General features: G+C 68.8%; 101 protein-coding genes and 2 pseudogenes (1 of these 103 running past the window's edge). 53 read left to right on the plus strand and 50 right to left on the minus strand.

Annotated features, from left to right (window positions below):
* The 4 genes from FCI23_RS62440 to FCI23_RS25130 form a co-directional block, all read right to left on the minus strand.
* On the minus strand, positions 1-212 hold a 212-nt coding region (locus FCI23_RS62440; protein WP_265737769.1), incomplete at its 3' end, for an SPFH domain-containing protein.
* Between the two features lie 31 nt (positions 213-243).
* Positions 244-636 carry a PIN domain-containing protein gene (locus FCI23_RS25120; RefSeq protein ID WP_136726203.1) on the minus strand — a complete coding sequence of 131 codons (393 nt, stop codon included), beginning with the start codon at positions 634-636 and terminating at the stop codon, positions 244-246.
* Entirely contained in the window at positions 633-821 is a 189-nt protein-coding gene (locus tag FCI23_RS25125) for a hypothetical protein (protein ID WP_246143971.1), read from the minus strand. The genes FCI23_RS25120 and FCI23_RS25125 overlap by 4 nt, the downstream gene beginning before the upstream one ends.
* Positions 781-1,401 (minus strand): TetR/AcrR family transcriptional regulator, encoded by a 621-nt coding sequence (locus FCI23_RS25130; protein WP_136726204.1) that lies wholly within the window; start codon positions 1,399-1,401, stop codon positions 781-783. Before FCI23_RS25130 ends, FCI23_RS25125 begins: the two co-directional genes overlap by 41 nt.
* Positions 1,402-1,548: 147 nt before the next feature.
* Between FCI23_RS25130 and FCI23_RS25135 the strand changes: the two genes are divergently transcribed.
* The 6 genes from FCI23_RS25135 to FCI23_RS25160 all read left to right on the plus strand — a co-directional run bounded on the left by FCI23_RS25135 (position 1,549) and on the right by FCI23_RS25160 (position 7,689).
* The gene (locus tag FCI23_RS25135) at positions 1,549-2,598 is read left to right on the plus strand and encodes an aldo/keto reductase (protein ID WP_136726205.1); all 1,050 of its coding nucleotides are present in this window, start codon (positions 1,549-1,551) and stop codon (positions 2,596-2,598) included.
* A gap of 259 nt (positions 2,599-2,857) precedes the next feature.
* Entirely contained in the window at positions 2,858-3,319 is a 462-nt protein-coding gene (locus tag FCI23_RS64620; protein ID WP_456318834.1) for a zinc finger domain-containing protein, read from the plus strand.
* Positions 3,320-3,548: 229 nt separating this feature from the next.
* Positions 3,549-6,146 (plus strand): ATP-binding protein, encoded by a 2,598-nt coding sequence (locus tag FCI23_RS25145; protein WP_136726206.1) that lies wholly within the window; start codon positions 3,549-3,551, stop codon positions 6,144-6,146.
* A complete protein-coding gene (locus FCI23_RS25150; protein ID WP_136726207.1) occupies positions 6,143-6,619 on the plus strand; it encodes a roadblock/LC7 domain-containing protein in 477 nt (158 codons plus the stop codon). The genes FCI23_RS25145 and FCI23_RS25150 overlap by 4 nt, the downstream gene beginning before the upstream one ends.
* 42 nt (positions 6,620-6,661) lie before the next feature.
* Positions 6,662-7,093 (plus strand): DUF742 domain-containing protein, encoded by a 432-nt coding sequence (locus tag FCI23_RS25155; protein ID WP_136726208.1) that lies wholly within the window; start codon positions 6,662-6,664, stop codon positions 7,091-7,093.
* Positions 7,090-7,689 carry a GTP-binding protein gene (locus FCI23_RS25160; protein WP_136726209.1) on the plus strand — a complete coding sequence of 200 codons (600 nt, stop codon included), beginning with the start codon at positions 7,090-7,092 and terminating at the stop codon, positions 7,687-7,689. Before FCI23_RS25155 ends, FCI23_RS25160 begins: the two co-directional genes overlap by 4 nt.
* Before the next feature lie 170 nt (positions 7,690-7,859).
* On the opposite strand, the gene FCI23_RS25165 is transcribed toward FCI23_RS25160, so the two are convergent.
* From FCI23_RS25165 to FCI23_RS25185, 5 genes are all read right to left on the minus strand, one after another.
* Positions 7,860-8,126: a hypothetical protein gene (locus tag FCI23_RS25165; RefSeq protein ID WP_246143972.1), complete on the minus strand. Its 267-nt coding sequence runs from the start codon at positions 8,124-8,126 to the stop codon at positions 7,860-7,862.
* Between the two features lie 138 nt (positions 8,127-8,264).
* Complete coding sequence (locus FCI23_RS25170) at positions 8,265-9,158, minus strand: beta/alpha barrel domain-containing protein (RefSeq protein WP_211265469.1); 894 nt, start codon at positions 9,156-9,158, stop codon at positions 8,265-8,267.
* A gap of 747 nt (positions 9,159-9,905) precedes the next feature.
* Positions 9,906-13,907 carry an SDR family NAD(P)-dependent oxidoreductase gene (locus tag FCI23_RS25175; protein ID WP_136726210.1) on the minus strand — a complete coding sequence of 1,334 codons (4,002 nt, stop codon included), beginning with the start codon at positions 13,905-13,907 and terminating at the stop codon, positions 9,906-9,908.
* A 429-nt stretch (positions 13,908-14,336) separates the two neighbouring features.
* Entirely contained in the window at positions 14,337-15,344 is a 1,008-nt protein-coding gene (locus tag FCI23_RS25180) for a hypothetical protein (RefSeq protein WP_136726211.1), read from the minus strand.
* A 13-nt stretch (positions 15,345-15,357) separates the two neighbouring features.
* Positions 15,358-16,110: a CHAP domain-containing protein gene (locus FCI23_RS25185; RefSeq protein WP_136726212.1), complete on the minus strand. Its 753-nt coding sequence runs from the start codon at positions 16,108-16,110 to the stop codon at positions 15,358-15,360.
* A gap of 346 nt (positions 16,111-16,456) precedes the next feature.
* Between FCI23_RS25185 and FCI23_RS25190 the strand changes: the two genes are divergently transcribed.
* The 3 genes from FCI23_RS25190 (at position 16,457) to FCI23_RS25200 (ending at position 19,723) form a co-directional block, all read left to right on the plus strand.
* On the plus strand, positions 16,457-17,521 hold the full coding sequence (locus tag FCI23_RS25190; protein ID WP_136726213.1) for an RICIN domain-containing protein: 1,065 nt from the start codon (positions 16,457-16,459) through the stop codon (positions 17,519-17,521).
* Positions 17,522-17,669: 148 nt separating this feature from the next.
* Entirely contained in the window at positions 17,670-18,338 is a 669-nt protein-coding gene (locus tag FCI23_RS25195; protein WP_169316935.1) for a response regulator, read from the plus strand.
* 203 nt (positions 18,339-18,541) lie between these two features.
* Positions 18,542-19,723, plus strand: a complete 1,182-nt coding sequence (locus FCI23_RS25200; RefSeq protein WP_136726215.1) for a sensor histidine kinase — start codon at positions 18,542-18,544, stop codon at positions 19,721-19,723.
* 105 nt (positions 19,724-19,828) lie between these two features.
* Here FCI23_RS25200 and FCI23_RS25205 read toward each other — a convergent pair whose 3' ends face one another.
* Genes FCI23_RS25205 through FCI23_RS25215 form a run of 3 tightly spaced genes read right to left on the minus strand, consistent with a single transcriptional unit; the run spans position 19,829 to position 23,047 of the window.
* Positions 19,829-20,701, minus strand: a complete 873-nt coding sequence (locus FCI23_RS25205; protein WP_136726216.1) for a carbohydrate ABC transporter permease — start codon at positions 20,699-20,701, stop codon at positions 19,829-19,831.
* Positions 20,698-21,672, minus strand: a complete 975-nt coding sequence (locus FCI23_RS25210) for a carbohydrate ABC transporter permease (protein WP_136726217.1) — start codon at positions 21,670-21,672, stop codon at positions 20,698-20,700. The genes FCI23_RS25205 and FCI23_RS25210 overlap by 4 nt, the downstream gene beginning before the upstream one ends.
* Before the next feature lie 43 nt (positions 21,673-21,715).
* Positions 21,716-23,047: an ABC transporter substrate-binding protein gene (locus FCI23_RS25215; RefSeq protein ID WP_136726218.1), complete on the minus strand. Its 1,332-nt coding sequence runs from the start codon at positions 23,045-23,047 to the stop codon at positions 21,716-21,718.
* Positions 23,048-23,340: 293 nt separating this feature from the next.
* Here FCI23_RS25215 and FCI23_RS25220 point away from each other — a divergent pair, with 293 nt between their 5' ends.
* Together FCI23_RS25220 and FCI23_RS25225 are read left to right on the plus strand one after the other, a co-directional pair.
* The gene (locus FCI23_RS25220) at positions 23,341-24,372 is read left to right on the plus strand and encodes a LacI family DNA-binding transcriptional regulator (RefSeq protein ID WP_136726219.1); all 1,032 of its coding nucleotides are present in this window, start codon (positions 23,341-23,343) and stop codon (positions 24,370-24,372) included.
* 221 nt (positions 24,373-24,593) lie between these two features.
* The gene (locus tag FCI23_RS25225) at positions 24,594-26,210 is read left to right on the plus strand and encodes a glycoside hydrolase family 43 protein (RefSeq protein ID WP_246143973.1); all 1,617 of its coding nucleotides are present in this window, start codon (positions 24,594-24,596) and stop codon (positions 26,208-26,210) included.
* On the opposite strand, the gene FCI23_RS25230 is transcribed toward FCI23_RS25225, so the two are convergent.
* Entirely contained in the window at positions 26,195-26,368 is a 174-nt protein-coding gene (locus FCI23_RS25230) for a hypothetical protein (RefSeq protein ID WP_211265470.1), read from the minus strand. The two genes, FCI23_RS25225 and FCI23_RS25230, sit on opposite strands and share 16 nt — an antisense overlap.
* Before the next feature lie 503 nt (positions 26,369-26,871).
* Here FCI23_RS25230 and FCI23_RS25235 point away from each other — a divergent pair.
* From FCI23_RS25235 to FCI23_RS25250, 4 genes are all read left to right on the plus strand, one after another.
* Positions 26,872-28,110, plus strand: a complete 1,239-nt coding sequence (locus FCI23_RS25235) for an alginate lyase family protein (RefSeq protein ID WP_136726221.1) — start codon at positions 26,872-26,874, stop codon at positions 28,108-28,110.
* 299 nt (positions 28,111-28,409) lie between these two features.
* Positions 28,410-29,426, plus strand: coding sequence for an RICIN domain-containing protein (locus FCI23_RS25240; RefSeq protein WP_246143982.1), 1,017 nt, complete (start codon positions 28,410-28,412; stop codon positions 29,424-29,426).
* Between the two features lie 63 nt (positions 29,427-29,489).
* Positions 29,490-29,687, plus strand: coding sequence for a hypothetical protein (locus tag FCI23_RS25245; protein ID WP_136726222.1), 198 nt, complete (start codon positions 29,490-29,492; stop codon positions 29,685-29,687).
* Between the two features lie 214 nt (positions 29,688-29,901).
* The gene (locus FCI23_RS25250; protein ID WP_322973892.1) at positions 29,902-30,939 is read left to right on the plus strand and encodes an NADPH:quinone reductase; all 1,038 of its coding nucleotides are present in this window, start codon (positions 29,902-29,904) and stop codon (positions 30,937-30,939) included.
* 191 nt (positions 30,940-31,130) lie between these two features.
* Here FCI23_RS25250 and hxlB read toward each other — a convergent pair whose 3' ends face one another.
* From hxlB to FCI23_RS25295, 9 genes are all read right to left on the minus strand, one after another.
* Positions 31,131-31,664 carry a 6-phospho-3-hexuloisomerase gene (gene hxlB, locus FCI23_RS25255; RefSeq protein WP_169316936.1) on the minus strand — a complete coding sequence of 178 codons (534 nt, stop codon included), beginning with the start codon at positions 31,662-31,664 and terminating at the stop codon, positions 31,131-31,133.
* Between the two features lie 11 nt (positions 31,665-31,675).
* The gene (locus FCI23_RS25260) at positions 31,676-32,710 is read right to left on the minus strand and encodes a zinc-dependent alcohol dehydrogenase (protein WP_136726224.1); all 1,035 of its coding nucleotides are present in this window, start codon (positions 32,708-32,710) and stop codon (positions 31,676-31,678) included.
* A gap of 52 nt (positions 32,711-32,762) precedes the next feature.
* Positions 32,763-33,530 carry an SDR family NAD(P)-dependent oxidoreductase gene (locus FCI23_RS25265; RefSeq protein WP_136726225.1) on the minus strand — a complete coding sequence of 256 codons (768 nt, stop codon included), beginning with the start codon at positions 33,528-33,530 and terminating at the stop codon, positions 32,763-32,765.
* Positions 33,530-34,558 carry an NAD(P)-dependent alcohol dehydrogenase gene (locus FCI23_RS25270; protein WP_211265471.1) on the minus strand — a complete coding sequence of 343 codons (1,029 nt, stop codon included), beginning with the start codon at positions 34,556-34,558 and terminating at the stop codon, positions 33,530-33,532. The genes FCI23_RS25265 and FCI23_RS25270 overlap by 1 nt, the downstream gene beginning before the upstream one ends.
* A gap of 2 nt (positions 34,559-34,560) precedes the next feature.
* Positions 34,561-35,274, minus strand: a complete 714-nt coding sequence (locus FCI23_RS25275; protein WP_136726227.1) for a beta/alpha barrel domain-containing protein — start codon at positions 35,272-35,274, stop codon at positions 34,561-34,563.
* Positions 35,271-36,767: a xylulokinase gene (gene xylB / locus FCI23_RS25280; RefSeq protein ID WP_136726228.1), complete on the minus strand. Its 1,497-nt coding sequence runs from the start codon at positions 36,765-36,767 to the stop codon at positions 35,271-35,273. The genes FCI23_RS25275 and xylB overlap by 4 nt, the downstream gene beginning before the upstream one ends.
* A 102-nt stretch (positions 36,768-36,869) precedes the next feature.
* Complete coding sequence (locus tag FCI23_RS25285) at positions 36,870-37,898, minus strand: ABC transporter substrate-binding protein (protein WP_136726229.1); 1,029 nt, start codon at positions 37,896-37,898, stop codon at positions 36,870-36,872.
* Between the two features lie 93 nt (positions 37,899-37,991).
* Positions 37,992-39,047, minus strand: coding sequence for an ABC transporter permease (locus FCI23_RS25290; RefSeq protein WP_136726230.1), 1,056 nt, complete (start codon positions 39,045-39,047; stop codon positions 37,992-37,994).
* On the minus strand, positions 39,044-39,832 hold the full coding sequence (locus FCI23_RS25295; RefSeq protein WP_136726231.1) for an ATP-binding cassette domain-containing protein: 789 nt from the start codon (positions 39,830-39,832) through the stop codon (positions 39,044-39,046). The genes FCI23_RS25290 and FCI23_RS25295 overlap by 4 nt, the downstream gene beginning before the upstream one ends.
* 257 nt (positions 39,833-40,089) lie before the next feature.
* Between FCI23_RS25295 and FCI23_RS25300 the strand changes: the two genes are divergently transcribed.
* The gene (locus FCI23_RS25300; RefSeq protein ID WP_169316937.1) at positions 40,090-41,034 is read left to right on the plus strand and encodes a sugar-binding transcriptional regulator; all 945 of its coding nucleotides are present in this window, start codon (positions 40,090-40,092) and stop codon (positions 41,032-41,034) included.
* A gap of 125 nt (positions 41,035-41,159) precedes the next feature.
* Here the strand turns inward: FCI23_RS25300 and FCI23_RS25305 are convergent, their stop codons facing one another.
* The 3 genes and pseudogenes from FCI23_RS25305 to FCI23_RS25315 form a co-directional block, all read right to left on the minus strand.
* Positions 41,160-42,059: a bifunctional helix-turn-helix transcriptional regulator/GNAT family N-acetyltransferase gene (locus FCI23_RS25305; RefSeq protein ID WP_136726233.1), complete on the minus strand. Its 900-nt coding sequence runs from the start codon at positions 42,057-42,059 to the stop codon at positions 41,160-41,162.
* 416 nt (positions 42,060-42,475) lie between these two features.
* The gene (locus tag FCI23_RS25310; RefSeq protein ID WP_136726234.1) at positions 42,476-42,709 is read right to left on the minus strand and encodes a hypothetical protein; all 234 of its coding nucleotides are present in this window, start codon (positions 42,707-42,709) and stop codon (positions 42,476-42,478) included.
* 301 nt (positions 42,710-43,010) lie between these two features.
* Positions 43,011-44,234 (minus strand): annotated as a pseudogene (locus FCI23_RS25315) (histidine kinase).
* A gap of 132 nt (positions 44,235-44,366) precedes the next feature.
* Here FCI23_RS25315 and FCI23_RS25320 point away from each other — a divergent pair.
* Positions 44,367-44,786: a hypothetical protein gene (locus FCI23_RS25320; protein ID WP_136726235.1), complete on the plus strand. Its 420-nt coding sequence runs from the start codon at positions 44,367-44,369 to the stop codon at positions 44,784-44,786.
* Positions 44,787-44,970: 184 nt separating this feature from the next.
* Here FCI23_RS25320 and FCI23_RS25325 read toward each other — a convergent pair whose 3' ends face one another.
* On the minus strand, positions 44,971-45,525 hold the full coding sequence (locus FCI23_RS25325) for a DeoR/GlpR family DNA-binding transcription regulator (protein ID WP_136726236.1): 555 nt from the start codon (positions 45,523-45,525) through the stop codon (positions 44,971-44,973).
* Between the two features lie 105 nt (positions 45,526-45,630).
* Here FCI23_RS25325 and FCI23_RS25330 point away from each other — a divergent pair, with 105 nt between their 5' ends.
* From FCI23_RS25330 to FCI23_RS25345, 4 genes are read left to right on the plus strand one after another with little or no spacing between them, the layout of a single operon-like run.
* A complete protein-coding gene (locus FCI23_RS25330; protein ID WP_211265472.1) occupies positions 45,631-46,131 on the plus strand; it encodes an ABC transporter substrate-binding protein in 501 nt (166 codons plus the stop codon).
* An 11-nt stretch (positions 46,132-46,142) separates the two neighbouring features.
* Positions 46,143-47,024, plus strand: coding sequence for an SIS domain-containing protein (locus FCI23_RS25335; RefSeq protein ID WP_136726237.1), 882 nt, complete (start codon positions 46,143-46,145; stop codon positions 47,022-47,024).
* Complete coding sequence (locus tag FCI23_RS25340; RefSeq protein WP_136726238.1) at positions 47,021-47,425, plus strand: ROK family protein; 405 nt, start codon at positions 47,021-47,023, stop codon at positions 47,423-47,425. Before FCI23_RS25335 ends, FCI23_RS25340 begins: the two co-directional genes overlap by 4 nt.
* Positions 47,426-47,440: 15 nt before the next feature.
* Positions 47,441-48,295, plus strand: coding sequence for a class II fructose-bisphosphate aldolase (locus FCI23_RS25345; RefSeq protein WP_136726239.1), 855 nt, complete (start codon positions 47,441-47,443; stop codon positions 48,293-48,295).
* 17 nt (positions 48,296-48,312) lie between these two features.
* On the opposite strand, the gene FCI23_RS25350 is transcribed toward FCI23_RS25345, so the two are convergent.
* Complete coding sequence (locus FCI23_RS25350) at positions 48,313-49,347, minus strand: hypothetical protein (protein ID WP_246143986.1); 1,035 nt, start codon at positions 49,345-49,347, stop codon at positions 48,313-48,315.
* Positions 49,348-49,587: 240 nt separating this feature from the next.
* On the opposite strand from FCI23_RS25350, the gene FCI23_RS64625 reads away from it, so the two are divergent.
* Entirely contained in the window at positions 49,588-50,352 is a 765-nt protein-coding gene (locus FCI23_RS64625; RefSeq protein WP_246143974.1) for a transposase family protein, read from the plus strand.
* On the opposite strand, the gene FCI23_RS25360 is transcribed toward FCI23_RS64625, so the two are convergent.
* Complete coding sequence (locus FCI23_RS25360; RefSeq protein ID WP_136726240.1) at positions 50,349-51,230, minus strand: AraC family transcriptional regulator; 882 nt, start codon at positions 51,228-51,230, stop codon at positions 50,349-50,351. The genes FCI23_RS64625 and FCI23_RS25360 overlap by 4 nt on opposite strands.
* 88 nt (positions 51,231-51,318) lie before the next feature.
* Here FCI23_RS25360 and FCI23_RS25365 point away from each other — a divergent pair, with 88 nt between their 5' ends.
* Positions 51,319-52,326 (plus strand): aldo/keto reductase, encoded by a 1,008-nt coding sequence (locus tag FCI23_RS25365; RefSeq protein WP_136726241.1) that lies wholly within the window; start codon positions 51,319-51,321, stop codon positions 52,324-52,326.
* 221 nt (positions 52,327-52,547) lie between these two features.
* On the opposite strand, the gene FCI23_RS60060 is transcribed toward FCI23_RS25365, so the two are convergent.
* The gene (locus FCI23_RS60060) at positions 52,548-53,864 is read right to left on the minus strand and encodes an ice-binding family protein (RefSeq protein WP_136726242.1); all 1,317 of its coding nucleotides are present in this window, start codon (positions 53,862-53,864) and stop codon (positions 52,548-52,550) included.
* 502 nt (positions 53,865-54,366) lie between these two features.
* Here FCI23_RS60060 and FCI23_RS25375 point away from each other — a divergent pair.
* On the plus strand, positions 54,367-55,530 hold the full coding sequence (locus tag FCI23_RS25375) for an FAD-dependent oxidoreductase (RefSeq protein ID WP_136726243.1): 1,164 nt from the start codon (positions 54,367-54,369) through the stop codon (positions 55,528-55,530).
* Between the two features lie 17 nt (positions 55,531-55,547).
* On the opposite strand, the gene FCI23_RS25380 is transcribed toward FCI23_RS25375, so the two are convergent.
* From FCI23_RS25380 to FCI23_RS25390, 3 genes are read right to left on the minus strand one after another with little or no spacing between them, the layout of a single operon-like run.
* Complete coding sequence (locus FCI23_RS25380; RefSeq protein WP_136726244.1) at positions 55,548-56,831, minus strand: sugar ABC transporter permease; 1,284 nt, start codon at positions 56,829-56,831, stop codon at positions 55,548-55,550.
* 16 nt (positions 56,832-56,847) lie between these two features.
* On the minus strand, positions 56,848-58,362 hold the full coding sequence (locus FCI23_RS25385) for a sugar ABC transporter ATP-binding protein (protein WP_136726245.1): 1,515 nt from the start codon (positions 58,360-58,362) through the stop codon (positions 56,848-56,850).
* A 43-nt stretch (positions 58,363-58,405) separates the two neighbouring features.
* Complete coding sequence (locus FCI23_RS25390) at positions 58,406-59,398, minus strand: sugar ABC transporter substrate-binding protein (RefSeq protein ID WP_246143984.1); 993 nt, start codon at positions 59,396-59,398, stop codon at positions 58,406-58,408.
* A 484-nt stretch (positions 59,399-59,882) separates the two neighbouring features.
* Between FCI23_RS25390 and FCI23_RS25395 the strand changes: the two genes are divergently transcribed.
* Entirely contained in the window at positions 59,883-62,876 is a 2,994-nt protein-coding gene (locus FCI23_RS25395) for a right-handed parallel beta-helix repeat-containing protein (protein ID WP_169316939.1), read from the plus strand.
* Positions 62,877-62,951: 75 nt separating this feature from the next.
* On the opposite strand, the gene FCI23_RS25400 is transcribed toward FCI23_RS25395, so the two are convergent.
* A complete protein-coding gene (locus FCI23_RS25400; RefSeq protein WP_169316940.1) occupies positions 62,952-63,629 on the minus strand; it encodes a GntR family transcriptional regulator in 678 nt (225 codons plus the stop codon).
* A gap of 132 nt (positions 63,630-63,761) precedes the next feature.
* Here FCI23_RS25400 and FCI23_RS25405 point away from each other — a divergent pair, with 132 nt between their 5' ends.
* The 6 genes from FCI23_RS25405 to FCI23_RS25430 all read left to right on the plus strand — a co-directional run bounded on the left by FCI23_RS25405 (position 63,762) and on the right by FCI23_RS25430 (position 69,452).
* Positions 63,762-65,534 carry a CocE/NonD family hydrolase gene (locus tag FCI23_RS25405; RefSeq protein ID WP_136726249.1) on the plus strand — a complete coding sequence of 591 codons (1,773 nt, stop codon included), beginning with the start codon at positions 63,762-63,764 and terminating at the stop codon, positions 65,532-65,534.
* 2 nt (positions 65,535-65,536) lie between these two features.
* Positions 65,537-66,643 (plus strand): mandelate racemase/muconate lactonizing enzyme family protein, encoded by a 1,107-nt coding sequence (locus FCI23_RS25410; protein ID WP_136726250.1) that lies wholly within the window; start codon positions 65,537-65,539, stop codon positions 66,641-66,643.
* 61 nt (positions 66,644-66,704) lie between these two features.
* Positions 66,705-67,085 carry an L-rhamnose mutarotase gene (locus tag FCI23_RS25415; RefSeq protein WP_136726251.1) on the plus strand — a complete coding sequence of 127 codons (381 nt, stop codon included), beginning with the start codon at positions 66,705-66,707 and terminating at the stop codon, positions 67,083-67,085.
* Positions 67,078-67,941, plus strand: coding sequence for an amidohydrolase family protein (locus FCI23_RS25420; RefSeq protein WP_246143975.1), 864 nt, complete (start codon positions 67,078-67,080; stop codon positions 67,939-67,941). Before FCI23_RS25415 ends, FCI23_RS25420 begins: the two co-directional genes overlap by 8 nt.
* Before the next feature lies 1 nt (position 67,942).
* A complete protein-coding gene (locus FCI23_RS25425) occupies positions 67,943-68,914 on the plus strand; it encodes an aldo/keto reductase (RefSeq protein WP_136726252.1) in 972 nt (323 codons plus the stop codon).
* 346 nt (positions 68,915-69,260) lie between these two features.
* On the plus strand, positions 69,261-69,452 hold the full coding sequence (locus FCI23_RS25430; protein ID WP_136726253.1) for a hypothetical protein: 192 nt from the start codon (positions 69,261-69,263) through the stop codon (positions 69,450-69,452).
* A gap of 214 nt (positions 69,453-69,666) precedes the next feature.
* Here FCI23_RS25430 and FCI23_RS25435 read toward each other — a convergent pair whose 3' ends face one another.
* The 6 genes and pseudogenes from FCI23_RS25435 to FCI23_RS25460 all read right to left on the minus strand — a co-directional run.
* On the minus strand, positions 69,667-71,298 hold the full coding sequence (locus FCI23_RS25435; protein ID WP_136726254.1) for a solute symporter family protein: 1,632 nt from the start codon (positions 71,296-71,298) through the stop codon (positions 69,667-69,669).
* Positions 71,298-71,687: a DUF485 domain-containing protein gene (locus FCI23_RS25440; protein ID WP_136726255.1), complete on the minus strand. Its 390-nt coding sequence runs from the start codon at positions 71,685-71,687 to the stop codon at positions 71,298-71,300. The genes FCI23_RS25435 and FCI23_RS25440 overlap by 1 nt, the downstream gene beginning before the upstream one ends.
* A gap of 537 nt (positions 71,688-72,224) precedes the next feature.
* Entirely contained in the window at positions 72,225-72,674 is a 450-nt protein-coding gene (locus tag FCI23_RS25445) for an HD domain-containing protein (protein ID WP_136726256.1), read from the minus strand.
* Positions 72,675-72,737: 63 nt separating this feature from the next.
* Positions 72,738-72,992 carry a hypothetical protein gene (locus FCI23_RS25450; protein WP_407646028.1) on the minus strand — a complete coding sequence of 85 codons (255 nt, stop codon included), beginning with the start codon at positions 72,990-72,992 and terminating at the stop codon, positions 72,738-72,740.
* A 40-nt stretch (positions 72,993-73,032) separates the two neighbouring features.
* Positions 73,033-74,688: a beta-1,3-glucanase family protein gene (locus FCI23_RS25455; protein WP_136726257.1), complete on the minus strand. Its 1,656-nt coding sequence runs from the start codon at positions 74,686-74,688 to the stop codon at positions 73,033-73,035.
* Positions 74,689-74,994: 306 nt separating this feature from the next.
* Positions 74,995-75,264: pseudogene (locus FCI23_RS25460) on the minus strand (hypothetical protein); the annotation flags it as partial.
* Positions 75,265-75,864: 600 nt separating this feature from the next.
* Here FCI23_RS25460 and FCI23_RS25465 point away from each other — a divergent pair.
* The 7 genes from FCI23_RS25465 (at position 75,865) to FCI23_RS25495 (ending at position 84,534) form a co-directional block, all read left to right on the plus strand.
* Positions 75,865-76,692, plus strand: coding sequence for an LAETG motif-containing sortase-dependent surface protein (locus FCI23_RS25465; protein ID WP_246143977.1), 828 nt, complete (start codon positions 75,865-75,867; stop codon positions 76,690-76,692).
* 170 nt (positions 76,693-76,862) lie between these two features.
* Positions 76,863-77,618, plus strand: coding sequence for a GntR family transcriptional regulator (locus FCI23_RS25470; RefSeq protein ID WP_136726259.1), 756 nt, complete (start codon positions 76,863-76,865; stop codon positions 77,616-77,618).
* Positions 77,619-77,714: 96 nt separating this feature from the next.
* Positions 77,715-78,164 carry an RpiB/LacA/LacB family sugar-phosphate isomerase gene (locus tag FCI23_RS25475; RefSeq protein ID WP_136726260.1) on the plus strand — a complete coding sequence of 150 codons (450 nt, stop codon included), beginning with the start codon at positions 77,715-77,717 and terminating at the stop codon, positions 78,162-78,164.
* The gene (locus FCI23_RS25480) at positions 78,161-78,334 is read left to right on the plus strand and encodes an SPOR domain-containing protein (protein WP_136726261.1); all 174 of its coding nucleotides are present in this window, start codon (positions 78,161-78,163) and stop codon (positions 78,332-78,334) included. Before FCI23_RS25475 ends, FCI23_RS25480 begins: the two co-directional genes overlap by 4 nt.
* 32 nt (positions 78,335-78,366) lie before the next feature.
* The gene (locus tag FCI23_RS25485; protein WP_136726262.1) at positions 78,367-78,774 is read left to right on the plus strand and encodes a (deoxy)nucleoside triphosphate pyrophosphohydrolase; all 408 of its coding nucleotides are present in this window, start codon (positions 78,367-78,369) and stop codon (positions 78,772-78,774) included.
* Between the two features lie 231 nt (positions 78,775-79,005).
* A complete protein-coding gene (locus FCI23_RS25490) occupies positions 79,006-81,639 on the plus strand; it encodes a SpoIIE family protein phosphatase (RefSeq protein ID WP_246143979.1) in 2,634 nt (877 codons plus the stop codon).
* 255 nt (positions 81,640-81,894) lie between these two features.
* Complete coding sequence (locus tag FCI23_RS25495) at positions 81,895-84,534, plus strand: SpoIIE family protein phosphatase (protein ID WP_136726264.1); 2,640 nt, start codon at positions 81,895-81,897, stop codon at positions 84,532-84,534.
* A gap of 137 nt (positions 84,535-84,671) precedes the next feature.
* Here FCI23_RS25495 and FCI23_RS25500 read toward each other — a convergent pair whose 3' ends face one another.
* The 4 genes from FCI23_RS25500 to FCI23_RS25515 are packed head-to-tail and all read right to left on the minus strand — an operon-like array spanning position 84,672 to position 88,535.
* Positions 84,672-85,439, minus strand: a complete 768-nt coding sequence (locus FCI23_RS25500; protein ID WP_136726265.1) for a succinate dehydrogenase/fumarate reductase iron-sulfur subunit — start codon at positions 85,437-85,439, stop codon at positions 84,672-84,674.
* Positions 85,436-87,349 (minus strand): fumarate reductase/succinate dehydrogenase flavoprotein subunit, encoded by a 1,914-nt coding sequence (locus FCI23_RS25505; RefSeq protein ID WP_136726266.1) that lies wholly within the window; start codon positions 87,347-87,349, stop codon positions 85,436-85,438. The genes FCI23_RS25500 and FCI23_RS25505 overlap by 4 nt, the downstream gene beginning before the upstream one ends.
* On the minus strand, positions 87,349-88,194 hold the full coding sequence (locus FCI23_RS25510) for a hypothetical protein (RefSeq protein WP_407646029.1): 846 nt from the start codon (positions 88,192-88,194) through the stop codon (positions 87,349-87,351). The genes FCI23_RS25505 and FCI23_RS25510 overlap by 1 nt, the downstream gene beginning before the upstream one ends.
* 50 nt (positions 88,195-88,244) lie before the next feature.
* Complete coding sequence (locus FCI23_RS25515) at positions 88,245-88,535, minus strand: hypothetical protein (protein WP_136726267.1); 291 nt, start codon at positions 88,533-88,535, stop codon at positions 88,245-88,247.
* Between the two features lie 342 nt (positions 88,536-88,877).
* Here FCI23_RS25515 and FCI23_RS25520 point away from each other — a divergent pair, with 342 nt between their 5' ends.
* From FCI23_RS25520 to FCI23_RS25550, 7 genes are all read left to right on the plus strand, one after another.
* On the plus strand, positions 88,878-90,620 hold the full coding sequence (locus FCI23_RS25520; protein WP_136726268.1) for an ABC transporter family substrate-binding protein: 1,743 nt from the start codon (positions 88,878-88,880) through the stop codon (positions 90,618-90,620).
* A 417-nt stretch (positions 90,621-91,037) separates the two neighbouring features.
* Positions 91,038-92,903, plus strand: coding sequence for a translational GTPase TypA (gene typA, locus FCI23_RS25525; RefSeq protein WP_136726269.1), 1,866 nt, complete (start codon positions 91,038-91,040; stop codon positions 92,901-92,903).
* A gap of 529 nt (positions 92,904-93,432) precedes the next feature.
* Positions 93,433-95,052 (plus strand): peptide ABC transporter substrate-binding protein, encoded by a 1,620-nt coding sequence (locus FCI23_RS25530; RefSeq protein WP_136726270.1) that lies wholly within the window; start codon positions 93,433-93,435, stop codon positions 95,050-95,052.
* A gap of 156 nt (positions 95,053-95,208) precedes the next feature.
* Positions 95,209-96,132 carry an ABC transporter permease gene (locus FCI23_RS25535; protein ID WP_136726271.1) on the plus strand — a complete coding sequence of 308 codons (924 nt, stop codon included), beginning with the start codon at positions 95,209-95,211 and terminating at the stop codon, positions 96,130-96,132.
* The gene (locus FCI23_RS25540; RefSeq protein ID WP_136726272.1) at positions 96,125-97,051 is read left to right on the plus strand and encodes an ABC transporter permease; all 927 of its coding nucleotides are present in this window, start codon (positions 96,125-96,127) and stop codon (positions 97,049-97,051) included. The genes FCI23_RS25535 and FCI23_RS25540 overlap by 8 nt, the downstream gene beginning before the upstream one ends.
* Positions 97,052-97,062: 11 nt before the next feature.
* Entirely contained in the window at positions 97,063-98,118 is a 1,056-nt protein-coding gene (locus tag FCI23_RS25545) for an ABC transporter ATP-binding protein (RefSeq protein ID WP_136726273.1), read from the plus strand.
* Positions 98,111-99,157: an ABC transporter ATP-binding protein gene (locus FCI23_RS25550; protein WP_136726274.1), complete on the plus strand. Its 1,047-nt coding sequence runs from the start codon at positions 98,111-98,113 to the stop codon at positions 99,155-99,157. Before FCI23_RS25545 ends, FCI23_RS25550 begins: the two co-directional genes overlap by 8 nt.
* 58 nt (positions 99,158-99,215) lie before the next feature.
* Here FCI23_RS25550 and FCI23_RS25555 read toward each other — a convergent pair whose 3' ends face one another.
* The gene (locus tag FCI23_RS25555) at positions 99,216-99,635 is read right to left on the minus strand and encodes an ATP-binding protein (protein ID WP_136726275.1); all 420 of its coding nucleotides are present in this window, start codon (positions 99,633-99,635) and stop codon (positions 99,216-99,218) included.
* 162 nt (positions 99,636-99,797) lie between these two features.
* Here FCI23_RS25555 and FCI23_RS25560 point away from each other — a divergent pair, with 162 nt between their 5' ends.
* The 7 genes from FCI23_RS25560 (at position 99,798) to FCI23_RS25590 (ending at position 107,432) form a co-directional block, all read left to right on the plus strand.
* Entirely contained in the window at positions 99,798-100,682 is an 885-nt protein-coding gene (locus tag FCI23_RS25560) for a helix-turn-helix domain-containing protein (RefSeq protein ID WP_136726276.1), read from the plus strand.
* Between the two features lie 10 nt (positions 100,683-100,692).
* Positions 100,693-100,896: a DUF397 domain-containing protein gene (locus FCI23_RS25565; protein WP_136726277.1), complete on the plus strand. Its 204-nt coding sequence runs from the start codon at positions 100,693-100,695 to the stop codon at positions 100,894-100,896.
* A 951-nt stretch (positions 100,897-101,847) separates the two neighbouring features.
* On the plus strand, positions 101,848-103,479 hold the full coding sequence (locus tag FCI23_RS25570) for a peptide ABC transporter substrate-binding protein (RefSeq protein ID WP_136726278.1): 1,632 nt from the start codon (positions 101,848-101,850) through the stop codon (positions 103,477-103,479).
* A gap of 9 nt (positions 103,480-103,488) precedes the next feature.
* Positions 103,489-104,412: an ABC transporter permease gene (locus FCI23_RS25575; RefSeq protein ID WP_136726279.1), complete on the plus strand. Its 924-nt coding sequence runs from the start codon at positions 103,489-103,491 to the stop codon at positions 104,410-104,412.
* Complete coding sequence (locus tag FCI23_RS25580) at positions 104,405-105,391, plus strand: ABC transporter permease (protein ID WP_136726280.1); 987 nt, start codon at positions 104,405-104,407, stop codon at positions 105,389-105,391. Before FCI23_RS25575 ends, FCI23_RS25580 begins: the two co-directional genes overlap by 8 nt.
* 9 nt (positions 105,392-105,400) lie before the next feature.
* Positions 105,401-106,402 carry an ABC transporter ATP-binding protein gene (locus FCI23_RS25585; RefSeq protein WP_136726281.1) on the plus strand — a complete coding sequence of 334 codons (1,002 nt, stop codon included), beginning with the start codon at positions 105,401-105,403 and terminating at the stop codon, positions 106,400-106,402.
* Positions 106,395-107,432: an ABC transporter ATP-binding protein gene (locus tag FCI23_RS25590; RefSeq protein WP_136726282.1), complete on the plus strand. Its 1,038-nt coding sequence runs from the start codon at positions 106,395-106,397 to the stop codon at positions 107,430-107,432. Before FCI23_RS25585 ends, FCI23_RS25590 begins: the two co-directional genes overlap by 8 nt.
* On the opposite strand, the gene FCI23_RS25595 is transcribed toward FCI23_RS25590, so the two are convergent.
* The 5 genes from FCI23_RS25595 to FCI23_RS25615 all read right to left on the minus strand — a co-directional run bounded on the left by FCI23_RS25595 (position 107,429) and on the right by FCI23_RS25615 (position 113,551).
* Positions 107,429-108,559, minus strand: coding sequence for an ABC transporter ATP-binding protein (locus tag FCI23_RS25595; protein ID WP_136726283.1), 1,131 nt, complete (start codon positions 108,557-108,559; stop codon positions 107,429-107,431). The genes FCI23_RS25590 and FCI23_RS25595 overlap by 4 nt on opposite strands.
* A 35-nt stretch (positions 108,560-108,594) precedes the next feature.
* A complete protein-coding gene (locus FCI23_RS25600; protein ID WP_136726284.1) occupies positions 108,595-109,662 on the minus strand; it encodes an ABC transporter ATP-binding protein in 1,068 nt (355 codons plus the stop codon).
* Positions 109,659-110,636: an ABC transporter permease gene (locus FCI23_RS25605; RefSeq protein ID WP_136726285.1), complete on the minus strand. Its 978-nt coding sequence runs from the start codon at positions 110,634-110,636 to the stop codon at positions 109,659-109,661. Before FCI23_RS25605 ends, FCI23_RS25600 begins: the two co-directional genes overlap by 4 nt.
* Before the next feature lie 76 nt (positions 110,637-110,712).
* Entirely contained in the window at positions 110,713-112,482 is a 1,770-nt protein-coding gene (locus FCI23_RS25610; RefSeq protein ID WP_136726286.1) for an ABC transporter substrate-binding protein, read from the minus strand.
* Positions 112,483-112,525: 43 nt separating this feature from the next.
* Complete coding sequence (locus FCI23_RS25615; protein ID WP_136726287.1) at positions 112,526-113,551, minus strand: ABC transporter permease; 1,026 nt, start codon at positions 113,549-113,551, stop codon at positions 112,526-112,528.
* A gap of 557 nt (positions 113,552-114,108) precedes the next feature.
* Here FCI23_RS25615 and FCI23_RS25620 point away from each other — a divergent pair.
* Complete coding sequence (locus FCI23_RS25620; RefSeq protein WP_136726288.1) at positions 114,109-115,086, plus strand: hypothetical protein; 978 nt, start codon at positions 114,109-114,111, stop codon at positions 115,084-115,086.
* A gap of 82 nt (positions 115,087-115,168) precedes the next feature.
* On the opposite strand, the gene FCI23_RS25625 is transcribed toward FCI23_RS25620, so the two are convergent.
* Positions 115,169-115,343 carry the end of a S9 family peptidase gene (locus FCI23_RS25625; protein WP_136726289.1) on the minus strand. The gene runs 1,973 nt beyond the window's last position, so the window shows 175 of its 2,148 coding nt (coding positions 1,974-2,148); its start codon lies off the right edge, out of view; it ends in the stop codon at positions 115,169-115,171.

The following is a 115,343-nucleotide window of genomic DNA, read 5'->3' on the forward strand; positions in this document are numbered from 1 at the left end:
TCCTTCAGCTCGACCAGGGTGACCTGGACACCCCATTCGGCGGTCGCCACATCGAGGATCTCGCGGATGCCGAGGTTGATCCGGTCCGTCTCCGACAGCGTCTCGTCGAGCGTGTGCTGGCCCACGATCTTGCGCAGGGTCGTCTGGGCGATCTGGTTGATAGCGGCGTGGACGTTCTCGATCGCGATGACTGCTGTGTGGTGCGCCGCCAGGGACTGGAATCCCGAACCCGCTGCGTTCGGGTTACACGGTGCGCACGACGAGTGCGGGTTTGCTGTCCTGGGCGTTGACCAGGGTGTGGATGTCGTTCGGGTCGGAGGTCCAGATGATCGCGCCGAGCGTGGCTGCCATGATGACGACGGTGGCATCTACCGCGTCGGCGGTCGTGGCTTTGCCGCACAGGATGCCGGCGGCCTTGGCTGTCTCCAGGCCTACAGGCTCGATCCGGCAGCTGGCCAGGAACTTGCCCAGGCGGACCTGGCGGCGAGCGTCGCGCCAGGCCTGGCTGACCACGACGGCCGGGATGTGGATGTCGCGGCCGTCGTCCAGGGCGAGACTGTGGCGGGCCCACATGCGCCGGTCGTTGTTGTCGATGGCGATCAAGGCGCCGGCGTCGTGCAGATGGGGAATGCTCACGCGGCGTCGGCTCCCGCGCCGCCCAGGTACTCGGCGTCGGCGGTAGCCATCTCCGCACGGGCGGCGGCCAACTCCTCTGGGGTGAAGCCGCCGTGCTCCGCCTGCCACTCGCTCACTGCTGCCCGCCCGATACGTAGACGCAGCTCACGCTCGGCGGCGCCGGCGATCAGGCGCGACAGGGGCATGCCTGCCTCCCGGGCGGCGGGTGACGCCGTCCATCAGCAGGTCGAGCAGCCGCTCGGCCTGCACGCGCTGGTGGACAGCCCCGGCTACGAGGGTGACACCCGCCAGGCTCATCAGGATGTCGGGTGAGGGCACGTCCCCCCGGATCACCCCCTGGGTGATCCCGGCGAGACGGAACTCCTCGATCGCGCCGGTCAGCTGCTCGCGCGTCTGCGAGCTCAGCTGCTCGTCGCTCTGCAGGAGAGTCTTGAGCGTGTCGGCCATACCGTGCTTGGCGGCGAGGTAGTCCAGCACCTGGGACATCCACGCCCGCAGGGCCCGGTCGGCGGGCAGCTCGCCGAGGAGGTCCGAAGTTTGGGCGGAGAGCCGGGCCGTCTCGTAGCGGTAGGTGGCGTCGACGAGCTGCTCGCGGGTCGGGAAGCGTCGGTACAAGGTGGCGATCCCGACGCCCGCGTCCTTCGCGATCTGCTTCAGGGTCGCGGCGGCGCCGTCCCGGGCGAAGGCCAGGGCGGCCGCGGCGAGCAGTTTGTCTTCGTTGGCCCGTGCGTCGGCCCGGATTGGTCGGCCGGACGGATCAGGCATGCGGTTCTTCCTCTCGACTTGCCATGTGGAGTCGGTTCCGTTTAGCGTGACGACTAAGCGGACCCTGCTCCGCTTATTGGGGACGGTAGCAGGTTGCTGTCGGCCGTTCCATCGCACCGCCGCGATCACAGAAGGGCCGCCCACGCCATGCAGTACCGCACGCTGGGTAGTACAGGAGTCCACGTCAGCTCGCTGTGCCTGGGCGCAATGATGTTCGGGAAGTGGGGAAACCCCGATCATGACGACTCGATCGGCATCATCCGCACGGCGCTCGACGCGGGCGTCAACATCATCGACACAGCCGACGTGTATTCGGGCGGCGAGTCCGAACTCATCGTCGGGAAGGCGATCGCCAAACGGCGCGACGATGTCGTCCTGGCGACCAAGGTGTCGAGCCCAATGGGCCCCGGCCTCAACGAGCGCGGCGCCTCGCGACGCTGGATCGTCCGGGCCTGCGAGGAGAGCCTGCGCCGCCTGGGCACCGATTACATCGACCTGTACCAGGTGCACCGGCCCGATGCCGCGACCGACCTCGACGAGACCTTGGGCGCGCTCTCCGATCTCGTCCGCGCAGGCAAGATCCGCTACGTGGGGTCCTCGACTTTCTCCCCCTCGACGATCGTGCAGGCGCAGTGGACCGCCGAGCGGCGGCAGCGCGAGCGCTTCGTCTGCGAACAGCCGCCATACTCCCTCCTGGTCCGGGGCGTCGAGGCCGAGGTGCTGCCCACCTGCGAGAGGTACCGGATGGGGGTACTCGCCTGGAGTCCGCTGGCCGGGGGCTGGCTGTCCGGCCGCTGGCGCCGCGACGCAGCCGACCTGTCCAGCCACCGCACACGGACGATGCCCTTCCGCACCACGTCCGCCCACTACGACTTGGACGTACCGGGCAACCAGGCCAAGCTCGACGCCGCCACCGAACTCGCCGGCATCGCCGACGAAGCGGGCCTGACACTGATCCAGCTGGCGCTGGCGTTCGTCACCACGCACCCCGCAGTCACTGCGGCGATTATCGGCCCCCGCACCGCCGGGCATCTGCACGACCAGCTGAGCGCCGCGGACATCATCCTGGAACCCGCCGTGCTGGACCGCATCGACCGCATCGTGGCGCCCGGCACCAACCTCAACCCCGACGACGCGGGCTACAGCGCGGCCGTCCTGGCCGACCCGAAGCGCCGCCGCCGCGCCGTCGTTCAGTGAACCGGGCGGGCCGTCTCGCAGCCGCACACGCCGGGGTCGGGGGCCGCCCAGGCGGCCCCCGACCGATCGGTGAGGAGCTGAAACACCCCACCGCTGTTCCATGGGTGGTCGCCTGTGAAACACCGTCACGACCGCGGACCACTCAGGGCTTTTCATGTTTCATGAGTTGTTGCAAACGGCTGGACGGCTGAAACACCCTCATGAACAGTCGGGGCTCGTGAGCGACGGCTTCAAGCGCGTGGAATCGCACGCCTGCCCGATGTCCACCTGCGCCGCCCCTGCGGGTTCGCCGTGCCGGACCGGCAAGGGCAAGGTGGCCATCCAGTACCACACCGCCCGCTTCCGCCTCGTGCCCCAACTCGCCAAGGCCCTCAACGTGCCGACCCCCGCCGTACCCCAACCCCGCTCGGTCTGGACCGAGCTGCCCAGGCCGGTGAACGCGGGCGCCGAGCCAGCCGGACACGTACGCCTCGGATACTGCCGCGCCTCGACCGCACGGCAGTCCCTGCGCGCCCGGGCTTCGATCGACCATCCGCCGGCAACCAACCGCCACGGCGAAGCGGTCGCAGGTCGGTTCGGCCTGATCCCCGCGCTGGATCGCCCCCGCCTCCAGATAAGTCAAGACCGTTCCGGTCACCGATTGGCATCGGTTCCTCCCAGTCGGCCATTGCCAGAGGCAGATGGGGAAATTGACGCAGATGTTAGGCGACGGGGGCATTGATGTTTCAGAAAGAAGCGGTAGTCTCCGGGCAGTTGGCTCAGTGATCGACACAATGCGGTCGGTCAGTCTGTCTTGATCCGCTTCGTTCCGGAATCAGCCTCAATCGGATACCAAGTGCCTGGTCAAGAATGTCGGCGGCGTCCCCCTACGGCCGGTTCACGGCTTCCGGTTGGCCCGCTCGGCTGCCGGGGCGTCCTGATGCCGAGAAGAAGCAACACAGGAGGGCTTGGTGTCCGTGGACGAGGTGAACGGGCCCGCGCGGCCGGCCCCGGCGCAGCGCGACCGGCGCGGCTGGCGGGGCATAACCGACCGATGGCCGTTCCGGCTCAAGCTCAACGTGCTGGTCGGCGTGCCGTTGGTGGTGATCTGCCTGCTGATGGCCGATGTGATCAGCGGCCTGGTGGGGCAGGCCCAGGACGCAGCCGCGGACGCCCAGTTGGTCCGCGACAGCCGGCCGGTCGCCGAGCTCGTCGACCGGCTGCAGAGCGAGCATCAGCAGGCGCTGCTGCTGTCAGTTCGGTACGAGGCCGGCACCTCCGGCAAGCGCCCCTCGCTCACGGCCTACCAGAAGGCCCAGGCCGCAGTGGACGTCCAGGTCGTCACGGTCCGTGAGAGCTTCGGCGCCCGCCTGTCCACCAACGAGGCGCTGGCCCTCAAGAAGATCGGCGGCCTGAGCGGCCTGCGGGCCACCGTCGAGCAGAGCTACCTGCCCACCGCCAAGATCGACCAGGCGTACCTCTCGCCCGTGGACGGCCTGATCGACGGCCTCGGCCTCGTCCACAACATGCACGACACCATCACCGCCATCCAGCTGGATTCGCTGCTGCACGCAGCAGCCTCCTACCGATCCTTCGAGACCGCGGTGTTCTCCGCGCAGACCGGCGACGCCAACGCGCTGACCGAGTTCGTCAACGCGGTCGGCGACAACGAGCTCTTCACCTACCAGACCGCCCGCTTCGGCCGGTTCTCCACCGACGCGCAGAGCACCGAACTCGCCAGAGTCCAGCAGACCCCCGTGTGGAACACCATCTTGTCGCAGTACGCGGGGCTGCAGGTGGACCCCAGCGCTCTGCGGGTCCAGGGGCCGGAACAGATACGGAAGGCGTTCACCAAGGCCCTGCGGTCGTACCCGGACTACCAGGCACAGGCGCAGAACCGGCTGGTAATCACCGGCTCACTGATCGGTCAGATCGCCGGCCACGTCGACCGGGCGTCCAGCAACGCTTGGTGGCACGCCGCCTGGCTGCTCGTCAGCGTGCTGCTGGCGTTCGCCCTCTGGCTGGCCTTCTCGGTGGTCATCCGCCGCTCGGTGGTCCGCCCGGTGCAGGCCCTCACCGCCGCCGCCACCCAGGTGGCCGAGGTCGCCGGCGAGGAACTCGCCAGGGTGGCCGACGACGACACCGACGACGCGAGCCCACCCCGGCTGCGCAAGGTGCCGGTCACGGCACGCGACGAGATCGGTGACCTCGCGGACGCCTTCAACCGGGTTCAGACCGCCGCCGCCGCGCTGCTCGAACGCCAGGTGCTCAGCCGCCGCAACGTGGCCGAGATGTTCGGCAACGTCGGCCGCCGGGTGAGCAATCTGACCGCCCGCCAGCTCACCCTGATCGACGCCGTCGAGCGCGGCGAGACCAACCCCGACCTGCTCAACCGCCTCTACCGCATCGACCACCTCGCGGTACGCCTGCAGCGCAACGCGGACAGCCTGATGCTGCTGGCCGGCGTCCGCGAGACAGGCCTGGACGCCGGCCCCACCACGCTCACCAACGTCGTACGGGCCGCGCTCGGGCAGATCGAGGACTACCAGCGGGTCTCCCTGGACGGCGACAGGGATGTCACGGTGGCTCCCGACATCATCGCTGACCTGACCTTGATGATCGCCGAGCTCCTGGAGAATGGGGTGGCGTTCTCCCCGGCCCACAGCCCCGTCGAGGTGGTGGTGAGCAGCGGGGCCGAGGGCGCCCTGATCGAAATCAGCGACCACGGGCTGGGCATGAGCGAGGAACGGCTCGCCGAGGAGAACTCCCGGCTGATCCGCCGCGAACGCCTCGATCTGGCGCCCACCAAGGTGCTCGGCCTGTTCGTCGTCGGCAGCCTGGCCCGCCGCTGGGGTGTCCGCGTCACCCTGAGCCGTACACCGGGCGGCGGTGTCACCAGCCGGGTGGCGATCCCCTCGGTCCTGCTGCTCCTGATGAGCGCCTTCACGGAAGACATCGGCCCGGCACACGACACCGACCGTCCCGGCGCTCGGGACGCCGATGCCAGGGCCGCGCTGCCGCAGCTGTCGTCGGCGGACCGCCGTCCGCAGGCGCCCGCGCTCCTCGCGTCGGCGCTCCCGCAGGCTCGCGCCGCGCTGCCGCCCGCGGACGCCGACGACCATCGGCGTCCTGAAGCGGCTCCGCTGCCGCAGCGCGTCCCCCAGCGGCAACATCCCTCGGCTGCCCCCGCGGCCGGTGCCTCCCAACCCGGTGCCTCCCAACCCGCGGCCTCCCAACCCGCGGCCTCCCAACCCGCGGCCTCCCAACTCGCGGCCCCCCAACCCGCGGCCGCCGAACCTGCCGCCCAGCACTCCGCCGGTGAACCGGAGGACGGCGGGTCGCGTCCGCTGCACCGCCGGGTGCGTGGAGCCACGCTCCACGCGACGCTGGGCGAGACCCGAGGACGCGGGGCACGCGAGGCGCCTCGCATCGTCGACGCGGAGGCGGTCCGCTCGGAACTCGACGAGTTCGAAGCTGCTGTGGCACGCGCGCACCGCGACAGCGCCGACGCCACGGCCCCCACCACCGCCCAGCACCAAGCAGGGCTTCCGGAAGGAGCGGAGCAGTGAAAACGCCGACAAGTGACACCTCGACCGAGCAGGCCACGCCCGGCGATCTGCGGGTTGCCGCAGCCGACTTCACCTGGCTGCTGAGCCGCTTCGCCACCGAGACCGCGGGGGTGGTGGACGCTATCGCCGTGTCCTCCGACGGACTGTTGATCGCGGTCTCGCAGCTACGTGACAGCTCGGACTCCGACCGGCTCGCTGCCATCGTCTCCGGCATGACCAGCCTGGCGGCCGGCGTCGCGGGCAACTACGGTCTCGGTGGTCTCAACAGGGTGATCATCGATCTGGAGGAGGGACATGTCCTGGTCTCCGCGATCGGCAGCGGCGCCGTGCTCGGTGTGGTCACCTCCAAGGAGGCCAAGCTGGGCAACATCGCGTACGAGATGACCGTCTTCGCCAACCGGGCCGGCGCCGCGCTGAGCCCACAGCTCGTCCTCGAACTGAAGAACAACGTCGGTTCCAGATCCGCCGAGTGACCGGTACCGGGGAGGATTCCGGGGTTAGGGGAAGGAGGGCCCATGACGGCCGGCGACACGCAAGCCGACGGGGACGCCGTCTCGGGCCTGGCCGCAGACCCGGTCGGGCGCGCCCCCGCCGTGCGGCCGTTCCTGGTCACCGCGGGCCGGGTGGCAGGCACCAGGGCCGGCACGCCGATGCCCCTGGAGACCCAGGTCGTATCGACCGCGGCGGGCATCGTGGGCATGGAACGGCTGGCCTTCGAGCGGCGCGACATTGTCGCCCTGTGCCGGCATCCGCAGTCGCTCGCGGAGGTCGCGGCCCGGCTGCGGCTGCATCTGAACGTGGTCCGCGTCCTGGCCGAGGACCTGGAGTCCACCGGCGACCTGTCGGTGTACGTACCCAGGCCCGAGGCGGCCAACGACCTCTCTGTACTGCGCAGGGTTATCGATGGTCTGCGGACCATCCCCGACTTCCGGGAGACAACTCCGTGACACCAATCGAGACCGCGGCCCGCGGCCGCGACCAGCGGTCCGCCAACCGGCCGCCGCTGCCGGTCAAGCTGGTCATCGCGGGCGGCTTCGGGGTGGGCAAGACCACGACCGTCGGCTCCATCTCCGAGATCGACCCGCTGACCACCGAAGCGGCCATCACCGAGGTCGCGGCGGGCGTGGACGACCTCAGCCTCACGCCACGCAAGACGACCACCACGGTCGCCATGGACTTCGGCTGTATCACCATCGACCCGACCCTGAAGCTCTACCTGTTCGGCACGCCCGGCCAGGAGCGGTTCGGCTTCATGTGGGACGACTTGGTCGAGGGGGCGCTCGGCGGGCTCGTCATCGTCGACACCCGGCGGCTGGACGACTGCTACGCCGCGGTCGACTACTTCGAGCACAAGCAGATCCCGTTCGTCGTCGCGGTCAACGCCTTCGACGGCAAGGTCGAGCACGACCTGGACCAGATCCGCTGGGCGCTCGACGTCGCCGACCAGGTCCCGCTGGTCACCTTCGACGCCCGTCGGCGCGGCTCGGTACGCGACGCGCTGCTGGCCGTCCTGGAACTGGCGCTGGAGCGGGCCGAGGGCTGACGACTGCCACAGACCGAGAACCGAGAACCGCAGTAAACAAGCTCGGAAAGCCACAGAACCAAACGCCCACTTGGGGGCCCTAGGGGTCCGTCTGTTCCCAGGCGTCGCCCCAGTCCGCGACGCGGGCGGCTGTCGCCCGATTCGGCCGACCTGCCGAAACCGACCGGCGGCTAACGGTGAACGTGCTGGTGAGGCTGATCGAATCGGCCCTCACCGCGGACCGGGCGACAGAGTCCCACACGGTGCAGCGGTGCCGCCAGAAAGGCCCGATCGCTCGGGCTGAACCGCACTTTCTCCTTGCCGAGTTGACGCTCCAGCGCCGTGATCTGATGGCGCAGGGCAAGGATCTCCACATCCTTCTCCCGATCACTCATCGGCATCAGGCGCAGCTTCGCGAACGCGTTCGTTACGCCCAGGTAAGCCAGTCGCAGCAGCACGGTCGATCATCATGCCGCAGTGACCGCCAGCCGCGCGAGAGCACCGGATCGAGCAACCGCGGTCGACATCCCCAAACCCGGCACACCCACTCCCACCAGGGCGGATGAGGTATTCGGCAAGGGCACCGTCAGCATTGACTACCGTGAGCACGGCAGGCGGTAGAAGGCGCAGGCCGGCGGAATGGTCGCGCCGCTGAAAGGCGGCTGGGATACGCGGCTGTGGAAGGCGGCGCCCTGCAGCAGGTGGTGGGCGACATCGGCGACCCGGCGGTGGGCGGGATCCCGCAGCTCCGACCCGGCGACCCATTCGTTGAATGCCCCCATCGCCGGGCCGCACCACACCTGGAAGTCGCCCGAGCGCCCCTGATCACCGCTTACCGCCCAGCGGGAGGACTGGCCGAGGTACCAGCGGAAGAGCAGCGCCATCCGGTGCCGTTGGTCGTGTTCGGCGCGAGCGAGCTGGTCAGGGTGGTGCCGAGCGAGATACTCGGCCGTCTCCTGCCAGACCTCTGCTACCGGCCTCTGGAGGATCTTCCGCTCCAGGCGCTCGCGGTCGGCTGCTGACAGATCGTCAAGACCGTGGTGGCTGCGGTACAGCTCGTGCAGCCGCCGTGCCCGCCCGGGGAAGAGGGTTCCGCGCCGCAGGACTTGGACCTCGGCACCGGCTTCGAACATGTCGGCGGCGGGCGCCATCGCGTAGTCGCCGTGCCCGGCTGCGGCGAGCAGGGCCTTGACCTCGGGCGAGGTGCCCGCCTCCAAGCAGGACTGGTTGACCGAGCCGGTGACGATGTACGCGGCGCCCAGGTTGAAGGCGGCGAGTGCGGCCTGCGGGGTGCCGATGCCCCCGGCCGCGCCGACCCTGACCGGCACCGGGTAGCGGTGGGCCCGGGCGATCCGGTCGCGCAGGGCGAGCATCGACGGCATTGCGGTGATGAGGGGCTGACGGTCCGTGTGGCCCGCCGAGTCGGCCTCGACGGTCAGGTCGTCGGCCATCGGGGCGCGTGCGGCCAGCTCGCTCTGCTCGGCGCTCACCAGCCCGCGGTCCAGCAGCTCGCGGACGATGGCCTCCGGAGCCGGCCGCAGGAACAGCTCGGTGGGCCACCAGGCGGCCTCCGGCGAGCACCCGGACGTCGGCGACCGCGTGGGGGCGGGGCACCAGCGCCAGCTCGGCCACGTCGATCTCGTAGCGCAGCGTGCCGTCGAGGGCAGTCGGGTCCAGTATCTCGATCTGCGAAGCGCAGCCGTCCCAGGGCTGGAAGCGGCTGTCCGGCATGCACAGGTGCAGGCCGCGCTGGAGGACGTAGATTTGCAGGGCTCCGAACGCGGCCTCGTACAGCAGAGCGGCCGGGTCGGCAGCACGGCGGCCGTCGTGCTGCCGACGGCTGTCGTGATCCCGGAGGGAGACGGACGTCACCAGCCGGCCCTGGGCGAAGCAGCCGCCCGGAGGAGGGAATCAGCACGGGCGTGGCCGCGGGGGACGGCCGCGCGCTCGACCGACCGCGCATCAGCAACCATCGCTCGATGTCACCGTGGGCCGCGAGCACCGCGTTGTGGGCCTGCCACACCTGCTCGGCGATGTCGCGGGCGAGGGTCGCTCCGGGGAGCACGACGGCCGGCGCCTCGCCGGCAACGAGGGCGGCGGAAGGCACCGGGGCCCCGGTGCCTGGCCCTGCCCCGGTGCCCGCGAGAACCCCCGGCGGTGCGAACGGCTCACCTTCGAAGCCAAGTTCGTCGCACCCGACGTCAGCGGCCCCGAGTACCTCGGACCCAGTACTGGACTCAGGCATGCCAGACTCCCGGTAGGAAGCCGACCCTCTTCGTCAACTCCGGCGAGACGACCACCATGGTGATCTCGTTCCACCGTTGCAGGACTCGCCCATCGGGAGTGCACGCGGTGGCCGTGACCAGCAGATGGAAGGGGCTCTCGCTGACCGACTCGGCGATCATCAGGAACGGCGAGTCGTCGGGCAGGGGCTCGAAGAGCTCGATGCGGGCCGCGGCCATTGGCAGGCACAGCTCACCGAAATGCTGTCGTCCGACCAGGGCTGCGGACTGCAGCAGCACGTCTGCCAGGCCCGCGCTGTACAGCGCGCCGGAGAAGGCGCCGAGAGCGAAAGCGGGGTCCGCCATCCTGGCCGCGATCACCATGCGGCCGTCCTCCTCCTTGAGCACCGGGCCCAGACCGCGCAGGGCGGGGCCGTGGAAGAGGAAGTCCCGGTAGGCCTCGTGGGTCTGTGGATCGAACGGTGGTACTTCCGCGGGCGGCAGGTCGAGGCGGGAAGCGCGGGGAGCCTCCGCCGCGAGCGTGAACCTCCCCTGATACCGCGGCGTGCGCCGGCCGTCGTCGTCCTCACTGTGGATCGCCACCGTGACCGGCGAGGCCGCTCCCTCGCCGGGCTGCGCCGTCAGCAGGAACCGGTCCCTCTGCGAGCCGTTGAAGAGCAGACCCTTGCTGACCCGGAAATCGTGGCACTCGACGACCGGCTGCCCGCCGCGTGCCCCTTCGAGGACGCGCACGCACCAGCCGACCGCTCCGGTGATGGGCAGGACCGGGGTGCCGTGAATACGGTGGTGGTCGAGAAGCGGCTGCTCGTCCAGGCCTGCCAGGTGCCGTTCGACGACTGCACCGCCGGCGGGGAGCGGGTCGCGCCGCCGGTACACCGGCTCGACCGGGCCGATCACCGTCACCAGATCCTCGGCATGCTTGGGGCTCATCTGCTCGGTGAAGAAACCGGTGCCGGTCTGACGGGTCAGCAGCGGGACACCGTGCTGGATGAACATTTCCTGGACAGCGGGGGTCGCCATGCCACCCGTCCACGGCCCCCAGGCCAGGGCGCCCACGCGGCATTGCGGATGACGGGCCTTCCAGGCGCAGGCGAACCGGTTCAGCGCCTCGTTGGCCGTCGCGTAGTCGGTCTGCCGGGCATTGCCGTGGACCCCGGAAACGGAGGTGAAGACAACCAGATGGCGCAGCCGTTGTGGGTCGAGAACCGTGAGAACGTTGTCCAGACCGGTCAGCTTGGCCGACAGTACCCGTGCGATGTCGTCGGCGTCCTTGTCCGCCAGGAACTGGTCGGCCAGCACGCCCGCGCCGTGGACGACGCCGGTGACGCGGTCTGCGTATGGCGCCAGTGCGGTGCGTACCGCCTCCGCGTCACCGATGTCCGCCGCCAGGTACTCCACGTCGACTCCGGCGGCGCGCAGTTCCTCCAATGTCGCGCGGATCTCCCGGCACTGGGCGCTCTCGCTCTTCTCGCCGGTCAGCGGAGTGCGTCCGATCAGCAGATATCCGCACCGGGTCTGCTCGGCCAGCGCCCTGACGCACCAGGAGGTGATGCCGCGAGCGCCCCCGGTGACCACCAGCAGATCGTCCTTGTCCAGTTCGGCGGTGGCCACTTCCTCGGGCAGCCGGACCAGCCGCGCCGGTGCCTCGAGAAGGCAGGGTGTGCGGCGGCCGGCGCCGTCGTGACCTACCTCGCGCAGGTCCGTGGCGGCGTCGGTCAGTTCAGTGGCGAAGCGGTCGCCGAGTTCCTTCGTCGGCAGCTCGGGGGCGAAGTCCAGGGCGCGGCAGTACAGGTCGAGTGCTTCCAGCGCGAAGGCCTTGACCAGGCCGCCGAGTCCGCCGGACAGCGCGAGTGAGGCCTCGCCGCCGCAGCCGTAGTACCCCAGCGCTCCGTCGAGTTGGGTGACGGTCACAAACCCGGCGCGGATGCCCGCGGCAGCTGCCGCGGGCAGCGGTTGCCGCAAGTGCTTGGCGACGAGGACGGCATGGGTCAGGCGGCGCACCACCTCTGAGGGGGCTGCGTCGCCAGTGCGGCTGAAAGGCAGGACGCACAGGCCCACTCGCGGCACAGAGGCGCTGATCTCGGCCACTCGCTGGGCGAGCGCATCCTCCGTCCAGTCCTCCAGCTGCCCTGTACAGTCCGCCTGCGCGTCGACGCCCGGCAGCAGCAGCCGGCACACCCGCCATCCGCGCCCGTCCAGTGCCTCGGCCAGCGAACGGGCCAGCTCTCCGCCGTCGTCGACCAGTACGGCGCACGGTTCGGCACAGTAGGCGTCGATAAGGATGTCCGGCCGGGGTAGATCGCGCAGCCCCACATGGCGGCGTCCGAGCGGCACCGGCTTGCCGAAGCTCAGGACCCGGCCCTGGCTGGAGAGCACCTGCGGCAGCATCTCGGCGAGGTCCCGGACGCTGCGTGCCCCGGCGAACCGGAAGATCTCGTCGCGGGAGAAGACCGGGTAGCGCTTCCACAGCTCGGCTGCGATCTCCACCTGCTTGAGCGAGTCGATGCCCAGCTCCATCTGCAGGTCCGCGTCCGGGTCGATCATGTCGACGGTGTAGCCGCTCTTCTCTGCCACGATGTCGATCATCACCTGCTCCATCTCCTCGCGGTCCAGCTTGGCGAGCGCGGCGCGCAGCTCGGGGTTCTGCGCCGCGGTCACATCCGTGTCGCGGAGCAGTTCGAGGGCGGACTGCGGGGTCGTCGGCGGATTCGGCGGTTCCTCGGGCGAGTTCGGATCGGGCCAGCTCGGATCGAGGGTGCTCGGATCGGGGGTGTTCGGACCCGGCGAGCCCGGGCCGGGCGTTCGCACCGTGTCACCGGAGGCGCCGGAATCCTCCTGCGGGTCCTGCCGAGTTACGCCGCCGGCTTCCACGGCGAACCGCGCCTCGGCCGGCAGGGAGTCGGCGGGCGGGGCGGTCGCACTGGTCGCACCGCCGTTGGCCCCGAGGCGCAGCAGGTCGCCGAGTACCTCGTTGGCCCGGATGTGGGCCTGTCCGAGCGCCAGGCTGTGGTCCCGGGCCGCGTTGGCTCCGGCCAGGACGGAGTCAGCCTGGCCGCTTCGGGCGCCCTCATGCAGCAGGTTCACCAGCTGCTCCGCGGTGCGCAGCTGGCCATCGAGGTAGCGGGTGTGCATCGCCAGGTGCGCGGCGGCCGCACGCGAGAGTGGGTCATCGTCTGCGCAGGCCGACGGTTCCAGGGACACCGATTGGGCGACTGCCTCCGCCCCGGCCGACGCCGCCGCCACCCGGTAGGGCTCGTTGAGCGTGCGCTGGTAGGCCTCGTTGCGCGCCAGTAGGGCGAAGTTCGGTCCGTCGAGCGTGCGGGCGACCTTGGACGGCGTGCCCGGCTCCTCCGCCCAGGGCGCGTCGTGGCGGTTGATGTCCCGGATAGGCAGGCCGAGGACGGCCAGGCGCACCGCGGCCGCCTTGAGGGTCAGCGCGCTGTCACCGCCGGTACCGATGTCGGTGGCAACGGCCTCGACCCCGCGGCCGTCGAGGGTGCGCCCGACGAACTGGGTCAGCACCTGCTTGGGCCCGAACTCGACGAAGATCCGGCAGCCGTCCGCGTACATTTCCTCCAGCCGGTCGCGGAAGTCCACGGGGTGGAGGATCTGCTCGGTCAGCACCCTCCGGTTCTCGGCCGGATCGCCGCCGTATTGAGCGCCAAGGGTGTCGGGGTAGACGGGGAAGGCCGGGGCGCCGAAGGGCACGTCGCCGAGGGCGGCGGCGAAGGCGTCCACGGCGTGGCTGACGAGCGGGGTGTGGAAAGCGGCGGCGACCGGGAGCCGCTGGGCGGAGATGCGCTGTGCTGCGCATGCTTCGACGAAGCGGTCGACGGCCGGGGTGGGTCCACCGACCACGCACTCCTCGGGAGTGTTCCGGGCGCAGACAGCCAGTTCGGGGAAGCCTGTCAAGACCGTCTCCACGGTGGCCGTCGGCGTGCGCACCGCGGCCATCGCACCGGTGTTACCCCCGTCCGCGCCGTGAGGCGGCGCCATGGCCGCGCCCCTGGCGTGGGCGATCGCCAGGAAGTCCGAGTCGTCGCCACCCCAACCTGATCTTGATTGGAGATCGGGAGGAAAGGGTGATCCAAGTGGAGGACTGGGCAGAGATCCGCAGGCTGCACCGGGCTGCAGGGCCGGTGCGAGTCCGGGCGCGGTGCTCGGCGGGAAGCAGCCGTCGGCGGCCGAGCCGGTCGTGGATCCCGGGCAGTGCCTCGGTGTCCTTGGTCGGCAGGGTGGTGGCCAGGTCGGTGATCAGGTTCACGCTGTCGTTGTCGCAGCTCTCGGTGACGTGGATTAGGCCCCATCCGGCCTTGACCGGGTACAAGCCGTGATCCTCGGCTATCGCTGCCGCCTCGTCGCCATCGCTGAGCAGCCCGGTAGCCCCTCGCGTGGTGCGCGCGAGGGGCTACCGATGATCGCTGATCAGTTCGACTGGTAGGAAAATTCGGACGCGAAGTACGGAGCCTGACCGGTCGCTGAGTAGAGCGCCTGCCACGACTGGAGCGGTGTGTAGTCCATACCCGAGCACGGGTCGCTGTGGTCCAGGCATGCCTGGTACTGAGACAGGGCCGCGGAGAACACAATCTTGCCGGCCGAGCCGTGCGCCCCGCCCCACGCGCTGATCGACGCCCACTCCTGCGCCATGGCGGCGTTGTAGATCTGAGGTGCCGCCAGGGCGGTCGGGTTCCCCCAAACCAGCTGGTACTCGTCCGCCTGGGTCCAGCCGTTGAGGCAGGATCCGTAGGGCGGGCAGCCGTCGGCGGAGCCGAAGTCGTAGTAGGCCTCGCCGGTCGAACCGAACCCGTTGGCCCAGGCCAGGGCGTATCCCGGCACCCCGTATCCGGGCTCGAAGTCGGCCGAGCCCAGGGTGCCGAGCTGGGTGGTGTAGCTCTTGGAGCTGATCCAGGAGTTCAGGTCCTTGACCATGTTGCCCCAGGCCACACCCAACGCCTGGGCGTTGCTGGAGTTGATGCCGCTACCGTGGTTGGTCACCCCGGGAGCCACGTTCATGAACGACTTGCTGCCCGCCACGGTGCAATCCCAGAACCCCTGCAGGTAGTTCTTGACGTTGGTCTCGATCGCTGCATTCGGGACGAACCCACCCAGGTAGCTGTCCCAGGCGCCGAATGTACCGGCGGCGTTCCAGCCCGGGTCGCCGAAGTTGAGCAGGACGAGCTCATCGTGCTGGCCCTGCGCATCAGAGGCCTTGCCCTGGTTGCAGCCCATTGTGTACATGTTCGAGGTGGTCACGTACCGCGAATAGGTCACCGGCGGAAAGGTGGCGGTGGCGGCCGTGGCCTTGGGGGTCGCCTTCCCTGTGGCGGACGTGTGGGCGCTGGCAACTCCACCCGTGGCCACCAGGGCGACCACACCGATACCCGCGAGGATTCTGCCAAGAGCCGCTGCGGCTTTGCTGCCGGGTATTCTCATGCTCATTCTCCCGCTAGAACTGCAGGTATCGGCTGGGGGCGCCGACCGAGATCCGCCGCGTGTTGTAGCGGTGGCCGGTGTAGCCGTTATAGCTGGACAGCCAGTTGTATTCCTCAACCTGGATGGTGCCGTCCCCGTAGACCTCGGAGACGTAGGCGACGTGCCCGCCGCTGCCGGCGCCGTTGACGTTGCCGTACCACTGCGCGATGTCGCCGACGTGCGGGGACGATTCGACCTTGGCGGCCGACCACGTGTTGGCGTTGCCGAGCCAGCTGGACGAGGAGACGTGGTGCAGCCCGTCGTTGCGCACGGCCCAGGCCGCGAACGAGGTGCATTCGCCCTCGTAGTAGCCGTATCCGTCCGCGATGTAGGTGGACGGGCCGACGCCCGGCCACGGGTACGCCGGATTGAGCTCGGACTGTGTGCCGGCGCAGTTCGGCAGATTGATGGAGAAGTTGTCGAGCGTGGGGGTGGTCGTGTAGTAGTCGCTGACGTATGAGCCGTTGGACAGCTTGTCCCAGACCCAGGTCGCGCCGTTGACGACGCTGCCGTTCGTCTGGCACGTGATGTCGATCGCCGCGCCCTCGGCGTAATGCCCGACGATCGAGGCGCTGGTGCTGGGCGCGGACCGGGCGTTGACGCCCGCGCCGCTGGTTCCGGTTATCTGGTAGGTCGTCGCGGAGGCGACCGGACCGACCAGCAACGCCGTGCCTATCGTTCCGATGACGACGACCGTACGCGCCTTGGCCCTCACATTCGCGAACATTTCAGTTTCACGTCCTTTCGGGAGTCAGTTTCCGGGAAACAACGGTGTCGGCTGCGAATTTCGCGAATCCCCGTCCCTATGGGCCATACTGTAGGGCGCATCGATTTCGTGATTCCACGTCGCAGAAAGCACTACAGACCACGACCGTCATGATTCCAGGCGATTGTCACGCAATTTGCTGACAGCGTGACGACGGCGCCGCGTGCCGTCGGACCGTGAGGTGGATTCCACCGACAACCGGGTGTCCTGTCATTGCAGGACACGACAGGGGTGCGGAACGGGGACAGGATGAGGGGTGGAAGGCGGCGCCGCGCCAGTGCGGGCCGTGGTCCCGGAGGTGGGAATCATGTCTCTCAGGAAGGCGCTTCGACGGTTCGTCAACCGTCTGGCCGCCCTGTCGGCCGCACTTGGTCTGGTACTCGGCGGCACGACGCTGATCGCCGCGACGCAGGCCCTGGCGCTGGGCCCCGGCGAGGTGTGCGCCTTCATTGAGCCGGACGGCGGCACTGTGCTGGGAAACAACTACGGCCACATCGGCTGGGGATTCCTGATCGCCGGCAGCAGCTCCTGGATATACGGCTCGACGGAGAATCCGAACGGCACGTACCAGATCGACGCCCCCGGCTTCAACGGCGCGTGGAAGCAGCAGGGCACGTGGACCGACATGATCAACGACTTCACGTTCCAGTACGACTACCCTTCGCACAGTAGGGACGTGCGGAGCAACTCGCCGTACCCGGCGCACCCATACACCCAGTACAAGTGCGAACTCACCTCGGGCAGTTCTGTCGGAGCCGCCACCAATGCCGCGGACAACAACATCACGGCCGGCTATACGGGCCTCGGCAACAACTGTTTGGACGCGGCCTATCGGGTCCTGAACGCCTACGGCGCACCGAGCCTCCCCTGGCCCTCCACCCACCCGCGCCCTTACCAGGACTGGTACAGCTCCCTGGACAGCAGCACCTGGAACATCACCGGCACGCTCGGCGAGACCTGGGTCAACCGCCACTCCGGACAACTGCTCGACGTCAGCGGGCCCAGCACCGCCGACGGTGCCCTCGTCCATCAGTGGACGTATACCGGCGCCGACAACCAGTGGTGGATCCGCCCTTGGCAGGCTGACGGCTACACCCGGCTGTTCAGCCGGTACAGCGGCAAGTGCCTGGGCGTTTCGGGCGGCAGCACGGCCGCTGGGGCCACCGTCGTGCAGTGGACCTGCAACGGCAATGCCGACCAGGAGTGGTACTTCCGGTGGACCGGCGCGAGCACTTCCGGCGGCTGGCCGATCTACAACATCGTGGACCGGAACTCGGGCCAGTGCCTGGGCATCACGGGCGGCAGCGCGGCGGTCGGCGCCCAGGCGGTCCAGTGGCCGTGCAACGGCAACCCGGACCAGGAGTGGTTCTGATTCCCGCACACCACGCCTGCTCGAGAGAGGCCGCGCGGACCACGGGGGTCGCGCGGCCCGCACATTTTGATCTGCCCCCGGAGAGACCTGGCGGCGACGCCGAGAATGAGCGAGGATGTGAGTGGTCATCACCTCACAGGAGTCTGATGTGATCGGGATCGCAATCGTCGACGATCATCCCATCGCGCTACGCGGCATCGACTATCTACTCGCAGACGTCGACGACATCAAAGTCGTCGCAGCGGCGGACTCGGTCGAGGAACTGCGTAGGCAGCTGGCCGATGCCCCGGATGGACCGACACCGGACGTGATCCTGCTCGACCTCTACCACGACGGCGACACCGCTTGCTTGGAGGCGATCGCCGAGCTCGCCACCTCGACGCGCGTGCTGGTGATCTCCGCGTCGGGGCGGCCCGAAGACGTCACGGGCGCCATCCGGGCCGGCGCGTGCGGGTACATCACCAAGAACACCCCGCTGGAGATGTTCCGCACCGCGATCTACACCGCCGCGGGAGGCGGCTTCTGGCTTTCCTCCAAGCTCGCCGACATCCTCTGCACGGAACTCAGCAACCACCGGCCGCCCCCCCAGGCGCCCAAGCCCTCTGACGGCGCGCAGCCGCTGGCTCCGCGCGAGGAGGAGACGCTCTCGCTGATCGCGCGGGGCTTCACGCATACTCAGGTGGCGACCCGGATGGGGATCAGCCGTGCGACCGTCGACACCTACGTCGAACGTATCCGTACCAAGCTCCAGCTGGGCAACAAAGCAGAACTCACCCGCGCCGCGTTGGCCCGTGCGGCCGAGCACGACCAGAGGTGAACGTCCGGGCAAATGGCGGCTCATCCGCCGCTGCGGAGACCGAGAGTGTCCTATTCCGGCATGCCGCGGAGCTGTTCCACACCGGCGGCATGCCGGAATCCCATTGCCGCTCCTCACGAGCGGATACGGGCGAAACTCCAGGTAGGCAACAAAGCAGAACTGACCCGGGCCGCGCTTGCCTACCTCTCCGACGGGACCGGTAAGTGACCGCGGAGGTCATCACCGAGGCGTCCACGGCTGCGGCCCGCGTCGAACGCGTAATTATGCGGGCCGCCATGTTCTTCCGAGTCAGCGGCCTGCTGCAGATCGCCGTAGTGGTGACACTCGCTGCCGGACGCTATCCCCACTTAGGGTGGACCTTTGCTCTGATCGCCGCGGTCATCGTCGAAAGCGCGATCCTCACCGAGGCATGCCGGCGGGCCGGCCGCCTACTTCCCGCCTGGACCACTGCCGACGTTCTGATGTGTGGCGCCGGGCTCTGGGCGGGTGCCGCCCTTACCGCCCCGACCGACGGACACACCTGGGTGCACTTCATGTACCCGTTCACCCTCATCACCTCGATCGGCATCGGGCTGTACTACAGACGTCTGCGCACCGTCATCTACATGACGCTGCTCCTGGCCGGAAGTTACGCCCTCTCCGCTCATGTGCTCCACCGGGATCCCCTCTGGAACGTCACCCCCAACTCCGCCAGCTACTTCGCCAATACCGTGGTGGCCTGGCTCGTCGCGCGCCAGCTCCGCAGCAGTGGCAAGGACGCCGACCGCAACCGTGCCCAGGCGGTCGCCCGAGCCGACGAGCTGGCCCAGGAACGTGAGCGGGCCAGACACGCACGACTGTTGCACGACCGAGTCCTGCAGAGCTTGGAAACCCTCGCCCGGGGGGACTGGCTGCCCGACGCCAATCTGCGCGCCCACTTGGCAGCGGAAGCATCCTGGCTGCGCGCTCTGGTCGAGGGCACACCCCTCGACCAACCCGATGACCTGCTAACGGCCCTGCAGACTGTGGTGCAGCGGTGGGCACGCACCGGACTGCGCGTCGACTTCAACAGCACCCAGTTGCACGATGCTCTCGACTGGCGCAAGAATCTGACGGTGTCGTTGGTGGAGGCCCTCGCGGACGCCACCGGGGAGGCGCTCGCCAATGTGGCCAAGCACGCCGGCGTCGACAGCGCGACCGTCAGGATCACCGTCACCGACCGTGAACTGATCGTCAGCATCCTTGACCATGGCCGAGGCTTCGACCAGACCACCGCTCGCCGCGGGATCGGCCTCGCCCAGTCCATCACCATGCGTATGAATGGCGTCGGCTGCCAGGCGCAGGTCAACAGCGCACCCGGAAACGGGACCTACGTCGAACTGTGCGTCCCCAGGACGGCATGTTAGATGAACCGCCGTGTGAAGCCGCCGCAGCGCTGCGCAACTGGGCCGGCCTCGTTCCCGATGACCCCGACCACGCTGCTGGCGCGTCTCAGCCGCCACCGACAACCACTACTTCAGGGCGCCCAGGGTGACCCCGGTGCGCCAGTACCGCTGCATCGCGACCATCACGACGGCCAGTGGGATGACGGACATCAGGGCGCCGGTGAGCACCAGGCTGGTCAGGTCGACGCCGGTCTCCAGGCGTCGGCCGCTCCAGTCGTACAGACCGAGCACCAGCGTCCACTTGGTCTCGCCGCGCAGCATCGTGAGGGGCAGGAAGAAGCTGTTCCAGGTGTTGACGAAGGCGAGCAGGAACACGGTCGCCGCGCCGGTGGTCATCATCCGCAGCACGATGCTGAAGAAGATACGCACCTCCCCGGCCCCGTCGATGCGGGCCGCCTCCAGCAGCTCCGGCGGGATCGAGGCCTCGGTGTAGACCTTGGCGAGATAGACGCTGAAGGGGTTGATGAAGGCGGGGATGAGGATCGCCCAGACCGTGTCCACCAGGCCGGCGCGCGAGAAGAGCAGATACATCGGCAGGGTGAGCAGGGCGGTGGGGATGAGGAAGGAGACGACGACCAGCCCGAAGGCGAGCCTGCGGCCGTGGAAGTCGAACCTGGCGAGCCCGTATCCGGCGGCAAGGGCGATCAGCGTGCCGCCCGCGGAGCCGACGCCCGCGTACAGCAGGGAGTTCGCGGTCCAGCGCAGGAAGATGCCGTGGTTGTAGTGGAAGAGCTGCTTCAGGTTCTGCCACAGGTGCATCCCGGAGAACCACAGGCCGTTGCTCTGGTAGAGCGCCGCCTGGTCCTTGGTTGCGGCCACGATCAGCCACCAGAGGGGGGCGACGGAGTAGAGCGTGAACAGGCACAGTGCCAGCAGGACCAGCCGGTTGGAACGGTCGGGCCGGACAGCCCGGACGGTGCGCGGGGACAGACCGGTCATGACGTGCTCCGGTTGGTGAAGCGGTAGAAGAGGTACGACAGCGCGCCGACGACCAGGGCGAGGAGCACCGAGAGGGCCGAGGCGTAGTTGTAGTTGCCGGAATTGAAGGCCTGGTCGTAGATCATCATGATCGGGCTGAAGTTCTGGGTGACGGTCTGCGGGGTGACGTGCCGGAAGAGTGCCGGCTCGTTGAAGATCTGCAGCATCTGGATGATCGACAGCATCCCGGTGAGGACCAGCGCCCCGCGAACCAAGGGGATCTTGATCGACCGCGCGATACGCACCTCTGACGCTCCGTCGACCCGGGCGGCCTCGAAGAGCTCCCGGGGCACCGACCGCAGCGAGGCGTAGATGATCAGCATGTTGTAGCCGATGCCGTGCCAGGTGAGCAGATTGCCGATGGACGGCCAGACCATCGAGGGGGCGAAGAAGTCCCATGCCCAGCCGAGCGACCTGCCGAGCGGGGTGAGCGGTCCGACGTCGGGGCTGTAGATGTTCACCCAGATCAGGGCGGCCACGATGCCCGGGATCATGTAGGGGACGAGCAGCGGCACCCGCATCCGGTTCGCGGCCCGGGGCCGCAGCGCGTCGAGCAGCAGGGCCATGGCGAGGCTGACGGCCAGCATCAGCGGTATCTGTACGCAGGCGAAGAGCAGCACCCGCCCCACAGCGCCGAGGAAGTCGGGGTCGCCGATGCCCCGGCTGAAGTTGCGCAGGCCCACGAACTTCAGGGTGCTGCCGCCCAGGCCGAGCCCTGAGGTCTGGACGAGGAACAGGCTCTGGTAGATCGCGTAGCCGAAGGGCAGCAGGAAGACGATCCCGAAACCCAGGAAGAAGGGGGCGGTGAAGGCCGCCCCCTTCCACGCCTGGAGCGAGTGGCCGTGCGGTGCGGACCACCGGGGCCGGAGCCGGCGCCCGGGAAGGTCTGGCGCGGCGCTGGTCTTCGCCGTGCGGTCGAGTTGGGTGAGCATGGACCGGGTGCTCCTTAGCGCGAACGTGCAGGCAGAGGTGTCATCAGCTCTTGACGCTGATGCCGCGGGTCTTGAGATCGTCGACCGTCCACTTCTGCATGTGCTGAAGGAGCTGGACCACGGTCTGCTGCTTGGTCAGCACCTTGGCCCAGCCGCCGGCCATCTCCGTGTACATGGCGGTCCAGTCCGGGCCGAAGGTCCAGTCCTTGACGATCGTGGGAATGCTGTTCACGATGACCGGCTTGGCGGCGGCGGTGTGCTTGCCGAGCAGCTTGCTGGTGATCAGCCCGTCGAGGTAGGGCGAGGCGTCGGCGATGGCCGGGTAGAACGCGGAGCCGGTGGCGGGATTCGACATGATCTTCACGGCGGTGGAGTTGGTGGACATCCAGTTCGCCGCCTCGGCGGCCTGCTGCCGGTTCTGGCACTGCTCCGTGACGACGGTGACGCCGCCGGAGTTGTTGGTGCCCGCCGGGATGGCCGGGCTCTCACCGTCGAACGCCGGCCATGGGGCCAGCGCCCACTGGCCGTTGGACTTGGTGAAGTTCTTCACCATGCCGGACATCTGCCAGGTGGAGATCTGCCGGGTGACCGCCCCGCCGTTGTCGTAGTTGCGCTGGACCGCGGCGTAGTCGGCGAAGGAGACGCTGGAATTCAGGTTGCTGTCGACGATCTGCTGGATGACGTTCGCGGCCTTCAGCGAACCGGGGTCCAGTAAGTTCACCTTCCAGCTGTCGCCGTCGATGGCGTACCAGTGGGCGCCGGCCTGCATCGCCATGGTCTCCAGGGTGGAGGGGTCCTCACCCGCGTAGTTGGTGATGTGGATGCCGTGCTTCGCCAGGACCTTGCCGGCCGCGACGAACTCGTTCCAGGTGGTGGGGACCTTGAGCTTGTACTTGTCGAAGATGTCGGCCCGGTAGACGGTGAACGCGGGCGCGGCGCTGGTGGGCGCCCCGTAGACCTTGCCCTGGATGGTGGCCTCTGCGTACGCCGACTCGTTGTAGCCGGACTTGTGCGGGCTGATCCATTGGGTGATGTCCGCGACGATGCGCTCGGACGCCAGGGTGGTGAGCTGTTCCGCGCTGGTCTGCATGAGGCATGGCGCGTTCCCGGCCTTGGCCGCGTTGCGCAGGGTGGTGATCGGGTCGGTGCCGGTCAGCCTGGTGTACTTCAGCTTGACAGTGGCGTGGCTCGCGTTCCAGGCGTTGACCACTGCCTGCTGGCCGTCCTGAGCTCCCCAGTAGGTCAGGGTGACCGGCTTGGCGGCGCTGCCGCTCGGGCTGCCGGACGCGCTGTCCGAGCCGCCGCACGCGGTGAGAGCTCCGGACACGCCGAGCGCCACGCACAGCGCCAGCGCTCTCTTCCCGGAATTGGGCATGGTGCCCCCTTTATCGACAGGTGTGGTTGCGCCGGCCCGGGGTCGCGGCACCGCTCCCGATGCGGTGCCGGCGTCCGGTCGGCAGTTCAGTTTTCGGATAGGTGCGGATTATCGCTATAGACAGCGCTGTAGAAAGAATGCTTCGGTTACTTGGGCTCTCCTGCGGGAAAGCGCTTGTCAACGTAGGATCCGCATCCAGCAGCGTCAATGATTGGGACCGGTTTTGGCGAAAGGTCGAAACTTTCGGGACGCGGACTCGGATCCCACCGGGTCCTGTCGGATAGGGAGGAATCATGGAACAAAAGGCGAACGGGCCGACGCTGGCCCAGGTCGCCTTCGAGGCCGGGGTCTCCGTGCCAACGGTTTCGAAAGTGCTCAACGGCCGCGAGGACGTCGCGGCGCAGACCCGGCAGCATGTCGACCGGGTTCTGCAGCGGATGGGGTACCGGCACAGGCGGCCGACCCTCTCGTCGAAGAAGCGTCAGTCGCTGACGGTCGATCTGGTCGTCCACTCGCTGGAGTCCACGTGGACCTCGGCCGTCCTCGCCGGCGCCGAGGCGGCGGCCCAGGAGGCCGATCTGCATCTGAACGTGAACGCGATGTTGGGAAGGGCCCGGCACACCCGGACCGCGCGCGGATGGCTTGATCGCATCGCCCTGCGCGGCACCGCCGGAGTGATCACCAACCTGGCCCATGTCTCGGGCTCGGAACTCGCGTGGTTCGAACAGCATGCGATCCCCTACGTCATGATCGACCCGAGTACCGTGCCGCCCCCGGAGACCTACTGGGTCACCGCCACCAATTGGGAGGGCGGCCGCGACGCCGTCCAGCATCTGCTGGACCTGGGCCACCGGCGGATCGCCGTCATCGCCGGCAGACAGCATCGGCACTGCAGCCAACTGCGCCTGGAGGGCTACCGCTCCGCCATGCGGGCGGCCCATGTGCGCATCGGCAGCGGCTTCATCAAGTACGGCGGATTCGACCTGGACAGTGCGGCGGCCAGGATGGACGAGCTCCTCGACCTGCCGAAGCCGCCCACCGCCGTGTTCGTCTGCTCGGACATGATGGCCCTGGGAGCGCTGCGCACCATTCAGGCCCGGGGCCTGGACGTACCCGGCGTCATCAGCGTGGTCGGCTTTGACGACCTGCCCGAGTCGCGTTGGTCGTCACCCCAACTCACCACCGTCCGACAGCCGTTGGCCGAGATGGGCGCCACGGCGGTGCGCACCCTGGTACGGATCATGAACGGTGACCGGCCCGACAGTCGTCGCACGGAGCTGTCCACCCGCTTGATCCTGCGCTCCAGCACGGCGGCAGGGCGTTAGCGCGCCCCGGGCGGTCTTGTCGCCGGCCCGGCATGCTGCCTACGATCCACGGACGGATCAAGAAAGGCGTCCCTGCCCATGGGGATCCCGACCCCACTGGGCTGCGCTCGGTGGCGACGGACGCCGGCGATGCTTCAGGCGCATGGGTTCCCGCGCGCTCGGTTTGTCCTGCGGACCATCGATCCGGCTCAACGCCGGTTCCGACGCCTGGAGATCCTCGCGTGACCGCGATCATCCACAATCCCGTGCTCTCCGGCTTCCACCCCGATCCCTCCATCCTCCGGGTCGGTCCGGACTACTACCTGGCGACTTCCACGTTCGAGTGGATGCCCGGCGTGACGCTGCACCATTCCACGGACCTGCTCCGCTGGGAGCCGCTGGGAGGGGCGCTCGGCACGACCCGGCTGCTCGACATGGTCGGCACGGTCGACTCCGGCGGGGTCTGGGCCCCGTGCCTGTCCTACGCCGACGGCCTGTTCCACCTGGTGTACACGCACATGGTGCACAACGTCGGCCCGTACCGGGATCTGCGCAACTACGTGGTGACCTCACCTTCCCCGACCGGCCCCTGGTCCGATCCGGTCCCGCTGCACAACCGGGGCTTCGACCCCTCCTTCTTCCACGAGGACGGCCGCACCTGGCTGCTCGCGATGCAGCACGACCACCGGCCGGGGCGTGACTCTTTCGCCGGAATCACCCTCCAGGAGTGGTCCCGGGAGCATCGCCGGCTCATCGGCCCGGTCCGCCGCATCCTGGGCGGCACCGGAAGGGGCTGCACCGAGGGACCCCACCTGTACCGCCGCGACGGCTGGTACCTGCTGCTCGTGGCCGATGGCGGCACCGGCGCCAGTCACGGCGCCGCCGTCGCCCGCAGCCGATGCCTCGAAGGGCCCTACGAACTCCATCCGGAACCCCTGATCACCACACGGGACGACGAGCGGCATCCGCTTCAGAAAGCGGGCCACGGGTGCCTGGTGGACACGCCCGACGGCGAGTGGTTCATGGCGTACCTCTGCTCACGCCCGCTGCCCGGCACCGGTCGCAGCGTGCTGGGCCGCGAAACCGCCCTGCACCGGGTGGAGTGGACCGAGGACGGCTGGCCGAGGATTCCCGGCGGCCGCCCCGCCCTGACCATCCCGGCCCCGGCCTCGACACGGCCGGGCGATCCGGTGGAGGCGTGCCGTTACCGGTTCCGCGAGGACTTCACGCAGCCGCGCGGCAACGGGAGTGCCGCGCTGAATCCGCGCTTCCTGACGCTCCGCCTGCCCCCCGACAGCAGCTGGCTGGATCTGCGTGCCCGCCCGGGGCACCTGCGGCTGCGTGGCCAGGAGTCCCTTGCCTCGCCCTACCGGCAGAGCATGGTCGCGCACCGCCAGACGGCGACGCGCTGCGGCGTCCGCACACTGGTGGACTTCCGGCCGTCGGCACCGCAGCAGATGGCGGGGCTGACGCACTTCTACAACACCAAGCTCTGGCACTACCTCCACCTCACCTGGGACGAGGTGCACGGGCGGGTGCTCCGCCTGGGCAGCCTGGACTTCCAGACGTACACCGAGAGCGCCACCGTGCCGGTGGCCGGCGACGCTCCGGTGCACCTGCGGGTGGACATCGACGGCCCGGCCGTACGTTTCGCCTGGTCCCTCGACGGCGATCGGTGGGAGCCGATCGGGCCGGAACTCGACGGCTCCCTGCTCTCCGACGAGTACGCCACCCGGACGGTCCGGGACCGGATCACCAACTGGGGCTTCACCGGATCCGTGGTCGGTCTCGCCGCCCAGGACCTCACGGGCGGCGGCCTGTCAGCCGATTTCGACTTCTTCGACTACACCGAGGCGTAGCGAGGGGGCCGCCGCCGCAGGGCGGCGGCGGCCCAGCGGCACCGAGCGGAGAAGTTCCGCTGCCAGCGGTGCTCGGCCGGCAGTGCGAACTGCTCGGCCGTCAGGGGCGGCTCGTCGCCGACCGCCGCGTTTCGCTCCACGTTGCCGATGCTGCGCATTCCCGCGATGACCGGAGACCACCGTCTCCTACCGTGCCCACCCGCTCGTGAGCCCGCTGATCCGGGCCTTGGCCGTACGACGCTCCGTCCACGCCCGCCGGCCTGACCGTCAGCGGCGCCTCGGGGCCCGCGATCCAGCGGGCGAAGAGGCTGAAGACGTAGGACGCGCCAGCCTCGGTCGTGCGCGGCGGTACGGAGGTGACCGCGCCCGCCACCGAGTTCCACCTGTTCCCAGGCGGTCAGGGAGTGCCGGCGGGCGGCCTCCCCGCGGCGACACTCCACTGCGGTTCTGTGAGGCGGCAGGGCAAGGTTTCCCGGTTGTTTCGAAAGTGCGTCGACCTTCTTGACGCACCTTCGCGGCGGCAACAAGCTCTGGCCACTTGCCTGGTCCCCCACCGGCATGAAGTGACCTACGAGGGGACCTCCATAGGCCAGGACACGGTCCCAGGCTTCGGTGACGCCCCCATTACGATCCCCCACTCTCAGAACGGAGATCCACCGCTATGAGCCGCACGAACGCACACCCGATCAGCCGCCGCGGTCTGCTGCGCACAGCCGGCGGCCTCGCCGCCGCAGGGGCCCTTGGCAGCACCGCCACGGCGCTCACCGGCGGAACCGCGAGCGCCGCGCCCGCCACCTTCGCCCACCCCGGCATGCTGCACTCCTCCGGCGACATCAACCGCGCGAAGGTCCGGGTCGCCGCGGGCAACGACCCCTGGCTGTCCGGCTGGAACCGGCTGACCGCCAACTCCCACTCCCAGTCCACCTGGAAGGCCAACCCCAAGGCCACCATCATCCGTGGTGGCACCGGCGAGAACTACGGAACCCTCTACAACGACCTCCACGCCGCCTACCAGAACGCGCTGCGCTGGAAGGTCGCCGGCACCACCGCGAACGGCGACTGCGCCCGTGACATCCTCAACGCCTGGTCGGCCACCCTCACCACGGTCACCGGCAACGCCGACCGGTTCCTCGCCGCCGGAATCTACGGGTGGCAGTTCGCCAACGCCGCCGAGCTGATGCGCGGCTACAGCGGCTTCGACCTCGCGCGTTTCCAGCAGATGATGCTGAACGTGTTCTACCCGCTCAACAACGACTTCCTGGTCAACCACAACGGGGCCTGCATCACCAATTACTGGGCCAACTGGGACCTGTGCAACATGGCGTCCATCATGGCCATCGGCATCCTCTGCGACGACGGCGCCAAGTACGACCAGGCCGTGAACTACTTCAAGAACGGCGCGGGCAACGGCTCGATCGCGCACGCCGTCCCGTTCCTCTACGGCAACGTGGCCGGCTACGACCTCGGCCAGTGGCAGGAGTCCGGCCGCGACCAGGGCCACACCACCATGGGCATGGGCCAGATGGGCGCGATCTGCGAGATGGCCTGGAGCCAGGGCACCGACCTGTACAGCTACGACAGCCGGCGATTCATGAAGGCCGCCCAGTACGTCGCCAAGTACAACCTGGGCAACGACGTCCCCTACACGACGTACAGCTGGGGCACCGGCCAGAGCTGTGCGTACAGCGAGCAGACCGTGATCTCCTCCGACTCCCGAGGGCAGGCCCGTCCGGTGTGGGACATGATCTACTACCACTACGCCCGGCGCCTGTACCTGGACGTCCCGTACCTCGCTTCCATCGGTGCGAACGGCCGCCCGGAGGGCGGTGGCGGCGACTACGGGACCACCAGCGGCGGCTTCGACCAGCTCGGTTTCGGCACCCTGATGTACGCCAAGTAAGCCCAGCCTGAACCCGCTCCGGGTCACCGCGTGCCGGTGGCCCGGACCGGGCATGTGGGCGCTCAGGATCGCTTACAGCTGCACCTCACCGCCACCAGTGGCCGGCCCGCGGTCCAACTGTCCGAACTCGCCATCTACCGACCTGTACCGCGCCCCCACCGTCCAGCAGGACGCCCGAAGACAGAGAAAGTAGAGAGACGAAAATGCCCCGTCAGCACGGCACTTCCGGCGGCACCCGGCAGACTGGGAGAACGCAGCCCAACGGTCCGTCCCCGCTGGCCATTCGCCGGCCGGTGAGTATGCCCGAGGTGGCCGGGCAGCCTGATGCCGGTCTGGCCCCGCGCGTTCGGGCCGCCGTGGCCGTTCCGCCGCAGGAGACCCGGCCGGAGCAGGAAGGCCCCGAGAGCCCCGCGATCCCCGAGACCTCGTCGCGTTCCGGACGCGAGGAGGATCGGGAGACACCGCCGCAGGCACCGTCGGCAGCCCATGAGGAGCCCGCCGCGGCCAGCACCAGCACCATGGGCGTGGACGAAGCGGGGGAGGCGCCTCCAGGCAGTGGTACGGCCGAGTCCGAGGGAAAGCAGCCGCCCTCGGGCGGACGGAAGAAGCTGGTGCTGGCCGCCGCTGTCATCGCCGGGGCGATATTGATCACGGTCCCGTTCCTGCTGTCGGCACACTCCGACGGCAAGCCGTCCCGCCCCGTCCGGGCGGCCGCCGTGGCTGGCACGCCGCTGGGGACGGGCAGTTCCGGCGGTCCGGCCGGCGGCCACACCTCCGTCTCCCCCTCGGCGTCACCGTCGCCCAAGCACAGCGGCGCCGCGAAGAAGCCCGCGTCGCACAAACCGGCAGCGGCACTCCAGCCGACCCCGTCGCATGCTGAGACGGCCACGGCGAAAGCCAAGACCGGGGCCGGGACATCGGGCGGATCCGCCACGCCGGCCGCCCCGGCTGCCCACGCCCTGGTGGTCGCCGCCTCAGGGGAGTGCCTCAGCCGCGGTGCCGGGACCGAAGGGATACAGCTGTTCCAGGACACGTGCAACGGCTCCGCGGACCAGCAGTGGAAGATCGCTTCGGGCGAGACCATCCGCTCATCGGGGAAATGCATGACCGTGGCCGGGGGAGCGACCGACGACCGCACCGAGATCCAACTGTCCGGCTGCGACGGCAGCGCCAGCCAGCAGTTCCACCTCAACGGTACGGAACTGCTGGCTGATCAGTCGCAGAAATGCGTCGACATCTTCGGGGGCGCGTCCGGGACTGTGGCGGTCCTCATGGGATGCAACGGGAGAGACAACCAAACGTGGACGCTTCGATGACCGCCAGAGATCTTTGGACCTCTTGACGCCGTATGCCGTCAGTCGGTCGACGTCGACTTCGCCGTGCTCATCGACACCAAACCGGTCCACCGGCTCACCCGCGTCGCAGGCATCGGCCGGCGGATCGATGGCGACCGGATCACCGGCTGGGCCCGCCTGCGCAAGCTGTTCGACGAGATCCAGGCCATCGCCGAGGCCCTGATCGCCATCGTCGGCGCCTTCCCCGAGCGGGCCTGGCAGTGGCCGGTCCGGACGGGCTGACCAGTGGCCTCACATGGTGCGGGCGGCTGGGCCACTGGTCCGGTTCACCCGTGTCGCCGGCCACCGGCCCGACCGACTACCACGACTACAAGCTCCCAGCGGGCTGACATTCCCGGGACCTGAGGCGCGGAGCTGCAAACGCGCCCTACCAGGGACGGAGGCTGCCCGGCGAGATGGTTGCCCTGCGCGGGGAAGAAAAGGCGTCGTACGTGCCTTGTACCGGCACATGAAGGCGATCGTCTACACACAGCATGGTGGCACCGGCGTCCTGACACTGGCCGAGTGGCCGGTGCCGGAGCCGGGGGCCGGCGAGGTGAGGGTCCGGGTGCGGGTGTCGGGGGTGAACCCGACGGACTGGAAGACCCGGCAGGGGCTCACGGCCGTGGGAGAGCTCGCGGAGCAGGTGCCGAATCAGGACGGCTCCGGGGTTATCGACGCCGTCGGCGAGGGAGTGAGTCCTGCGCGGGTCGGGGAGCGTGTGTGGCTGTGGCTCGCCGCCTTCGGACGTCCGCACGGCGGGACCGCGCAGGAGTACGTCTTGCTGCCGGAGCGGAACGCGGTCGTGCTGCCCGGCGATGCCTCGTACGAGCTGGGCGCAGCTCTCGGCGTTCCCGCGCTGACCGCACACCGCTGCCTCACCGTCGCCGACGGCGGCCCGGCGCGGCTCGCGCCGGGTACCCTCGAAGGGCGCACGGTGCTCGTTGCCGGGGGAGCTGGAGCCGTCGGCAATGCCGCTATTCAGCTTGCCCGTTGGGCAGGCGCCACCGTCGTTACGACGGTGAGCGGAGCGCGCAAGGCGGAGCTCGCCAAGGCCGCGGGGGCACATCACGTCGTGAACTACCGCGACGAGGACGCCGCACAGCAGATCCGCGAGCTCGTACCGGATGGCGTCGGCATCGTCGTGGAGGTCTCCCCGGCCGTCAACGCCGGACTGGACGTGGCGGTTGCCGCGCCCAACGCCGTTGTCGCCTTCTACGCCAACAACGGCGGCGACGCCATCACGCTGCCTGTCCGAGCCTCCATGGCGCCCAACCTGCGATGGCAGGGCGTGCTGCTCTACACCGTGCCCGACGACGCTGTCGCGAACGGCATCGCCGATGTCTCGGCTGCTGTCGCCGAGGGTGCGCTGCGGGTGGGGGAGGAGGCGGGACTGCCGCTGCACCGATACCCGCTGGACAGGACCGGGGAGGCGCACGCCGCCGTCGAGGGAAACACCGTGGGCAAGGTGCTGGTCGAGGTGTCGGCGGACTGAGGAGTGCCGGGAAGGCGAGCGCCCCGCTGCACGGTCCCGGCGGGCCAGGCGCTGACGGGGCCCTCCAGCACGTCCGCGGTAGCCGCGCCGCCGACCAGGGGCTGGCGACCTGCTCGCGCAGCCGTTCCGGCTCAGCCTGTTCAATGGGACGGACGGCGTGGCCGCAATCACCGGCCCGCCGCCCGTCCGGGTCACTGCATGTTGGTGTGCCGGGCCTGCATGCGTGCGTGCTCACCTTCGCGGCCCGCGGCGAGTGCCATGACCACGGCGTCGAGTACGAGTAGCGATCCCTGCTCGAAGAGGCTGCCGCTGAACTGCGCGGTGTCCCGGCTCGGTACACACAACACGACGTCGGCGAGTTTCGCGAGGCTGCTCGACGGATGGGCGGTCACCGCGAGTGTGCGTGCTCCGTGTTCTTTCGCCCGGCGGACGTAGTGCAGGGACACTGGTGTCTCGCCCGAGCCCGATACGACGATCAGTCCGTCCCCCGCTTCCACCGAGGGCGCCGTCGCCTCGCCCAGGACATGTACGTCCTGGCCGAGGTGCATGAGCCGCATCGCCGTCATCGACGCCACCAGGCCCGATCTGCCCTGTCCGGTCGCGAACCAGCGCCGTCCCGGGGTGAGGAGTTCCGTCACGGCGGCGCCGAACGAGGTCTCGTCGACGTTGTCGAGCAGGTCACCCACCTCCCGGGCGACCGCCAGCCAGGTCTTGGCTCCGTCCATCGGTCTCGCCATCAGGACCCGGCCACGGTGATGAGCACTTTGACCTGTTCCGGGTCGCGCGAGGCGGCGAACGCCTTGTCCGCGTCGTGGAGTGGGAAGGTGGCCGTCACGAACTCCGCGATGTCCACCACGCCGGCGCCGATCAGGGAGATCGCCTCGATGAAGTTGTCGGCGACATACATGAGGCTGCCCACCAGCCGGATCTCCCGGTCCTGGATCAGGTCGACACGTACCGGGGTGGTGCCCGCCGCACCCACGCCGACGACCACGACGGTGCCGCCCTTGGTCACCAGATCGACGGCCTGTGCCAGCGAAGGCCCCCGGGACACGCAGTCGAAGACCACGTCCGCGGGGCCGTGGAGTGTCTCGCCGGACCGCTCCGCGAGGTCGGCGGAATCGGCCGGGAACGCCGCGTCCGCCCCGAGCCGCAGGGCGCGGGCGCGCTTGCTCTCGAGCAGATCGGTGACGACGACCTTTGACGCGCCCCGGTGCTTGGCGGCCACCAGCAGGAGCAGCCCGATCGGGCCGGCGCCGAGGATCGCCACCGTACGCCCGCGCAGGTCACCGGACTTGGCAAGGGCGCCGAGCGGGGTGGCCAGCGGTTCGATCAGCGCTGCCTGGGTGTCCGTCATCGCGTCGGGCAGGACATGGACCCGGCCGGCGGGGATGGTGAACAGCTCCGCGAGCCCGCCGGGCGTCTGGCAGCCGAACACCTCCAGCTTCCGGCAGATGTTGTAGCGGCCCGCCCGGCACTGGGCGCACTCGCCGCAGTACAGATTGGGCTCCACGACGATCCGGTCGCCGACGGCCACCGCGGCGACACCGTCGCCGGTGGCTGTGACGACGCCCACGACCTCGTGGCCGGGGCGGTAGGGCAGATCGATGAACGGGTGCTTGCCGAGCGCCGCGTGCATGTCCGAGCCGCACACTCCGACGACCGTGCTCCGTACGAGCACCTCGCCGGGACCAGCCACGGGGGCCGGGACCCGCTCCAGCGTCACATCGTCCAGACCTGCCACGACCACACGGCTGATCTGTCGCGTCATTGCTCTCTTCTCTCTTCTGGTGCCGTCGGTTGTCCCGCGTGTGCGGGCCGGCCTAATAGACCGTGTATCCGCCGTCGGCGACCACGACCGAGCCGGTGATGAACGACGCCGCGTCACTGGCGAGGAAGACGACGGCCGGCGCGATCTCCTCGGGGAGCGCATAGCGCTGCTGCGGCGCGTCCTCGATCCAGAAGCGCCGCAGGTCGGGCCGGTCCACCGGGGCCATCTCCGTCTTCACATAACCGGGGGCGACCGCGTTGACCCGGATACCGGCGGGTGCCCACTCCGCCGCGAGGGACTTCGTCAGATGGTGTACGGCGGCCTTCGACGCGTTGTAGGCATGCTGCCACTGGGGCCGGTTGATGATGAGCCCGGAGATGGAGCCGATATTGACGATGGAGCCGAAGCCCGCGTCCGTCATATGGCTGCCCGCGGCGAGGCTGCACTTCCACAGCGCGCGGACGTTGAGGTCGAAGACCTGTGACCACTCGTCATCGGTGGCGTGCCAGGAATCGTTGTGAAAGCAGGTGCCCGCGTTATTGACGAGGATGTCCAGTCCACCGAGCGCGGCGATCGCCTCGGCGGTCATCCGGGTGACATCGTCGTCGTCGGTGATGTCGGCGGTGATCGGGACAAAGGTGAGTCCCTGCTCGGCCGCCTCCGCGACGGCGAGCGCGTTGCGTTCCGCGTCCCGGGCCGCGATGGCCACCTGGGCGCCGGCCTGGGCGAGCGCGGTGGCGAAGGCGAGGCCGAGGCCCCGGTTCCCGCCGGTCACGAGGGCCTTGCGGCCGTTGAGCTTGAAGGTGTCCAGAACGCTCATCAGAGCACCACGATGGTCTTGAGGCTGCCGGGCGTCCGGTCCGCGTTGAGTGCCTTCTCGGCGTCTTCCAGAGAGAAGCGACCGGTGACGAGGCTGTCGAGGTCCACCTGTCCGGAGGCCACGAGCTGGGCCGCTACGGGCCAGGTGTCCGTGTAGCGGAACACCCCGGTGATGATGAGTTCCCTGCTCTGGATCAACGGGATGGGAAGCGCGATCTCGTCCGCTCCCATGCCCACGAGTACGACGACACCGCCGCCGCGTACGGCCCCGATACCGCTGACCACGGCGGGGGTCGCGCCGGACGCGTCGATGAAGGCGTCCACGCCCAGATCGCGCACACTCTCCGCGACCGGGTCGATCGTACGGGTGGCGCCGAAGCGTGCCACGAGGGCCCGGCGGTCGGCCACCGGGTCGGACACGATGATCTCGGTGGCGCCGAACGCCTTCGCCGCCTGGGCCGCGATGACACCGATCGGTCCGGCTCCGGCGATCAGCACCCGGGAACCGGGCACGATACGGGCCTTGCGCGCCGCCCAGATGCCGACGGAAAGCGGTTCGAGGAGGGCGGCCGCCTCGTCCGAGAGGGAGTCGGGCACCGGGTGGGCGAAGTCGGCCTGGATGGTGACGTATTCGCAGAAGGCGCCGTCGATGGGCGGCGTGGCGTAGAACTCCATGTGCGGACAGAGGTTGTAGCTGCCCGCCTTGCACTGGCGGCACACCCGGCACGGCCGCTGCGGCTCGATGGCGACGCGTTCGCCGATCCGCCCGGTGTCGACGTCCGCGCCGACGGCGACGATCCGGCCCGAGACCTCGTGGCCGAGGACGAGCGGCTTGTCGACCACGAAGTCGCCGATCCGGCCCTCGCGGTAGTAGTGGACATCGGAGCCGCAGACTCCGACGGCCGCGACGCGGACCAGTACTTCGTCCGGCCGGACCGCCGGGACGGGGCGCTCCTCGACGGCGATCTCACCGACGCCGCTGAGCACACTCGCCCGCATCGTCTCGGGAACCTCTGGTGTATGAGACATGGTCATCTTCCTTTCGGTGTGCGACCGGTGGGAGTGGAGGAAGCGGAGCCGGGTGAGCCGGCGGCGGCGGACGACGAGGACGAGAGCAGGGCCCGGCCGGAGACGACATAGCTCGCGCCCGCGCTGAGGCAGGCGCCGAGGTTGGCCGCGTCCACCCCGCCGTCGACCCCGGAGGGCAGGCCAGGTCCCGTCTGCCCGGCCCTGGCGGCCAGCGCCGGGTCGGCGGCGCCGGTACTGCCGGGTTCGATCAGCATGACCAGCAGGCCGTCGATCGTCTCGAAGCACGGCCGGACCTCGGCGAAATCCGTGCCGGGCGCCACCGCGAGCCAGGCCGCGGCTCCCGAGGAACGGATCCGCCGGGCGATGTCTGCCACGGCGTCCAGGTCCGGGCAGGACTCGAACGGGAAGGTGATGCGGTTGACCTTCTGGGCGCAGATCTCGCTGATCAGTCCGTCGAGTTCGGGGGCGATGACATGGACGTCCAGCGGTCCGATCCCGCGCTCGGAGAGGGTCCGTACGAGGGAGAGGTCGACGCCCCAGTGGGTGAGATCGTCCATGATCACGTCGGCGTGGATCCACAGGCTCGCGTGGACGAGGTGCTCGGCGGTGGCCAGCCGGTCCGCCTCGGCGACGGCGTAGATACTGCCCGCGAGGGTGGCCCCGGGGTGGCGGGCGATCTCCGCGAGGATGGCGGGGTTCAGCGTCGGGTACCTCACGCTGTCGTCCCGGGGGAATCTGTGGCGGGGGTGTCGAGCGCGTCCCAGCCTGCCAGGACCGCGTAACGGTCGGCGGCCGTTTCGCGCACGGTCCCGGAGCCGGGGCGCGGGGTGGCGACCGACCGGGTCGCCGGGGCCCAGGCCCGCAGGACTTCCCGTACCGGCCGGTCCGACGCGATGGCGGCGGCCTGGACGCAGGCGCCGCGAGCCGATGCCTCCGGGGCGTCGGCGACCAGCACCTCACGGCCGGTCAGATCGGCCAGAAGCTGGGTGTACGCGGCGGAGCGCGCGCCTCCGCCGGTCGCGATGAGACGGCCGCCGGTCCTGACACCGGCGGCATTGAGCTGGCGCTCACCGGAGACCAGTCCAAGGATCACGCCCTCGAAAGCCGCCCGCGCGATGTCCTCCCGATCGGTCGCGGAGGTCAGACCGGACAGAATCCCCTGGGCGCCGGGACGGTTGGGCTTGCGCTCGCCGTCGAGGAACGCCGCGAGGACCAGACCGGAGCCGCCGGCGGCGTCGAGCGCCAGCTTGGCCAGCCCGTCGTGATCGACGCCGAGGATACGGGCGAAGGTGTCGGTGACGCGTGCGGCGTTCAGCGTCGAGACGAGAGGAAGGTAGCCGTCGGTCATATCGGCGACACCGTCGACCATGCCGGTGAGATCAAACACCGGGGTGTCGCTGGTGGTGAAGACGACGCCCGAGGTGCCGAACGTGTACACCACGTCCCCGGGGACGATACCGAGGCCGAGGGCCGCCGCGTGCTGGTCCCCGCCGCCCGGCCCCACGAGGGTGCCGGGCGACAGGTCCAGTTCCGTACTCGCCGTGCCACTGACCGTACCGACGGCCGTCGAGGCGTCGACGACCTCGGGCAGGGCGTCCGCCCAGTCGCGTTCCGCGTCGACATGGACCAGGAATTCGGGCAGGTAGCGGGATTCCGCGGCGCTGTAGTAGCCGGTCCCGGAGGCCTCGGAGCGGTCGGTGACATGGCGTCCCGACAGCTTCCAGGTCAGCCAGTCGTGCGGCAGCAGGACGTGGCGCAGCCGCCGGTAGTGGGCGGGTTCGTTCTCGGCGAGCCAGGCGATCTTGCTGAGGGTGAAGGCGGCGGTCGGCAGGGACCCGACGGCGCGGATCCACTCCGGCGCCCCGATCAGCCGCTTGAGCCGTTCGAGCTGTGGTGCGGAGGTGGTGTCGTTCCACAGCTTCGCCGGCCGTACGACCTGATCGGCGGCGTCCAGGGCGACCAGGCCGTGGCACTGGCCGTCGACCGCGAGCGCGATGATGTCGGTCCTGGACACACCGGCGTCGTTCCTGGCGGTCACGAGCGCGGCTTTGAGCGCTGTCCACCAGGCGGCGGGGTCCTGTTCGCTTCTCGGTGGGAACGCGGGTGGGTGTGGTGCGCTCCCCGAGCCGAGCAGCGAGCCGTCGTGAAGGTCGCGGATCTCGACCTTGCAGGACTGGGTCGAGGAGTCAACTCCAGCGACGACGGGCATGGTGGTTCTCCTAGGCGAAGTGCGATCGCGGTCCGCGCGCGTGGGGGCACACGGTGACGTCAGTGTGACCCGGGCCCGGCGGGACTCGCCGGGCCCCGCGGGTCAACAGGACTTGTAGACGAACGGCGCGACCTTGGGGTCGTCGATGTTCTGCTTGGTGATGGCGGCCAGACCGGTGATCTTGGCCTTGTCCACGGTCGAGCCCTTGCCGAGGGCGACGGCGTACTGCACACCCAGGACACCCATGTCGTACGGGTCCTGCGAGATGATCGCGTCGATGTCCCCGGCGCGCAGGGACTGCACCTGGCTGGGCTGGGCGTCGAAGGCGACGATCTTCACCTTGGAGCGCGCGTTGGCGTTGCGCACACCGACGGGCGCGCCGTCACCGGTGAAGTTGTCCACCGCGAAGACGCCTTTCAGGTCCGGGTTGGCCGCGAGGACGGAGCTGACCTTGGACGCGGTGGCCTGCGCCGAGTGGTCGGCGTACTGCGTGGTCAGCACCGTGATGCCCGGGTGCTTCGCCTTCATCTCGTCGACGAAGCCCTTGACGCGCTCGTCATCGGTGCTGCTGCCCGGCGGCTCGCTCAGCGCGACGACCTTCCCCTTGTCACCGATGAGCTTGGCGATGTTGTCGGCGCCGAGGGCGCCGCCCGCGATGTTGTCGCTGTTGATCTGGCTGGACAGATCGGAGACGTCGCTGAGCTTGGTGTCGACGGTGATGAGGTTGATGCCGGCGGCCTTGGCCTGGTGCATCGGCTGGAACATCGCGGTCTTGTCCGTCGGCGCGATGAGGACGGCCTGCGGCTGCTGGGCGACGACGGAGCTGAGCACCGGCTGCTGGGCGGCGGGGTCGAAGGTGCCGGGCGCGGAATAGGTGTACTTCACGCCGAGCTTCTTCGCCTCGGTCTTGGCGCCGCAGTCGATCGCCGAGTAGAAGGGGCTGTCCTTCACCCCGCCGACGAAGGCGACGCTCTTGACCGCGACCTTGGACGATCCCGCGGACCCCGAGGAGGCGGTGGGGCTCGAACTGCTGCATCCGGCGGCGGTCACGATCAGGCCGAGGGCGCTGAGCGCGATGACTGCCTTCTTCGTACGGGTGGCGCCGGTGAATGGCGCGAACGGCTTGGACATACGACTCTCCTGTGCGGAATCCGGAGTGGAGTGGTGATACGGGCAGGGGGTACGGAAGGCCGGCGGCCGGCTGCCCCGGGAGGGCAGCGCGGGTCAGCCGCGGTTCTGGGTCCCCCTGCGGACCTGGTCGATGAAGACGGCGGCGACCAGCACGGCGCCGACGGCGAAGGTCTGCCAGAACGGTTCGACGCCGAGGATGACGAACCCGCTCTGCAGGGTCACCGGGACGAGGATTCCGATGACGGTGCCGAAGATCGTGGCCACCCCGCCGAAGAGGCTGGTACCTCCGAGGACGGCGCCCGCGATCGTGGTGAGGTTGTCACCGGTGTGGCCCGCGATGGTGGTCGTGGAGAACTGGGCGAGGCTCATCGCGCCCGCCACTCCGGCCAGCGCACCGCTCACGACATAGATGGAGATCAGGTGGCGGCGTACCGGAACGCCCGACCTGAGCGCGCCCTCCGGATTGGAGCCGATGGCCTTCGTCCGGATCCCGTAGATGGTGTGCCACAGCACCAGCCCCGCGCCGGCCGCGACCACCAGGGCGATGACCACGAGCACGGGGACGCCCGCGATGTTCTGGTAGCCGATCGTGTCGGTCATCACCGAGGGCACCGTACGGATGTCGAGGCCGTTGCTGATGATCTGGGCCGCTCCGAGGGCCATACCGAGCGTGCCCAGCGTCGCGATCAGCGCGGGTACCCGCAGATAGGTGATGATGAGCCCGTTGACCAGGCCCCAAAAGGCGCTGGCGACGACACACACCAGCACACCGACGCCAACGGCGCCCCATCCCGCGCTCATGCCTCCCATGGCGCCCATCACCTTCGCGGACACCACGGTGCCGAAGACCAGGACCGACCCGATGGAGAGGTCGATTCCGCCCGTCGCCAGAACGAACGTCTGACCGATGGCGGCGACACCGATCACGGCGGCCGACAGGGCGATGGAGCGGAAGTTGTACGTACCGAGGAAGGTGTCGGGCCGCAGTGCGGAGAAGAGGACGAGCATGAGCAGCAGGATCACGAGCATGCCGATGCTGGGCCGCCCCAGCGCGGCGCGCAGGAAGCGCGGGGCGGCGGCGCCATGTGTCCCACCGGTGCCGTTGGCGATGGTGTCGCCCACCGATGTGTTGTTGCGGAGCAGTGTCATGAGTTCACCTCGGCGGACTTGCCGCTCGTCATTTCCTTCACCAGGTCGGCGACCGTGGCCTCACCGCGGCGGAACGTTGCGACGCGGGTGCCGAGGCGCAGGACCTGGATGGAGTCGGCGACTTCCAGTACGTCCGTCATGTTGTGGCTGATGAGGATGACCCCGATACCGCTGTCGGCGACCCTGCGGATCAGTTCGAGCACACTCTGGGTCTGGGCGACGCCCAGCGCGGCGGTCGGCTCGTCCATCATCACCAGGTGAGATGCCCACATGGCGGCGCGGGCGATGGCGACACTCTGCCGCTGACCGCCGGACAGGGCGGCGACGCGCCCCTTGTGGTCCTTGATCCGGACGTTCAGAGCGTCGAATACCTCCTCCGTCCGGTCGCGCATCCGGCCCCGGTCCACGACGCCGAGCATGCCCAGGACCCCGGAGCGGCGCAGTTCGCGGCCCATGAAGACGTTCTCGTACGGGGTCAGGTCCCCGGCCAGCGCCAGGTCCTGGTAGACGGTCTCGATGCCGTACGCCCGGACATCCTGGGGCGATCCCGGGCGTACGGGCTTCCCGTCGATCAGCAGTTCTCCCTCGTCCGCGGTGTAGACGCCGGACAGCACTTTGACCAGGGAACTCTTGCCGGCGCCGTTGTCCCCGATCAGCGCGGTGACCTCACCGGCTCGCGCCTTGAACTCGGCGCCCCGGAGGGCCTGGACCTGTCCGAAGGCCTTGTGGATGCCCCTCGCTTCCATCACAGGGGCCCGGGTGGCCGTCTTGACATTCTCATTCATGACAATCCACCCCAAGAGTGACAATGAGCGATCGGGCCACGCGGCGCGAATGCTCGGTCGGGGAACTTCATCGGCCCTCTCCCGCTGCTGAATGACGGCACGTACATGTTCACGCCGTAAATGCCGCGTTACGGCCTTATGGCGTGGGGTGTGAGTATCAGACCTCCAGCCCGCCCATGCGTCAAGTAGGATGCCCATATGGGCGGGGGTCAGGGCGGGTGGACTCCGCCGCCGAAGCGTTCAGGAGGGGGAATCCCATGGGTCCAGCCGAACTCCAGCGCGCCACGACGGTCGCGCGCCGGTACTACCTGGAGGACAAGGCCAAGAAGGAGATCGCCGACGAACTCGGCATCTCGCGCTATAAGGTCGCGCGCATCCTCGACGAGTGCCGTAAGCAGGGCATCGTCCGTATCGAGATCGGTGTGCCCACCGCCGTGGACAGTGAGCTGTCCGAGCAGTTGCGCGTCGCGTTCCGGCTCCAGCACGCTCTGGTGGTCAAGGTGACGGCTCCGGACGTTGTGACATTGCGCCGGGAGCTGGGCACCGCCGCCGCCGAGCTGCTCACCGAGATCGTGACCGAGGACGACGTCCTCGGTGTGAGCTGGGGACGCACACTCGACACCATGGCGGGGGCGCTGAGAAGCCTGGCGCCGTGCAGCATTGTGCAGATGACAGGTGTCACCGGGGCGGTCGGCGCCAACACCATTGATCTCGTACGCCAGCTGGCCGCAGTCTCGCGCGGACCCGCCTATCCGATATACGCACCGCTCGTGGTGTCCGACGCCGGTACGGCCAGGGCGCTGTACGAGCAGCCGGGCATCGCCGCCGCCACCTCACGGTTCCCGTCCATCACCAAGGCAGCCGTGGCCATCGGCAGCTGGGGCCCGGACGGGTCGCAGGTTTACGAGGCGATGCCCCCCGCGATGCTCGCCTCGCTGTCCACCACGGACATCGCGGCGGAGGTCTGCTCGATCCTGCTCGCGCAGGACGGCACACCCACGGGAGGGGACATCAGCCGGCTGACGATCAGTATTGACGCCGAGCAGCTGCGCCGGATCCCGGAGGTCATCGCGGTGGCCGGCGGCGCGTCCAAGGCGCGGGCCATCCACAGTGTGCTGCGCGGCGGACTGGCCAACTCCGTGATCACCGACGAGAGCGCGGCGCGGCTTCTCCTTGAGTCGCATGCGCGAATCCAGAAGTAGCCACCGCCCTCCGACCGAGCCCGACCGGGCGTTCGTTACGCACACGCGGCCTGACCTGCCCGGACGTAATAATCCTCATCCATGGTCCGCGACGTGCAGGTTCTCGCGAACGGCCGCCAGGACTCTCATTTCGACGGCGCTGCGGTGATCCGCTTCTCGAACCAGTGGTGGGCGTACGGCTCGTCGTTGAAGGCGGGGATCTCCTGGAAGCCGCAGGAGTGGTACAGGCTGATCGCGGCGGTGAGCGCCTTGTTGGTGTCCAGGCGCACTACGTCGCGGCCGTGCTGGGCGGCCCGCGCCTCCAGCTCGGCCAGGAACCGGCGGCCGAGGCCGAGCCTCCGGGCATGGGGCGCGACCCACATGCGTTTGATCTCGGCCGGGGCGCCGGGCGGCAGCTTCAGACCGGCGCAGCCGACGGGCTCGCCCTGCAGCCGGGCGACCAGGAACAGGCCGTGCGGCGGCCGGAGTTCGCCGGCGTCGGGCAGCAGGCTCCGCGCAGGGTCGAAGCCGGTCTCGAAACGCTCCTGCAGCTCGGTGAAGTAGGACCGCAGGCAGTGCTCGGCGTCGGGGTGGTCCGGGCCGACGGCGTCCAGCGTGACCGTCGCGGCGGTCAGCAACCGGTCGACCTCGGCCATCGCGGCGACCAGCCGGGCGCGCTGGGCGGCATTGAGCGGCTCCAGCAGGGAGCTGGCCAGCTCGTCGCTGCGGCCGTCGAGCATGGCGCGCTCCGCGCGGCCCGCGTCGGTGAGCCGGACGGTGCGCACCCGTCTGTCCCGGGGTTTCGGCTCCACCGTCACCAAGCCGTCGGTCTCCAGGGAGCGCAGCAGCCGGCTGATGTACCCGGAGTCAAGCCCGAGGCGCTCGCGCAGCCGCCGTACGTCCTGGCCCTGCTCGCCGATCTCCCAGACTAGCCGGGCCTCGCCGATGGGCCTGTCGCGGCCCAGGTAGTGGTCGTGGAGCACGCCCACGCGTTCGGTGACGGTGCGGTTGAACCGCCGCACCTGGTCGATCTGCGCCGCATCCATTGTCTGACTCTAGTCAGAGAACCTTGTGCGGGACCAGAGGCGGGCGGTCAACCTTCGTTGATGTCCGTTCTTATGCGACCCAGTCGCTGTTTCATCGAACTCAGTCGAGAGGGACAACTTCCTGATGCGCGAAGATCTGCGGATGGACTTGGATCACCTGCTGGTAGGCCACTGGAGCAGCCTCCCGTCCTCCTACGGGGTCGTGGAAGCCTCTGAGCTGGGATTTCTCAGTGACGGCCGGGGATGGAGCTCATGGTTCGACGTCGATGCGCTGTGCGTCACGCGCTTTGACTGGACGTGTCCGGAACCAGGGGTTGTGGAGCTGCGTACGAAGTGGATCGTGCAGGGAACGCCCAGCGAAGGGGGCGGCTCCTCTACGTTCTCCTCCATGGAGCCGGCTGAGCAGGTGGACGAGGTCAGGCGCCGCAGGCACCGCCCAGCGAGCAGTCTGCCTTGCTACTGCGGGAGTCCGAGCCGACCACCAGGATATTGATCGGGGATCGACCGAAGGCGTCCTTCTTCTCCACTCCTGCACTCTTTGTGGAGATAGCCGCAGTATGAATATTCCCGTTCAACTGGTTGTAAAGATAATAAAGGAAACCGGCTACGACCAGGATAAGCACGGCGGTGGTGCACGCCAGGATCTTCAAACCCCTGTGTCTACGCCTGCGTTGGGCCTACCGTGCAGCCAGACGGCTCCCCGTCGCCCCGCGTCTCGTCCGTCTCCTTCGCGGACCGGCGGTGGGCTGTGGACGCCCCCCGAGGGCCTGTTATGGGTCCATCTGCCATGTTCACATCCTAGAGACGGCGACGCCGAGGAAGGCGCGGGGCTGTTGCTGGGCAGGCGTTAGCAACCCCGGATTGCAGAGTGACTCTCCCATACCGTCAGCACCGGGTTGATACCGGGCATGGCGGTCGTGGCCGCTGCAATCGTGTCGGAGTCCTCGGCGATCACGGAGGGACGACGCACGGCAGCTCCACGGTGATGACGGTCGGGCCCCCGGCGGGGCTGCTGATCGAGAAGGTGCCGTCCACGGAGGCCGCCCGGCGGGCCAGGCCGGCCAGGCCGGAGCCGTGGGCGGGGTCGGCGCCGCCGGGGCCGTCGTCGGCGACGGTGACCCGGAGCGTACCGCCTTGGCCCTCCACGGTGACGTCCGCCCGGGAGGCGTCCGGGGCGTGCTTGGCGATGTTGGCCAGCGCCTCGGAGACGGTGAAGTAGGCGACCGCCTCGATGGTCGGGGCGGCCCGCCGGGGTACGTCGACGCGCAGCCGCACCGGCAGCGGGGCGCGGGCGGCGATGCCGGACAGGGCGGCGTCCAGTCCCCGGTCGTCCAGGACGGCCGGATGCAGGCCGCGTACCAGGTTGTTCAGCTCGTCTATCGCCTCCTTCGCCTCCCGGTGGGCCTGGTCGATGACTTGCCGGGCGTCGTCGGGCAGCTCGGTGAGCGTCGCCCGGGCGATACCGAGGTTCACGGCGAGGGAGACCAGGCGCTGCTGCGCTCCGTCGTGCAGATCCCGCTCGATGCGCCGCCGTTCGGCGTCGGCCGCGTCCACCGCCCCCGCCCGGCTCTCGGTGAGGTCCTCGACCCGGCGAGTGAGCCGCTCGGCGCGGCTGGGGCCCAGCAGGGCGAGGGCGGCGCGGGTGTCGAGCCGCACCAGGACGTGGGTGAGCCACCAGGCGAGGAGCAGGGCGGCGACGCCGGTCGCGTCGATGTACTGGGCCTCCGTCGTGTACCGGAGGAACTTCGGCCGCTGCTCGGGCGGAACCACCCAGATCCACACCAGGGCGGTCCCCGCCGCCGCGCCCCAGCTTCACAGCACGGCGGTGGCGGCCGTTCCGCAGGCCACCAGCGGCCCCACCAGCGCGTGATAGGCGACCTGCCGCCAGGTCGCCCCGTAGCTCAGCCACATCAGCGCTTCCCGCAGGGTGGGCCTGCGCCGGGCGGCGGGCAGCAGGGGGATCTCCACGCCCGCGAGCGACGCGAACCTGCGGCGCTGCAAGGTGGTGAGCGCTCCGGCGGCGAAGATTATGAGCAGCAGGCCGGGCGCTGACCCCTTCCACAGCACCGTCCACAGCAGCGCCGGGACGATCTGCAGCGGTACCCCCGCGGCGTTGAAGGCCGTCTCACGGCGCAAGCGTCGGAGCGCGTCGCGCAGCGCGGTGAGTGGGGCCATGCGCACACGGTAGAGCGCGGGCGGCCGCCCGGACCATGGAGTTGCCTTCAGCCCGGGGGTGTACCCAGCACCACCCCGAGCCGGTTGGAAGGGCTACCGACAAGGGCGGCCGGGACCGGCAGGGTGGACGGCATGACGACGACGCTGCGCTTCGGACGGGCCGCCCGCACGCTGACCGCCGCCGGGGTGGCGATGGTCCCGTGGATCTTCGTGCTGGCGCGGGTGGCCGGCCCGCACCCGGTGGTGAAGACCGGCCTGGCCGTGATGGAGGCCGTCGGCCTGGTCGGCACCGGCCTGTTACTGGCCCGGGGCGACCGGCGGCGGGTCGCCGTGGCCCCGGCCACCGCGGTGCTGCTGGTGGCCGACGCCTGGTTCGGCGTGCTGACCGCCGCGCCCGGAGCGGAGCACACGGCGGTGCTGATGGCCGCCTGCCTCGAACTGCCGCTCGCCGCGCTGTGCACGGCGGTGGCATGGAGCGCCCTGCACGCGCTGTCCCCGCGATCAGGCGGGTCTTTGAGGGCCCTGGCGTGCCATTCTCGAAGGTCGGCATGACCCGCTCCAAGCAAAAGGAGCCTCACCCGAACTCTGAGTTCGACCTCAGCCCTGTAGGTGCCGTAAACCCGTCCGGTGCGTTCCGGCGGGGCCTGCGGACGGTGGCCATCGACGTCACCAGCCTGTACCTGCCGGACAGCGAGCCGATCTCCCCCCCCTCCACGCCAAGCGCAACGACGGGCCGTCAGACGACGATGACCTCCACACCGCCGTCGCGGATTTTCGCGATCGCGTCGCCGGGCGCGTCGGCGTCGGTGATGAAGCAGTCGACGGCGCTGAGCGGGCAGATCCGGGCGAAGGCCCGCGCGTTGAGTTTGCTGCTGTCCGCGACGACGACCTTGCGGGCCCGTTCGGCCATGAGCCGATTGATACGTGCCTCGTCCTCGTCGGCCGCCTTGGCGCCCAGTTCGGGGTCGAAGCCGTCGACGCCGAGCATGGCGTAGTCGAGGTCGATCTGGGCGAGGGTGTCGTAGGCCAATGGGCCGGTGAGCTCGAAGGATTGCAGCCGTGAGACGCCACCGGTCATGACGAGTTTGATGTGCCGGCGGACGGTGAGTTCGCCGGCGATGTTGATGGCGTTGGTGACGATGGTGATCTGCTGGGGCGCCTTCCCGTCGTCGGGGGGCTGGCGTTCGGCAATCGCGCGGGCCACTTCCGTCGTCGTCGTGCCGCCGTTGATGCCGACGACATCGCCGGTGCCGACGAGCGCGGCGGCGGCCCGCCCGATGCGGGTCTTCAATTGAGCGACTGCTTATGAGCACTCTAGGGTCTGATCAACCACGGCGGCGGGGTCTGGTCGATGGTCCGATGAGGTCTTGATCCAGGAGATCCAGGAGAGTGCGAAGTGCGGAGACGAGAGTTGGCGGCGGTGGCGGGGCCCTTGGCGTTGCTCATGTCGGTGGCGGCGTGTTCGAGCGACAAGACGTCGGTCGGCGGTGACGGAAAGGCGTCATTGACCTACGGGGTCTGGGACGTCAACCAGGTACCGGCGAGGAAGAAGATCATCTCCGCGTTCGAGGCGAAGAACCCGAACATCAAGGTGTCAGTGCAACTGACGCCGTACAACCAGTACTTCACGAAGCTTCAGGCCGCGGCGACCGGTGGACAGGCCCCGGACGTATTCTGGATGAACGGCCCGAACTTCCAGCTCTACGCGTCCAACGGAGTCATCAAGCCGCTGACCGACCTGAAGCCGGACACGTCGGTGCACCCCGGCGCGTATCCGACCGCGTCCTGGACATGGAGCGACTTCGACAAGGCCCGCCTCCGAGCGGGCCGGGGAGCCGTAACGCCGGCACGCCACACTCACCGGCCGCGCCGCCACACCACGCACTACCACGCATAGAAGGAGCCCGCATGTCGTTCATCGGCGAGGAAATCGCCCGCCAGCCGCACGCCTGGCGCAAGGCCGCGACCGTCGCCACCGCAGCGGGCACCGGGCTGCCGGAGCGCGGGGAGCGGGTCGCCGTCGTCGGCTGCGGCACGTCCTGGTTCATGGCCGAGGCCTACGCGGCGCTGCGCGAACAGCGCCGGTTCGGCGAGACCGATGTCTTCACCGCCTCGGAGTTTCCCCACGAGCGCGGCTACGACCGCCTCGTCGCGATCTCGCGCTCCGGAACCACGACCGAGGTCCTGGAACTGCTCGACCGCCTGCGCGGCCGTTGCCCCACCGTCGCGCTGACCGCAGACACCGCCACCCCGATCGTCGGGGCCGCGGACCACATCGTGGACCTCGGCTTCGCCGATGAACGCTCCGTCGTACAGACCCTGTTCGCGACGACCGCGCTCGCGACGCTGCGGACGACCCTCGGCGAGCCGGTCGAAGCGCTGGCCGACGCCCTGGAAACCGTACTGGCCGAGCCGCTGCCCGAGGAGTGGGTCACGGCCGGGCAGATCACCTTCCTGGGCCGCGGCTGGGCCCACGGGATCGCCCGCGAGGCCGCGCTGAAGATGCGCGAGGCCACCCAGGGCTGGACCGAGGCCTACCCCAGCATGGAGTACCGGCACGGGCCGATCTCCATCGCCGCCCCAGGACGCCTCGTATGGCACTTCGGACCCGACAGCGACCACCTGCGCGACGACGTCACACCGACCGGTGCGCTGTTCGTCGACCATGCCGAGGACCCGCAGGTCGATCTTGTGCGGGTCCAGCGGCTCGCCGCCGCGACAGCGGCCCGCAAGGGCCTGGACCCCGACCGCCCCCGCAACCTCACCCGTTCCGTTGTGCTGAGCTCATGACTCCCTACGTCGTGGGCGTCGACGTCGGCGGCACCTCGATCAAGTCGGCGCTGCTCAGCACCGGGCTCGACGTCCTGTACGAGCAGCGGCGGCCGACGGGCGGCGGCGAGGGCCCGCGGACGGTCGTCGCCAATCTGCTCGCCGCGCGCCTCATCATCGACGAGGGACACCTCCGCTACGGCGCCGACCCGCTCGCCTTAGGGGTGGCCACCCTCGGTCTGGTCGACGAGGCCGGGGGCATCGCCCGGGAGTCCGCCGCGGTCGGCTGGCGCGATGTGCCACTGGGGGCGCTGCTGCGGGACGTCAGCCCGGCACCCGTCGCGATCGGCCACGATCTGCGGGCCGGGGCGCTGGCCCGCACCGTCACCGTCACCGCCGTCCAGTCCGCGCCCATCCACTGACAGGAGCGTTCCGCCGTGCTGAGCACCACCACCGACCTGATCGCCGAGGCCCGCGCCGCAGGCACCGGCATCGCGGCCTTCAACGTCATCACCCTCGAACACATCGAGGCCGTCGCCGCCGGGGCTGAGATCACCGCACTGCCCGCCATCGTGCAGATCAGCCACAACGCCGTCCGCTACCACCACGATGTGATGCCGCTGGCAGCCGCGGCGGTCGCGATCGCGGAGGCGAGCCCCGCGCGGCTCTCGCTGCACCTCGATCACGTCGAGGACACCGGTCTGCTGCACCGCACCGCCGCGTGCGGCGCCAGTTCCGTGATGTTCGACGCCTCGCGTCTGCCGGACGAGCAGAACATCGCCGCCACCCGCGCCGCCGCCGACTGGGCCCACCGCAACGGGGTGTTCATTGAGGCCGAACTCGGCGAGATCGGCGGCAAGGGCTCCGCCCACACCCCCGGCGTACGCACCGACCCCGCCCAGGCCGCCCGGTTCGTCGCCGAGACCGGGGTCGACGCCCTCGCCGTCGCGGTCGGCAGCAGCCACGCCATGCTCACCCGGACCGCCCGGCTCGACCTCGAACTCATCACCCGGCTCCGCGACGCGGTGCCCGTCCCGCTGGTCCTGCACGGATCGTCCGGTATCCCGCACCCGGCACTGCGCGACGCCGTCACCCACGGCATGACCAAGGTCAACATCGGGACGCTGCTCAACATCGCCTTCACCGACTCGATCCGGTCCTCGCTGAGCGAGGATCCCGCGACCGTCGACCCCCGCCGCTATCTCGCACCGGCCCGCGAGGCAGCCGCCGACGCGGTCGCGGACTGCCTGAAGGCCATCAACACCTCCGGGATCAGCGGTCCGACGCAGTAGCCCGCGTCCCGGACCGTTTACTCAACCAGCCAGGAGGATTCCATGAAGATCCCACGTTCGCGCTGGAGACGTCTCGCCGCCGCCGCCATCACCGGCGCGCTGATGCTGCTCGTTCGCGATGCCATTGCCGCCACGATCGCCCGACTTCCCGGGCACCTGCGCAGGTCGCTGACCTGGGACCAGGGAGCGGAGATGGCCCAGCACGCGCGGGCGGCGGCGTCGCGACGCCGGACCAGGTCGACCTTGTGCCACAGGTCCGGGTCGGACAGGTAGTGCGCCAGATACGGCCAGCGGCCAGTGCCCTGGGGCAGCCGGACCGGCAGGACCAGGTCCCCGTCGCGGCTGCCCGGGCCGCCGGCGAAGACCACGGTCAGTGCTCCGGTGTGGTCGAACCAGGTCGCCGCCCGGGTGCGGGGACGTCCCTTCTGGTCGGAGGTGCCGGTGGCGATCCGGCCGGTGGGGCGGGGCGGGGCGGGCGTCTTGCGGGGCTGGGCCAGCACGCTGGTGCCCGGGGGGAGGGTGGCGGCCTGTGCGGGGGTGGTGACATGTTCGGGCAGTGCGGGGTGGCGGTAGGTGTTCAGGTGGCCGGTGAGGGTGCCGTGCAGGCGGAAGGTCTCCCATTTGCGGTCGGTGGTGTGGGAGCGGGCCCGGCCGGGGATCCGGGTGTACTCCCACCAGGACCCGGTTTTCGGGCGTCCGGCCCGCCGTCCGGAAGCGTCGGGGGACAGGTGCCGGGCCACCCCGGCCCACACCTCATCGGCCTGGTGCATCGCCAACGCCTTGCTCACGTGGTCGCCCAGCCAGCGTGAGCGTTCCACATGCGCGTATGCACGGTGCTCCAGCCCGGTGCGGGAGAGTCCGAGTTCGGCCCGCCATGCCTTCGGGTCGCTCTCGCGACGCACCTCCCCGGCCCAGTAGGCATCCACCACCGCCCGCGCATCGCGTTGCAGGGCCCGTTTGACCTGCCACATCGCCGAGAACAGCAGCTCCACACGGTGCCGGGCGGCCGGATCCTGCACGACCAGCGGCAGCCGGATCACCGACACCGCCACGTCCCTCTCCCGCTGCCACGGCTCGCCCCGGTTCGGCCCCCGGAACCGCCGACCCTCCCCAGGAGCAGGAGCAGGAGCAGACCGCTGCTGCGGCAGCATCACCTTCACCCCTCCTCCCAGACCAGCGTCAGGCATAACGCCGGGTTGTCAGTTCGGGTTACGGTCTGATGTAGGTCTCTTCGCCTGGCCTTCTGCTCCAGCGCCGAACTGCGGGCCTGGACCGGCCTGTCCGGCCCGCAGTTGAAGACGCTGATCACCCGGCTGTGGCACCGCCGCCCCGACCGGGGCCGGGGGCGCCCGTGGGCCCTGTCCTATGCCGACCGGGTCCTGCTGGTCGCCCTGGCCTACCGCACCAACCTGACTACGCTTCAGCTTGGCCTCCTGTTCGACATCTCCGACTCCGCCGTCCACCGCACCATCGCCGACTTCGCCCCCCACCTGGCCGCCCGGCTCGGCCCGCCACCCACCGACAAGCGCGAGTTGTGGCTGGTGGACGGCACGTTGATCCCCGTCCACGACAAGAAACGCACCGCGAAGTCAAAGAACTACCGGCGCAGCGTCAACACCGAGGTGGTGCGCCAGGCCCGCGACCGGCGCGTGGTCGCGGTCGGCAAGACGTGGCCCGGCAACCGCAACGACGTCGTGGTCTTCCGGGAGACCGTCGGCCAGACCCTGCCGCCCCACCCCCCCGTCTGTCCGGTGACGGCGGATACCGGGGCATCGACACCGTCCGTTCCCCTCGCCGCGGACCCGACGGGAAGATCATCAAGACCGGGCCCACCGCCGCTTCCGCAAACGCCGCGCGGTCGCAGAGCACACCCTCGCCCGGCTCAAGGACCACCAGATCCTCCGCCAGTGCCGACGCAAAGGCGACGGTATCGACCACGCCATCGCAGGCATCGCCGCGCTCCACAACCTGAAACTGGAGGTGGCCGCCTGAACGCATCACCGGGGCCAGGACTCCAGATCAACACGGATGACCAGGCATTACGGGATACCTCTTAGGCTCCCCGGGCGTTCGCCAGCCGGCCGCGCAGGCGGACCGCGTCCTGGGCGGGCGGTAGGCCGTAGGCGCTTCGGTACTCGCGGTTGAACTGTGTCGCGCTCGCGTACCCGACCGCTTCCGCGACCAGCGCCGCCGTGGTGTTGCCGGCGACCAACTGCCGCCGTGCCTCCTGCAGCCGCAGGTGTTTCTGGAACCGCAGCGGGCTCATACCGGTGGCGGTCTTGAAGTGCCGGTGCAGTGTGGCGGTGCTCATGTGTGCCACCGCCGCGATCATGTCGATGCTGAGCGGCTCGGTGTAGTGCTCGGAGATCCACGCGGCCGCCGTGCGTACCCGGGCCGCGCCGGAGTCGGCCAGCGCGAATTGGCGCAGGATCGGGCCGAGCGGACTGCCGAGCAGCCGGTAGAGGATCTCGCTTTCGATGCGGGCCGCCAGTGGGCGGATGTCGTCCGGGGTGTCGAGCAGCCCCACCCACCGGGTGACGGCGTCGATGAGTTCCGGCGTCATCGGCGCGGTGATCTGCCCGCCGGGACCAGGGAGCGTGCGCGGGTCTGTTCCGTCCAGTTCCAGCAGCAGGTCGGCGAGCGCCCGGCCGTCGAGTCGCAGCACCACCGATCGGTACGGCACTCGCTCGAACGTGACGGTGACCGGCACCACGAGCGAGTTGAGGAACATCTCACCGCGGCCGGTCACCCAGCTCCGGTCGCCCGCGATGGTGCGTTTGGCGCCGTCGGCGATGAAGCAGATCATCGGCTCGTACAACAGGTCGCAGGGCGCGACGAGCTCGTCGAGCGCGACCGGTATGAGGCGTGGCACCGCGCTCTCGGACCACAGGCCACTGCTGTGCCGGGCGATGGCCGCCGCGAGCTGGTCCAGCATGAAGCACTCCCTTGCTGAGAGGATTAGGCAATCCTATGCGGTCTCCGCCCCATGACCTCGCGGTGGGCGCACCCCTAGCGTTGACGGCATGACACAGCACGACAAGAACCTGCCGAAGCGCAAGCTCGGCACACAGGGCCTGCAGGTCGGGGCGATCGGCCTTGGCACGATGGGCATGACCATGGCATACGGCGCCGCCGACGAACCCGGCGGCATCGCCACCATCCGCCGGGCGTACGAACTGGGCGTCACCCTCTTCGACACCGCCGAGTTGTACGGCATGGGCACCGGCAGCAACGAGCAACTGCTCGGCCGTGCCGTGAAGGACTTCCGCCACGACATCGCGATCGCCACCAAGTTCGGCTTCGACCTGAGCGATCCGCAGAAAGTCGGGGCCGCGCTGGACAGCCGGCCGGAACACATCCGCGAGGTCACCGAGAACAGCCTGCGCCACCTCGGCACCGACCACATCGACGTGCTGTACCAGCACCGCGTCGACCCGGATGTGCCGATCGAGGACGTGGCGGGCACGGTCGGCGAGCTGATCGCCGAAGGAAAGGTGCGCTACTTCGGGCTCAGCGAGGCCGGCCCTGACATCATCCGGCGCGCCCACGCCGTCCACCCGGTGTCCGTGCTGCAGACCGAGTACTCGGTGTTCGAGCGCGCCGTGGAGGCCGAGGTGCTGCCGGTGGTGCGCGAGCTGGGTATCGGATTCGTGCCGTATTCGCCGCTGGGCCGCGGATTCCTCACCGGCACAGTGAAACCCGCCGCCGAGTACCCCGCGGACGACATGCGCAGTTGGGACGACCGCTGGCAGCCCGGCAACTACGAGAGGAACCTGGCCGCCATCCGCCGGCTGACCGCGCTCTCGGACACCAAGGGCATCGCGGCCACACAGCTGGCGCTGGCCTGGCTGCTGGCCCAGGGCGACGACATCGTGCCCATCCCGGGCACCCGCAGCCCGCAGCGGGTCGCCGAGAACGCCGCGGCGGCGCACGTCACGCTCACGCCGGAGGACCTCGCCCGCGTCCTGGAGATTCTGCCGCACGGCGCGGCCGGATCCCGCTACCCCGAGGCAATGATGCCGTCCTGGTGAGGCCCGGCCCCTGACACGGAACGGAGCGACGCCCCGGATGGCCGGCGTCGCGGGGACACGAGGTCCACGATCACCGGTACGGAGACAGCGGTGAACCGGCCATCAGCACGCGACGGCCGGTCCGGACATCGTTGCCCAGGTGTCTGCGAATCTGTCAGCAGGAGGCCGCGACGAACCCTCGCGGCCTCCTGCCGACGGCGTTGTATGCGGCGTGTGGACCTTCACCACGGGCGGGTGATCCCGTTCGTGTCCAGGGTTACGGAGCCGTCGCGGGCCAGGGCCTGGCCGTTGACCGTCGCGCCGGTGGTCAACGTGATCGATGTCTGGGCCAGGATCCTGCCTGCGAAGGCGGTAGCGGTGCCCACAGTGGCTGAACTTCCGATCAGCCAGATGACATTGCGGGCCGTGGCGCCATTGGTGAGGAGCACGCGGCTTGCGGTTGCCGTCGTCAGGGTCGATCCGATCTGGAAGATCCAGTCGGCGTTGCGGTCGCCCTGTGCATCCAGCGTGAGCGTGCCGGTGAGCCCGATGGAAGAGGCGGCGTTGTAGACGCCGGGAGTCAGCGTCAGGCCGCCGAGGTCTCCGGAGATGCTGGCGGTCGGGATCTGGGCGGCGGCCTTGTCGTATGTCGCGATCAGATCGGCTTGGGCCTGAAGGGCGTTCGCATCCGTGGTGTGGATGGTGCCGTTCACCTGGCCGGGCGGGAATCCGGTGATGGACACTCCCGGGCTCACTCCGAGGTCTCCGGTGACGCTTGAGGGGCCGGTGTTGGTCACCGACTGTCCACCCAGCACCGCGAAGCGTCCCAGGTAGGTATAGGCGCCCGAGGCGATAGTGGTGCCACCGAGAGTGGTGACGGAGACATCGGCCGAGCCGAGCGCTCCGGCTGGTACCACGGCGTCGATCTCGGTGTCCGAGGCGATCCGGTAGGAGATGGCAGGTGTGCCACCGAAGGCGACGCTGGTGGTGTAGGAGAACCCGGTGCCGGTGACGACGACAAGATTGCCGCCGTCGACCGCTCCTGAGTCGAGGGTGACAACGGTGATGGAAGGCGGGCCGAGGTAGATGTAGGTGACTCCGCCGGCGATTCCGCCCCTGGTGCGTACGGTGACCGTCACCGGGCCCGCGGAGGCCGCCGCGGGGACAGTCACGGTGAGCTGGCCGTCGGAGTCGACGGTGAATTCGGCTGCCCGCGTACCGAATCGGACCTCGCTCGTGGTGTAGAGGCCGAGGCCGGTGAGGATCACCGCGTTGCCACCTGCCAGAGGGCCAGCGGGGGGCGGGACAAGACGGAAGGCGGGCGCCGGCAGGTAGTAGAAGGTGCCGACTACTCCCGTTCCTCCGGGGGTTGTTACCGAGACCGGGACGGCGCCGTAGCCGGAGGGGGTGATGGTGGCGGTGGTGGTGTCGCTGACGACGGTGAAGCCGGCAGCTTGGCGGGAGCCGTAGCGCACGCCGATGGTGCCGGTGAAGTGGCTGCCGGTGAGGGTCACTGCGTCGCCCCCACCGGTGGAACCCTGGTTCGGTGAAACCGGCATAGGGGCGCTCCCTGAATCCATCGGGTCGACAGACGGGCGGGTCCCGGGCCGGCCCCTTCGCCGACGACCACAGCGATTCGACTATGTTAAGTACCCCACTGATAACAATTCGTGACAACAGTCGGGACCTCATGTCACCCGAAAGGGGGCCGCTGCGGTGGCCGGGGGCCTCGGGCTGTCAGGAGCGGCACCCAATCGCGTCACGAGGTCTTCTGGAGTGATTCCACGCGCAAAGCGCTGAGTATGCCGCGTCGCGAAAGGGATGTCCGAGGGCGCGGCCGCGAGAACGTCACAAGCCCCTGGTTCTGCGACGGGCATCGGCGTCACCGGGCTCTCCGCCAACCGCGCCGCTTCGGGCGCTGCCCGAGCCGGTCACCGATTCGGGCCGGCCTGGGCCGCGTCCTGGGCCGGGGCGGTTGTGGAACCCCGGACGTCGCTCGGGCGTTCGAGTCAGTACATGCGTGGCCGGCCGGGGCCGCGCGCGTACGGGCGGAGTGTGATCGTGGGGCGGATAGTCGTCATCGGGGGCGGGATCGCCGGCATGTCGGCAGCACTGGCCCTGCACAAGGCCGGGCTCGATGCCGCCGTGTTCGAGGCGCACCCCGACGGGGCCGAGGACATCGGCGCGTTCCTCACGCTCGCGAGCAACGGCATGCGAGCTCTCGCGCAGGTTGACGCCTCCGACGCGGTCACCGCGATCGGCTTCCCGCTGAGCACGATGCGTGTCCTGGACGATTCCGGCGCCGAGTTGGCGCATATGCCGCTCGGGGAGGCAGGCGACCCGCTCCTCCGGTACCGGTGCATGCGTCGCGGCGAGCTCAACGCCGCCCTGCAGGCAGCGGCGGCGCGCCGGGGCATCAGCGTCCGGCACGGCGCCCGGCTCGCATCCGTCGAGGACGGCCCGGGCGCCGTCACCGCACGCTTCACCGACGGCAGCACCGCGACCGGTGACCTGCTCATCGGCGCCGACGGGCTGAGCTCCACCGTCCGGCGGCCGATCGCCCCCGCCGCGCAGCCCTGTTACGCGGGACAACGGGTCTTCTACGGCTACACCACCGGCGCGACCCCGGCCGGGGGGCCCGAGTGCATCACCATGGTGCGTGGCAGCGCGGCCGCCTTCGGCTACACGGTGTCGCCTGCCGGGGAGACGTACTGGTTCGCGCGCGTCGCCGGTGAGCCGTTGGCGGCCAACGAGATCGCGGACGGCACGTCCGCGCGGTGGCGCGAACTGCTCGTATCGCTGCTGCGCAAGGACGCCACCCCGGCCGCGGACATCGTCGCGGCCACCGGCGACCGCATCATGGTCACCAACGCCACCGAGATGCCGCTCGGCACGCCGTGGCGCTCCCGGCGGGCGCTGCTCATCGGTGATGCGGCGCACGCGGCCTCCCCGGCGACCGGGCAGGGCGCCTCGATGGCGCTGGAGGACGCCGTCGTCCTCGCGAAGGCCCTGCGGGACGCGCCGGACACCGACACCGCACTGGCCCTCTACGAGGCGCTCCGCCGCCCGCGTGTGGAGCACAACATCACCGTCAGCGGCCAGGTCTCCCGGGGCGGTACCTCCCCGTCACGCACCGGCCGGGGGGCGCCCGCGCCCCGGCCCGGGGAGGACGAGCTGATCCGGCACCTGGAGTGGGACACCGGGATCTGGACGGTGACCAGCTAAGGGAGCTCGGTCGTAGGTCAATCGGACTGCGGCGCCGAGGTCATCTGCGGGGTGTTCGCCGCCGACTGGTCCTCCGGTACGGTGGCCGTGGCCGGTGGGAGCTCCGGCTCGGCCTTGCGTCGTCGGGCCAGGGCCGATGCGATGAGACCGCCGCCTCGAGCACTGGTGGCGGTATACATTGCCGCAGCCGCGACGAGCACGCTGCCCTGGACGACATTCTGGTAGTTCGAGCCTATGTTGAGGACGTTGAACCCATTGCTGAGGGTGAACAGAATCAGCGTGCCGATCACCGACTTCGTGACGTAGCCCGATCCGCCGAACAGTGAGGTCCCGCCCAGCACGGCGGCCGCGATGACGGTGAGTTCGCTACCGGTCAGCAGGGTGGGATCGACGGAGTTGAACTTGCCCGCGTAAAGGACACCGACGCCGGCGGCCACGAAGCCGTTCACGACGAAGGCAGTCATCTTGTAGCGATCGACATTGATTCCCGACAACCGGGCGGCTTCGGGATTGCCACCTACCGCGTAGATGTTTCTGCCGACGACCGTGTAGCGCAGCACCAGGCTGGTGATCACGGCCAGGACGATCATGATCCACACAGGCACGGTCTCATTCAGCAGCAGGGGCCGGAAGGCGCCGATGGCCAGGAAGGCGACACCGGCGCCAACCAGCATCACGTTGCCGGCGGTGAGCTGTCGCAGCCTCGTGCGAACCGTGAGCAGGACACCCGCGGCGATCAGCAGGATGCCGCCGACGATGGCGATGCCCTCCGGCATGGTCCACCTCGCGGTCTCGAACTTCTCGAACACCGTGTCCGTCGCGGTGATGCTCTGGCCATTGAGGACTGCCTGGACCACACCCCGGACCGCCGTGAGCGTGCCGAGCGTGACGATGAAGGCGTTGACGCCGACCTTCTGCACGAGGACGCCGTTGATCAGCCCGACCAGCACACCGGTGAGCAGAGCGGCGAGCAGGGCGATCAGCGCGCCGTAGTGATCGATCAACTTCAGCGCGACTGTGCCCGCCAATGCGGCGGTCGACCCGACGGACAGATCGAAGTTACCCGTGATCAGCACGACGGTCATGAAGATCGCGAGAATGCCGGTCAGTGACGCCTGATCGAGAATGTTGCTGACGTTGACACTGCTGAGATAACTGGGCCGTGACTGCACCGACGAGGTGATCGTCAGCGCGAGGACCAGAGCGACCAGCGCATACACCACGCCTGCGGAGCGGGGTGCCAGTGCACGGCGCCAGCCGCTGTTGCTGCGCCGGCGTGCCGTCGCGGTACCAGAGGTCATGAGATTCGTGCCTTTCCTACAGTCCGCTGGCCAAGGCGGTCAGCTCATGCAGATCGGTGTCGACCACGGGGCGTTCAGAGATGATCTGTCCACGCCGGACGACGAGGATGCGGTCACAAACGCCGAGGAGTTCCTCGAATTCGGACGAGACGATGACCACGCCCTTGCCGGCGCGGGCGAGCCTGCGGATGAGTTGGATGATGTCCGCTTTGGCACCGACGTCGACGCCCGCCGACGGCTCGTCGAGCAGGAACACCCGCGCGGGGCCGTAGAGCCACTTGGCGAACACGACTTTCTGGGCGTTGCCGCCACTGAGCTCACCGACCGGCGCTTCCGGGGACGGTGTCTTGATGTTCAGCTCCGCGATTGCCTGCTCGGTAATCTGCAGCTCGCGTCGGCGTTCGGGCAGGAGGCGTCGACGCGACATGCTCGACAAGTACGGCAGTGAGATGTTGCGCCAAGCCTCCCAATCCCGCAGCAGGCCTTGCCGGGCGCGGTCTTCCGGTACGAGCGCCAGGCCTGCCCTGACCGCGGCCCGCGGTGAACGGTGCCGGAGGCGATGCTCGCCGACCCGGACCGTGCCGGCCGCGGAACGGTCGGCGCCGTAGATCGCTTCGAGGAGCTCGGTGCGTCCGCTGCCGAGCAAGCCGGCCAGCCCAACCACCTCGCCGGCGTGCACGGTCAGGCTGATCGGGCCGAACCGGCCGGGCGAACTCAGACCGTCCACGACGAGCAGGGGTTCTCCCGTAGACCTGTCCGGGGCGCTGTTCTGTTGTTCGACCCTGGCCAGTCGTTGCCCGACGATGGCGGTCACCAATTCTTGCTTGGTCACGCCCGAGGTTTGAGCGTCGACGATGACCTGACCATCCCGTAGGACCGTCAGCTGATCGGTCAGGGCGAGGATCTCGTCGAGAAAATGCGACACATAGACGAACGTGGTGCCCTGGTCGCGCAGCCTGCGGATGGAACTGAACAGCACGTCCCGCTCGTGTGGCGACAACGCCGCCGTGGGTTCGTCGAGCAGCACCAGTTTCGCGTCACGCGCCAGTGCCTGCAGAATCGCGACCATCTGCTTGCCGCCGGTCGACAGTTCGCCGATGGTCTGGTGCGGATCGATGTCGTAGCCCATGCGTTCGCACAGTTCGCGCAGCTCACCTTCGCGCCGTGCGACATCCCACCTCATCGAGTCCTTGCGACCGAGGAAGATGTTGTCCAGAACCGACAAGGTCGATACCAGCGGGGTGTGCTGGTGTACCGCTGCCATGCCGGCGGCCAGCGCTTGGCTGGGGGTCGTCCAGGAGACCGGCTCACCCTGCCACGACACCGTCCCGCTGGTCGCGGTCTCGACGCCGGACATGATCCGGATGAGCGTGGATTTCCCGGCGCCATTGGCACCGATCAGGCCATGCACCGAGCCCGGACGGACCGCCAGTGAAACACCTCGCAACGCATGGGTGCCGCTGGAGTAGATCTTGTGCACGTCCGCGACAACGAGGACCGGCTCGCGCGGTCCGGCCGAGCTTTCAGCCATGAGGATCCTTCTTCGTGGTGTCAGTGCGCTTGCGGCGTCCGGGTCACCACTGCGGTGTGCAGGAGTTGACGTTGGCCGCGGTGATCCCAGGGCTGTCGTAGAAGTTGGTCTTCGGGGGGCCGGTCAGCTTGCCGGTCACGGAGTCGTACATCATCTGCACGGCCATCGCACCCTCGTCGGCGGGCTTGTAGCAGACCGTGCCGTACACAGCGCCGGACTTGATTGCCGCGATTCCGGCGGCCGACCCGCCCAGGCCGATGATCTTGGCCTTGGAGCCGGCCGACTTGACGGCGGTCGCGCAGCCCACTGCCATGTCATCGGACAGCGTGTAGAACAGCTTGATGTCCGGGGTGGCGGCGAGAATGTTCTGGCACGCCGACTGGCCCTTCTCTTTGGTCCAGTCACCGGGCTGGGTAGCGACGATCTTGTACTTCCCGGCGCCGGCCGCGGCCAGGGCTGCCTTGAACTTGGTGACCCGGGTCGTGTTCTCCACGAAGCCCGCCGACCCGCTGATCACCGCGACCTTTCCACCGTTGGGTACGGCCTTGATGGCCATCGCGCCCGCTGTCGCGCCCGCACCCAGCTCGTTCTCGTCGATGACGAACTTCAATTTCGCATAGGGCGTGTTCACGTCCTGGTTGGCGCCGACATAGCCGTGCGCCGTTCCGATCGGGATACCGGCAGCCGCGGCCTGATCGGCCAATGCCTGTGCCGGGCCGGGAGACAGCGGCACGAGGACGATTCCGTTGACCTTCTGCGCGATCAGATCCTGGACCTGGCTGGCCTGCTTGGCTTGGTCGCCCTGCGAGTCGAGGTCCACGATCTTGACTCCGAGCTGGGCAGCCTTCGCCTTGGCGCCCTTGGCCAGCGCTGCGGGGAAGGTGACCGATTCCTGCTGATTGGCCAGCCCGAAGGTGTAGGACGTCTTCCCAGTGGCCGACTGACTGGGGCTCTGTGAGGACGTCTTCTCGGAGCTGCAACCCGATAGCGCCGCCGTACACGCGAGGGTGGCGACGATCGCTGCTGTAGACATCATTGTCTTCACTTCTGTGCTCCTGTCTGAGCTGTGCATAGATGACAGACGGTTCCGCATCGCCGAGGAGGTGGCGTGCGACGGAGTTGATGCGCTCTGCAATTGGTAAGACGGCTGCCGACAGGCTGGGCACACCTTCGGGCCGCGCCTGCTCTCTTGTCTCAACCTGACGCGTCAATGGCGGAATCTTCACCGAGGGCTGCCGGGTGGACCCATGACACGGCTCTCCTCGGCTCGGGCCGTCGCTCGCATCGACGCGGACGGGTTTGTACGGATCCTTCGGCCTTGACGCGTTCTGGACTGCTAAATCGAAGATAATATAGGATCCTAGCCACCGCTGGCCGCCTAGTCCAGAGTGAAATGTGGAGAGCTGCGGTGCAGCCGCCGAAGGCGGCCAGGCGCGCGATACGGATCCCGAGTTCCTGTACCCACAGCACCGAAAGGCATGGTCGTGCTCCCACACCTCACCAGACCTCGTCGTCACCGATTGATTCCGAGCCTGAAAGCGCTCGCGATGCTGACCGTCGCCGCAGTGGCCGGCGGCTCGCTCGTCGGCGCATCCTCGCCCGCCGCCGGAGCCGGCTCGCCCGCTCCGACATACCTCTACGCATCGCCGACCGGCACCGCGACGGCGGGCTGCGGCATCTCGGCACCGTGCAGTCTGCCTGCGGCGCAGGCAGTGGTGCGTGGCCTCACGCCGTCCATGAACTCGGATATCGTCGTGCGGCTACGTGGCGGAACGTATCGACTGGGCGCCACATGGGCGTTCAGCGACGCCGACCACGATTCGGGGCGCAACGGCCACCGAGTCGTCTACGCCGCCTATCCAGGGGAAACGCCGCTGATCAGCGGCGCCAAGCAGCTGACCGGGTGGTCGTTGCACGATCCCGCGAAGAACATCTGGAGCGCGCCGGCTTCTGGTCTGAAGACCCGCGAACTCTACGTCAACGGAGTGCGCGCCCAACTGTCGCGCGGCCCGGCCAATCCGGGCGGTTGGGGCACCCCCACCTCCACCGGCCTGGTGGCACCGGACAGTGGCATGGCGTCCTGGCCGGACATCGTCGGAACCGAGGTGGTCAGCGAGAACGTCTGGGTGCACAAATCCTGCCCGGTCACCGCAGCCTCGGGGCGCGACATCACCCTGGCGCAGCCGTGTTACCGCAACACCCAAGTGCCCTACAACTTCAAGTCCGGTGCTGTCATCGGGCAGAACCCGTTCAACGTCTCGTGGGTACAGAACGCCTACGAACTGCTCACGACGCCCGGTCAGTTCTACCTCGATTCGAGCCACGGCACCATGTACTACGTGCCACGTCCGGGCGAAGACCTCGCCACGGCGGATGTCGAGGCGCCGGTGCTGCAGACGCTTGTGCAGGGATCCGGCACGGCGGCCTCGCCGCTGAGAGACATCAGTTTCTCGGGGCTCACCTTCGCCTATGCGACCTGGCTCGATCCAGCGCGCCCGACCGGATACGCCGAGGGCCAGGCCGGATGGCACATCACCGGGGACAACCTCACCGAGGTGCCGATGGAGGACCTCACGGGGACGCCTGGGGAGGTCCGGTTCGACCACGACAGCGGTCTCGAATTCGACAACGGCACGTTCACCCACCTCGGCGGGGTAGGACTCGAACTCGCGCCGGGCAGCAAGAACGCCGCAATCGTCGGCAATCGGTTCACCGACATCGGGAGCAACGCACTGCAGATCGGCAGCGTCGACACCGTTGACCGGCACCCGCCGGTGGCCGACGAGGTATCCGGAAACACGGTGCGGGACAACGTGATCACCTTCGCCGGGCAGGTCTACCGCAGTGCGGTCGGAGTGTTCCTCGGCTACACCACCGGCACCACCGTCACACACAATGCGATCGGCCAGTTGCCCTACACCGCGATCAGCGTGAACCTCGGCTGGGAAGGCACCACCTACAGCGGCGGCGCGACCATCACGTACAACGAGATCTTCCAGGACATGGGTGTACTCGATGACGGTGGCGCCCTCTACGCGCAACTGCCGATGACCTCGCCGTCGGTCATGAAGTACAACTACCTGCACGACGAGAAGACAACCGGCGGCGCACCGCTGTACCTCGACTCGACGGCAGGCAACTGGACGGCGCAGTACAACGTGCTGCAGACCGGGGAAAGCGCGTCCCGCAACATCCAGAACTGCTGCGGGGTCGCAGCGCAGCACAACACGGTCCAGTACAACTACAGCAATGCCTCGGGAGCCCCCCACGGCACCCCGGACCCGACGAACACGGTCACCGACAACTACGACAACCTCAGCGTGTTCCCGCCCGAGGCCAAGGCGATCATGGCGCAGGCAGGTCTCCAGCCGCAGTACGCGGATCTGCTCGGCCGGCGCAGCTACAACGACACCACAAGCACGATCAGCTACACGGGCGACGGCTGGAACTACTCCAGCGGGCGGGCACAGGGCGACCTCGGCGACGATGTCCACTACAGCTACGCCGCCGGCGCCACGGTGACGATACCGTTCACCGGAAGCGGGATTTCCTGGCTCGCCCAGCGCAGTGACCAAACCGGGCCGGTGGAGGTCTATATGGACGGAGCCGACCAGGGTCTGATCACCCCGCGGACCAGTGGCGCTCCGTATCCCGCACAGCAGGTCGACTACTCGGTCAGTGGCCTGGCCGCGGGCGATCACACGCTGCGGATTGTCAACCAGTCATCGCGGTTGATGACCGTCGACGGGTTCACGGTGTCCGCCTCGCGTCCGACGACGAACGACGACGCCAAAGCGGTCAGCTACAAGGGAAAGGGCTGGAAGCGGCTGACCACCTCCGGCGCGGGCGACTATGCGGACGACCTGCACACCACCGCTGCCGCGGATGCGTCGGTGTCGTTCCGCTTTGTCGGCAGCGGGGTTTCCTGGCTGGCACGGCGTGACGCGTCAAGCGGTCCGGTGCAGGTGTACCTCGACGGCCTCGACCAAGGCGTGGTCACGCCCAACGCCTCGACGGGGCCGTTCCCGGCGCAGCAGGTGGCGTACAGCCTGACCGGTCTGAGGCCGGGGCCGCACACGATCCAGATCGTGAACCGAACCGCGGCGTCGCTGAATGTCGATGCGTTCACCGTGGAACCCGGCCGGACGACGGTGGAGGACACCGCACCGTCCGTCGCCTATACGGGCTCGGGATGGACCGGCGCTGCCGCCGACCAAGGCGGCTGCGGCACCGATGTGCACTGCACATCTGCCGCCGGCGCAGCTGTCACGGTCACCATCACGGGCAGCGGAGTCTCGTGGGTCGCACCACGCCTGAGCGACACCGGCTCGGTGCGGGTCTTCATCGACGGCATCGACGAAGGTGAGCTGACTCCGGCCAAGGGCGCGGCAGCCCCATCGGCCCGGCAGGTGAACTACAGCGTGACGGGGCTGGTGCCGGGCGTGCACACCCTGAGGATCGTCAACGGTGGCGCCGGCCGGCTGGCGGTCGACGCCTTCACGGTGCTCGTCTAGGCCGTGTCCGGGCGGCGGGTCGAACCCGGACCCGCGCTGGTCAAAGGCGAGACGTTGTCAGCTGCCGTTGACCGATCACCGGTCAACGGCAGCCGACAGGCGCAGCTGCGACGCCGACAGGTGAGCGGCCATGGCCGCGGCGGCGGAATCGGCGTCCCGCCGGGACACGGCGTCAATTACCCGGCTGTGCTCGGCAATCGTGTCATCGCTGATTCCAACGGTGTAGTAGAGGCGGTAGAGCTGAGTATGCGGACGCAGCCGGGTCAGGACATCGACCATCAGGCCGACGCCGCTCGCCTCGGCGAGCGCCAGATGGAAGGCCGCATCCTGCGCCGCGAACGCGCGGTAGCTCTCGTAGCTGTCCCCGGTCACGGGTTCGCTCATCGCGGCGATCAGGTCCTCGATTGCCACGATCTGCTTCGCGTTCGCGGCCTGTGCCGCCCAGGAAGCACTCGCCGGTTCGAGAAGCATCCGCATCCGGAACAGCTCGTCGAAGGCCCGCGAATCGAGGCGCGGGGCCGCCGTGTAGCCGCGGTGCGGGCGCTTCACCACCAAACCGTCCGACTCGAGCCTGGCCAACGCCTCGCGAATCGGGGTCGCGGATACGTCCATGTCCCGCGACAGCGCATCGATCGACAGCCGCGCGCCGGGCTCCACCACATTGTCCATGAGCTTTACCTTGATCAACTCATAGACGCGGTCGGCCAGCACGGAGCGCACCGGGCCATCCGCTGTTGTCCAGATGGACGGCATCGCGGTGTCACCTCCAGTTGCACTCGGGCCCTCAACCATAAACACATAGTAGCTGATTCGGTGGTCTGACTGGTGTCATTCGGGCCGAGATTCATATATCCTATAGGAACATCGACGGGAGCAGCGATACAGATGGCTAACGAATCCGTGATCGTCGAACGCGACGTGTGGGTGCCGATGCGCGACGGGGTTCGGCTGCAGGCCGACATCTGGCGCCCGGCCCGGGCCGGGCAGTTCCCGGCGCTGTTGCAGCGGACCCCGTACAACCGAGCGGACTCGTTCGCGGTCGTGGTGAGCGCCGGCATCGAACCGCTCCGTGCCGTGGCAGCCGGATACGTGGTCGTCATCCAGGACACCCGGGGAAGGTTCGGCTCGGAGGGCGACTTCACACCGTTCTTCGACGAGGGCGACGACGGCGTCGACACCATCGAATGGCTCGCCGCGCAGCCGTACTGCAACGGCGACATCGGGATGTACGGGGCTTCGTACTATGCCGCGACTCAGTTGCTGGCAGCGGTCCGCCAACCTCCGGCGCTGAAGGCCATCGCGCCACAGGCCACAGCGTCGGACTATCACGACACCTGGACCTACTACGGCGGCGCGCTCGAACTCGGGTTCAGCCTCTACTGGGCGCTCGGACTGGCTGCCGCCGAGGCGGCACGACGCACCGCCGCGGGACAGGACGTCGCCGAGCTGTCCGCGGAGATCGGCCGGTTGCTGCGCGATCCCTGGCAGATGTATTCGGCACGCCCCTTGGCCGACATGGCGCCGCTGAAATCATTGCTGCCGGCCTGGGGCGACTGGCTCAGTCATCCCGATCGGGATGACTACTGGCGGCCGATCAGCATCGCCGACCGCTACGACCGGATCAAGGTTCCGGCGCTGCACATCGCCGGTTGGTTCGACCTGTTCCTGCGCGGCACGGTCGCCAACTACCGGGGCATGTCCGCTGCGGGCGGCGACGCGGACACCCGCCAACACCTGATCATCGGGCCATGGGCGCACGCCGTGCCCCATGACGCCCTGGGCGAGGTGTACTTCGCCGCCGACGCGGCAGCCGCCGCACTCGACATGACCGCCGTGCAACTCGACTGGTTCAGCTCGTTCCTGAAAGCCGACGCCCCCGCTCGCTCCACGGAAGCACCGGTCAAGGTCTTCGTGATGGGCAGCAACCGCTGGCGTGCGGAGGACAGCTGGCCACCGAAGCGTGCGGTGACGACCCGGCTGTACCTGGTACCCGCACCGGACGGCGCCGCACCGGGCTCCCTGCGCGGTGCACTGCCCGGCGATGACGAACGAGCCGCTGAGTTCGTCTTCGATCCGGCCGATCCGGTACCCACTGCCGGTGGCGCGACGTTCCTGCCGGGCGCCTATGTCGGTCTGCACGCTGGGCCACGGGACCAACGAACCGTCGAGGCGCGCCCGGACGTCCTGTCCTACACGACCGCGCCGCTCGAGGACGACCTCGAGATCGGCGGCGCGGTGAACGTCGTACTGCACGCCAGGACCTCGGCGACGGACACCGACTGGACGGCGAAACTCGTCGAGGTCCATCCCGACGGCCGCGCGCTCAGCATTTGTGACGGCATCGTCCGGGCCCGGTATCGGCACGGCACATCGCACGCCGAGCCAGTCACTCCGGGAGAGTGCCACGAGTACCGGATCGATCTCGGCTACACCAGCATCGTGATACCGGCAGGGCACGCGGTGCGAGTGGAGATCTCCAGTTCCAACTATCCCCGCTTCGACGTCAACCCCAATCACGGCGGTGCGATGGCGACCGCCACCCAAAGGAATCTCGTCAAGGCTCGTCAGACGATTCAGCATGCCGCATCCACACCGTCCTACCTGGAGCTGCAAGTGCTGCCGGCGGCCGGCGGACCGACCCGAGACACGGAGGCATAACTATGGCGCGCATTGTTCGGGCCGAGCTCACAATGGTTGACCTCAAACCGATGACGCAACGGACCGATGCGATCCAGTCCTTCGTCAGCCAGGAAACGCCGATCCTCACCCTGACCGACGACGAAGGCCACGTCGGCACCGGCTACACCTACACGATCGGTAGCGGAGGAAGTTCGATCGTCGCGCTGATGCGTGACCATCTGCTCCCGCGAGTGATCGGGATGGATACCGACACCCTCGAAGCCAACTGGCGGTCGCTGCTGTTCGGTATGCACGCACTGGCCGTCGGGCCGATCAGCTCGCTGGCACTCGCCGCGATCGATATAGCCTTCTGGGATCTGCGGTGCGTCCGGACCGGCATCCCGTTGCACCGAGCTGTCGGCGGTGCGCACGACCGGATGCCCGTCTACACAACAGAGGGCGGTTGGCTGCACCTGTCTGCCGAGCAGCTCGTCGACGACGCGGTCCGAATGCGGGAGCGTGGCTTTCAGGGCGCGAAGCTGAAGATCGGCAAGCCCCATCATACGGAGGATCGCGATCGGCTCAGCGCGGTACGCGCGGCGGTGGGGGACACCTTCCAGCTCATGGTCGACGCCAACCAGGGGCTGCGCCTCGATGACGCCGAGCGACGCAGCAGGACCTTGGCCGACCTGGACCTCGCCTGGATCGAAGAGCCGCTGGCGGCCGATGACATCGGGGCGCATGCCCGTTTGGCGGCTGCCTCGCCGGTGCCGATCGCGGTTGGTGAATCGCTCTACAGCGTCAGCCAGTTCAAGGATTACCTGCATGCCGGCGCCTGCTCGGTGGTTCAGGTCGATGTGGCCCGCATCGGCGGCATCACGCCCTGGCTCAAGGTCGCGCACCTGGCGGAGGCGTACAACGTTCCGGTCGCGCCCCACTTCCTGATGGAGTTGCACGTCGCGCTCGCTTGTGGCGTACCGAACGGCCAGTGGGTGGAGCACATCCCGCAACTCGAGACGATCACCAGCACACAGCTCGAAGTCCGGGACGGCTACGCCTATCCTTCGCCCGGTCCCGGAATCGGCATCGCCTGGGACTGGGACGCGATCCAGGCGAAGCAATTGGACAGCCCGATCCTGGTCTCATGAGCCGATCAGCCGGAACTGATCCGCACGGCGAACGGCAACAGCTACCGACAGGAGATGACATATGCGCCTCGCGCGTATCGGTGACACAGGCGGGGAACGTCCGGAGCAGCCGCTGAGCGTGCAGCGCTTCGCGTCGGTCATCAGGCTGCGCCCGGAGAAAGAGGCGGAGTACCGCGCGCTGCACGCCGACGCCTGGCCCGGCGTGCTCGCGAAGCTGCGAGAGGTGCACATCCGCAATTACTCGATCTACCTGCGCGACGGCATCCTGTTCTCCTATCTGGAGTACGACGGCGACGACTACGACGCCGACATGGCGGCGATGGCCGCGGACCCTGAGACAAAGCGCTGGTGGCAGCTCACCGATCCCTGCCAGCAGCCTGTCGACAGCGCCGCCGACGGGCAGCGGTGGGCGCCGATGGAGGAGGTGTTCCACCTTGACTGAGCTCCAACCGCAGGCGCGCATCGACGCGCATCACCACGTGTGGGACCTCGCTGTGCGCGACCAGCCCTGGACGGCAGACATCCCGGCGCTGCGTCGCACCTTCACCTTCGAAGAGCTGCGCCCGCAGCTGGCCGACGCGGGCATCAGCGCCACCGTGCTGGTGCAGACGATCACGGTTGCCGAGGAGACGCCGGAGTTCCTGGCGCTCGCCGAGGAGTCGCCGGAAATCAGGGGAGTGGTGGGCTGGGTCGATCTCACCGCCGCCGACATCGCCGATCGGCTCGCCGAGTTGAATGACGGGACGAACGCCCGTTGGCTGGTCGGTATCCGGCATCAGGTGCAGGGCGAACCCGACCCGGAGTGGTTGCTGCGCCCGGACGTCCTGCATGGTCTGCGTGCCGTGGCCGACGCCGGACTCGCCTTCGACCTGCTTGTCACCGAGTCCCAACTGCCGGCCGCCATCGGCGCGGCGCGCCAGGTTCCCGAGCTGCGCTGCGTCCTCGATCACGGCGGCAAACCGCTGATCGCCGCCGGTGAGACCGAGCCGTGGCGGCAGCACATCACCGAACTCGCGCAACTGCCCAACGTCGCGGTCAAGCTGTCCGGACTGCTCACCGAGGCCGCACCCGACTGGACGCTCGACACCTTTCAGCCCTACGCCGAACACCTGCTCGCCGCGTTCGGCGCGCAGCGCACCATGTTCGGCTCGGACTGGCCGGTCTCCACACTTCGCGCCGATTACGTCGACGTCGTCACGGTCACGAGCGAGCTGCTCGCCGGCTGCTCCGAAGCCGAGACTGCCGCCGTCTTCGGCTCGAGCGCCGCATCCTGGTACCGGCTCGACGGGAGACGATGACATGAGAACCCGGCGCCTGGGGCGCACGGAGGTGGCCGTCACCGAGGTGGGCTTCGGGTCCGCCCCGATCGGCAACCTCTACACCCCGACGGACGACACGACCGCCGCCGCCGCGGTGCATGCCGCGTGGGACGCGGGCGTCCGCTACTTCGACACCGCGCCGCACTACGGCCTCGGTCTCGCCGAGCAGCGCCTGGGCGCAGCGCTGGCCGCGTACCCGCGTGCACAGTACGTCGTCTCGACCAAGGTCGGCCGGCTGCTCGTGCCCAATCCCGCACCCACCGGATCGGACCTGCCCACCGGCATGTTCGCCGTGCCGGACACCCTGACCCGGCGGCTCGACTACTCCCGCGACGGGGTGCGCCGCAGCCTTGAGGCGAGCCTGCGGCGGCTCGGACTGGACCGCATCGACGTCGTGCTCGTCCACGACCCGGACGACTTCGTGGACCAGACGATCTCCGAGGCGATCCCTGCGCTCGTCGAACTACGCGAGCAGGGCGTCATCGGCGCTGTCGGCGTCGGTATGAACCAGTGGCAGGCGCCGCTGCGAATGGTGCGGGAGACCGACCTGGACGCTGTCATGCTGGCCGGCCGGTGGACCCTTGTCGACCGCAGCGGCGAGTCGCTGATGGCGGAGTGCGAGCGGCTTGGGGTGTCGGTGATCGCTGCCGCCCCTTACAACTCCGGGCTGCTCGCGAACGACTGGCCCGGCGACGACTCGTACTTCGACTACGGCCCCGCGCCGGCCGATGTGCTGGCCCGAGCCCGGGCGCTTGCCCGCGTCGCTGAGCGGAACGGCAATACCCTGCCGCAGCTGGCGATGCAGTTTCCGTTGCGGCACGCGGCGACGGCTTCCGTCGTGGCCGGCGTTCGCAGTCCGGAACAGGCTGCGTCGAGCGCAGCGCGGCTGACCGCACCGGTCGTGGCGGACGTGTGGAGCGATATCGAGAACAGGACCTCGGCCGATGCGTGACCGCTTGACCGAATTCGTGCTCCCGACCTGCGGTTTCCGACGTCGCGGGACTTGGACGGCTCGGACGCGAGGGGACTCGCGTGAGCGCACCTCGGACAGCCGGTTGCGCCGGCTGGGACCAGGAAAGGGCGTCCAGCACATGGCGGTAGGTGCGGTCGTCAAAATTCTGGCTGAGCACAGTTGAGCAAACCCGGTGGGCAGCGGCAGGGGTCGCTCCGCGGGGGCTCCTGCGGGCACCTCGGTCGTGTCAACGGCCGGGGGCTGCTTCTTGACGGCCAGGGCGAGGAAGCCGCCCAGGATCAGGAGACCGGCGCCGATCAGACCGTCCAGGCGCAGACCGCTGAGCATGTCCGACTTGGCGGCCCCGGCGCGGCTTGGTGTCCCGGTGGTGGACAGCGTGCAGGCCGCCGTCGCGCTCGCCGAGGCGTGCTGCGCGCTCGGCCTGACCACCAGCAAGTACCGCGCCTACGCGGCGCCGCTGCCCAAAGCGCGCCCGGGGTGGCCGCCCGCCGCACACCGCCGGGGCGACACGAGGTGACGTACCGATCCGGTAGCGCGCGGCGGGCGGCCATCCCGGGCAGACCGGCTGGAGCGCGCCCGCCGAACGCCCGGCGGCGCCCGGGGAGCGAGCGAAGTGGACGCCTCGGGGCATTTTTCCTGTAACTCACCGGAGCGGAGCACCCGGTTCGAACACACAATGCAATGCCTCAGCATAGCCACGGCCCCGCTGCTGGGCGGCGTCGGAGGACCGGTCAGTACGCGCCCGCGCCGGTGAGCGCACGCACTTCCTGCTCGGCGAACTTCGCCGGGTCCGGCCGTTCGTCGGACAGGAGCGTGCCGATCCAGCCGAACAGGAAGCCGAGCGGGATGGACACGATCCCGGGGTTACCGAGCGGGAACCACTGGAAGTCCACGCCCGGGAACATGGCGTCGGGACTGCCCGACACCACCGGCGAGAAGAGCACCAGGGTCACCGAGACGATCAGCCCGCCGTACGTCGCCCAGACCGCGCCCTTCGTGGTGAACCGCCGCCAGAACAGCGCGAACAACATCGTCGGTACAAGTGACGAGCCGGCCATGGCGATGGCCAGCGACACCAGGAAGGCGACATTCATCTTCTGCGCGAGCAGCGACAGCAGGACCGCGACCGCGCCGATGCCGATGGAGGCGTAGCGCGCCGCCCACAATTCCTCGAGCTCGGTCGCCTTGCCCTTGCGGATCACCGCCGCGTAGAGATCGTGGGCGAGCGACGAGGACGCGGCGAGCGTGAGGCTGGCCACGACGGCCAGGATGCTGATGAACGCCACGCAGGCGAAGATGCCGAGCATCACCGTGCTGCCCAGCGATCCGGGCCGGCCGCCCACCGCCTGGGCGAGCAGAATCAGAGCCGTGTTGCCGGTCGGGTCCGATGCCTTGATGGTGGCCGGGCCGACGAGCGCGGCGGCGCCGAAGCCCAGCACCAGCGTCATCAGGTAGAAGCCGCCCATCATCCCGATCGCCCATCCCACGGACTTACGGGCGGTCCGCGCGGTTGGCACCGTGTAGACACGCATGAGGCAGTGCGGCAGACCGGCGAGGCCGAAGCCGAGGGCCATTGCCTGGCTGACGAAATCCACCCGGGAGGCGACGGTCTTGCCGTATTCCAGACCCGGGGAGAGAAACGCCTTGCCCTGCGGGCTCTTTGAGGCGGCCGTGCCGAGCAGGTGGCTGAGGTTCCATCCGAACTGGTCGAGCAGCAGCACAGTGGCGATGGCGGCCACCACCAGCAACAGCACGGTCTTGGTGATGGCGACCCAGGTGATGCCCTTCATCCCGCCCAGCACGACGTACACGATCATCAACGCGCCGAGGATGAGGATGACGACATCCTTGGTACCCCCGCCGGACGACCCGAGCAGCACAGCGACGAGCGCCCCGGCGCCGACCATCTGCGCGAGCAGGTAGAAGATGACGGTCGTCAGGTTGGCGACGGCGGCCGCCGTACGGATCGGCCGCTCCCGCAATCGCAGCGAGAGGGTGTCGGCGAGGGTGAACCGGCCGGTGTTGCGCATCGGTTCGGCGATGAGCAACAAAAACACGACCCAGCCGACCAGAAAGCCGATCGCGTACAAAAAGCCGTCGAAACCGTACAGCGACATGCTGCCGGTAATACCGAGTACGGAGGCGGCGGACATGAAGTCGCCGGAGAGGGCCAGGCCGTTCTGCATGGCGAAGAACTCACGACCGCCGGTGTAGAACTGGCCGGTGGTGTGGGTGCTGTGCCGGGACCACAGGGTGATGCCCAGGGTGACCAGGGTGACGACGATCGACAGCGTCACGAACAGGGTGCGGTGCCCGGAGGTCACCGACTGCGCGCCCGACGCGAGTGCCCACGAGAGCGCCATCACCGCAGTTCCTCCTGAGCCTTCCAGCGCAGGCGCAGCGCGGCGCTGTCACGCTTGGCCGCGGCGTGCCGCGAGTACTGGTGGCTGACGACGATGGTGGTCAGGACCTGGAGGACGGTGAACACGAAGCCGACGTTGATCTCGCCGAAAAGCCGCACGCCCATGAAACCCGGTGCCGTGACGGACAGCACCACGTACAGCATGTACCACACCAAGACGCCGACGACCGCCGGGAATGCGAAGTTTCGATAGTGGCGACGCACGCCCTGGAACTCCGCACTATCGTGAATTCGCTGATAGACCGCGGCGGCCGAGTCCACCACCGAGTCTGTTGGGGTATCGGCTGTGGCGGGAGTTGAGCCCCCGGATATCGGCGGATCGGTACGCATCGAGCTGGGACTCCTGTTGGGGGATGCAATAGGTCATGGCGCGACCTGGCGCGTGCAGAGTTACGAGACCGCTGCCGGACGAGCGCGGATACATAGCCTCGCACTCCTCGCCAGTTTGACTAAGCGTCATATCGCTTGACAAGCAAAGCTTCACCTGTCGCACACAACCTCACCAGCTCTCCATGAACTTGCCCAACAGTCGACGTGTTTTGCTACCCGCGGTTTGCTGCCGCTGTCGGCTGTGATGGGCGGAGGGCCGCCAGGGCGTCAGTTGGTTGGCCGTGGTCCGCTGCGGCCGTTGTCGGCCAAACCAGAAATCCTCCGACTCCCCTCCCGCTTCAAGAAGCTGACAATATTCGTACCCCTATGGTGCTTATCGCCATCGACACGGAAAAGCGGATCATAAATTCTTTCCTCAAGAGTTTCCGCTTCTTCCGGTAATCTCTCGGGAAGATCACGCAAGAGCGTGTGAAAAAAGCCGGCCCCGGGAATGGATCGCACCGCCATCGGGCATCAGGCCGCCCACGCCGTCGCGGCTTACGGTGCCGCCAGCCCCAACAGGCCCCGCACCCGGGCGTACTTCGCGGTCAGCCGATCCCGTGTCGCCGGATCGAGTGCCGCGAGCCGCTGCGGATCCGCGTTGTGCGCGAGGTCGGCCTCCTTGACCAGCAACGCCCCGGGCGTGGCCAGGATGCGCGCCGCGTAGTCTTCCACGCTCTCCCCGGGCCGCTTGGTCACCGCCAGGACCATGTCCTTCGTGCTCTGCGGCAGCGCGGCCCCGTCGAGCCATTCGCGTGACAGCGCCTCGTCCTCGACCGAGTCATGCAGCCATGCGGCGGCGATCTGCTCCTGCGAGCCCCCGCGCTCCGCGACCCCGCCCGCCACCGCCGCCAGGTGCTCGGCATACGGCCGCCCCGCCTTGTCGACCTGCTTGGCATGGGCCCGGCGCGCCAGCGCCTCCACCTCGGGCAAGCTCAGATACGCCATTGCTGTCTCCCCGTAGGCGCTCGCGTGTGGCTCACCACCCGATGGTACGGGGCCTCCGCTTGCTCAATAGATCCATGGACGCGATTCGCCCGGACGCGCCTCGGCCGCCAAGTCGTCCGCGAGCGCGGCGATCGTGGCGCGCCCCTCAACCCGCGCCAGCTGTTGCTGCGGCAGCCGCACATCGCCGTGCAGGGCGCCCAGCAGATTGCCGCAGAGGGAGCCGGTGGAGTCGCATTTCATCGCCACCTGGCGCACACCATCGCGGAGGCGCCGGTCGTCGGCATGGCGGTTCCGCCGGATGATGCAGCGGCGGATCATGCTGCCCTGTTCCGACCTGACCGGCGCGTGCCGCGACGCGTCAGGCGCCGAAGGTGAACCAGTGGAGGTTGACGAAGTCCGCCGGCTGTCCGCTGGCGAAGGTCAGATAGACGGTGTGCACGCCGGTGACCTTGCTGATGTTCGCCGGTACGGTCACCCAGGTCTGCCAGCCGCCGGTGCTGGCGAGGGAGAAGCTGCCGACCGGGGTGGCGGTGGGGCTGTCGAGCGCGACCTGGACCAGACCGCTGACATTGGCGGCGGCCCCGGAGGCGACGCGGGCGACGAACTGGGTCGCCCCGCCGCTGCCGAAGTCGAGGTTGGCGTAGCCGAGCCAGTCGCCGCCTGCGATGTATCCCACGTCGTAGCCGCCGCCGGTGTCCGTGGTGGTCTCGGTGGTGGTGCCGGACTGGCTGGTGTAGGAGGACGCCTGGATGGTGGAGAAGGCGCTGCCGGAGCCCCCTGCCGGCGGGGTGGTGGTGCCGCTGCCGTGGACGGCGTTGAGGGTGACGGTCAGCAGGGTGGGGTTGCCGTCGCTGACGTAACCCGACTGATCGGTGCCGCCGTTCGGGGTGACGTCGTCGTAGGGGAAGGCGTAGCCGCGCCCGTCGCTGGACGTGGCGTGCACGAGCCGCGCGTAGTGGTTGGTCGGCGTGGTCGTGTAGTACGTGGCCGGGCTCTCGCCGTCGGGCTGGTTGGCGTCGGACAGCAGCGTGCTGCGGTTGAGGGCCGCGCTGATCCGGGCGGTGATGGCGCCCATCTCGGCCGAAGAGACGTTGAAGGGGCCGGAGTTGCAGCTGAAGATGTCGGCGCTGGAGGGCTGTGAGAAGGTCCCGACGCCCGGGAAGGTGAGCAGGCCGCCGGACACCGTCCCGGTGAGGGTGCCCCAGGACGCCTGGGTGTCGACGTACAGCGGGGTGGACGCGTACTTCGACCAGACCTGGTTGAGATACGCGGAGTAGTACCCGGAAAACAGCGAGGAGTTGCGCACGATGCCGTTCGTCGGGCTGAGTGCCCGCAGATTCTGGCCGCCCGAGGTCACGATCAGCTGGTCCCACCCCTGGCCGTCCGAGGCGTGCTGGGCGGTCAGCCCGGCGCAGACGGTGTCCAGCCCGCCGGCCGGCAGGCCCGCCACGCTTTGGGTGCCGCCCGAACTGTTGGTCAGCTTCAGCGAGATGGGTATCGCCACGAAGTCGACGGCGCTGATGTTCGCGTACAGCTGCGAGCTGTTGAAGGTGAACTCGCAGAAGTCCCACTGAGTGTTGATGTTCGGATCGGAGGAGTTGCTCACCGAGGGCTCGACGAGGGCCGGGCCGGGGTTGAGCAGGAAGGTCAGCTTCTGGTCGACGGAGAACCACAACCGGCCGCCGGCTATCCGGGGAATGGTGATCCGCTTGGCGCCGGCGCCGGAGGCGTTCAGCGGGATCGCGCAGTCCACCGCGAGGGGAGCGCCTGTGGAGGAGGGGGAGGAGGGGTAGTAGGGGGTCTGGCCGTCGGCCTGGAGCAAGTACCAGGCGTTGCCGTTGTCGATGGCCAGGCCGGTGACGTACGCGTAGACGGTGTTGGATCCGGTGTTGTTCTGCACGTCAATGCTGAGCGTCGACGCGGTGGCGGAGGCGCGGCCTGCCAGGCTGGTGAGGATCGCGGGGGAGGCCAGTGCGGCGGCGGAGGCTCTGAGGATGGTTCTGCGAGGCAGCATGGTGTCGATCTCCTTGGCGTCCGTCGTGCCGGTCAGGCCCGGAGACGCTCATGGCAGGACCGCACGTCAGGTGGGGGGGGAGGGCCGGGCAGACAGGTCTGCCCGGGAAGCCGGCGGCGAAGAGCCGCCGCCGTCGATCGGGTCAGCTGGGGCATCCGGCTAGAGGGTAATACCACCGAGCCGATTGGTATAGACCTCGCCGGGATCCTGTCGTCTGCGGCAGCGCGGAATTCTCGTCCGGCGCCGCCTGGTGTGGCCTCGTGTGGCCTGGTGCGGCGCCCGGAAGGCCTCACTGATCCGCCAGGGTCAGGGACCCGACGGACTGACCCGCTGCTCGCCCCCGTCCTCCGTGAGATAGGCGATGACCATGTCACCAAGCATGGTGCGGTAGTGCTCTCGGCGGTCCGGCATGGTGAGGTCGCGGCCGAACAGCGCGCCGAAGGTGTGCCGGTTGGCGACGCGGAAGAAGCAGAAGGCACTGATCATCGCGTGCAGGTCCAGGGCGTCCACGTCGGCGGTGAAGACGCCCTTGGCCTTGCCCTCGTCCAGGATCCGGGCGAGGACGGCCGCCACCCGGGCATGGGTCGTGTGCTGGGCGGCCGGGCGCACCACGTCGTGGAACTCCCCGCACCTGTCCCGGTCGTGGCCGGGACAGGGAGCCCTCGGCGTCCGGGCCCGGTCGGCCAGGCCGATGCTCTCGTTCGGCCGCAGGCCGGCCGAGCCGGCGGTCCGGCCGGGGTGCGTATGTGTCCTCTCCTCCTTCTTTCCTTGCCGGGCTCCCTGAGGCCGCGTCAGGAGGCAGGGTCGCCGATCAGGTCGGCCGTCGGCGGCGGCGAGACGGGTGCCGCCACCAAGGACGCGAACGCGGGCGACCAGTGCGTCCAACACCGTTCGGGACGCGCGTTCCGAGCCAGGACTCACTCCGCTCAGCGTTGAGGAACGGTGATTCCGAGGCGTAAGGGACCATCATCTCTTCTCGCCCTGCAGCGAGTTGACAGGTGAGTGCGGCACGAACCACGATGCGTGATGCCACTGGGGCCGCAGTGCCCAGTGTTCTTCTGAACCCACGCCCGGCTCTGTCTCGGTCTGCCCTTTACGGGGAAGGGCGGCCGTCCTGCCGCTCCCCGGCCCGGGCCCCGTATCGCCAGATTGGGAACTGCATGTCCATATCGAGACGTGTCACCCTCCGCCGTCACGACCCACCAGGGCGGCTACAAGCCCGGTAATGGTCCCGGCCCGGCCAACCCCGCCTCGACCGCCGACCAGTGCGAGTTCTCCCTCGACGGCAACAGCTGGGCGTCGTACGTCAAGGTGGACGACCTCACCCTCAAGCCCGGCGCCGACGGCAAGGTCCACGTCCAGGTCAGGGTCGCCAAGGACGCCGCCAACTGCACCGCGTCGCTCGCCTCGTACCGCACCCACGGCGCCATTTTCGCGACCTCCGGGAAGCAGGTCTTCCACGACTGGGACACCGTCTCGGTCAAGTCCGGCGGTACCGACACCCTCGATGTCTCGGTGCCGGACGTCGGCTGCTTCGCGCAGGTCGACCTCTACAAGGGCAGCATCAAGTACGACGGCGGGACCGGCGCAGGCCACGGCCCCCTGCCGGAAGGCCCGAACGGCGCGGTCATCAAGGACAAGCTGATCACGTCCTGGAACGGCGGCTCGAAGGACTGCACCGCCCAGGTCGTCCCCTCGTCCCCGGCCACCACCCCCCCGGCCGCCGGCTCCGCCGCGCCGTCCACCCCGGCCGCTACCGCGCCCGAGTCGAGCACTCCGAACACCCCGAGCGCCGCCGCGACGCCGTCCAGCACCCCCTCCGCGTCGGACTCGGCCTCCGCTTCGGCCGCGCCGACCGCCGCTCCCAGCGCCTCCGGCGGCGACCTCGCCGAGACCGGCAGCTCCGGCATGGGCATGACCGCGGCCGGTGCCGCCGTCCTGCTGGTGGCCGGCGGCGGCGTGCTCTTCGCCGTACGGCGTCGCAAGGCGCCCGGCCAGCACTGACCGCGACACCGTGATCGGGACCCATGGGCCCGGTCCTCGCGGCGGCCGGCGGGCCGCCGCGAGGACCGGGCTTTGTTCCGCCCAAGAGCAGTGATGCCTTGGCCATGGCTTGCGGTTGGCAACCCTGAGTTGCGAAGCTGTCGCGGTGAGTCAAATCGAGGGAGGGGCACGTGCCTTTCGGTGAGCAGCCCGCGTACCTTCGCGTCGCCGACGACCTGCGGCAGAAGATCCTGGACGGCACCCTCCCTCCGCACACCCGGCTGCCCTCTCAGGCCCGGATCCGCACCGAGTACGGCGTCTCGGACACCGTCGCCCTGGAGGCCCGCAAGGTCCTGATGGCGGAGGGTTACGTCGAGGGCCGCTCCGGCTCCGGTACATATGTCCGCGAGCGCCCCGAGCCGCGCCGCGTCGCCCGCACCGGCTACCAGCCGTCGGCCGGTCGCTGCTCGCCGTTCCGCCAGGAGCAGGGCGACGAGGGGTTCAAGGGCGCCTGGGAGGCCGGTAGCGCCCAAGAGACCGCCGGCCCCCGGGTCGCCGAACGGCTGAGGATCCAGCCCGGCGACCGCGTCATGCGCACCCGGTACCTCTTCCGCACCGAGGGCGAGCCGATGATGCTCTCCACCTCCTGGGAGCCGTTGGCCGTCACCGGCCGCACCCCCGTCCTGCTTCCGGAGGAAGGGCCGCTGGCGGGCCAGGGGGTCGTCGAGCGGATGGCCCTGCTCGGCCTCGTCGTCGACAATCTCACCGAGGAGGTCGGCGCCCGCCCCGGCCTCGCCGAGGAGACCGCTGCTCTGGGCGGCGTCCCGGGGCACATCGTCCTGGAGATCCGGCGCACCTTCTTCTCCGGTGGCCGCCCCGTCGAGACCGCCGATGTTGTCTTCCCCGCCGACCGCTACCGGGCCGCCTATCACCTGCCGGTCCGCTGACAGAATCGGTCAACTCCTCGGCTGGGTGCGGCGGTTTCACGTCCAATGCTGTCCGAACGTGTCCATGGATTCTTGTTCGGGCGTAGGGTCGGGCATATGCGCATCGCCGTTTCCTCGGACATGGATGAGCCGCTGGCACGGTTGGTCGTCGACGAGCTGCGCCGCCGCGGTCACACTGTGCTTGCCCACGGTGCCCTTCGGCCCGGCGACCGCCAGGACTGGGCCTGGAGCGCGGAGGCCGCCGCCCGGGACGTCTCGGACGGGCGCGCCGACCAGGCCGTCGTCTGCTGCTGGACCGGCACCGGGGCGTCCATCGCCGCCAACAAGGTCCCCGGCGTCCGCGCCGCCCTCTGCGGGGACGCCTACACCGCCGACGGCGCCCGCAAATGGAACGACGCCAACGCCCTCGCGCTCAGCCTCCGCCTCACCAGCGCCCCCCTCCTCGCCGAGATCCTCGACGCCTGGTTCGCCGGCGCCGCCAGCGAGGACGAGGACGACCGGGCGAACGTCGCCCACCTCACCCGTCTCGCGGAGGCCGCCCGATGAGCGACCAGCTGCTCTGGGCCGTCATCCGCCAGGACGACGCCAACGGCAACCGCTACCGCGTCGGCCGCTACGCCACCCGTGAGGAGGCCGAGCGCGTCGCCGACACCCTCGATACCCGCGGGCGCCGGCAGCTCTACGTCATCGAGCGGATCATCCGCCGGGCCTCGTAGGGCCTGGCCGGACGGCCTCTTAGTATTCGCCCATGACAATGCGCGTGGTCGTCGCCGGGGCCGTCCTGCGGGACGGGCGGCTGCTCGCCGCGCGGCGCAGCGCCCCGCCCGAGCTGGCCGGTCGCTGGGAGCTGCCCGGCGGCAAGGTCGAGCCCGGCGAGTCCGAGGAGGAGGCGCTTGTGCGCGAGCTCCGCGAAGAGCTCGGCATCCATGTCGTGCCCCTCCGGCGCATCCCCGGCGAATGGCCCCTGCGTCCGGGCCTCCTTCTGCGGGCCTGGACCGCCAGTCTCCTCTCCGGCGTCCCCCAGCCCCTCCAGGACCACGATCAGCTCCGCTGGCTCACCCCCGACTCCCTCGGCACCGTCCCCTGGCTGGACCAGGACCGCCCCGCCGTCGCCTGGGCAGCGGCCCGCCTCGGCGTAGCGGCGCCCGCGGACTGACCACCTCTGTGGCCGGGACCGCGGCCCCGGCTGCCGTGATGGTCACCGGTACCGGCGGCAGGGCGTTCGATGGGCATCCGTAGCATGGCTGAATCGCCCCGTCGGGCTTTACGCTCAGGCACCTGTCGGTGCCGGGGAGCGGTGGGTGGGCGGGAGACCGCCATGACGCCCGTCGCGGTAGCTGGGGCGGAATATCGGGTATGGGAGCATTGGTCAGTTAAGTTCAGGGATGTGAACGGCGTGAGCGGCACCGGCGACCCCAGCGAGAGCGAGGCGGCGGCGGCCCCTGGCGCCAAAGAGTTGTGCGCGCGTGAGAGGCCTGCCGGACTGAAGCCGGGGCCGCCGCGTCCGAGGGGCCAGGGGGAGCTGGACCCGACGGCCGGGACGCTGCTGGACACGCTGCGTATGGCCGTCGTGATGCTGGACATGTCGGGCCGTGTCCTGCTCTGGAGCCCGGTCGCGGAAGAAATCCTCGGCTGGCCGGGCGAGGCGATCGTCGGCCGTCGCGTGGGGACCCTGCTGGCCGCCGAGAACGGCAATGGCGACGACAGGGACAAGGGCGCCGGGAACGGCAATGTCCATCGCGGCGCCCGCCGCGTCGCCGCCGTGCCGGCGCCGGGGCCGGGGGAGCGGATCCTGGCGGATCTGCTGAGGGACAGCCGGTGGAACGGGGTGCTGACGCTGCGCCACAGGGACGGGCACAGTGTCCAGGTCGAGGCGCGGGCCGCGCTGCTGGTGGACGGGGACGGCCACCCGTTCGTCCTGGCGTCGGCGGCCGAGACGAGCAGGCTGCGCACGATGGAGCAGGAGCTGGCGGCGCTGGACGCGCTGTTCGACTCCTCACCACTCGGGGTGGCGATCTTTGACACGGAGCTGCGCTACGTAAGGGTGAACGAGGCCCTCGCGCGGATGAACGGCCGCCCGGCCGCCGAGCATCTGGGCCGGGGCGTGCGCGGCATCGTCAACCCGGGCGTCGCCGACGAGCTGGTCACACTGCAGCAGAATGTGCTGGTCACGGGCCGTCCGGTGATCGACTTCCTGATGCCCGCGCCGGGCGGTACCGATGTCGGCTACCGCTCGGTGTCGTACCACCGGCTGGAGGACCGCGGGGGACGGGTGCTGGGCATCAGCTGCATCGTGATGGATGTCACCGAGCGGCACCGGGCGCACGCCAGGATCGAGCGGCACCGGCAGCGGCTGACGCTGCTCAACGATGTGGGTGTGCGGATCGCGGACCTGCTGGACGTACGGCGGATCGCGGCGGAGCTGGCGCAGGCGGTGGTGCCGCGGTTCAGCGACTACTCGGGCGTGATCCTGCACGCGTCGGTCACGGACGGCGGGGAGCTGCCGCGGATTTCCGGGGCCACGGAGATGCTGCAGCTCGGGATCGGGGCGGTGACGACGGGCCCGCAGGTCGACAAGATGATCGGGGTCGGCAAGGTAATCAAGATCACCAAGGGTTCGATCTTCGAGACCGTACTGCAGACCGGCAAGCCGCAGCTGGTGTCGGACCCCGAGCGGCTGCGCGGGGCGACCTATCTCGGCGATCCGAAGGTCCAGGCAGCGCTCGACCTGGGCATTCATTCGCTGCTGGCGGTCCCGCTGCGAGCCCGCGGCATCGTGCTGGGGCTGCTGGTGATCAGCCGGGCCGGCGACCGGGAGCCGTTCGACGAGGACGACATGACGCTGGCGGTGGAGCTAGCCGACCGGGCCGGGGCCTCGCTGGACAACGCCCGGCTGTACGCGCGCGAGCGCGAGGGCGCGCTGATGCTCCAGCGCAGCCTGCTGCCGCGCACCGTGCCGGAGCCGCCGGGCGTGCAGATCGCCTACCGGTATGTGCCGGGCAAGAGCGGCGCGGAGGCGGGCGGCGACTGGTTCGATGTGATCCCGCTGGCCGGCGGGCGGATCGCGCTGGTCGTCGGGGACGTCATGGGCCACGGGCTGCGGGCCGCCGCGACGATGGGACGGATCCGTACCGCCGTACGGACCCTGGCCGGGCTCGACATGCCCCCCGACGAGCTGCTGCGCAGGGTCAACGACCTCGGCGACGACCTTGCCCAGAGCCCGGTGGAGGGGTGGATGGCGACCTGTGTGTACGCGGTCTACGACCCGTCGACCCGGCAGGCCGTCATCGCCCGGGCCGGCCACCCGCCACCCCTGCTGGTCGGCCCCGACGGGCACGTGCGGTTGGTGGAGACCCCGGCGGGGGTGCCGCTGGGGGTCAGCGGGGTCGACTTCGAGTCGGTGGAGCTGGACGTGCCGGACGGCTCGGTGCTGGTGCTGTACACCGATGGCCTGATCGAGAGGCGCGGCGAGGACATCAGCACCGGCCTGGAACGGGCCCGCTCGGTCCTGGAACGGCCCTTCAGCACCCTGGAGGACGCCTGCGACCAACTGCTCTCCGCCATGGTGCCCGGCCGCGAGCCGGACGACGTGGCACTGCTGGTGGCCCGGCTCGGCGTGCTGCCCGAGGGCAGCACGGCCTCGTGGACCTTCCCCGCCGAGCCCGGCGCGGTCCGCCAGGCCCGTTGGCACGTCCGCGAGACGCTGGCCGAATGGGGGCTGGAGCCCATGACGGATGTGACCGTGCTGTTGGTCAGCGAACTCGTGACCAATTCTTTGCGGTACGCGCACGGACCCATCGGCGTCCGGATGGTGCGCGGTACTTCACTCCTCGTAGAAGTGTCCGATCCGCTGCCCGACCCGCCCCGCGAGCGGGCCGCCACCGAGGAGGACGAAGGCGGCCGTGGCCTGCAGCTGGTCGCCCGCGCCTCCCGTCGCTGGGGCACGCGGCACGGTTCGCTGGGCAAGACCGTATGGTTCGAGCTCGCGCTGCCGTCGAGGACCAGGCCGCCCGGTGATTGAGGGTTACCCCTACCGCTGTGCCCGAGGGACCCCCGAAAGGGGCCTTGACGGTTCGAACTAGCAGTACAGGGTAGTTGAATGAGGCAATTGAGGTGGCCGTTCCGGCCGAGATGATGATGTGATCGTCAAGACCGTGTGCGAAGTGGTGGGAATACTGAATACTCGGACGGAGCCGGTCCGCACGCTGCCGGGCCGACCGGATGGCCCGTGCGGCAGTGCGGGGATACACCTCAGCGAGCTGGAGGGGTCGGGCAAGTGAGCGACGTGCCAGCCGGGGCCGCGGTGCCCCAGAACCCTGTGGCTCAGAGGGCTGTGCCCAAGAACGCCGCGTTCGACGACGCCGTGTCCCGGAACCCGGTGATCCCGGGCCAGAGCACCTGGCAGGCCAGCCAGGTGGGCACGATCTACGACTACATCCGAGTCGCGGCCTTCACCCTCGACCCTGACGGCCGCATCGAGCAGTGGAGCGACCGCGCCGAGGAGTTCTTCGGCCTCTCCGCCGCGAAGGCGGTCGGCAAGGACCCCATCACCGCCTTGATGCCGCCCGACCAGTGGCAGGCAGGGCATGAGCGCATCGCCGAGATCCTCGACGGCCGCGAGTGGGTCGGCCTCGTGCCCTACCGCGACGCGAACGGCACCGAGGGGCTCGCCGAGGTCTACGTCATGCCCGCGGAGAACGGCGCCGGCGGCCGCGGCGCGTCCTGCATCGCCGTCGAGGCCCGCGTACTGCGCCAGATAGAGACCGACCTGGCCTCCTCACAGGCCGTCTTCGGACAGGCACCGCTGGGCTTCATGCTCTTCGGCACCGACCTGAGACTGCTGCGGGTCAACGAACGGTTCGCCGAGATCTGGCAGCGCCCCGCCGCCGAGGTCCGCGGCCTCGACCCCTACGACTTCCTCTCCCGCGTCGAGGCCGACCGGCTCACCTCCGCGCTGCGCCAGGTGCTGGAGAGCGGCGAGCCGGTCACCGACATGCCGGTCGTCGGCACCCTGCCGGGCCGGTCCCGCAGGCGCTGGATGTTCTCGCTGTACCGGCTGCACAGCGGCAGCGGGCGGCCGATCGGGGTGGCCGCCCTGGCCACCGATGTGACGAGCCGGCAACGGGCCGAGCGGGAGGCCGCCGACACCCGCCGCAATCTCGCCCTGCTCAATGCGGCCGGCAGCCGGATCGGCAGCTCGCTCGACCTCGAGACCACCGCCCGCGAGCTGCTCGACGTAGCCGTACCGCACTTCTGCGACCTCGCCTCCGTCGACCTCTACCAGGCCCTGCTGCGCGGCGAGGAAGGCCCCGTCGGCACCACCGACGGCAGTGGCGAGGTCCGCCGGGTGGCGTTCGCCAGCGCCATATCCGACGCCCCCGTCGCCATGTCGCCGTACGACCACGAAGCCGGCCCCGTGCCCGTCGGTGCCGTCCACCGCTACCCCTTCAGCTCGGCCTGCGCCGGCGTGCTGCGCACCGCCCGCACCCAGGTGCTGGCCGTCGACGGCGACTCCCTCCTCGGCGGCGGGCTCGTCCAGTCCACCCTCGTCGTCCCGATCGTCGCCCGCGACACCGTCCTCGGCCTCGTCCGCTTCGCCCGCGCCAAGGGCAGCGAACCCTTCGCCGAACGCGACCAGCTGATCGCCGAGGAACTCGCCGCCCGGGCCGCCGTCTTCATCGACAACGCCCGCCTCTACCGCCGCGAGCACGAGCGTGCCCTGATCCTCCAGCGCAGCCTGCTGCCCCCCGGCAACCCCGAGGCCGTCGGCCTCGACATCGCCTGCCGCTACCTCGCGGGCAACGTCGAGACCGAGGTGGGCGGCGACTGGTTCGACGTCATCCAACTCCCCGGCCACCGCACCGCTCTCGTGGTCGGCGACGTCATGGGCCGCGGTCTGCGTGCCGCCGTCGCGATGGGCGAACTCCGCACCGCCGTACGTACTCTCGCGCTGCTCGACATCGAGCCCGCCGACGTGCTCAGCGCCCTCGACGAGGTCGCCCGCGGGCTCGGCACCCCCACCGACAGCGGCGTCGACAGCGGCAGCCGCCACGCCGGCAAGGAGCGCGGCGGCTCCAGCCCCGACGACCTCTCCGAGGTCTACCTCGCGACCTGCGTCTACGCCGTCTACGACGCCGTCACCCGGCGCGTCATCATCGCCAACGCCGGCCACCTGCCGCCCGCCCTCGTCGAACCCGGCGAGCCCGCGATGTTCCTCGACGTACCCGAGGGACTGCCGCTCGGCGTCGGCGGCGAGTTCTTCGAGGAAATCGAGATCCAGCTGCCCGACGGCGCCCTGCTCGCCCTCTACACCGACGGCCTCGTCGAGTCCCGCAACCACCCGCTGGACGAGGGCCTGGAGTCCCTGCGCCAAGCCCTGGACGAGCCCGAGCGCCCGCTCGAAGACGTCTGCGACCATGTCCTCGCCCGCCTCGACACCGCACATGGCGAGGACGACATCGCCCTCCTCATGGCCCGCGTCCAAGGCATCCCGAGCGGCTCCGTCGGCGACTGGACCCTCGACGCCGACCCCAAGTCGGTCGCCCGCGCCCGCGAACTCACCCGCGAGCAGCTTTCGGCCTGGGGCCACCACGAACTCATCGACACCTCGGAACTCCTCGTCAGCGAACTCGTCACGAACGCCCTCCGGCACGGCGACGGGGCGATCCGGCTGCGCCTGCTGCTGGACCGCACCCTTGTCTGTGAGGTCTGGGACGAAGCCCTCGCCCAGCCGCGGCGGCGGCGCGCCCGCGATACGGATGAGGGCGGGCGAGGGCTCCAGCTCGTCTCCCTGCTGAGCCAGAGCTGGGGCGCCCGCCGCACCCACCGCGGCAAGACGGTCTGGTTCGAACTTGCGATTCCTGGCGGTGAGCCGACCCGTGAAATGACCGTGGACGAACTCCTCAGCCTCTTCTGAGGCTGAGGCTGCCGGCGCCGGGTGCCCACCATGGGCGGGGCGGTGCTTCGCCGGGGGCACCCGGTACAGCCGCTGCGGCCGGCCCGGCGAGGGCCCCGGCAGGCGGGGCGAACCCGCGCCGGGGTACCCGGCAACCGTTACGCCCGGCGACGGATCTTCGCACCCAGCCAGACCAGGGGATCGTACTTGCGGTCGACGACCCGCTCTTTGAGCGGGATGAGCGCATTGTCGGTGATTTTGATGTGTTCGGGGCACACTTCCGTACAGCACTTGGTGATGTTGCAGTACCCGAGCCCGTGCTCGTCCTGGGCGGAGACCTTGCGGTCCAGCCCAGCCTCGGCGGCAGCGTCAAGAGGGTGCATGTCGAGCTCGGCGATGCGCATCAGGAATCGCGGCCCCGCGAAGGCGGCCTTGTTCTCCTCGTGGTCGCGGACGACGTGGCACGTGTCCTGGCACAGGAAGCACTCGATGCATTTGCGGAACTCCTGGGACCGCTCCACATCGTCCTGGGTCATCCGGTATTCGCCGGGCTTCAGCCCCTCCGGGGGGACGAACGCGGGGATTTCTCGCGCCTTGGCGTAGTTGAAGGAGACGTCCGTCACCAGGTCCCGGATCACCGGGAACGCCCGCATCGGGGTGACGGTGATGACGTCCTCGCGCCCGAAGACGGACATGCGGGTCATGCACAGCAGCCGGGGCCGTCCGTTGATCTCCGCGCTGCACGAACCGCATTTGCCGGCTTTGCAGTTCCAGCGGACGGCGAGGTCCTGGGCCTGGGTGGCCTGGAGGCGGTGGATGATGTCGAGGACGACCTCGCCGTCGTTGACCTCGACGTCGTAGTCCTGGAGGGCGCCACCGTCGGGGTCGCCGCGCCAGACCTTGAAGTGGGCCAGGTAGGTGCTCACGCGCTCAGCTCCTCGTCGGTGAGGTACTTGAGCAGCTCGTCCTGTTCGAAGAGGTCGAGCAGGTCGGCGCGGATCGGAGCCATGTCGCGGCGGGTGAGTGCGATCTGCCCGGGGCCGGCGTCGTCGGCGATGGCGCAGACGAGATTCACCTTGCGCCAGCGGCGGTCCATCTCGGGGTGGTCGTCGCGGGTGTGGCCGCCACGGCTCTCGGTACGTTCGAGGGCGGCACGCGCGACGCATTCGCTGACCAGGAGCATGTTCCGCAGGTCGAGCGTGAGGTGCCAGCCGGGGTTGAACTGGCGGTGCCCCTCGACCCCGGCGCGGCGGGCGCGCAGCCTGAGCGCGTCGAGGCGGGTGAGGGCCTCGGCCATCTCGCCCTGGCGGCGGATGATACCGACCAGGTCGTTCATGGTCTGCTGGAGCTCCTGGTGGAGGGTGTACGGGTTCTCCGCCCCGTCCTCGACGCTGAACGGCCCCAGCGCCTCGGCAGCGGCGTCGTCGATCTGCGTACCGTCGGCAAGGGGGCGGGTGGTCTGGGCGGCCGCGTACTCGGCGGCGTGCAGGCCGGCCCGGCGGCCGAATACCAGCAGGTCGGAGAGGGAGTTGCCGCCGAGCCGGTTGGAGCCGTGCATGCCGCCCGCGACCTCGCCGGCGGCATAGAGCCCGGGGACGCCGGTGGCGGCGGCCGAGTCGGGGTCGACGTCGACTCCGCCCATCACGTAGTGGCAGGTCGGCCCGACCTCCATGGGCTCGGCGGTGATGTCGACGTCGGCGAGCTCCTTGAACTGGTGGTACATCGACGGCAGCCGCCGTTTGATCTCCTCGGCGGACATCCGGGTCGAGACGTCGAGGAAGACACCGCCGTGCGGGGAGCCCCGGCCCGCCTTGACCTCGGAGTTGATGGCGCGGGCGACCTCGTCGCGGGGGAGCAGCTCGGGCGGCCGGCGATGGTGCTCGGGGTCGGTGTACCAGCCGTCGGCCTCCTCCTCGGACTGGGCGTACTTCTCCTTGAAGACATCCGGGATGTAGTCGAACATGAAGCGCTTGCCCTCGCTGTTGCGCAGCACCCCGCCGTCGCCGCGCACGGACTCGGTGACCAGGATGCCCTTCACCGACGGCGGCCAGACCATTCCGGTGGGGTGGAACTGCACGAACTCCATGTTGATCAGCGGCGCGCCCGCGAGCAGCGCCAGGGCGTGCCCGTCGCCGGTGTACTCCCAGGAGTTGGAGGTCACCTTGAAGGACTTGCCGATCCCGCCGGTGGCCAGCACGACGGCGGGGGCGTCGATGACGAAGAAACGGCCGCTTTCGCGTACGTAGCCGAAGACGCCGCTCACCTTGGGGCCCGCGGCGGAGCCGCTGTCGGCCGGAGTCTTGAGGACGCGGGTGACCGTGCACTCCTGGAAGACCTTGAGGCGGGCCTCGTAGTCGCCGTGCTCGCGGAAGTCCTCCTGCTGCAATGAGACGATCTTCTGCTGGAGGGTGCGGATCAGCTCCAGGCCGGTCCGGTCGCCGACGTGCGCCAGGCGCGGGTACTCATGGCCCCCGAAATTGCGCTGGGAGATCCGGCCGTCCTTCGTACGGTCGAAGAGCGCGCCCCAGGTCTCCAGCTCCCAGACCCGGTCCGGGGCCTCCTGGGCGTGCAGTTCGGCCATCCGCCAGTGGTTGAGGAACTTCCCGCCGCGCATGGTGTCGCGGAAGTGTGTCTCCCAGTTGTCGTTCGGATTGGCGTTGCCCATGCTGGCGGCGATGCCGCCCTCGGCCATCACGGTGTGGGCCTTGCCGAAGAGCGATTTGCAGATGACCGCTGTCCGCATGCCCTGCTCGCGGGCCTCGATGGCGGCGCGCAGACCGGCGCCTCCCGCGCCGACCACGACCACGTCGTAGGTGTGCCGCTCGACCTGCGTCATCAGAAAAACCTCGGATCGTGGAACGCGCCACTGGCGACCAGATAGACGTAGAAATCCGCGACCGCCACGCTGATCAGCGAGGCCCAGGCGAGCTGCATGTGCCGGGTGTTCAGCTTCCCGGCCCAGCTCCAGAGGCGGTAGCGGACCGGATGCCGGGAGAAGTGCTTGAGGCGGCCGCCGACAATGTGCCGGCAGGAGTGGCAGGAGAAGGTGTACGCCCAGATCAGGACGATGTTGATGAGGAGGATGAGCGTCCCGAGACCGGCGTGGCCCCAGTGGCCGTGCTGGTCGCGGAAGCCGAGCACGACGTCGTATGTGAGAATCCCCGCGACCGGGATCGCGAAGTAGAAGAAGTACCGGTGGATGTTCTGCAGGATCAGCGGGAACCGCGTCTCGCCGGTGTACTTCGCGTGCGGCTCGGGGACGGCGCAGGCGGGTGGCGCGGCCCAGAAGCCGCGGTAGTACGCCTTGCGGTAGTAGTAGCAGGTCAGCCGGAAGCCGAGCGGGAAGATCAGCACCAGGAGGGCGGGGGAGAGCCCCCACCAGTCCCCGAACAGCGGCCATCGGGCGCCCAGCGGCATGTCCGCGCAGTTGGTGCCGAGGCAGGGGGAGTAGAACGGCGAGACGTACGGCTCGGTGTAGTAGTTGCTGTTCGCGAAAGCCCGCCACGTCGAGTACGCGACAAATGCCGTCAGCCCGAGCGCGGTCACCAGCGGTGACACCCACCACCTGTCGGTGCGCAGGTGTGGTGCCGCGATCGCCGCCCGCCCCGGCGCGTGGACGCCGTGGCGGGTGGGATGACTGCCGTCAGAGATCTCGGATGCTTCAGAGGTTTCGGTGGCCAAGGGTTACTCCGGAGGAGTGGGGGCAGGGATCGGCGCCTTTGCCGCCCTGCCTACGGCGCGTGCCGGTACGGGGACCCCAGACCCTCGTCGTCCCGCTCTCCGGCCCACATTTTCGGGTCGTACGGCGCGTCCGGGATCGTCACCATCTCCGGACGTTCCCGTGCGGCTTCTTTCGGCGCGCTCTCGCGCAGCAGCGCCATGCTCTCACCGAGGCGCGTCGCGTCGGCGCGTACGCGCCGCATGTCGAGACTGCCACCGACCTGCTGCTCCAGCCGGCTCACACACCGGAGCAGATCATTCAGCCGATGCTGAACGGTATCCAGCTCTTCCTGAAGGGACATACCGGACCTTCACCTCCGCCACTCTGCGGGTGCGACGCTGACGCCCAGCGAGTGTCGCGCGTCACAGTCGTGCTTGGGAAGGGATCTGCACCGATCGGAACCTTTCCTTGCCATCCTCACACCGCTCGGCCCGCGGGGCCACAGAGCCTTTCGCGCAGCTTCCCGGGCGTTCCGCCGATGGGCCGCCCGGGTGGCGCCGGAGCCGCATCGCGCCGTGTCGGCCGGGCGAGGGCGGCGCCGTCGCTTTGAGTAGGTGCGATAAGCGACAAATACCGCCAGGTGATCATGCCCACGGCGTACGCCGGACCGGGCCGGCGCCCGTAGAGCCCGCGGAGGTATTCGATGATGTCCAGCAGCGTGCGCATGGTGAGGCCCGTTCCGTGCGGTCGAGCGGCGGCCGTCGCGGGTCTGGCCGCCGTCCTGGTACTGGCCGGGTGCTCCTCCGGTACGGCGGAGGATCCGGCGGCCGGCACGGATGTGGCGGCGTATCCGCGGGCGGCGGTACGGGACGGAGGCAAGCTCCGCTGGGCGGTGGACGCGCTGCCGAGCACGCTGAACGCCTTCCAGCCGGGCGCCGACGGCACGACGCGGCTGGTGACGGGTGCGGCGCTGCCCGCGCTCTTCCGGCTCGACGGGCGGGGCCGCCCGCAGCGGGACGAGGATTATCTGGCGTCGGCGGATGTCGTGGCGACCGAGCCGAAGCAGGTGGTCGCGTACAAGCTCAACCCCGAAGCCCGGTGGAGCGACGGCCGTGCGATCGACGCGGCCGACTTCGCCGCGCAGTGGAAGGCGCTGCGCGGCAGGGACAGCGCGTACTGGACGGCGCGCAATGCCGGGTACGACCGGATCACGGACATCCAGCAGGGCGCGGACGCCCGCGAGGTCCGGGTGACGTTCGCCAAGCCCTACGCCGACTGGCGCGCCCTCTTCACCCCGCTGTACCCCCGGGCCGTGACCGCCCGCGCCGACGCCTTCAACGACGCCGCCCGCACCGGCCTCCCCGCGGCAGCCGGCCCCTTCGCGGTGCGGGCAGTGGATCCCCGCGCCGGCACCGTCACCCTCGTCCGCAACAAGCGGTGGTGGGGCGCGCCCGCCAAGCTGGACCAGATCGTGCTGACCGCGGTGGATCGCGGCGAGCGGCCCGCCGCGATCGCGGCCGGAAAGCTCGATGTGGCCGAAATTGATCCCTCCGACTACACCGCCGCACACCGCGACCGGAACCTGTCCCTCCATAAGGCCCCCGGGGCGTCCTACTCCCAGCTCGCCCTCAACGGCAGCTCCGGCCCGCTCGCCGACGAGCGCGTCCGGCACGCCGTCGCCCGCGCCATCGACCGCCGGGCCCTCGCCACCGCCGCACTCAAACCTCTCGGCCTGCCCTATGAGCCCCTCGGCAACCACTTCCTCCTCGCCTCCCAGGACGGCTACGCGGACCACTCCTCCGCCCTCGGCACCGCCGACGTCAAATCCGCCAGGGCCCTGCTCGCCGCCGCGGCCGGGACCGCCGGCGGCCCCGCCCCCGCCGACGACAAGCAGCTCAAGCGCAAGGAGTGGCAGACGCCCCTCACCCTGCGCCTCGTCCTGCCGCGGTCCTCCCCGGCTCTGGACCGGGCCGGCGACCGCATCGCCCGCGACCTCGCCGCGATCGGCATCCGCACCCGCGTGCTGCGCGTGGCCGACGACAGCTTCTTCCGCGACCACGTCGCCTCCGGAGACTTCGACCTGGCCCTCTACTCCTGGCCCGGCACCGCCTATCCCGCCACCGACGCCCGCCCCATCTTCGCCAAGCCGCTCCCCGCCCCCGACGGCTCGCTCACCGTCGAGCAGAACTACACCCGCGTCGGCACCGACCAGATCGACCTGCTGCTCGACCAGGCCGCCACCGAACTCGACCCCGCCAACGCCCGCCGCCTCACAGCCCGCGCCGACGCCCGTATCTGGGCCGCCGCCGCCTCCATCCCCCTCTTCCAGCGCCCCGAGCTCGTCGCGCTGGCCCCTTCCGTCGCAAACGCGGGCGCCTTCGGCCTCGCGACCCCGCGCTACCAGGACATCGGCTTCCGCAAAGCCGTGACGGCGCCGAAGCGCTAAGAGGCCGCACGAACAGGCGGGGCGGCGTCGCGTGCTGATGGGCGGCGCCTGGCGGCGTTGTCGTCGGTCAACGACTCTCCCCCAGACTCCGTCCGGGAGGTGCCCCCACCAAGCTCTCGGCTCCGCTCGAGCAGGGGGCACCCCCATCGCGTCGCCTCCTCCCCCAGCTACCGCTGGGAGGTGCCCCCACCTCCGCCTTGCCAGACTTGCCCCTCGCCCCGCTCCTTCCTCCACCCCGCCTGTTCGCGCGGCCTCTTAGAGGCCGCGCGAACGCGGGGCGGCCCGCGAAAAATCGACCGGGCGACCGATGTCGCCAGGGCCCCGTACCATGGGGTGAGGCCGCGGCTTGACTCGCCCGGCGAGCGGGCGTGCCGAAGGGGGCGCGCCGCCACCCACAATCCCGGGAGAAGCGCCGCAGTGCCCACGCGCCATGACATCCGTAACGTCGCCATCGTCGCCCACGTCGACCACGGCAAGACGACCCTCGTAGACGCCATGCTCAAGCAGGCCGGTGCCTTCGCCGCTCACCAGCATCTGGACGACCGGATGATGGACTCCAACGACCTGGAGCGCGAGAAGGGCATCACCATTCTCGCGAAGAACACGGCCGTGAAGTACCACCCCAAGGGGGGTGGCGACGTCATCACCATCAACATCATCGACACCCCCGGCCACGCCGACTTCGGCGGCGAGGTGGAGCGCGGCCTGTCGATGGTGGACGCGGTCGTCCTCCTCGTCGACGCCTCGGAGGGCCCGCTGCCGCAGACCCGTTTCGTGCTGCGCAAGGCGCTCACCGCCAAGCTGCCGGTGATCCTCTGCATCAACAAGACCGACCGCCCGGACTCCCGGATCGACGAGGTCGTCAACGAGACGTACGACCTCTTCCTCGACCTGGACGCCACCGAGGAGCAGATCGAGTTCCCGATCGTCTACGCGTGCGCACGCGACGGCATCGCCTCCCTCACCAAGCCGGAGGACGGCACCGTCCCCTCCGACAGCGACAGCCTGGAGCCGTTCTTCTCCACGCTGCTCAGCAGCGTCCCGGCCCCGGTCTACGACGACGCGGCGCCGCTGCAGGCCCACGTCACCAACCTGGACGCCGACAACTTCCTCGGCCGTATCGCGCTGCTCCGTGTCGAGCAGGGCCACCTGAAGAAGGGCCAGACCGTCGCGTGGATCAAGCGCGACGGCTCGATCTCCTCGGTCCGCCTCACCGAGCTGATGATGACCGAGGCGCTCACCCGCAGGCCCGTCGAGTCGGCCGGCCCCGGTGACATCTGCGCGGTCGCCGGCATCCCGGACATCATGATCGGCGAGACCCTCGCCGACCCGGAGAACCCGATCGCCCTCCCGCTGATCTCGGTCGACGAGCCCGCGATCTCGATGACCATCGGCACCAACACCTCCCCCTTCGTCGGCAAGGGCGGCAAGGGCCACAAGGTCACCGCCCGCCTCGTCAAGGACCGCCTCGACCGCGAGCTGGTCGGCAATGTCTCGCTGCGGGTGCTGCCCACCGAGGGCCCCAACGCCTGGGAGGTCCAGGGCCGCGGCGAGCTGGCGCTCGCCATCCTCATCGAGACCATGCGCCGGGAGGGCTTCGAACTCACCGTCGGCAAGCCGCAGGTCGTCACCAAGCAGATCGACGGCAAGCTGCACGAGCCGATCGAGCGGATGACCATCGACTCCCCCGAGGAGTACCTCGGCGCCATCACCCAGTTGATGGCGACCCGCAAGGGCCGTATGGAGACGATGACCAACCACGGCTCCGGCTGGGTCCGCATGGAATGGATCGTCCCGTCCCGGGGCCTCATCGGTTTCCGTACCGAGTTCCTGACCCAGACCCGCGGCACGGGCATCGCGCACTCCATCTTCGAGGGCCACGAGCCCTGGTTCGGCGAGCTGCGCACGCGTAACAACGGCTCGCTGGTCGCGGACCGCACGGGCTCGGTGACGCCCTTCGCGATGATCAACCTCCAGGAGCGGGGCGTCATCTTCGTCGAGGCCGGCACCGAGGTCTACGAGGGCATGATCATTGGTGAGAACTCGCGCTCCGACGACATGGACGTGAACATCACCAAGGAGAAGAAGCTCACCAACATGCGCGCCGCCTCGGCCGACAACACCGAGAACGTGGTGCCGCCGCGCAGGCTCTCCCTGGAGCAGTCCCTGGAGTTCTGCCGCGACGACGAGTGCATCGAGGTCACCCCCGAGACCGTCCGCATCCGCAAGGTCGTCCTGGACCAGAAGGAGCGCGGCCGCGCCGCCTCCCGCGCCAAGCGGTAATCCTTCCCGCCGCTGAGGTTGCGCGTGTACGACATACGGCATATGAAACGGCCCGGCCCCCTCGCGTCAGCGAGGGGGCCGGGCCGTTTTTCGTGTGGCGGGAGGCTTTGTCGTGGTTACGCCAATGACGGCAGCGCGACAACGGGCCCACGAGACATGATGACCCGCGTAGAGTTTCAACGGCTCCAGGGGTGGACCGCAACCTCTTTTCAGCCGTGGGTGCCCGGATAGCGGACACTTGTCACCGGAAGTTGTGTTAACAGTCCGTTTCGCGGGCGTCTGTCTGCGTTCCAAATGTCCGCATTGGGAGATGGTTTACGCCTGATGTGATCAAAGCGAGACCATTTGGATGTAGCTCATTGACTAAACGTGCTCGATAGTTGGACCTGTTGAGCTCGGGTCATTGGGTCCAAGCGCTTTTGGGGAGCGCCGACTCGCGAGCACAGGCGGCCGGTTCCACTGTCAGGGGTGTCAGTGGTGTGCCGGCGTTTCTCACGTACTGACAGTGAATTCCTGAGGAGGCAAACCCATGCGCGGTGCCAAGAGCGCCAAGTGGGTCGTAGGTGCGACCATCATCGCCCTGGCAGCTACCGCTTGTGGTGGTGGTGGTGACAACGGCAACTCCAGCAGCAAGTCGAACGGCATTGTGTCCATGGAGATCGGCGAGCCGCAGAACCCGCTGATCCCGACGAACACGTACGAGACCGAGGGCGGCCAGGTCATCCACGCCCTCTTCGTCGGGCTGACGAAGCTGGATGCGAACAACAAGGTCGTCAACGACCAGGCTCAGTCCATTACCTCGACGGGCAACAAGGTCTGGACGATCAAGCTCAAGCCGGGCTACACCTTCCACAACGGCGAGGCGGTCACCGCGCAGTCCTACATAGACGCGTGGAACTACGGTGCCAACCAGGACAACGCGCAGAACACCAACCCCCTCTTCAGTCACATTGAGGGCTACAGCGCCCTCAACCCCGGCGCAGGCAAGAAGGTCACGGCCAAGGGCCTGACCGGTCTGAAGGCCATTGACGCCAACACCCTCCAGGTGACGCTGAGCGGCGCGTTCTCGGCCTTCCCCTCGCAACTGTCCTTCACCTCCTTCGTGCCGCTGCCCAAGGCGTTCTTCAAGGACCCGAAGGCATTCGGCCGGGCGCCGATCGGTGACGGCCCCTACGAGATGAAGGGGAAGATGATCGACAATCAGTCGGTCACCGTCACCAAGTACGCCAAGTTCCCCGATGCCTCGCAATACGCCGTCAAGGGCATCAACTTCAAGATCTACTCGGACCTGGACACGGCGTACAAGGACCTGGTCGCGGGCAACCTCGACATCGACATCAATGTGCCGACCTCGGGTCTGGCCACGTACAAGAAGGACCTGCCGGGCCACACCCTCGACATCGCGGACTCCGCGGTCGGTTACATCGGCTTCCCGCTGAAGTACAACAAGGCGTTCCAGAACGCCGATCTGCGCAAGTCCATCTCGATGGCGATCGACCGCAGCACCATCGCGAACAAGATCTTCCTCGGGGCGCGCACCCCGGCGGACGACTACATGCCCCCGATGATCGACGGCTACCGCAAGGGCGCCTGCGGCGAGGCCTGCACGTACAACCCGACCAAGGCCAAGGCGCTGTACAAGCAGAGCGGCGGCCTGCCCGGCAACACCCTGGAGATCGGGTACAACGCGGACGGCGACCACAAGACCTGGGTCACGGCCGTGGCCAACGAGATCCAGAGTGCCCTCGGCATCAAGGTGACGGCCAAGCCGTTCCAGCAGTTCCCGACCATCCTGAACGCTCTGCAGGCCAAGACCTACAAGGGCGCGTTCCGGATGGGCTGGAGCATGGACTACCCGAACATGGAGGACTACCTCCGCCCGATCTTCTCCAAGGACGCCATCCAGAACGGCTCCAACTACGCGGGCTACACGAACAACCAGTTCGAGAAGCTGCTGGTCCAGGGTGACACCGCTGCCACGCCGGCCGATGCGGTCAAGGCATACCAGAAGGCCGACGACGTCGTCCTGAATGACATGCCGTACATTCCGGTGTACTTCTACCGGCTCAACGGCGGGTTCAGCAACAACATCACCGGCATGAACGTCGTCGGCCACCAGGTCCTCTGGGACACCGTCAAGGTCAGCTGAGTCGATCCGACCGTCCACCTGAGTGGCGGCTCCAGGGTGGGCAGAGGGGGACTGCACAACGTATGTCCTCCCCTGCTCACCCTGTTCGCCGTTCCCCGTCCGGCCAGCCGCCGTCCACCCGGCACCGGTACGGGTCAGCCCCCTGATGGAGTTCCGATGGGCCGATTCGTCGTACGCCGCGTCCTGCAGGCGATCCCTGTACTGATAGGCGTCACCTTTCTTATCTACTGCCTGGTGTTCTTGCTACCGGGCGACCCGATCCAGTCCCTGATGGGAGAGAAGCAGGACCCGCACGTCGCAGCGCTGCTGCGGGCGCAATACCACCTGAATGATCCGCTGTACCTCCAGTACTGGCACTACATCAGCGGTGTACTCACCGGTAACCTCGGCCAGACGTACACCGGCCGGGAGATCTCGCAGATCGTCGCCCAGGGCTTCCCAGTCACCTTGAAACTCTCCCTGACGGCGTTCGGGTTCGAGGCGGCCATCGGCATCGTCGCCGGCGTCTTCTCGGCGTTGCGCAAGGGCAAGTTCATCGACAACCTGGTCCTGGTCACCACACTGCTGCTCATCTCGGTCCCGGTCTTCGTGCTCGGCAACGTGCTCCAACTCGAATTCGGCGTCCAGTGGAAGCTCACCCCGGTCGCCGGTATCGAGGACGGCTGGCCGGCCAGCTACGTGCTGCCCGGCTTCGTTCTCGCCTCCGCGTCGATGGCGTACATCGCGCGCCTGACCAGAGCGAGCATGATGGAATCGGTCCGCGCCGACTACGTGCGGACCGCTATCGCCAAGGGTCTCCCGCGGCGCCGGGTCATCGGCGTCCACGCCCTGCGCAACTCGCTCATCCCGGTCATCACCTTCCTCGGTATGGACCTCGGTGCGCTGATGGGTGGCGCGATCATCACCGAGAAGATCTTCAACCTTCCCGGCATCGGCGGGCAGTTGGCCCAGTCCGTGTACCTGCACGAGGGGCCCGTCGTGGTGGGGCTGGTCACCCTCCTCGTGCTCATCTTCCTGGTGGCCAACCTCGTCGTAGACGTCCTCTACGCCGTGCTCGACCCAAGGATCCGCTATGAGTGAACAGATCATCGAACGGCCGTCTCCCGTAGGGGGCGACAAGGCTCCCGAGCCCGAGGGCAAGTCCCGTGAGGCCAGCCTGCTCAGAGACGGCTGGATCGACCTGCGCAAGCGGCCGATGTTCATCGGCTCGGGGCTGCTGATCCTCCTCCTGCTGGTGGTGGCGGTCGCGCCCGGCCTGTTCACCTCGCGCAGCCCGTTCAGCGACGGCTTCTGCGACCTGTCCAACTCCCTGAACGGGCCGAGCGCGGGTCACATCTTCGGCTACGACGTCCAGGGCTGCGACATCTACACCCGCACCGTCTGGGGCACCCGCAACTCGATCATCGTCGGTGTCGCGACGAGCGTCATGACCACCCTGGTCGGCGGAATCATCGGCATGCTCGCCGGCCTGCGCGGCGGCTGGGTCGACGGGATCGTCTCCCGCATCGCCGAGATCTTCTACGCCCTGCCGATCCTCGTCGGCGGCTTGCTGATCATGTCGATGTTCCAGACCGGCAACGTCTGGACGGTCTCCCTGGTCATGGCCGTGCTCGGCTGGCCCCAGGTTTTCCGGATCATGCGCGGGGAAGTCATCGCCAACAAGTACAACGACTACGTCACGGCGGCGAGGGCGCTCGGGGCGAGCTCCAACCGCATCGCGTTCCGGCACATCCTGCCGAACACGCTGGCACCGATCATCGTCATCTCGACGATGAACCTCGGCGTCTACATCGCGGCCGAGGCTGCGCTGTCCTACCTGGGTATCGGCATCCAGGCCCCCAACATCTCGTGGGGCCTGATGATCAGCGACGCCCAGGACCGCTGGCTCACCGCGCCGCACGCGCTGCTCTTCCCAGCGGCCGCACTCAGCATCACCGTGCTGGCCTTCATCATGCTCGGCGACGTGGTCCGCGACGCCTTCGACCCCAAGCTGCGCTGAGGGAGGCGTATATGACCATCACCGATCAGACCGCACCTGTTCCCCGACGGTCGCCGTCGCCGGAGACGACTCCGCTCCTGGAAGTCCGGGACCTGCACGTGGAGTTCCATACCCGCGAGGGCGTCGCCAAGGCTGTCAATGGCGTCAACTACACCGTGGCCGCGGGAGAGACGCTCGCCGTGCTCGGCGAGTCCGGCTCCGGCAAGTCCGTCACCGCTCAGGCCATCATGGGCATCCTGGACATGCCGCCCGGAAAGATCCCGCAGGGCGAGATCCTTTTCCGCGGCCAGGACATGCTCAAGATGTCGGGCGAGGAACGCCGGAAGATCCGCGGCCGGAAGATCGCCATGATCTTCCAGGACGCGCTCTCCTCGCTGAACCCGGTCCTCTCCGTCGGCTACCAACTCGGCGAGATGTACCGGGTCCACCAGGGCCTCAGCAAGAAGGATGCCAAGGCCAAGTCCATCGAGCTGATGGACCGGGTCCGCATCCCCGCCGCCAGGGAGCGGGTGGGGGACTACCCCCACCAGTTCTCCGGCGGTATGCGCCAGCGCATCATGATCGCGATGGCTCTCTCCCTCGAACCGGACCTGATCATCGCCGACGAGCCCACCACCGCCCTGGACGTCACCGTCCAAGCACAGGTCATGGACCTTCTCGCCGAGCTCCAGCGCGAGTTCAACATGGGCCTGATCCTCATCACCCACGACCTGGGCGTGGTGGCGGATGTCGCCGACAAGATCGCGGTGATGTACGCGGGCCGGATCGTCGAGACGGCCCCGGTGCACGAGCTCTACAAGCGCCCCGCGCACCCCTACACCAAGGGTCTGCTTCAGTCGATCCCGCGCTTGGACCAGAAGGGCCAGGAGCTCTACGCGATCAAGGGCCTGCCGCCCAACCTGCTGCGAGTTCCGGTCGGGTGCGCCTTCAACCCACGCTGCGAGGTCGCCACGGACATCTGCCGGACCGAGGTACCCGTACTGCACCCGGTGACGGAGCGGGACGGCTCCGAGCTTCCCGGCCGCGGCAGCGCGTGCCACCACTGGAAGGAGACGATCCATGGCTGAGCCCTCTAAGGAGCGCGAGCCCATCCTCCAGGTGCGCAACCTGGTGAAGCACTTCCCACTCACCCAGGGCATCGTCTTCAAACGGCACATCGGCGCCGTCAAGGCTGTCGATGGCATCTCCTTCGAGCTGTACCAGGGCGAGACCCTCGGCATCGTCGGTGAGTCCGGCTGCGGCAAGTCCACCGTCGCCAAACTGCTGATGAACCTTGAGCAAGCCACGGCCGGTGAAGTCTTCTACAAGGGCCAGGACATCACCAAGCTGACCGGCCGGGCCCAGAAGGCCGTCCGCCGCAATATCCAGATGGTGTTCCAGGATCCCTACACGTCCCTGAACCCCCGGATGACCGTCGGCGACATCGTCGGCGAGCCGTACGAGATCCACCCCGAGGTAGCCCCCAAGGGCGACCGCCGCCAGAAGGTCCGTGACCTGCTGGATGTCGTGGGCCTCAACCCCGAGTACATCAACCGCTATCCGCACCAGTTCTCCGGTGGCCAGCGCCAGCGCATCGGCATCGCCCGCGGCCTCGCGCTCAATCCCGAGATCATCATCTGCGACGAGCCGGTGTCGGCGCTGGACGTCTCCGTCCAGGCGCAGGTCATCAACCTGATGGAGAAGCTCCAGGACGAGTTCAACCTCTCCTACATCTTCATCGCCCACGACCTGTCCATCGTCCGGCACATCTCCGACCGCGTCGGCGTCATGTACCTCGGGAAGATGGCCGAGATCGGCACCGACACCGAGATCTACGAGCACCCCACCCACCCCTACACCCAGGCCCTGCTCTCCGCCGTCCCCGTCCCCGACCCCGAGGCGCGCGAGCACCGCGAGCGCATCATCCTCTCCGGCGACGTCCCCTCCCCGGCCAACCCGCCCTCCGGCTGCCGCTTCCGCACCCGCTGCTGGAAGGCCGAGGCCAAGTGCGCGGAGGAGGAGCCCCTCCTCGCCATCCCGCAGCGCTTCGTGGACTCCGACACCCCGGTCGCACACGAATCCGCCTGCCACTTCGCCGAGGAGAAGGACGTAGTCGGCGCCGCGTAACCACGTACGTACGCCCGTCCGAACCGGAGGGCGCCCATGGCCACGTGGGCGCCCTCCGTCATCCCCGCCCCGCCCCCGGCCGCAACCGGAACCAAACCCCCTTGCCGCTCACCCCGGCGCCCTTGTCATGGTGCCGGGCCACGCCCCACTCATCGGCCAGCGCATCGACGAGCGGCAGACCGCGCCCCCGCTCCGCCTCCGCGTCAGGCTCCACCGCCGCCACCGACAACCCCGGGCCGGCGTCCCACACGCTGACGCAGAGCTCCTTGGGTGCGTAGTCCATGCTGACGAACGCGTCCGTGTCGGCGTGGCGGTGGGCGTTCGTTACGAGCTCGGACACGAGCAACTCGGCGGTATCCACGATGCAGTTGAGGCGTGCCGCCTCCAGGATGCTGCGGAGCGTCGCCCGCACGATGCCGACTGACTGCGGATCGCGCGGGATGAACAGGCGGAAGGACCAGGGTTCGTCGGGGCTCATGGCAACAACCTCCGGTTGGGATGCGGCGCTCTGTGATCGAAACCACACTCACAGTAAGCGATTTGGGCTTAGTTATACAACTGCCTTGGCGGGATGCGGTTACGGAGTGGACGAGGTTCGAAGCCCTGAGCAAGACTGGCTCCGTCGATCAGGGAGGGCCGCGTGGGGCTGAGGACCAAGCCGACGTATCGTCAGCGCCGTTTCGGTGCGGAAGTTCGGCGGCTCCGCGAGCAGGCCGGGCTGTCGTCGACCGATGCTGCGGCCTTGCTCGGCTTGAAGCAGCCGCACTTGAGCAATGTCGAGGCGGGCAAGACGAGCCTCACTCCCGATCGGGTACGGCTACTCACTGCAGCCTGCGGTGCAAGTTCTACGCCATTTATCGAAGCCTTGAACGAGTTGGGGCAGCAGCCGGGCAAGGGGTGGTGGAGCGACTACCGCAAGATCCTGGGTGAGCCCCACCTCGATCTCGCCGAGCTGGAGGCCGGAGCGGTAGCCCTGAGCAGTTACGAGCCGACATTCATTCCCGGCTTGCTGCAAACCGAGAACTACGTACGCGCGATGTACCGGGGCGGATACGCCGAGGCTTCACCCGAAGAACGGGAAGCGGCCATCGCATTCCGCATGCAACGTCAGAGCATCCTCTTGGGCGAACCGCCGACTCGGCTGCAAACGGTCATCCATGAAGCCGCGCTGCATGCCTCGTTGGGCGACCGCGACATCATGCGCGGCCAACTGCTGCGGCTGATCGAGGCCTCCCGGCTGCCGCATGTGACGATCCAGATCCTCCCCTTCGAGGGTGCCGTGGCTTTCGGCACCGGCTTCATGGTGATCGAGCCGAGCGAGCCCAAGCTGAGCACGGCGCTCGTATCGCACATCGAACGGGACCTCTATCTTGAGGACGAAGACTCGATCGCCAAGTACCAGGGTTGGTTCGCTAGTCTGCAAGGGGCGGCGTTGCCACCGGTGGACGCAGCAGTGTCGCCGGAGTCCCACGCGGTGAAGGACTCGTTGGGACTGATCCAGCGGCTCCTCTACCCCCTGCTCTAGGAGGGCGCGCATGTCTCAGCTCAGGTGGCAGAAGTCGAGTTTCAGCGAAGCCGGCGCATCGAACTGCGTCGAGGTCGCCACAGGCCTCACCGGCACCCGCCGCCACCTCCGCGAGAGCGACGACCCGGCGACGGTGGTGACGGCCTCCGGCGCCGCCCTCCGCCGACTCATACTCGGCATCAAGGCCTGCGAGTTCGACGACGTAACCCCCTGACCGCAGACCTCCACCTCCGCCACCGAAAGTCAGCCACGGTGGCGAGGTAGGTGAACGCGGCGAAAGCGTGGCCACCGCCACTGCCCACCGGGCTCAGCCACTCCACCAAAAAGGTGCCCGCCCCGCTCCCGGCCCACGCTGGCGTGTCGGTTGCTGTGGCTGCGCCCAATCGGGGCGCGACGCGGTCCGTGCGTGGTTGCTCGCCGTTCGCGCCACGAGCCCCGCGCGGGCACGAGGCGCCTACTGCCCGTGCCGGGTCGCGCGCCGTTGCGTCTCGCACCCGCGCGGCTCGGGCGCCATCCTTGCGCTGGGTGGGTGGCGCGCGCGTCCCTCCCGCCGCCGGGGGTGGGGCGGTGGGGCGGATCCATTAGGTCCACGTTTCGAACATTCTAACGACCCGTAAGTCCGTTTTACCCGTTCTGAATGTGGAGCTACTTTCCAGTAACCCACTTATCCACAGGCCGGACGCCGCGCGTGCGTCGTATCGGGCACCCTGGGACTCAATCGGCGGAACATGAAACGACCCACGGGCTCAGCTCTCCCAGTTGGTTCGCGCCTCGACGCGACGGGGTTCGGCACGGCAATTTATTGCGGCTGAAACATTCCCGGGATCACCCGTAAATTCGCTGCTCTACACGGGTAGCGGGGTGCGCCCTAGCGGGATGGTTGGACTGTCGCAACTCATTTATGGCGGCGTCAATGAAAGACCGACGGCTGTGATCGATCCTTTATTTTCTGACCGAAATTTGCTCGCTTTCGCGGGTTATCCCTCATTGGCGACCGGGGAAGGCGCGGGTTCGGCGCGATCCCAGTCGGGGGTTGTCCCGGGGGAGCGAGGATGCCGCTCCGTTGGACCGAACGGGTGATGCGACAGTGCGTCAGCGCCTGGTTTGGGGTGTGATGGGTAGTCACGTCCCACTTGCGACCCAGGACTCTGGAAGGAGGCGCCCGATGCGCGGAGCCACGCGCCTGAAGTGGGCCGCCATGGCGGCGGTCGTCGCGGTGGCGGCGGCCGGCTGTGGCGGAGGAGGGGGCAGCGGTGGCGGTGGCGGCGCGTCAGGAATCATGAGTGCCTCTTGGGCCGACCCGCAGAATCCGCTGGAGCCCGCCAATACCAACGAGGTGCAGGGCGGCAAGGTGCTCGACATGATCCTCCGGGGGCTCAAGAAGTACGACCCGAAGACCGGAAAGGCCGAGAACTGGATCGCCGACTCGATCACGACCGGCGACAGCCAGAACTTCACCATCAAGCTCAAGAGCGGCTGGACGTTCAGCAATGGCGAGAAGATCACCGCCGATTCGTTCATCAACGCCTGGAACTATGCGGCGCTGGTGACGAATAAACAGATCAATGCCCCTTTCTTCGGCTATATCGATGGATACGACAAGGTCCACCCGGCGTCCGGCTCACCGGCGGCGAAGAAGTTGTCCGGGCTGAAGAAGGTCAGCGACCTGGAGTTCACCGTCAGGCTCAGCCAGAAGTTCTCGACCTGGCCGGACACGCTGGGGTACTCCGCCTTCTATCCGCTGCCCACCGCCTTCTTCACCGACCACGCCGGCTGGCTGGCGAAGCCCGTCGGCGACGGTCCGTACAAGGTGGACTCGTACACCAGGGGCACCGGGATGAACCTCCTCAAGTGGGACGGCTACACCGGCTCCGACAAGGCCCGGAACGGTGGTGTCAGCCTGAGGGTCTACACCGACACCGACACCGCCTACACCGACCTGCTGGCCGGCAATCTGGACCTGGCCGACGATGTCCCGGCCTCCCAGCTGAAGAACGTGAAGAGGGACCTGAGCGGCCGTTACATCAACCAGCCGGCCGGCATCATCCAGACCATCGCCTTCCCGCTGTACGACAAGAACTGGAACGGCGCCAGTGCAGGCAAGCTCCGCCAGGGCATCTCCATGGCGATCAACCGCGCCCAGATCACCCAGCAGATCTTCCACGGCACCCGCACCCCCGCCACCGACTGGACCTCGCCCGTGCTCGGCAGCAGCGGCGGTTACAAGCAGGGGCTGTGCGGTGCTCCCTGCACCTATGACGCGTCGAAGGCCAAGAAGCTGATCCAGGAGGCCGGCGGACTGCCCGGCGGCAAGATGACGATCGCCTACAACGCGGACTCCGGCTCGCACAAGACCTGGGTCGACGCCGTCTGCAACAGCATCAACAATGTCCTGGGCAGCGACAATGCCTGCGTCGGCAGTCCGGTCGGCACCTTCGCGGACTTCCGCAGCCGGATCACCGACAAGAGGATCGGCGGGCCGTTCCGGGCCGGCTGGCAGATGGACTACCCGCTGATCCAGGACTTCCTGCAGCCGCTCTACTACACCGGCGCCTCGTCCAACGACTCCGGTTACAGCAGCAGGGAGTTCGACAGGCTCGTCAACGAGGCCAATGCGCGGACCAACGCCAGTGACGCAGTGTCGACATTCCAGGACGCGGAGAAGCTGCTGGCCAAGGACATGCCGGCGATCCCGCTCTGGTACCAGAACGGCAGCGCGGGATATTCGAGCAGGCTGTCGAATGTGAGCCTCAACGCCTTCAGTGTCCCCGTCTACTACGCCATCAAGGTCAGCTGACGCCACCTCATGGGACGCTATGTGATCCGGCGGCTGCTCCAGATGATCCCTGTGTTCATCGGCAGCACACTCCTGATCTTCTTCATGGTGTACGCGCTCGGCGACCCGGTCGCCGCGATGTTCGGCGACCGCGCCCCCGACCCCGCCACCGCCGCCCAGATCCGCAGGGCCCTGTATCTCGACCACCCCCTGTGGCAGCAGTACCTGCACTACATGGGGCAGATCTTCACCGGGAACTTCGGCTCCGCCTTCAACGGCCAGAGCGTCACCCAGCTGATGGGCGACGCCTTCCCCATCACCCTGCGGCTCACCATCGTGGCGATCCTCTTCGAGATCGTCATCGGCATCGCCCTCGGGGTGGTGACCGGGCTGCGGCGCGGCAGGCCGGTGGACACCTCGGTACTCCTGCTGACCCTGGTCGTGGTCTCCATCCCGACCTTCGTCACCGGATATGTGTTCCAGTACCTCTTCGGGGTGAAATGGGGCCTCGTCAGCCCCTCGGTGTCCACGCAGGCGCCGTTCAACGAACTGATCCTGCCGGGGATTGTCCTCGCGCTCGTGTCCCTGGCCTACGTCACCCGGCTCACCCGCGGCTCCATCGCCGAGAACGCCCGCGCGGACTACGTCCGGACCGCTGTCGCCAAGGGCCTGCCACGCCACCGGGTGATCGTCAACCACCTGCTGCGCAACTCGCTCATCCCGGTCGTCACCTTCGTCGGCACCGACATCGGCGCCCTGATGGGCGGCGCCATCGTCACCGAGCGGATCTTCAACATCCACGGCGTCGGATTCCAGCTCTACCAGGGCATCCTGCGGCAGAACTCGCCCACGGTGGTGGGCTTTGTGACTGTCCTCGTGATCGTCTTCCTGGTCGCCAACCTCCTCGTCGACCTCCTCTACGCCGTGCTCGACCCGAGGATCCGCTATGCCTGAGCCCCAGCCACCCAATCCCAAAGGGCTCGTCGCCCCCACCGGCACCGGCGGCCCCATGGACCTCGCCACCAGCGAGGCCGAGACCCTGGAGGCTGTCCCCGGCCATGGCCAGAGCCCCGGCGGGCCGGCCGGCAAACCCCGCAGTCTGTGGTCCGACGCCTGGCTCGACCTGCGGCGCAACCCCGTCTTCATCGTCTCCGCGCTGCTGATCCTCTTCCTCGTCCTCATCTCCCTCTGGCCGTCTTTGGCCGCCCCGGGGAGCCCCTACCGGGCCGACCTCACCAAGGCCCAGCAGAGCTCGTCGCCCGGTCACCCCTTCGGCTACGACACCCAGGGGCGGGACGTCTACACCCGCGTCATCTACGGCGCCCGCGCCTCCGTCACCGTCGGTGTCTGCGCCACCGCCGGCGCCGCGCTGCTCGGCAGCTTCCTCGGCGGCCTGGCCGGCTTCTTCGGTGGCTGGGGGGACGCGGTGCTCTCACGCGTCGCCGACGTCTTCTTCGGCATCCCGGTCGTGCTGGGCGGCCTGGTCTTCCTCTCCGTCATCACCAATACGACGGTCTGGCCCGTCGTATTCTTCATCGTGCTGCTCGGCTGGCCCCAGCTCGCCCGTATCGCCCGCGGCTCGGTCATCACCGCCAAACAGAACGACTACGTCCAGGCAGCCCGCGCCCTCGGCGCCGGCAACACCCGCATCCTGCTCCGGCACATCGCGCCCAACGCCGTCGCCCCGGTCATCGTCGTCGCCACCATCGCGCTCGGCAGCTATGTCTCGCTGGAGGCGACGCTGTCCTTCCTCGGCGTCGGACTGCGGCCCCCCACCGTCTCCTGGGGCATCGACATCTCCACCGCCTCCCCTTACATCCGCGACGCCCCGCACATGCTCCTTTGGCCCGCGGGCGCCCTGAGCGTCACCGTCCTCGCTTTCATCATGCTCGGCGACGCGGTACGCGACGCACTCGACCCCAAGCTGCGCTGAGGAGGCGGCATGACCCCGCTGCTGGACGTACGCCACCTGCACGTCGAATTCCGTACGAGGGACGGGATCGCCAAGGCCGTCAACGGCGTCGACTACACCGTCGGCGCGGGCGAGACCCTGGCGGTGCTCGGCGAGTCCGGCTCCGGAAAGTCCGTCACCGCCCAGGCCGTCATGGGCATCCTCGACACGCCGCCCGGATTCGTCACCAAGGGCGAGATTCTCTTCCAGGGCCGGGACCTGCTGACCATGGGCGCCGAAGAACGCCGCAAAGTGCGCGGCGCCAAGATGGCGATGATCTTCCAGGACGCGCTCTCCGCCCTGAATCCCGTCATCAGCGTGGGCGCGCAGCTCAGCGAGATGTTCCGCGTCCACCAGGGGCTTTCCCGAAAGGACGCCAAGGCCAAGGCCATCGGGCTGATGGAACGGGTCCGTATCCCGGCCGCCAGGGAGCGGGCGGGCGACTATCCGCACCAGTTCTCCGGCGGTATGCGTCAGCGCATCATGATCGCGATGGCGCTGTCGCTGGAGCCGGAGCTGATCATCGCCGACGAGCCGACGACCGCGCTGGATGTCACCGTCCAGGCGCAGGTCATGGACCTGCTGGCGGAGCTGCAGCGCGAGTACAACATGGGGCTCATCCTCATCACCCACGACTTGGGCGTGGTCGCGGATGTCGCCGACCACATCGCGGTGATGTACGCGGGCCGGATCGTCGAGAAAGCTCCGGTCCACGAGATCTACAAGCGGCCCGCCCACCCCTACACCAAGGGCCTGTTGGAATCGATCCCGCGCCTGGACCAGAAGGGCCGCGAGCTCTACGCGATCAAGGGCCTCCCCCCGAACCTGCTGCACATCCCGCCGGGCTGCGCCTTCCACCCCCGCTGCCCCATCGCCCAGGCCGTCTGCCGGACAGACGTCCCTCCGCTGTACGAGGTGACCGAGCGGGACGGCACCCCGCTGCCCGGCCGGGGCAGCGCGTGCCACTTCTGGAAGGAGACGATCCATGGCTGAGCCTTCCAGGGAGCGCGAGGCCATCCTCGAAGTCCGCGGCCTGGTCAAGTACTACCCCCTCACCCAGGGCATCGTCTTCCGGAAGCAGGTGGGCGCCGTCCAGGCCGTCGACGGCATCGACTTCGACCTCTACGCCGGCGAGACCCTCGGCATCGTCGGCGAGTCCGGTTGCGGCAAGTCCACCGTAGCCAGGCTGCTGATGAGCCTGGAGCGGCCTACGCGGGGCCGGATCCTCTACAAGGGCGAGGACATCACCAAGCTCTCCGGGCGCGCTCTGAAGGCCGTCCGCCGCAACATCCAGATGGTGTTCCAGGATCCGTACACCTCCCTGAACCCGCGGATGACCGTCGGCGACATCATCGGCGAGCCGTACGACATCCACCCCGAGGTGGTTCCCAAGGGCGACCGGCGCCGGCATGTCCAGGACCTGCTGGACGTCGTCGGGCTCAACCCCGAGTACATCAACCGCTATCCGCACCAGTTCTCCGGCGGCCAGCGCCAGCGCATCGGTATCGCGCGCGGGCTGGCGCTGCGGCCGGAGATCATCGTCGCCGACGAGCCGGTGTCGGCGCTGGACGTCTCCGTACAGGCGCAGGTCATCAACCTGATGGAGAAGCTCCAGGACGAATTCCGGCTCTCCTACATGTTCATCGCCCACGACCTGTCCATCGTCCGGCACATCTCGGACCGGGTCGGCGTCATGTACCTGGGCAAGATCGTCGAGATCGGCGGCGACGCCGAGATCTACGACCACCCGACCCACCCCTACACCCAGGCCCTGCTCTCCGCCGTCCCCGTCCCGAACCCCGAGGCCCGCGAGCACCGGGGCCGCATCCTGCTCCACGGGGACGTGCCCTCCCCCGCCAACCCGCCCTCCGGCTGCCGCTTCCGCACCCGCTGCTGGAAGGCCCGGGAGCGGTGCGCCCTGGAGGTCCCGCCGCTGGCCGTCCCGGCGGTCTTCCAGGGTACGGACACGCCTGCGGCGCACGATTCGGCGTGTTTCTTCGCGGAGGACCGTGCCAACCCCTAGCTCCTGCCGCCGTCCACGGGGTCCGTCGCCTCCTCGATCGTGGCCCGGGCCGGGTCGAGGACGATGTCCTGGTCAAGGCCCCTGGTCGTCGGGTCCCCGGGGAAGTGGCAGGCGGTGAGGTGTCCTTCGAGGTTGCCGCCGATCCGGATCAGCGGAGGCTCCTCGTCGGCGCACTTGTCCTGGGCTTTCCAGCAGCGGGTGCGGAAGCGGCAGCCGGACGGGGGGTCGACGGGGGAGGGCACGTCCCCGGTGAGGCGGATGCGTTCACGGCCGTCGTCATCGGGGTCGGCCTCGGGGACGGCGGAGAGTAGCGCGTGGGTGTAGGGGTGACGGGGGCGGTGGTAGATGTCCTGGCGGGCGCCGATTTCGACGATCTTGCCCAGGTACATGACGGCTACACGGTGCGAGAAGTGCCGGACGATGGCGAGGTCGTGGGCGATGAAGAGGAAGGCGATGCCCAGGTCCTTCTGGAGTTGCTGGAGGAGGTTGACGACCTGGGCCTGGATGGAGACGTCGAGGGCGGAGACGGGCTCGTCGGCGACGATGAGCCTGGGGTCGAGGGCGAGCGCGCGGGCGACGCCGATGCGCTGGCGCTGGCCGCCGGAGAACTCGTGGGGGAAGCGGTTGTAGTGCTCGGGGTTGAGGCCGACGGTCTCGAGGAGTTCGCGGACCCGTGTCTCCCGGCCGCCGGGCGGATCGATGCCGTTGATCTCCAAGGGGGCGGAGACGATGTTGCCGACGGTCTGCCTCGGGTTGAGCGAGGCATAGGGGTCCTGGAAGATCATCTGGATCTCGGAGCGGATCGGCGCCAGCTGCTTCCGGGAGGCGTGAGCGATGTCCTCGCCCCGGTAGCTGATCCTGCCCGCCGTCGGTTCGAGCAGCCGGGTGACCAGGCGGCCGGTGGTGGACTTGCCGCAGCCGGACTCGCCGACCAGGCCGAGGCTCTCGCCCTCGGCGATCGCGAAGTCCACGCCGTCCACGGCCCGTACATCGCCGACATGGCGCTTGAGTACAAAGCCGCCGTGGATGGGAAAGTACTTCGCCAGCCCGGTCACTTCGAGCAGCGGGGTGCCGGCGGGCTCACGCGGCGCGGGCACCGGTGCCAGGGTCTGCTGTGCGTCGCTCATGGTGGTTCCTCGCTCCTCGGCTCCTGGCTCAGCTGTCAGCGCGGCCGGGGCTGGATCTGCTCGGTGAAGATGGTCCGTTTCTGGTCCGGCGTGAGGTGGCAGGCCGAGCTGTGCCGCGCGCCCTCGGGGATGTCGGGGCGCTCGGTGGAGCAGCGGGCGCCGCCGACCTGCCCGGTGAGGCCGCAGCGGGGGTGGAAGGGGCAGCCGGGCGGTGGGCTGATCAAGCTGGGCGGCGCGCCGGGGATGGGGGAGAGCGGGACGTCGACCGGTGCCGTGAGCCGGGGGATGGAGCCGAGCAGGCCCCAGGTGTAGGGGTGCCCGGGGGTCTTGAGGACCTCGCCTACGGTGCCGCGTTCGATGCAGCGGCCGGCGTACATGACCATCACGTCGTCGGTGATGTTGGCGACGACACCGAGGTCGTGGGTGATGATGATGATCGCGGTGCCGGTCTCCCGCTGGAGGTCCTTGAGCAGGTCGAGGATCTGCGCCTGTACGGTCACGTCGAGGGCGGTTGTCGGCTCGTCGGCGATCACCAGAGCCGGGTCGCAGACCAGCGCCATCGCGATCATCGCGCGCTGCCGCATGCCGCCGGAGAACTGGTGCGGATAGTCGTCGACGCGGGTCCTGGCCCGCGGGATGCCGACCTTGTCGAGCATCTCGACGGCCCGTTCGCGGGCGGCCTTGCGGGAGGCGCCCAGGTGTTTGATGTACGGCTCGGCGATCTGCCGGCCCACCGTGTAGTACGGCGAGAGCGCGGCGAGCGAGTCCTGGAAGATCATCGCCATCTTCCTGCCCCGGAGCTTCTGCAGGGTGCGTTCGGACGCCCGGGTGAGTTCCTGGCCGTCCAGGATGATCTCGCCGCTGATGGTGGTGTTGCGGGGGTTGTGCAATCCGAGGACCGCCAGGTTGGCGACGGACTTCCCGGAGCCGGACTCGCCGACGATGCCCAGGGTGCGGCCGCGTTCCAGACCGAAGGAGAGGCCGTCGACGGCCTTGACGGTGCCGTCCTCGGTGGCGAACCGGACATGCAGGTCGCGGACTGAGAGGAAGGGGGCCGGATCCTGGGGCGCCGAGGCCGGTTCCGGCTGGGTGAGAGTGGTCATGAGAGCCGGATCCTTGGGTCGATGATGGCGTAGGCGGCATCGACGACGATGTTGCTGACGACGATCGCGAAGGCGCCGATGAGCATCACGGCCATCTCCAGCGGCAGGTCCGTCTGGTTGACCGCCTGGACGGCGAGGGTGCCGAGCCCGTGCAAACCGAAGGTGGCCTCGGTGATGATCGCGCCGGCCAGCACGCCGCTGAGGTCGACGCCGAAGACCGTGATGATCGAGGCCATGGCACCGCGCAGCGCGTACCGCAGGAAGACATAGCTGCCGGACATCCCCTTGGCGCGGGCGGTACGGATGTGGTCCTCGGACATCTGCTCGACCATCAGCGAGCGGGTCTGCCGGCTGTAGCCGGACCAGAAGATGACCGACATGACCAGGCACGGAAGGATCAGCCCGGAGACGGATCCGGCGGGGTCGTGGGTCCAGTCCGGATCGTGGCCGCGGTCCAGCAGATGGAGATTGGTCGACAGGACGAGAATCGCGATCGGGCCGATGAAGTAGATCTGCACCGAGTTGCCGAGTAGCGAGAAGGAGCTGGCGATCTTGTCGAAGGCCTTTCCCTGCTGCGCGGCGGAGACCAGGCCGAGGCCGACGCCGATCACGAGGAAGGTCGTGGCGCCGCCGATCGCCAGCGAGAGGGTGGTGGGGTAGCGGTCGCTGACGGTGGCCCAGACCGGCTGCTGGGTGGCGAAGGAGTATCCGAAGCAGGGGGCGGGGCAGTGTCCGATGGCCATGTCGCGGCCCGCGAAGATGCCTGTCATGAAGTGCAGGTACTGGGTCCAGACGGGCTGGTCGAGCCCCATGTTCTGCCGGATGAGGGCGACATTCCGCGGGTCGCAGTTCCTGCCGCAGGACAGCAGGGCCGGGTCGGATGGCAGGGCGAAGAAGAGAAAGTAAGTGATCGCGCTGATGAGGACCAGGATGAATGCAGCGCCCAGCACTCGGCGCACAAGGAAACGGAGCATGGGTCAGGCTCTTCCGTAGGTGCCGGAGGTTCCATGGGGGCGCTGGTCCCGGCCGGGACCAGCGCCGTGTGCCGGGCTACTGCTTCACATACACGGTGCTCGGGTTGAGGGCTCCGATCACCTGGTTGTACGTGACGCCGCCGAGCCCGGAACCGTAGATGTTGAAGTACTTGTCGAAGATGAATGGGATCTGCGACGTGTCGTTCTTCAGCACGTATTCCGAGAGGGTGCGCCACTCGACGCTCTGTTTGGGGAGATCGGTCATCGCCGAGATCCGGTCGATCTCGCTGCTGACGTGGCTGTCGTCGAGGAACGAGTAGTTGTTGGTGCCGTCGGTGAGATTGCGACCGTCCAGGGTCGGCGGCACCACGGTCGACGCGTTGGGCCAGTCGGCGGCCCAGCTGGTACGGAAGAGGTCGTACGGGCTGTCAAGCTTGCTGACGAGCGTGTAGTAGGAGGTCGGATCGATGGCCTTGCGCTGGACGTTGAAGCCGGCCTTCTCCAGGGCGTTCGCGACGGTCAGCGAGACGTTCTGCCACTTGGGGACGTTGGAGTAGGCGTAGACGAGCTTCGGGTGCGGCTGGCCGGCCTCCTTCAGCAGCTGCTTGGCCTTGACGATGTCACCGGTGGGCTTGGTGAGCTTGCCGAAGGGGTCGTACTTCCGCCAGCCGGCGACGGTCGGGCTGAGCAGGGTGGTGCCGAGCTCGCCCTGGGCGCCGCCGCCGAGCGCCTGCTGCACCTGGGCCATCGGGAAGGCGTACATGATGGCCTGGCGGACCCGTACGTCCTTGATCCGCCTGGTGTTGATGTTGAGCAACTCGACGAACGACTGGTACTCGTTCACGGTGCGTGCCTTGTACCGCGCGTCGTTGGCCAGTGACGACATCTTCGAGGGGTCGGCCGACTGGGCAACGTTCAGCGAGTACTTGTCGTTGCCGGACCCGGCGGCCAGCCGGTCGGTGAGACCGGGCTCGGCGATGTTGAGCTGGTAGTCCCACTTGTCCGGGTAGGCATTGCGGATCGGGTCGGTCTTCGGGTCCCAGTTGGGGTTGCGCTCGAAGACGAGTTCCTTGCCGGACTGGTAGCTCGCGATCTTGTACGGGCCGGTGGAGACCGGGTGGTTGTTGTACTTTTGCTTGTCGTCCTTGGCCTTGGGGACCGGGGAGATGTTCGGCAGCGCCATCGCGTACGGGGCGTCGGCGTGCGGCTCACGGAAATGGAAGACGATCGTCCTCGCGTTGGGGGTGCCGATGAGTGAGGAGGGGATCTCCTTGCCCCCGTACGGCCCGGCGTAGGCTTTCCGGTAATCCCCGGCGTAGAGCCATTGCTGGACGTACTGCGGGCCCTGGGTCTCGAAGTCGGCGAAGAGCCGTTCGATGCCGTACTTGATGTCCTTGGACGTGATGGCGGTGCCGTCCTCGAATTTCACCCCGGTTTTGAGGGTGTACGTCCAAGTCTTGGCGCCGTCGGAGGGTTTTCCGGTGTCGGTGGCGAGGTCTCCGACGAGAACGGCCTTGCCCGTCCTGGGGTTGATTTTGTACCCGGTTAAGGTCCGGTTGTAGAGCAGGGAGACGGATTGCTGGCGGCTGACGTACTGCTGTGCCGGGTCCAGGTAGTCGAAGCCGGCGTCCTCGAGCGGGTAGACAGTACCGCCCTTCTTGGCACCGGCGACGGGGACGGCCGGTCCTTGGGAGTCGGCCGCGGTTCCGATGGCATAGTTGCTGATGGTGGCTTTTCCGCCGTTGTCACCATTGCCGGAGCCGCCTCCGCTGCTGCATGCGGCTGTAAGCGTCAGAATTCCTGCGGTCAGAAACGTGTAGGCATATCGTGCCTTGCTGACTCTCATGGATCCCCTGTTTGTCGGTGAAGCCGGGTTTCAACGGACGGTCCTAGCGGACGGTCTTGGGGTCGAGTGCGTCCCGGACCGAGTCCCCGAGCAGGTTGAAGGCGATCACGAAGATCACCATGGCGATGCCGGGGAAGAACATGAAGGTGACGTCGGACTCGTAGTAGCGCGAGCCCTGTTGGAAGAGCAGCCCCCAGTCCGGGGTCGGCGGGAGGATGCCGACGCCGAGGAAGGACAGTGCCGCCTCCGCGGTGACATTGACCGGGAGCAGCAGCGTCGACTGGACGAGGATCGTGCTCCAGATGTTCGGCAGCAGCTCCCGGCTGATGATCCGCCAGGAGGAGGCGCCGCTGAGCTGGGCGGCTTCGACGAATTCACGGGTCCGGAGGCTCAGTACCTGGGCGCGGACCAGTCGGCCGACGGACATCCAGCCGAGGACGAACTGCACGATGACCAGTGCCACCACCCGCACATAGGTCGGTTCCTCGTCGCGGGGTGAGACGAAGAGCGCGACGATCACCGGCGTGAAGGCGATGAAGAACAGTTGCTGCGGGAAGGCCAGCATCAGGTCGGAGAACCGGCCGAGGAAGAAGTCGGTCCTGCCCCCCAGATAGCCCTGGGCCAGGCCCAGCAGGACGCCGAGGGTGATGGAGAGGATGGTCACCACGAGCGCGATGAAGAGCGAGGTGCGGATGCCGTAGATCAATAAGGTGAGGACATCACGGCCCAACTGGGGTTCCAGGCCGAACCAGAACTGGCCGTCGATGCCGCCGTTGGGCTTGATCGGGATCCCGTAGCTGTTCAGCAGTCCGCGGTCCTGGCCGTAAAGGGCGTACGGGTTTTTCCCGTAGAGCCGGGCGATGAGAGGGGCGGCCAGGGCGATCACTATGAAGAAGATCACAATTGCGGCGCAGAGCAGGCCGGTCTTGTCACGTTTGAAGCGGACCCAGGCCAGTTGGCCCGGTGATCTTCCGGCGAGTGGGATTTTGTCCCGGATGTTCGTCCCCGGGGTCGCGGCGGCACCCCCTGGCGGGGCCGGCTCGGGTGCGGGCCTGGTCGGACTCGTCATCGCGGTCTGCTCCCGCCGCAAGTGGCCATGTGGCCGGGCTGCGTAGCGTCAATGAACGCCCTTGTTTTGAGCGGACTTTCGCAATGGATTCGATGTGCAGTCAAGAGGGCGGCTGGCATATCCACATGATCTTGTGCATTTTGAATGCGGAATTTGCAGATTGCCGTATATGTGTGCTTGATGTGTCAGTTGATATGCGCGATTGGCGAAGATCCGGGCACTCTGATGAAACGGGATGAACCGGGACTAAATTCATTAACACGCAGGCAACTTAACTGTCGCATCTCCGATATACGGACGCTGCACGCTGGGCGACGTACGGCCGTGCGGGTGCCGTAAGCCGGCCGGGGAGATCAGTCTCCCCGGCCGGCTGCCTTTGTTTCCGGACCCGGTGGAGTCGGTGGACCGACGGTGGAGTCGGTAGTTTGCCTGACGCGGGGACGGGTCCCGGTTCACGATGGGACGGCCGGAGACGGGAGGTGAAGCCAATGCGGCAGGTATATGTGCTCAGGCGTAGATCGCGTGTGTTCGGGGCTTTGGTGTGTGTGGCGCTCGGGGTGACCGAGATCGCGTGGGTGGTCGGGGACACCGAGACCGTCGGGGCCCAGGCGCTGGCCCGGGTGTGGTTCGGGCTGACGGTGGCCGGGGTACCGCTGACATCGGTGGTGGACCTGGTGCTGATAGGCGTCTACGCCGGGACGGCCGCGGCGGTGAGCCGTCCGGTCGGGGCGGGAGCGCTCGGAGCCGCCGCGGCGGTCACCCTCGCGCTGCGCCTGCCCTCGCTGTGGATCCTCACCGCCGGGTGGACCCAGGGCGCGCCGTCGCGGCAGCAGCTGCTGCTGACGGTCGTCGCGGAGCTGGCCGGTGCCGGGGTGCTGCTCCTGACCGCGGTCGCCGGGCGGCGACCCGCCTTCGGCGATGACGTCGTGCCTGTACCGGCCCGGGTGCGGGTGCGGGTGCCGGCGGGACTGCTGCTGATCGCCGTGGCGCTGCTGGAGGCCGGCTGGCAGCTGTACTTTGTGCGTTTCTTCGCCCAGAACCCCACTACGGGGTCCTACGTCCGGACGATCACCGGTGAGCATGCCATCCCGGCGCTGCTCGCCACGCCCAGCGGCTGGCTCGGCTGGGCCATTGCCGCCCTGGGCCTCGGCACCGGTGTCGCGGCGCTGCGGAGGCTGCCGCCGGCCCGGCCGCTCGGGATCGTGCTGGCCTGGCTGGTGGCGCTGACCGCGGCGCCGGACATCGGGGCCTGGGCGCAGCAGGGGCAGTTCCTGGCGTTCAACCTGAGCGACCTGGCCGGCCTGGGATCCGACGTCACCTTGCGGCAGCTCACGCTCCTCTTCGAGATCGCCGCCGCCGTGGTGCTCGTCGTGCTCCTCGCTCCGCCCGGCTCCGGCGGCCCCGCTCGCGCGCCGGACCCCTTCGAGGCGCGCGACACGATCGAGATGCAGACCATGCCGTCTCCGGCGAACTACCTGCGGCAGACGCCGCGCGTACCGCCGCCCCCTCCTCCGCTGCCCCCACGGCCCTGGTAGCGCCGTCAGGGCCCCTAAGACCTGTCCGGCCGCTGCCGGCACCGGCCTCCCCCACCTCCCGGCCGAAGGCCGGGGAGGCACATCAGCCGCAGCGGCCGGACAGGCCCTGGCTCATCCCCAGTGACCTTTTCAGGAAGGCCACCTGAAGGAGCAGCAGGTTCTCCGCCACCTGCTCCTGCGGGGTCATGTGGGTGACCCCGGAGAGCGGCAGCACCTCGTGGGGACGGCCTGCGGCCAGGAGCGCGGAGGAGAGGCGG

Origin of the sequence: Actinacidiphila oryziradicis (assembly GCF_005047355.1) — a bacterium.
GTDB classification, from domain to species: Bacteria; Actinomycetota; Actinomycetes; order Streptomycetales; family Streptomycetaceae; genus Actinacidiphila; species Actinacidiphila oryziradicis.

Coding starts and splice junctions, on each gene's coding strand:
- FCI23_RS25430 (WP_136726253.1), top strand. CDS start 69,261: ATGTCCGACTTGGCGGCCCCGGCGCGGCTTGGTGTCCCGGTGGTGGAC.
- FCI23_RS25550 (WP_136726274.1), top strand. CDS start 98,111: ATGGCTGAGCCCTCTAAGGAGCGCGAGCCCATCCTCCAGGTGCGCAAC.
- FCI23_RS25185 (WP_136726212.1), bottom strand. CDS start 16,110: ATGTTCGCGAATGTGAGGGCCAAGGCGCGTACGGTCGTCGTCATCGGA.
- FCI23_RS25435 (WP_136726254.1), bottom strand. CDS start 71,298: ATGGCGCTCTCGTGGGCACTCGCGTCGGGCGCGCAGTCGGTGACCTCC.
- FCI23_RS25335 (WP_136726237.1), top strand. CDS start 46,143: ATGTCGTTCATCGGCGAGGAAATCGCCCGCCAGCCGCACGCCTGGCGC.
- FCI23_RS25230 (WP_211265470.1), bottom strand. CDS start 26,368: ATGCGCAGCATCGGCAACGTGGAGCGAAACGCGGCGGTCGGCGACGAG.
- FCI23_RS25475 (WP_136726260.1), top strand. CDS start 77,715: ATGCGCATCGCCGTTTCCTCGGACATGGATGAGCCGCTGGCACGGTTG.
- FCI23_RS25260 (WP_136726224.1), bottom strand. CDS start 32,710: ATGACGCGACAGATCAGCCGTGTGGTCGTGGCAGGTCTGGACGATGTG.
- FCI23_RS25450 (WP_407646028.1), bottom strand. CDS start 72,992: ATGATCCGCCGCTGCATCATCCGGCGGAACCGCCATGCCGACGACCGG.
- FCI23_RS25305 (WP_136726233.1), bottom strand. CDS start 42,059: ATGGATGCGGCGCAGATCGACCAGGTGCGGCGGTTCAACCGCACCGTC.
- FCI23_RS25135 (WP_136726205.1), top strand. CDS start 1,549: ATGCAGTACCGCACGCTGGGTAGTACAGGAGTCCACGTCAGCTCGCTG.
- FCI23_RS25385 (WP_136726245.1), bottom strand. CDS start 58,362: ATGGCTGAAAGCTCGGCCGGACCGCGCGAGCCGGTCCTCGTTGTCGCG.
- FCI23_RS25600 (WP_136726284.1), bottom strand. CDS start 109,662: ATGACCACTCTCACCCAGCCGGAACCGGCCTCGGCGCCCCAGGATCCG.
- FCI23_RS25455 (WP_136726257.1), bottom strand. CDS start 74,688: ATGCTGCCTCGCAGAACCATCCTCAGAGCCTCCGCCGCCGCACTGGCC.
- FCI23_RS25555 (WP_136726275.1), bottom strand. CDS start 99,635: ATGAGCCCCGACGAACCCTGGTCCTTCCGCCTGTTCATCCCGCGCGAT.
- FCI23_RS60060 (WP_136726242.1), bottom strand. CDS start 53,864: ATGCCGGTTTCACCGAACCAGGGTTCCACCGGTGGGGGCGACGCAGTG.
- FCI23_RS25480 (WP_136726261.1), top strand. CDS start 78,161: ATGAGCGACCAGCTGCTCTGGGCCGTCATCCGCCAGGACGACGCCAAC.
- FCI23_RS25575 (WP_136726279.1), top strand. CDS start 103,489: ATGGGACGCTATGTGATCCGGCGGCTGCTCCAGATGATCCCTGTGTTC.
- xylB (WP_136726228.1), bottom strand. CDS start 36,767: ATGCCCGTCGTCGCTGGAGTTGACTCCTCGACCCAGTCCTGCAAGGTC.
- FCI23_RS25285 (WP_136726229.1), bottom strand. CDS start 37,898: ATGTCCAAGCCGTTCGCGCCATTCACCGGCGCCACCCGTACGAAGAAG.
- FCI23_RS25400 (WP_169316940.1), bottom strand. CDS start 63,629: ATGCCGTCCATCTGGACAACAGCGGATGGCCCGGTGCGCTCCGTGCTG.
- FCI23_RS25615 (WP_136726287.1), bottom strand. CDS start 113,551: ATGACGAGTCCGACCAGGCCCGCACCCGAGCCGGCCCCGCCAGGGGGT.
- FCI23_RS25295 (WP_136726231.1), bottom strand. CDS start 39,832: ATGAATGAGAATGTCAAGACGGCCACCCGGGCCCCTGTGATGGAAGCG.
- FCI23_RS25605 (WP_136726285.1), bottom strand. CDS start 110,636: ATGCTCCGTTTCCTTGTGCGCCGAGTGCTGGGCGCTGCATTCATCCTG.
- FCI23_RS25390 (WP_246143984.1), bottom strand. CDS start 59,398: ATGATGTCTACAGCAGCGATCGTCGCCACCCTCGCGTGTACGGCGGCG.
- FCI23_RS25505 (WP_136726266.1), bottom strand. CDS start 87,349: ATGACGCAGGTCGAGCGGCACACCTACGACGTGGTCGTGGTCGGCGCG.
- FCI23_RS25610 (WP_136726286.1), bottom strand. CDS start 112,482: ATGAGAGTCAGCAAGGCACGATATGCCTACACGTTTCTGACCGCAGGA.
- FCI23_RS25265 (WP_136726225.1), bottom strand. CDS start 33,530: ATGAGCGTTCTGGACACCTTCAAGCTCAACGGCCGCAAGGCCCTCGTG.
- FCI23_RS25515 (WP_136726267.1), bottom strand. CDS start 88,535: ATGTCCCTTCAGGAAGAGCTGGATACCGTTCAGCATCGGCTGAATGAT.
- FCI23_RS25235 (WP_136726221.1), top strand. CDS start 26,872: ATGAGCCGCACGAACGCACACCCGATCAGCCGCCGCGGTCTGCTGCGC.
- FCI23_RS25540 (WP_136726272.1), top strand. CDS start 96,125: ATGAGTGAACAGATCATCGAACGGCCGTCTCCCGTAGGGGGCGACAAG.
- FCI23_RS25410 (WP_136726250.1), top strand. CDS start 65,537: ATGGCGCGCATTGTTCGGGCCGAGCTCACAATGGTTGACCTCAAACCG.
- FCI23_RS25485 (WP_136726262.1), top strand. CDS start 78,367: ATGACAATGCGCGTGGTCGTCGCCGGGGCCGTCCTGCGGGACGGGCGG.
- FCI23_RS25240 (WP_246143982.1), top strand. CDS start 28,410: ATGCCCGAGGTGGCCGGGCAGCCTGATGCCGGTCTGGCCCCGCGCGTT.
- FCI23_RS25360 (WP_136726240.1), bottom strand. CDS start 51,230: ATGCTGGACCAGCTCGCGGCGGCCATCGCCCGGCACAGCAGTGGCCTG.
- FCI23_RS25155 (WP_136726208.1), top strand. CDS start 6,662: ATGACGGCCGGCGACACGCAAGCCGACGGGGACGCCGTCTCGGGCCTG.
- FCI23_RS25300 (WP_169316937.1), top strand. CDS start 40,090: ATGGGTCCAGCCGAACTCCAGCGCGCCACGACGGTCGCGCGCCGGTAC.
- FCI23_RS25445 (WP_136726256.1), bottom strand. CDS start 72,674: ATGGCGTATCTGAGCTTGCCCGAGGTGGAGGCGCTGGCGCGCCGGGCC.
- FCI23_RS25580 (WP_136726280.1), top strand. CDS start 104,405: ATGCCTGAGCCCCAGCCACCCAATCCCAAAGGGCTCGTCGCCCCCACC.
- FCI23_RS25595 (WP_136726283.1), bottom strand. CDS start 108,559: ATGAGCGACGCACAGCAGACCCTGGCACCGGTGCCCGCGCCGCGTGAG.
- FCI23_RS25425 (WP_136726252.1), top strand. CDS start 67,943: ATGAGAACCCGGCGCCTGGGGCGCACGGAGGTGGCCGTCACCGAGGTG.
- FCI23_RS25290 (WP_136726230.1), bottom strand. CDS start 39,047: ATGACACTGCTCCGCAACAACACATCGGTGGGCGACACCATCGCCAAC.
- FCI23_RS25405 (WP_136726249.1), top strand. CDS start 63,762: ATGGCTAACGAATCCGTGATCGTCGAACGCGACGTGTGGGTGCCGATG.
- FCI23_RS25585 (WP_136726281.1), top strand. CDS start 105,401: ATGACCCCGCTGCTGGACGTACGCCACCTGCACGTCGAATTCCGTACG.
- FCI23_RS25590 (WP_136726282.1), top strand. CDS start 106,395: ATGGCTGAGCCTTCCAGGGAGCGCGAGGCCATCCTCGAAGTCCGCGGC.
- FCI23_RS64620 (WP_456318834.1), top strand. CDS start 2,858: ATGTCCACCTGCGCCGCCCCTGCGGGTTCGCCGTGCCGGACCGGCAAG.
- FCI23_RS25130 (WP_136726204.1), bottom strand. CDS start 1,401: ATGCCTGATCCGTCCGGCCGACCAATCCGGGCCGACGCACGGGCCAAC.
- FCI23_RS25180 (WP_136726211.1), bottom strand. CDS start 15,344: ATGAGAATACCCGGCAGCAAAGCCGCAGCGGCTCTTGGCAGAATCCTC.
- FCI23_RS25320 (WP_136726235.1), top strand. CDS start 44,367: ATGACGACGACGCTGCGCTTCGGACGGGCCGCCCGCACGCTGACCGCC.
- FCI23_RS25440 (WP_136726255.1), bottom strand. CDS start 71,687: ATGCGTACCGATCCGCCGATATCCGGGGGCTCAACTCCCGCCACAGCC.
- FCI23_RS25210 (WP_136726217.1), bottom strand. CDS start 21,672: ATGCTCACCCAACTCGACCGCACGGCGAAGACCAGCGCCGCGCCAGAC.
- FCI23_RS25190 (WP_136726213.1), top strand. CDS start 16,457: ATGTCTCTCAGGAAGGCGCTTCGACGGTTCGTCAACCGTCTGGCCGCC.
- FCI23_RS25520 (WP_136726268.1), top strand. CDS start 88,878: ATGATGTCCAGCAGCGTGCGCATGGTGAGGCCCGTTCCGTGCGGTCGA.
- FCI23_RS25215 (WP_136726218.1), bottom strand. CDS start 23,047: ATGCCCAATTCCGGGAAGAGAGCGCTGGCGCTGTGCGTGGCGCTCGGC.
- FCI23_RS25415 (WP_136726251.1), top strand. CDS start 66,705: ATGCGCCTCGCGCGTATCGGTGACACAGGCGGGGAACGTCCGGAGCAG.
- FCI23_RS25220 (WP_136726219.1), top strand. CDS start 23,341: ATGGAACAAAAGGCGAACGGGCCGACGCTGGCCCAGGTCGCCTTCGAG.
- FCI23_RS25340 (WP_136726238.1), top strand. CDS start 47,021: ATGACTCCCTACGTCGTGGGCGTCGACGTCGGCGGCACCTCGATCAAG.
- FCI23_RS25570 (WP_136726278.1), top strand. CDS start 101,848: ATGCGCGGAGCCACGCGCCTGAAGTGGGCCGCCATGGCGGCGGTCGTC.
- FCI23_RS25545 (WP_136726273.1), top strand. CDS start 97,063: ATGACCATCACCGATCAGACCGCACCTGTTCCCCGACGGTCGCCGTCG.
- FCI23_RS25365 (WP_136726241.1), top strand. CDS start 51,319: ATGACACAGCACGACAAGAACCTGCCGAAGCGCAAGCTCGGCACACAG.
- FCI23_RS25125 (WP_246143971.1), bottom strand. CDS start 821: ATGCCCCTGTCGCGCCTGATCGCCGGCGCCGCCGAGCGTGAGCTGCGT.
- FCI23_RS25380 (WP_136726244.1), bottom strand. CDS start 56,831: ATGACCTCTGGTACCGCGACGGCACGCCGGCGCAGCAACAGCGGCTGG.
- FCI23_RS25205 (WP_136726216.1), bottom strand. CDS start 20,701: ATGACCGGTCTGTCCCCGCGCACCGTCCGGGCTGTCCGGCCCGACCGT.
- FCI23_RS25270 (WP_211265471.1), bottom strand. CDS start 34,558: ATGTCTCATACACCAGAGGTTCCCGAGACGATGCGGGCGAGTGTGCTC.
- FCI23_RS25530 (WP_136726270.1), top strand. CDS start 93,433: ATGCGCGGTGCCAAGAGCGCCAAGTGGGTCGTAGGTGCGACCATCATC.
- FCI23_RS25175 (WP_136726210.1), bottom strand. CDS start 13,907: ATGGCGCCGCCTCACGGCGCGGACGGGGGTAACACCGGTGCGATGGCC.
- FCI23_RS25535 (WP_136726271.1), top strand. CDS start 95,209: ATGGGCCGATTCGTCGTACGCCGCGTCCTGCAGGCGATCCCTGTACTG.
- hxlB (WP_169316936.1), bottom strand. CDS start 31,664: ATGGACGGAGCCAAGACCTGGCTGGCGGTCGCCCGGGAGGTGGGTGAC.
- FCI23_RS25565 (WP_136726277.1), top strand. CDS start 100,693: ATGTCTCAGCTCAGGTGGCAGAAGTCGAGTTTCAGCGAAGCCGGCGCA.